109 protein-coding genes, 2 tRNA genes and 1 pseudogene (2 of these 112 running past the window's edge) are annotated in these 113,097 nt (G+C 74.7%); 62 read left to right on the top strand and 50 right to left on the bottom strand.

The window, feature by feature from the left end:
* Nucleotides 1-314, bottom strand: a pseudogene (gene glgB / locus PHY01_RS07670) (1,4-alpha-glucan branching protein GlgB) (its annotated part extends 1,867 nt beyond the left edge of the window); the annotation flags it as partial.
* A 163-nt stretch (nt 315-477) separates the two neighbouring features.
* Between glgB and PHY01_RS07665 the strand changes: the two are divergent.
* From PHY01_RS07665 to PHY01_RS07645, 5 genes are all read left to right on the top strand, one after another.
* Nucleotides 478-1,041: a DUF3558 domain-containing protein gene (locus PHY01_RS07665; RefSeq protein ID WP_170183699.1), complete on the top strand. Its 564-nt coding sequence runs from the start codon at nt 478-480 to the stop codon at nt 1,039-1,041.
* A 98-nt stretch (nt 1,042-1,139) separates the two neighbouring features.
* The gene (locus PHY01_RS07660; RefSeq protein WP_141277827.1) at nt 1,140-1,484 is read left to right on the top strand and encodes a hypothetical protein; all 345 of its coding nucleotides are present in this window, start codon (nt 1,140-1,142) and stop codon (nt 1,482-1,484) included.
* 84 nt (nt 1,485-1,568) lie between these two features.
* A complete protein-coding gene (locus PHY01_RS07655; RefSeq protein ID WP_141277826.1) occupies nt 1,569-2,198 on the top strand; it encodes a DUF3558 domain-containing protein in 630 nt (209 codons plus the stop codon).
* Between the two features lie 140 nt (nt 2,199-2,338).
* On the top strand, nt 2,339-2,644 hold the full coding sequence (locus tag PHY01_RS07650) for a hypothetical protein (protein WP_141277825.1): 306 nt from the start codon (nt 2,339-2,341) through the stop codon (nt 2,642-2,644).
* Nucleotides 2,641-4,035: a hypothetical protein gene (locus PHY01_RS07645; protein WP_141277824.1), complete on the top strand. Its 1,395-nt coding sequence runs from the start codon at nt 2,641-2,643 to the stop codon at nt 4,033-4,035. Before PHY01_RS07650 ends, PHY01_RS07645 begins: the two co-directional genes overlap by 4 nt.
* Before the next feature lie 6 nt (nt 4,036-4,041).
* Here the strand turns inward: PHY01_RS07645 and PHY01_RS07640 are convergent, their stop codons facing one another.
* The 3 genes from PHY01_RS07640 to PHY01_RS07630 all read right to left on the bottom strand — a co-directional run bounded on the left by PHY01_RS07640 (nt 4,042) and on the right by PHY01_RS07630 (nt 9,228).
* Nucleotides 4,042-5,412: a maltokinase N-terminal cap-like domain-containing protein gene (locus tag PHY01_RS07640; protein WP_246085757.1), complete on the bottom strand. Its 1,371-nt coding sequence runs from the start codon at nt 5,410-5,412 to the stop codon at nt 4,042-4,044.
* Entirely contained in the window at nt 5,409-7,136 is a 1,728-nt protein-coding gene (gene treS, locus PHY01_RS07635; RefSeq protein WP_141277823.1) for a maltose alpha-D-glucosyltransferase, read from the bottom strand. The genes PHY01_RS07640 and treS overlap by 4 nt, the downstream gene beginning before the upstream one ends.
* A 118-nt stretch (nt 7,137-7,254) precedes the next feature.
* Complete coding sequence (locus PHY01_RS07630; protein ID WP_141277822.1) at nt 7,255-9,228, bottom strand: alpha-1,4-glucan--maltose-1-phosphate maltosyltransferase; 1,974 nt, start codon at nt 9,226-9,228, stop codon at nt 7,255-7,257.
* 174 nt (nt 9,229-9,402) lie between these two features.
* On the opposite strand from PHY01_RS07630, the gene glgP reads away from it, so the two are divergent.
* Nucleotides 9,403-11,934 carry an alpha-glucan family phosphorylase gene (gene glgP, locus PHY01_RS07625; protein ID WP_141277821.1) on the top strand — a complete coding sequence of 844 codons (2,532 nt, stop codon included), beginning with the start codon at nt 9,403-9,405 and terminating at the stop codon, nt 11,932-11,934.
* A 76-nt stretch (nt 11,935-12,010) separates the two neighbouring features.
* Here the strand turns inward: glgP and PHY01_RS07620 are convergent, their stop codons facing one another.
* The 7 genes from PHY01_RS07620 to glgX all read right to left on the bottom strand — a co-directional run bounded on the left by PHY01_RS07620 (nt 12,011) and on the right by glgX (nt 17,543).
* Nucleotides 12,011-12,598 (bottom strand): LysM peptidoglycan-binding domain-containing protein, encoded by a 588-nt coding sequence (locus tag PHY01_RS07620; protein ID WP_141277820.1) that lies wholly within the window; start codon nt 12,596-12,598, stop codon nt 12,011-12,013.
* A gap of 146 nt (nt 12,599-12,744) precedes the next feature.
* Entirely contained in the window at nt 12,745-12,969 is a 225-nt protein-coding gene (locus PHY01_RS07615) for an FmdB family zinc ribbon protein (RefSeq protein ID WP_141277819.1), read from the bottom strand.
* 21 nt (nt 12,970-12,990) lie between these two features.
* A complete protein-coding gene (locus PHY01_RS07610) occupies nt 12,991-13,284 on the bottom strand; it encodes a hypothetical protein (RefSeq protein WP_141277818.1) in 294 nt (97 codons plus the stop codon).
* Nucleotides 13,281-14,195: a hypothetical protein gene (locus PHY01_RS07605; protein ID WP_141277817.1), complete on the bottom strand. Its 915-nt coding sequence runs from the start codon at nt 14,193-14,195 to the stop codon at nt 13,281-13,283. The genes PHY01_RS07610 and PHY01_RS07605 overlap by 4 nt, the downstream gene beginning before the upstream one ends.
* Nucleotides 14,196-14,248: 53 nt before the next feature.
* Nucleotides 14,249-15,007: a hypothetical protein gene (locus tag PHY01_RS07600; RefSeq protein WP_141277816.1), complete on the bottom strand. Its 759-nt coding sequence runs from the start codon at nt 15,005-15,007 to the stop codon at nt 14,249-14,251.
* 93 nt (nt 15,008-15,100) lie between these two features.
* Nucleotides 15,101-15,520, bottom strand: coding sequence for a hypothetical protein (locus PHY01_RS07595; RefSeq protein ID WP_141277815.1), 420 nt, complete (start codon nt 15,518-15,520; stop codon nt 15,101-15,103).
* Between the two features lie 16 nt (nt 15,521-15,536).
* Nucleotides 15,537-17,543: a glycogen debranching protein GlgX gene (gene glgX, locus PHY01_RS07590; RefSeq protein WP_141277814.1), complete on the bottom strand. Its 2,007-nt coding sequence runs from the start codon at nt 17,541-17,543 to the stop codon at nt 15,537-15,539.
* Between the two features lie 60 nt (nt 17,544-17,603).
* Here glgX and PHY01_RS07585 point away from each other — a divergent pair, with 60 nt between their 5' ends.
* From PHY01_RS07585 to PHY01_RS07555, 7 genes are all read left to right on the top strand, one after another.
* The gene (locus PHY01_RS07585) at nt 17,604-18,425 is read left to right on the top strand and encodes an ABC transporter ATP-binding protein (protein WP_141277813.1); all 822 of its coding nucleotides are present in this window, start codon (nt 17,604-17,606) and stop codon (nt 18,423-18,425) included.
* A gap of 16 nt (nt 18,426-18,441) precedes the next feature.
* Nucleotides 18,442-19,221 (top strand): enoyl-CoA hydratase/isomerase family protein, encoded by a 780-nt coding sequence (locus PHY01_RS07580; protein WP_141277812.1) that lies wholly within the window; start codon nt 18,442-18,444, stop codon nt 19,219-19,221.
* 72 nt (nt 19,222-19,293) lie between these two features.
* Nucleotides 19,294-20,253 (top strand): class I SAM-dependent methyltransferase, encoded by a 960-nt coding sequence (locus PHY01_RS07575; protein WP_141277811.1) that lies wholly within the window; start codon nt 19,294-19,296, stop codon nt 20,251-20,253.
* A gap of 45 nt (nt 20,254-20,298) precedes the next feature.
* Entirely contained in the window at nt 20,299-20,751 is a 453-nt protein-coding gene (locus PHY01_RS07570) for a hypothetical protein (protein ID WP_141277810.1), read from the top strand.
* Nucleotides 20,748-21,860, top strand: a complete 1,113-nt coding sequence (gene macS, locus PHY01_RS07565) for a MacS family sensor histidine kinase (RefSeq protein ID WP_141277809.1) — start codon at nt 20,748-20,750, stop codon at nt 21,858-21,860. Before PHY01_RS07570 ends, macS begins: the two co-directional genes overlap by 4 nt.
* On the top strand, nt 21,857-22,510 hold the full coding sequence (locus PHY01_RS07560) for a response regulator (RefSeq protein ID WP_141277808.1): 654 nt from the start codon (nt 21,857-21,859) through the stop codon (nt 22,508-22,510). The genes macS and PHY01_RS07560 overlap by 4 nt, the downstream gene beginning before the upstream one ends.
* Before the next feature lie 89 nt (nt 22,511-22,599).
* Nucleotides 22,600-23,199 (top strand): response regulator transcription factor, encoded by a 600-nt coding sequence (locus PHY01_RS07555; protein ID WP_141277807.1) that lies wholly within the window; start codon nt 22,600-22,602, stop codon nt 23,197-23,199.
* A gap of 1 nt (nt 23,200) precedes the next feature.
* Here PHY01_RS07555 and PHY01_RS07550 read toward each other — a convergent pair whose 3' ends face one another.
* Both PHY01_RS07550 and PHY01_RS07545 read right to left on the bottom strand, forming a co-directional pair.
* Nucleotides 23,201-24,127: a nucleoside hydrolase gene (locus tag PHY01_RS07550; protein ID WP_141277806.1), complete on the bottom strand. Its 927-nt coding sequence runs from the start codon at nt 24,125-24,127 to the stop codon at nt 23,201-23,203.
* Nucleotides 24,128-24,275: 148 nt separating this feature from the next.
* The gene (locus PHY01_RS07545; RefSeq protein WP_141277805.1) at nt 24,276-24,491 is read right to left on the bottom strand and encodes a hypothetical protein; all 216 of its coding nucleotides are present in this window, start codon (nt 24,489-24,491) and stop codon (nt 24,276-24,278) included.
* A gap of 35 nt (nt 24,492-24,526) precedes the next feature.
* On the opposite strand from PHY01_RS07545, the gene PHY01_RS07540 reads away from it, so the two are divergent.
* Nucleotides 24,527-25,279: an acyltransferase gene (locus PHY01_RS07540; protein WP_141277804.1), complete on the top strand. Its 753-nt coding sequence runs from the start codon at nt 24,527-24,529 to the stop codon at nt 25,277-25,279.
* 81 nt (nt 25,280-25,360) lie between these two features.
* On the top strand, nt 25,361-25,519 hold the full coding sequence (locus PHY01_RS26310; RefSeq protein WP_170183697.1) for a hypothetical protein: 159 nt from the start codon (nt 25,361-25,363) through the stop codon (nt 25,517-25,519).
* A 3-nt stretch (nt 25,520-25,522) separates the two neighbouring features.
* Here PHY01_RS26310 and PHY01_RS07535 read toward each other — a convergent pair whose 3' ends face one another.
* The 3 genes from PHY01_RS07535 to PHY01_RS07525 are packed head-to-tail and all read right to left on the bottom strand — an operon-like array spanning nt 25,523 to nt 28,583.
* Nucleotides 25,523-26,776: a glycosyltransferase family 4 protein gene (locus PHY01_RS07535; protein WP_141277803.1), complete on the bottom strand. Its 1,254-nt coding sequence runs from the start codon at nt 26,774-26,776 to the stop codon at nt 25,523-25,525.
* A 32-nt stretch (nt 26,777-26,808) separates the two neighbouring features.
* Nucleotides 26,809-27,765: a phytanoyl-CoA dioxygenase family protein gene (locus PHY01_RS07530; RefSeq protein WP_141277802.1), complete on the bottom strand. Its 957-nt coding sequence runs from the start codon at nt 27,763-27,765 to the stop codon at nt 26,809-26,811.
* A complete protein-coding gene (locus tag PHY01_RS07525) occupies nt 27,762-28,583 on the bottom strand; it encodes a class I SAM-dependent methyltransferase (protein WP_141277801.1) in 822 nt (273 codons plus the stop codon). Before PHY01_RS07525 ends, PHY01_RS07530 begins: the two co-directional genes overlap by 4 nt.
* Nucleotides 28,584-28,643: 60 nt before the next feature.
* Here PHY01_RS07525 and PHY01_RS07520 point away from each other — a divergent pair, with 60 nt between their 5' ends.
* Nucleotides 28,644-29,492: a methyltransferase gene (locus PHY01_RS07520; RefSeq protein ID WP_141277800.1), complete on the top strand. Its 849-nt coding sequence runs from the start codon at nt 28,644-28,646 to the stop codon at nt 29,490-29,492.
* A 6-nt stretch (nt 29,493-29,498) separates the two neighbouring features.
* Here the strand turns inward: PHY01_RS07520 and PHY01_RS07515 are convergent, their stop codons facing one another.
* The 8 genes from PHY01_RS07515 to PHY01_RS26305 form a co-directional block, all read right to left on the bottom strand.
* Nucleotides 29,499-30,968, bottom strand: a complete 1,470-nt coding sequence (locus PHY01_RS07515; protein ID WP_141277799.1) for a 1,4-alpha-glucan branching protein domain-containing protein — start codon at nt 30,966-30,968, stop codon at nt 29,499-29,501.
* A gap of 38 nt (nt 30,969-31,006) precedes the next feature.
* Entirely contained in the window at nt 31,007-31,744 is a 738-nt protein-coding gene (locus PHY01_RS07510; RefSeq protein WP_307723952.1) for a class I SAM-dependent methyltransferase, read from the bottom strand.
* A 221-nt stretch (nt 31,745-31,965) separates the two neighbouring features.
* Entirely contained in the window at nt 31,966-32,145 is a 180-nt protein-coding gene (locus PHY01_RS07505; RefSeq protein WP_141277797.1) for a hypothetical protein, read from the bottom strand.
* Nucleotides 32,142-33,506, bottom strand: coding sequence for a sensor histidine kinase (locus tag PHY01_RS07500; RefSeq protein ID WP_307723950.1), 1,365 nt, complete (start codon nt 33,504-33,506; stop codon nt 32,142-32,144). Before PHY01_RS07500 ends, PHY01_RS07505 begins: the two co-directional genes overlap by 4 nt.
* A gap of 10 nt (nt 33,507-33,516) precedes the next feature.
* A complete protein-coding gene (locus PHY01_RS07495) occupies nt 33,517-34,248 on the bottom strand; it encodes a response regulator (RefSeq protein WP_281283602.1) in 732 nt (243 codons plus the stop codon).
* Nucleotides 34,227-34,442, bottom strand: a complete 216-nt coding sequence (locus PHY01_RS07490) for a hypothetical protein (protein ID WP_141277796.1) — start codon at nt 34,440-34,442, stop codon at nt 34,227-34,229. Before PHY01_RS07490 ends, PHY01_RS07495 begins: the two co-directional genes overlap by 22 nt.
* A 147-nt stretch (nt 34,443-34,589) precedes the next feature.
* Nucleotides 34,590-34,877, bottom strand: coding sequence for a hypothetical protein (locus PHY01_RS07485; RefSeq protein WP_246085756.1), 288 nt, complete (start codon nt 34,875-34,877; stop codon nt 34,590-34,592).
* Between the two features lie 183 nt (nt 34,878-35,060).
* Nucleotides 35,061-35,237 (bottom strand): hypothetical protein, encoded by a 177-nt coding sequence (locus tag PHY01_RS26305; RefSeq protein ID WP_170183696.1) that lies wholly within the window; start codon nt 35,235-35,237, stop codon nt 35,061-35,063.
* A 332-nt stretch (nt 35,238-35,569) separates the two neighbouring features.
* On the opposite strand from PHY01_RS26305, the gene PHY01_RS07480 reads away from it, so the two are divergent.
* The 3 genes from PHY01_RS07480 to PHY01_RS07470 all read left to right on the top strand — a co-directional run bounded on the left by PHY01_RS07480 (nt 35,570) and on the right by PHY01_RS07470 (nt 38,222).
* A complete protein-coding gene (locus PHY01_RS07480; protein ID WP_141277794.1) occupies nt 35,570-36,355 on the top strand; it encodes an electron transfer flavoprotein subunit beta/FixA family protein in 786 nt (261 codons plus the stop codon).
* Between the two features lie 32 nt (nt 36,356-36,387).
* Nucleotides 36,388-37,332 (top strand): electron transfer flavoprotein subunit alpha/FixB family protein, encoded by a 945-nt coding sequence (locus PHY01_RS07475; protein WP_141277793.1) that lies wholly within the window; start codon nt 36,388-36,390, stop codon nt 37,330-37,332.
* A gap of 116 nt (nt 37,333-37,448) precedes the next feature.
* Entirely contained in the window at nt 37,449-38,222 is a 774-nt protein-coding gene (locus PHY01_RS07470; RefSeq protein ID WP_141277792.1) for a GNAT family N-acetyltransferase, read from the top strand.
* Between the two features lie 130 nt (nt 38,223-38,352).
* Here PHY01_RS07470 and PHY01_RS07465 read toward each other — a convergent pair whose 3' ends face one another.
* Complete coding sequence (locus PHY01_RS07465; RefSeq protein WP_370467396.1) at nt 38,353-39,342, bottom strand: IS256 family transposase; 990 nt, start codon at nt 39,340-39,342, stop codon at nt 38,353-38,355.
* A 50-nt stretch (nt 39,343-39,392) separates the two neighbouring features.
* Between PHY01_RS07465 and PHY01_RS28085 the strand changes: the two genes are divergently transcribed.
* From PHY01_RS28085 to mnmA, 3 genes are read left to right on the top strand one after another with little or no spacing between them, the layout of a single operon-like run.
* Complete coding sequence (locus tag PHY01_RS28085; protein ID WP_141277791.1) at nt 39,393-40,472, top strand: lysophospholipid acyltransferase family protein; 1,080 nt, start codon at nt 39,393-39,395, stop codon at nt 40,470-40,472.
* A gap of 58 nt (nt 40,473-40,530) precedes the next feature.
* On the top strand, nt 40,531-41,742 hold the full coding sequence (locus tag PHY01_RS07455; RefSeq protein ID WP_281283601.1) for a cysteine desulfurase family protein: 1,212 nt from the start codon (nt 40,531-40,533) through the stop codon (nt 41,740-41,742).
* Nucleotides 41,742-42,806 carry a tRNA 2-thiouridine(34) synthase MnmA gene (mnmA, locus tag PHY01_RS07450; RefSeq protein ID WP_141277789.1) on the top strand — a complete coding sequence of 355 codons (1,065 nt, stop codon included), beginning with the start codon at nt 41,742-41,744 and terminating at the stop codon, nt 42,804-42,806. The genes PHY01_RS07455 and mnmA overlap by 1 nt, the downstream gene beginning before the upstream one ends.
* A gap of 95 nt (nt 42,807-42,901) precedes the next feature.
* On the opposite strand, the gene PHY01_RS07445 is transcribed toward mnmA, so the two are convergent.
* Together PHY01_RS07445 and PHY01_RS07440 are read right to left on the bottom strand one after the other, a co-directional pair.
* The gene (locus tag PHY01_RS07445; RefSeq protein WP_141277788.1) at nt 42,902-43,684 is read right to left on the bottom strand and encodes a hypothetical protein; all 783 of its coding nucleotides are present in this window, start codon (nt 43,682-43,684) and stop codon (nt 42,902-42,904) included.
* A gap of 73 nt (nt 43,685-43,757) precedes the next feature.
* Nucleotides 43,758-45,158: a multicopper oxidase family protein gene (locus PHY01_RS07440; RefSeq protein ID WP_170183694.1), complete on the bottom strand. Its 1,401-nt coding sequence runs from the start codon at nt 45,156-45,158 to the stop codon at nt 43,758-43,760.
* Nucleotides 45,159-45,269: 111 nt separating this feature from the next.
* Between PHY01_RS07440 and PHY01_RS26295 the strand changes: the two genes are divergently transcribed.
* The 6 genes from PHY01_RS26295 to PHY01_RS07410 all read left to right on the top strand — a co-directional run bounded on the left by PHY01_RS26295 (nt 45,270) and on the right by PHY01_RS07410 (nt 53,058).
* Nucleotides 45,270-46,094 carry a DUF1206 domain-containing protein gene (locus tag PHY01_RS26295; RefSeq protein ID WP_170183693.1) on the top strand — a complete coding sequence of 275 codons (825 nt, stop codon included), beginning with the start codon at nt 45,270-45,272 and terminating at the stop codon, nt 46,092-46,094.
* A 25-nt stretch (nt 46,095-46,119) separates the two neighbouring features.
* Complete coding sequence (locus PHY01_RS07430; RefSeq protein ID WP_141277786.1) at nt 46,120-47,349, top strand: uroporphyrinogen decarboxylase/cobalamine-independent methonine synthase family protein; 1,230 nt, start codon at nt 46,120-46,122, stop codon at nt 47,347-47,349.
* 175 nt (nt 47,350-47,524) lie between these two features.
* A complete protein-coding gene (ligA, locus tag PHY01_RS07425; RefSeq protein ID WP_246085755.1) occupies nt 47,525-49,894 on the top strand; it encodes an NAD-dependent DNA ligase LigA in 2,370 nt (789 codons plus the stop codon).
* An 84-nt stretch (nt 49,895-49,978) separates the two neighbouring features.
* On the top strand, nt 49,979-50,698 hold the full coding sequence (locus tag PHY01_RS07420; RefSeq protein ID WP_141277784.1) for a 3-keto-5-aminohexanoate cleavage protein: 720 nt from the start codon (nt 49,979-49,981) through the stop codon (nt 50,696-50,698).
* Between the two features lie 88 nt (nt 50,699-50,786).
* The gene (locus PHY01_RS07415) at nt 50,787-51,857 is read left to right on the top strand and encodes a ferredoxin reductase (RefSeq protein ID WP_141277783.1); all 1,071 of its coding nucleotides are present in this window, start codon (nt 50,787-50,789) and stop codon (nt 51,855-51,857) included.
* A gap of 121 nt (nt 51,858-51,978) precedes the next feature.
* Nucleotides 51,979-53,058, top strand: coding sequence for a fatty acid desaturase family protein (locus PHY01_RS07410; RefSeq protein WP_141277956.1), 1,080 nt, complete (start codon nt 51,979-51,981; stop codon nt 53,056-53,058).
* Nucleotides 53,059-53,180: 122 nt separating this feature from the next.
* Here the strand turns inward: PHY01_RS07410 and PHY01_RS07405 are convergent, their stop codons facing one another.
* Both PHY01_RS07405 and PHY01_RS07400 read right to left on the bottom strand, forming a co-directional pair.
* The gene (locus PHY01_RS07405; protein ID WP_141277782.1) at nt 53,181-54,344 is read right to left on the bottom strand and encodes a PucR family transcriptional regulator; all 1,164 of its coding nucleotides are present in this window, start codon (nt 54,342-54,344) and stop codon (nt 53,181-53,183) included.
* The gene (locus tag PHY01_RS07400; protein WP_141277781.1) at nt 54,344-55,000 is read right to left on the bottom strand and encodes an ACT domain-containing protein; all 657 of its coding nucleotides are present in this window, start codon (nt 54,998-55,000) and stop codon (nt 54,344-54,346) included. The genes PHY01_RS07405 and PHY01_RS07400 overlap by 1 nt, the downstream gene beginning before the upstream one ends.
* A 174-nt stretch (nt 55,001-55,174) precedes the next feature.
* Here PHY01_RS07400 and gatC point away from each other — a divergent pair, with 174 nt between their 5' ends.
* From gatC to gatB, 3 genes are read left to right on the top strand one after another with little or no spacing between them, the layout of a single operon-like run.
* Nucleotides 55,175-55,477, top strand: a complete 303-nt coding sequence (gatC, locus tag PHY01_RS07395) for an Asp-tRNA(Asn)/Glu-tRNA(Gln) amidotransferase subunit GatC (protein WP_141277955.1) — start codon at nt 55,175-55,177, stop codon at nt 55,475-55,477.
* Entirely contained in the window at nt 55,474-56,952 is a 1,479-nt protein-coding gene (gene gatA, locus PHY01_RS07390; RefSeq protein WP_141277780.1) for an Asp-tRNA(Asn)/Glu-tRNA(Gln) amidotransferase subunit GatA, read from the top strand. Before gatC ends, gatA begins: the two co-directional genes overlap by 4 nt.
* Nucleotides 56,949-58,445 carry an Asp-tRNA(Asn)/Glu-tRNA(Gln) amidotransferase subunit GatB gene (gene gatB, locus PHY01_RS07385; RefSeq protein WP_141277779.1) on the top strand — a complete coding sequence of 499 codons (1,497 nt, stop codon included), beginning with the start codon at nt 56,949-56,951 and terminating at the stop codon, nt 58,443-58,445. The genes gatA and gatB overlap by 4 nt, the downstream gene beginning before the upstream one ends.
* An 8-nt stretch (nt 58,446-58,453) precedes the next feature.
* Here the strand turns inward: gatB and PHY01_RS07380 are convergent, their stop codons facing one another.
* On the bottom strand, nt 58,454-59,605 hold the full coding sequence (locus tag PHY01_RS07380; protein ID WP_246085754.1) for a PQQ-dependent sugar dehydrogenase: 1,152 nt from the start codon (nt 59,603-59,605) through the stop codon (nt 58,454-58,456).
* Nucleotides 59,606-59,658: 53 nt separating this feature from the next.
* Between PHY01_RS07380 and PHY01_RS07375 the strand changes: the two genes are divergently transcribed.
* From PHY01_RS07375 to PHY01_RS07365, 3 genes are read left to right on the top strand one after another with little or no spacing between them, the layout of a single operon-like run.
* Nucleotides 59,659-60,570 (top strand): 2-hydroxyacid dehydrogenase, encoded by a 912-nt coding sequence (locus PHY01_RS07375; protein WP_141277778.1) that lies wholly within the window; start codon nt 59,659-59,661, stop codon nt 60,568-60,570.
* 41 nt (nt 60,571-60,611) lie between these two features.
* A complete protein-coding gene (locus PHY01_RS07370; RefSeq protein WP_141277777.1) occupies nt 60,612-61,220 on the top strand; it encodes a DoxX family protein in 609 nt (202 codons plus the stop codon).
* The gene (locus tag PHY01_RS07365; protein ID WP_170183692.1) at nt 61,217-62,062 is read left to right on the top strand and encodes a phosphotransferase; all 846 of its coding nucleotides are present in this window, start codon (nt 61,217-61,219) and stop codon (nt 62,060-62,062) included. The genes PHY01_RS07370 and PHY01_RS07365 overlap by 4 nt, the downstream gene beginning before the upstream one ends.
* A 122-nt stretch (nt 62,063-62,184) precedes the next feature.
* Here the strand turns inward: PHY01_RS07365 and ilvD are convergent, their stop codons facing one another.
* Both ilvD and PHY01_RS26290 read right to left on the bottom strand, forming a co-directional pair.
* A complete protein-coding gene (ilvD, locus tag PHY01_RS07360) occupies nt 62,185-64,026 on the bottom strand; it encodes a dihydroxy-acid dehydratase (protein ID WP_141277776.1) in 1,842 nt (613 codons plus the stop codon).
* A gap of 1 nt (nt 64,027) precedes the next feature.
* Nucleotides 64,028-64,399, bottom strand: a complete 372-nt coding sequence (locus tag PHY01_RS26290) for a PH domain-containing protein (protein WP_170183691.1) — start codon at nt 64,397-64,399, stop codon at nt 64,028-64,030.
* 355 nt (nt 64,400-64,754) lie between these two features.
* On the opposite strand from PHY01_RS26290, the gene PHY01_RS07350 reads away from it, so the two are divergent.
* From PHY01_RS07350 to PHY01_RS07325, 6 genes are all read left to right on the top strand, one after another.
* A complete protein-coding gene (locus tag PHY01_RS07350) occupies nt 64,755-66,671 on the top strand; it encodes an acetolactate synthase large subunit (protein WP_141277774.1) in 1,917 nt (638 codons plus the stop codon).
* Nucleotides 66,671-67,177, top strand: a complete 507-nt coding sequence (ilvN, locus tag PHY01_RS07345) for an acetolactate synthase small subunit (protein ID WP_141277953.1) — start codon at nt 66,671-66,673, stop codon at nt 67,175-67,177. Before PHY01_RS07350 ends, ilvN begins: the two co-directional genes overlap by 1 nt.
* 23 nt (nt 67,178-67,200) lie before the next feature.
* Nucleotides 67,201-68,205, top strand: a complete 1,005-nt coding sequence (ilvC, locus tag PHY01_RS07340) for a ketol-acid reductoisomerase (RefSeq protein ID WP_141277773.1) — start codon at nt 67,201-67,203, stop codon at nt 68,203-68,205.
* A 172-nt stretch (nt 68,206-68,377) separates the two neighbouring features.
* Entirely contained in the window at nt 68,378-69,715 is a 1,338-nt protein-coding gene (gene nhaA, locus PHY01_RS07335; protein ID WP_141277772.1) for a Na+/H+ antiporter NhaA, read from the top strand.
* Nucleotides 69,716-69,765: 50 nt separating this feature from the next.
* Entirely contained in the window at nt 69,766-70,098 is a 333-nt protein-coding gene (locus PHY01_RS07330) for a DUF3040 domain-containing protein (RefSeq protein WP_141277771.1), read from the top strand.
* Between the two features lie 34 nt (nt 70,099-70,132).
* Nucleotides 70,133-70,996, top strand: a complete 864-nt coding sequence (locus PHY01_RS07325; protein WP_141277770.1) for a slipin family protein — start codon at nt 70,133-70,135, stop codon at nt 70,994-70,996.
* Here PHY01_RS07325 and PHY01_RS07320 read toward each other — a convergent pair.
* Nucleotides 70,965-71,159: a DUF1707 SHOCT-like domain-containing protein gene (locus tag PHY01_RS07320; RefSeq protein ID WP_141277769.1), complete on the bottom strand. Its 195-nt coding sequence runs from the start codon at nt 71,157-71,159 to the stop codon at nt 70,965-70,967. The genes PHY01_RS07325 and PHY01_RS07320 overlap by 32 nt on opposite strands.
* A gap of 154 nt (nt 71,160-71,313) precedes the next feature.
* On the opposite strand from PHY01_RS07320, the gene serA reads away from it, so the two are divergent.
* Nucleotides 71,314-72,936 (top strand): phosphoglycerate dehydrogenase, encoded by a 1,623-nt coding sequence (serA, locus tag PHY01_RS07315; RefSeq protein WP_141277768.1) that lies wholly within the window; start codon nt 71,314-71,316, stop codon nt 72,934-72,936.
* A gap of 189 nt (nt 72,937-73,125) precedes the next feature.
* Nucleotides 73,126-74,163, top strand: coding sequence for a 3-isopropylmalate dehydrogenase (locus PHY01_RS07310; RefSeq protein WP_141277767.1), 1,038 nt, complete (start codon nt 73,126-73,128; stop codon nt 74,161-74,163).
* Nucleotides 74,164-74,258: 95 nt separating this feature from the next.
* Here PHY01_RS07310 and PHY01_RS07305 read toward each other — a convergent pair whose 3' ends face one another.
* Together PHY01_RS07305 and PHY01_RS07300 are read right to left on the bottom strand one after the other, a co-directional pair.
* Nucleotides 74,259-75,248, bottom strand: a complete 990-nt coding sequence (locus tag PHY01_RS07305) for a hypothetical protein (RefSeq protein WP_141277766.1) — start codon at nt 75,246-75,248, stop codon at nt 74,259-74,261.
* A gap of 141 nt (nt 75,249-75,389) precedes the next feature.
* Nucleotides 75,390-75,698 (bottom strand): EthD family reductase, encoded by a 309-nt coding sequence (locus PHY01_RS07300; RefSeq protein WP_141277765.1) that lies wholly within the window; start codon nt 75,696-75,698, stop codon nt 75,390-75,392.
* Nucleotides 75,699-75,962: 264 nt separating this feature from the next.
* On the opposite strand from PHY01_RS07300, the gene cimA reads away from it, so the two are divergent.
* Nucleotides 75,963-77,579 (top strand): citramalate synthase, encoded by a 1,617-nt coding sequence (gene cimA / locus PHY01_RS07295; protein ID WP_141277764.1) that lies wholly within the window; start codon nt 75,963-75,965, stop codon nt 77,577-77,579.
* On the opposite strand, the gene PHY01_RS07290 is transcribed toward cimA, so the two are convergent.
* Entirely contained in the window at nt 77,566-78,006 is a 441-nt protein-coding gene (locus PHY01_RS07290) for an Lrp/AsnC family transcriptional regulator (RefSeq protein ID WP_141277763.1), read from the bottom strand. The genes cimA and PHY01_RS07290 overlap by 14 nt on opposite strands.
* Nucleotides 78,007-78,096: 90 nt before the next feature.
* On the opposite strand from PHY01_RS07290, the gene PHY01_RS07285 reads away from it, so the two are divergent.
* On the top strand, nt 78,097-79,245 hold the full coding sequence (locus tag PHY01_RS07285) for an MFS transporter (protein ID WP_141277762.1): 1,149 nt from the start codon (nt 78,097-78,099) through the stop codon (nt 79,243-79,245).
* 35 nt (nt 79,246-79,280) lie between these two features.
* The gene (locus tag PHY01_RS07280; protein ID WP_170183690.1) at nt 79,281-80,090 is read left to right on the top strand and encodes an endonuclease/exonuclease/phosphatase family protein; all 810 of its coding nucleotides are present in this window, start codon (nt 79,281-79,283) and stop codon (nt 80,088-80,090) included.
* Here PHY01_RS07280 and PHY01_RS07275 read toward each other — a convergent pair.
* On the bottom strand, nt 79,994-81,382 hold the full coding sequence (locus tag PHY01_RS07275; protein WP_141277760.1) for an FAD-dependent oxidoreductase: 1,389 nt from the start codon (nt 81,380-81,382) through the stop codon (nt 79,994-79,996). The two genes, PHY01_RS07280 and PHY01_RS07275, sit on opposite strands and share 97 nt — an antisense overlap.
* Before the next feature lie 40 nt (nt 81,383-81,422).
* On the opposite strand from PHY01_RS07275, the gene gltX reads away from it, so the two are divergent.
* From gltX to PHY01_RS07260, 3 genes are all read left to right on the top strand, one after another.
* Entirely contained in the window at nt 81,423-82,898 is a 1,476-nt protein-coding gene (gene gltX / locus PHY01_RS07270) for a glutamate--tRNA ligase (RefSeq protein ID WP_141277759.1), read from the top strand.
* 43 nt (nt 82,899-82,941) lie between these two features.
* Nucleotides 82,942-83,013: transfer RNA gene (locus tag PHY01_RS07265), tRNA-Gln, on the top strand.
* A gap of 49 nt (nt 83,014-83,062) precedes the next feature.
* Nucleotides 83,063-83,135, top strand: a tRNA-Glu gene (locus PHY01_RS07260).
* A gap of 112 nt (nt 83,136-83,247) precedes the next feature.
* On the opposite strand, the gene PHY01_RS27915 is transcribed toward PHY01_RS07260, so the two are convergent.
* On the bottom strand, nt 83,248-85,176 hold the full coding sequence (locus PHY01_RS27915) for an Hsp70 family protein (RefSeq protein ID WP_141277758.1): 1,929 nt from the start codon (nt 85,174-85,176) through the stop codon (nt 83,248-83,250).
* 89 nt (nt 85,177-85,265) lie between these two features.
* The gene (locus PHY01_RS07250; RefSeq protein ID WP_141277757.1) at nt 85,266-85,967 is read right to left on the bottom strand and encodes an IclR family transcriptional regulator; all 702 of its coding nucleotides are present in this window, start codon (nt 85,965-85,967) and stop codon (nt 85,266-85,268) included.
* Nucleotides 85,968-86,004: 37 nt separating this feature from the next.
* Between PHY01_RS07250 and leuC the strand changes: the two genes are divergently transcribed.
* From leuC to PHY01_RS07230, 4 genes are all read left to right on the top strand, one after another.
* On the top strand, nt 86,005-87,417 hold the full coding sequence (leuC, locus tag PHY01_RS07245; protein ID WP_141277756.1) for a 3-isopropylmalate dehydratase large subunit: 1,413 nt from the start codon (nt 86,005-86,007) through the stop codon (nt 87,415-87,417).
* Nucleotides 87,417-88,007: a 3-isopropylmalate dehydratase small subunit gene (gene leuD, locus PHY01_RS07240; protein ID WP_141277755.1), complete on the top strand. Its 591-nt coding sequence runs from the start codon at nt 87,417-87,419 to the stop codon at nt 88,005-88,007. Before leuC ends, leuD begins: the two co-directional genes overlap by 1 nt.
* A gap of 74 nt (nt 88,008-88,081) precedes the next feature.
* Nucleotides 88,082-88,765, top strand: a complete 684-nt coding sequence (locus PHY01_RS07235; protein WP_141277754.1) for an HU family DNA-binding protein — start codon at nt 88,082-88,084, stop codon at nt 88,763-88,765.
* Between the two features lie 198 nt (nt 88,766-88,963).
* Complete coding sequence (locus tag PHY01_RS07230; RefSeq protein WP_141277753.1) at nt 88,964-90,316, top strand: UDP-glucose dehydrogenase family protein; 1,353 nt, start codon at nt 88,964-88,966, stop codon at nt 90,314-90,316.
* A 6-nt stretch (nt 90,317-90,322) separates the two neighbouring features.
* Here PHY01_RS07230 and PHY01_RS07225 read toward each other — a convergent pair whose 3' ends face one another.
* The 3 genes from PHY01_RS07225 to cofC all read right to left on the bottom strand — a co-directional run bounded on the left by PHY01_RS07225 (nt 90,323) and on the right by cofC (nt 94,239).
* A complete protein-coding gene (locus PHY01_RS07225) occupies nt 90,323-91,189 on the bottom strand; it encodes an NUDIX hydrolase (protein ID WP_141277752.1) in 867 nt (288 codons plus the stop codon).
* Nucleotides 91,186-93,534, bottom strand: a complete 2,349-nt coding sequence (locus PHY01_RS07220; RefSeq protein ID WP_170183689.1) for an RNA degradosome polyphosphate kinase — start codon at nt 93,532-93,534, stop codon at nt 91,186-91,188. The genes PHY01_RS07225 and PHY01_RS07220 overlap by 4 nt, the downstream gene beginning before the upstream one ends.
* Before the next feature lie 66 nt (nt 93,535-93,600).
* Nucleotides 93,601-94,239: a 2-phospho-L-lactate guanylyltransferase gene (cofC, locus tag PHY01_RS07215; RefSeq protein WP_141277751.1), complete on the bottom strand. Its 639-nt coding sequence runs from the start codon at nt 94,237-94,239 to the stop codon at nt 93,601-93,603.
* Nucleotides 94,240-94,313: 74 nt separating this feature from the next.
* On the opposite strand from cofC, the gene PHY01_RS07210 reads away from it, so the two are divergent.
* The 4 genes from PHY01_RS07210 (at nt 94,314) to PHY01_RS07195 (ending at nt 97,807) form a co-directional block, all read left to right on the top strand.
* The gene (locus tag PHY01_RS07210; protein WP_141277750.1) at nt 94,314-95,015 is read left to right on the top strand and encodes a lysophospholipid acyltransferase family protein; all 702 of its coding nucleotides are present in this window, start codon (nt 94,314-94,316) and stop codon (nt 95,013-95,015) included.
* Nucleotides 95,012-96,016 (top strand): NAD(P)H-dependent glycerol-3-phosphate dehydrogenase, encoded by a 1,005-nt coding sequence (locus tag PHY01_RS07205; RefSeq protein ID WP_141277749.1) that lies wholly within the window; start codon nt 95,012-95,014, stop codon nt 96,014-96,016. The genes PHY01_RS07210 and PHY01_RS07205 overlap by 4 nt, the downstream gene beginning before the upstream one ends.
* A gap of 23 nt (nt 96,017-96,039) precedes the next feature.
* Nucleotides 96,040-97,182, top strand: coding sequence for a cystathionine gamma-lyase (locus tag PHY01_RS07200; RefSeq protein ID WP_141277748.1), 1,143 nt, complete (start codon nt 96,040-96,042; stop codon nt 97,180-97,182).
* A gap of 106 nt (nt 97,183-97,288) precedes the next feature.
* Nucleotides 97,289-97,807: an HNH endonuclease gene (locus tag PHY01_RS07195; RefSeq protein WP_246085753.1), complete on the top strand. Its 519-nt coding sequence runs from the start codon at nt 97,289-97,291 to the stop codon at nt 97,805-97,807.
* 13 nt (nt 97,808-97,820) lie between these two features.
* Here PHY01_RS07195 and PHY01_RS07190 read toward each other — a convergent pair whose 3' ends face one another.
* Entirely contained in the window at nt 97,821-98,999 is a 1,179-nt protein-coding gene (locus tag PHY01_RS07190) for a carboxylate--amine ligase (RefSeq protein WP_141277746.1), read from the bottom strand.
* Nucleotides 98,996-99,679, bottom strand: coding sequence for an RraA family protein (locus PHY01_RS07185; protein WP_170183688.1), 684 nt, complete (start codon nt 99,677-99,679; stop codon nt 98,996-98,998). Before PHY01_RS07185 ends, PHY01_RS07190 begins: the two co-directional genes overlap by 4 nt.
* 195 nt (nt 99,680-99,874) lie before the next feature.
* Here PHY01_RS07185 and PHY01_RS07180 point away from each other — a divergent pair, with 195 nt between their 5' ends.
* The 3 genes from PHY01_RS07180 to PHY01_RS07170 are packed head-to-tail and all read left to right on the top strand — an operon-like array spanning nt 99,875 to nt 102,831.
* Nucleotides 99,875-101,071, top strand: a complete 1,197-nt coding sequence (locus PHY01_RS07180; protein ID WP_246085752.1) for a glycosyltransferase family 4 protein — start codon at nt 99,875-99,877, stop codon at nt 101,069-101,071.
* Nucleotides 101,068-101,829, top strand: coding sequence for a polysaccharide deacetylase family protein (locus tag PHY01_RS07175; RefSeq protein ID WP_170183687.1), 762 nt, complete (start codon nt 101,068-101,070; stop codon nt 101,827-101,829). The genes PHY01_RS07180 and PHY01_RS07175 overlap by 4 nt, the downstream gene beginning before the upstream one ends.
* A gap of 3 nt (nt 101,830-101,832) precedes the next feature.
* The gene (locus PHY01_RS07170) at nt 101,833-102,831 is read left to right on the top strand and encodes a polysaccharide deacetylase family protein (RefSeq protein ID WP_170183686.1); all 999 of its coding nucleotides are present in this window, start codon (nt 101,833-101,835) and stop codon (nt 102,829-102,831) included.
* 5 nt (nt 102,832-102,836) lie between these two features.
* Here PHY01_RS07170 and PHY01_RS07165 read toward each other — a convergent pair whose 3' ends face one another.
* Genes PHY01_RS07165 through PHY01_RS07155 form a run of 3 tightly spaced genes read right to left on the bottom strand, consistent with a single transcriptional unit; the run spans nt 102,837 to nt 106,121 of the window.
* Complete coding sequence (locus PHY01_RS07165; protein WP_141277742.1) at nt 102,837-104,018, bottom strand: hypothetical protein; 1,182 nt, start codon at nt 104,016-104,018, stop codon at nt 102,837-102,839.
* A gap of 57 nt (nt 104,019-104,075) precedes the next feature.
* Complete coding sequence (locus tag PHY01_RS07160; RefSeq protein WP_141277741.1) at nt 104,076-104,792, bottom strand: response regulator transcription factor; 717 nt, start codon at nt 104,790-104,792, stop codon at nt 104,076-104,078.
* 9 nt (nt 104,793-104,801) lie between these two features.
* On the bottom strand, nt 104,802-106,121 hold the full coding sequence (locus PHY01_RS07155; protein ID WP_246085751.1) for a sensor histidine kinase: 1,320 nt from the start codon (nt 106,119-106,121) through the stop codon (nt 104,802-104,804).
* 60 nt (nt 106,122-106,181) lie between these two features.
* On the opposite strand from PHY01_RS07155, the gene PHY01_RS07150 reads away from it, so the two are divergent.
* Complete coding sequence (locus tag PHY01_RS07150; protein WP_141277739.1) at nt 106,182-107,222, top strand: GNAT family N-acetyltransferase; 1,041 nt, start codon at nt 106,182-106,184, stop codon at nt 107,220-107,222.
* On the opposite strand, the gene PHY01_RS07145 is transcribed toward PHY01_RS07150, so the two are convergent.
* On the bottom strand, nt 107,182-108,045 hold the full coding sequence (locus PHY01_RS07145) for an NAD(P)-dependent oxidoreductase (RefSeq protein WP_218030053.1): 864 nt from the start codon (nt 108,043-108,045) through the stop codon (nt 107,182-107,184). The two genes, PHY01_RS07150 and PHY01_RS07145, sit on opposite strands and share 41 nt — an antisense overlap.
* A complete protein-coding gene (locus PHY01_RS07140) occupies nt 108,042-109,022 on the bottom strand; it encodes a hypothetical protein (protein ID WP_141277738.1) in 981 nt (326 codons plus the stop codon). Before PHY01_RS07140 ends, PHY01_RS07145 begins: the two co-directional genes overlap by 4 nt.
* Before the next feature lie 247 nt (nt 109,023-109,269).
* Here PHY01_RS07140 and PHY01_RS26285 point away from each other — a divergent pair, with 247 nt between their 5' ends.
* Nucleotides 109,270-110,457, top strand: coding sequence for a carboxylate--amine ligase (locus tag PHY01_RS26285; protein ID WP_170183685.1), 1,188 nt, complete (start codon nt 109,270-109,272; stop codon nt 110,455-110,457).
* Nucleotides 110,454-111,281: a metallophosphoesterase family protein gene (locus PHY01_RS26280; protein ID WP_170183684.1), complete on the top strand. Its 828-nt coding sequence runs from the start codon at nt 110,454-110,456 to the stop codon at nt 111,279-111,281. The genes PHY01_RS26285 and PHY01_RS26280 overlap by 4 nt, the downstream gene beginning before the upstream one ends.
* Here the strand turns inward: PHY01_RS26280 and PHY01_RS07130 are convergent.
* Nucleotides 111,247-113,097: the 3' portion of a right-handed parallel beta-helix repeat-containing protein gene (locus tag PHY01_RS07130; protein WP_141277736.1), read on the bottom strand. 684 nt of this gene lie beyond the right edge of the window; 1,851 of the gene's 2,535 nt are visible here — the last part of the coding sequence; its start codon lies beyond the right edge, outside the window; the stop codon is at nt 111,247-111,249. The genes PHY01_RS26280 and PHY01_RS07130 overlap by 35 nt on opposite strands.

Below are 113,097 nucleotides of genomic sequence, written 5' to 3'. Positions count from 1 at the left end.
TCGCCCAGGGTGGGCAGCCAGCGGTAGGGGTCGTCCACGATGTCGACGCGCTCGCCGTAGCGCACGGCCAGCCGGTAGTCCGCCGCCGGGCCCGGCACCACTCCGGAGAACAGCCCGGCGTCGTGCACCTTGACCAGCGGGTGCCCGTCGCCGCCCGCGTGCACGACGTGGACCTCGTCGGCGTGCGGGCGCAGGACGCGGACCACCGTGCCGTCGGGGTGCGGGTGGGCGCCGAGCACGGAGTGCGGGTCGTGGTGGGCGCCACCGAGGACCCGGTCCACGGTGGCGGGGTCGGGCGGGCAGGCGTCGATCATCTGGTTGATCGTCTGGGTTCGGTTCTCCTCGCGATCCACCCGCGCACCCTATTGCCCCGACCCCCGCGTCGCCGAGCCTGGCGGCAACGATCCGATCGCCTTCACCCGCTTCGGGCCGTCCGGTTCGGCCACGCGGGCGAGCGGGCGACGCTACCGTCGCCCGGTGCGCCGACTCGTGCTGTTGCTCGCTCTCGCTCTTCTCGCCGGATGTGGTCAGCCGGTCGCGGGCACCGCCGCTCCTGCCGAGGTGGCTCCGGAGCTGCCCCCGCGGCCGCGGGTGGTGCCGCTGGACGGGGTCGACCCGTGCACGCTGCTGACGGACGACGACCTCACCGACCTGGGGCTGGACGGTCCGCCGCTGCTCGATGTCGGGCTCTCGGCGCTGTACGGAGGGGAGACGCGGCAGTGCACGGCCCGGGGGTACGAGCCCCGCGCGATCACGTTCAGCGTCGAACTGTCGGTGACCGGGGGGATCGAGTTGTTCTTCCGGCCGGGGGTGCGGTCGGAGATCACGCCGATCGAGGTGGCGGGCTTCCCGGCGGTCATCGCGCTGCCGGTGACGATCCGGGACTTCTGCACGGTGGTGGTGGACGTCGCGCCCGGGCAGTTGGTGGACGTGCAGATGGCGAACGGAGGGCGGCAGCCGCCCATCCCGCAGGCGGACCTGTGCGTCGACGCGCAGCGCGCCGCCGGGATCGTGATGGGCAATCTGCTGGCGCAGGGCTGAGCGTTCGCGATCGGGACCGGATCCGCGGTTCGGCCACGGGACGAGCGGCTGCTGACTAGCGTGCCGCGTCGTTGCTGTCGCCGACCCGGGAGCCCGCCGTGACCGAGCCCGTCGTCTATCCGCCTTCCACGCTCCGCGTCGATCCGGAGACGCTGCCTGCGCTGCGCTCCGCGATCGATGTGACGCTCGCGGAACTCGGGCCGCATCTGACCGAGATGCGGACCAGCGGCCACATGCCGGAGCCGTGGTTGGGTGACTCGGCGAGCTTCGAGACGTGGGCGTTCTACACCGATCACGTGATGGGTGCCCCGGACGGTCCGTTCCAGGCGTTGCTCGCCTACGAGGCGCAGCTGGTGGCGGTGCGGGACCGGCTCGTCGAGATCCAGGCCGAGTACGACCGCACCGAGTCCGACACGGCCGCGGTGTTCGGGAGCCGGCTGTGACGCGGTCGGTGACCCGGGGGCGGGTGCGACTCCTCCCGACGCCGCGTTGCGGGTGATGCGGGCCGTTCGCCGCGCCGGTGCCGTGTGACGGGCCGGGGAGTCGGTGCAGGTGGGCGTTACGGTCGCCCGGTGCGCCCACTCGTGCTGTTGCTCGCTCTCGCCGTTCTGGCCGGGTGTGGACAGCCGGTGGCGGGCGTACCCGCCCCCGTCACGGGTCCCGGGCCGACGGTCGCGGCGGCTCCGGAGCTCCCCCCGCGGCCTCGCGAGGTGCCGCTGGACGGGGTCGACCCGTGCACGCTGCTGACGGATGAGGACCGGACGGAGCTGGGGTTGGACCAGCCACCGGTGCCCAATGTCGGGACGTCGGCCCTGTACGGCGGGGAGATACAGCAGTGTGCGGTGCGCGGGTTCGAGCCGCGAGCGATCTCGGTCAGTGTCCTGCTGTCTGTGACCGGTGGGATCGAGCTCTACTTCCGGCCGGGTGTGCGATCGGAGATCACTCCGATCGAGGTGGCCGGGTTCCCCGCGATCGTCGCCCTGCCGGTGACGATCCGGGATTTCTGCACGGTCGTGGTGGACGTCGCGCCCGGGCAGGTGGTCGACGTCCAGGTGGCGAGCGGAGGCCGGCAGCCGCCGATTCCGCAGGAGCAGCTGTGCGTGGACGCGGAGGTCGTGGCCGGGATCGTGATGGGCAACCTCCTGGCCCAGGGGTGACCGTTCACGATCGCGAACCGATCGGCGGATCTGCCGCGGAACAGGCGTCCGGTGTCTAGCGTGCGGGCCGCACCATGTCGCCGACCCGGGAGCCAGCAGCCGTGACCGACCCTGTCGTCTATCCGCCGGCCACGCTCCGAGTGGACGGGGACTCACTCGCCGCGCTGCGCTCGGCCGTCGAGTCCACCCTGAACGAGCTCACCCCACATCTGGGCCTGATGCGGACGGAGGCGCACATGCCGGAGCCGTGGTTGGGTGACTCGGCGAGCTTCGAGACGTGGGCGTTCTACACCGATCACGTGATGGGTGCCCCGGACGGTCCGTTCCAGGCGTTGCTCGCCTACGAGGCGCAGCTGGTGGCGGTGCGGGACCGGCTCGTCGAGATCCAGGCCGAGTACGACCGCACCGAGTCCGACACGGCCTCCCTGTTCGGGAGCCGGCTGTGACGGCCCCGATCCCCTGGCAGCAGATGACGCACGCGCAGCTCGACGCCGCGGTGCGGGCCGGTCCCGGGCCGGGGGCGTCGATGGCGGCGGAGCAGCTGTGGCGACGGGTCTCGGAGATCGTCGAGGCGGGCGAGGCGCGGATGCACGCCGCGACGTCCCGCAGCGCCGACGGCTGGCAGGGCGGGGCGGGCGATGCCGCCCGCAGCGGACTGCACCAGCTCAACGCGTGGGCCCGCGAGGCCGCCACCGACGCGCACAACACCGTCTCCGCCATGCTGGCGCAGGGGGTGTCGGCCGGGCGGTTGCGCTCCAGCATGCCCGCCCCGAACACCGAGCAGTTGGCCGCGGCCCGCGACGCCGCCGACGTCGACCTGTTCGACGAGGGGGTCCAGCGGGGTCTGCTGGCGGTCGAGGAGGAAGCGCGGTGGCGCGCGGAGAGTGCCCGGCGGGTGATGGAGGACTACCACTTCCACTCCCTCGACAACCGGCGGCTCATGGACTTCTGGACGGTTCCGCCGACGGTCGTGGTCGAGGCGGCGACGGCGGCCGGGGGCGGGCCGGGCGGTGGCGGACCGGGCGGGACGGGATTCGCCCCGGCCGGGTTCGGTGCGGCGGGTCCGGGTGCGGCGGGTCCGGGTGCGGCAGGTCTGGGCGCGGCGGGACCGGCTGCGACGGGTTCGGGCGTGGCGGGTTCGGGTGTGGCGGGGCCCGGCGCCGTCGGCGGACCGGTGGGGGCGGCGGTCCCGGTCGACGGGGCGGGACCGGCGACGGGCGGGGCAGCCGCATCCGGAGCCGGGGGCTCGGCGCCCACCGGGTCCGCGGGCGGGGCGGGCAGGGGAGCCGGGGCGGGCGGGGGAGCCGGGGCGGCACCCGGTGCCGCCGGGCTCCCACCGCGACCGGTGGCGTCGTCACCCGGGGGTCTCGCGTCCGGCGCCGGGTCACCGACCCGGACCGGTGCGGTGCCACCGATCCGCGGGCGGGCCGACCTCCCGGTCGGGGCGGGCGGGCGCGGTCCCCGGGCCGGTCCGGGCGCGGCCGCACCGTCCGGGGCAGGCGTCCGTCCGGCGGTGCCCCGGCCGCCGACCCCGTCGCCCACCTGGCGCGACCTCGTCGCCGGATCCCGCGACGCCGCGGCCCCGCGGGCCACCGAGCCGGCGCCGCGCGGCGGTGCCCCGGTGCGTCCGGAGCTGCGCGCGCCGGTCGAGCCCGCGTCCCGCGCGGCGGGCGGCAGCGGGCACGGGGTGTACCCGCCGATGGCCGGGGCCGGCGGTGGCGGCGCGGGGGAGGGCAGGCGGCGCCCGTCGTACCTGGTCGACGACTCGGGCGCCTTCGACGTCGCCGTGCCCTACACCGACGCGGTGATCGGCGAGGGCGACCGCGACCCGCGCTGACCGGGGCTAACGGGCGAGGCCGGACTCCTCGCTCGTCAACCGGGCGATCGAGGCGAGCGGGATGGGCGCCCAGGCGGGGCGGCTGCGGGTCTCGTACAGCAGCTCGTAGACGGCCTTGTCCAGCTCGAAGGCCCGCAGCAGCATCCGCTGCTCGCGCGGGTCGACGCCGGCGCGCAGCGCGTACCCGTCGCAGAACGCCGAGCGGTTGCGCGCGGCCCACTCGTTGGCCCGCCACTCCAGCTGCGTGTCGTCGTCGCTGTGCGAGAGCAGGATCTGGTGGAAGGCGGCGTAGTCGAACGAGCGGAGCATCCCGGCCACGTCGCGCAGGTGCGAGTCGGGCCGGACCCGCTCCGACAGCGGCGCGGCGGGCTCGCCCTCGAAGTCGATGACCAGCCAGCCGTAGGGCGTGCGCAGGGTCTGACCCAGGTGCAGGTCCCCGTGGACGCGCTGCGCGGGCAGCGGCGCGCCGATCCCGGCGACGGCGTCGTAGGTGGCCCGCACGGCGTCGACGTGCGGGGCGAGCGCGGGCACCGCCGCGGTGGTGACGGCGAGGCGCTGGTGCCACACCGCGGCGATCTCGCGGGCGTCGCGCTCGGCGGTGCCCAGCGCGCGGCGCAGCTCGTCGTGCACGACGCCGATGGTCTCGCCGAGCCGGGAGGCCTCGCCGGCGAAGTCGCCACCCACCTCGTCGGCGCGCAGGTCGGCCTCGGCGAGCAGGTCACGGACGCTGGCCAGGGCCATCGACCAGCCGTCCGCGGAGTTGGCCGCGAAGTCCTGCAGCATTCCGAGCGTGGCCGGTGCGCCGTCGAGGGTGCCCTCGATCGCGCCCTGCAGCGCCGCGACCTCGTGCGAGCCGACCGACCGCAGCGCGCGGTGCAGCTCCAGGTCGGGATTGAGCCCGGGCACGACGCGCCGGAACACCTTGAGGATCGACCGTTCCCCCCACGACACCGAGGTGTTGGACTGCTCGATGCCCAGCACCCGCCCGGGCACACCGTGCGCGATCTCGGCCCCGGGCTCCGGCACGAACGCGAGCTCGCCGACGGTGCGGCCCTCGCGGAGCGCCTCGATCAGCCAGGCCGTGAAGTCGACGTCGAACAGCGCGTCGTAGGCGACCAGGCCGTCGACGTGGCCGACGACGACGTGCTCCAGGTCGGCGCGCGAGTGCTCGCGCCGGCCCAGGTGCAGCTGGTAGTGCTGCACCGGCGAGCCGTCGTCGAAGGCGACGGCGAGCAGGAGGTGGTCGACGAGCGGCTCGCCGCCGGTCGGCAACGGGGTCGAGGCGACCACCGTGACCGACCGGACGGGGCGGCCCTTCGCGGCGAACCAGCGTTGTCGCGGGAGCCAGGTCGCGAGCAGGTCGGGGAGTTCGTTCACGCAGATCCCTCCGCCGGGGTGATGGAGAACCAGTAGAAGCCGTGCCCCGGCAGGGTCAGCAGGTAGGGGAGCTCGCCGATGCGCGGGAACGGCACGCCGCCGGTGAGCTCGTGCGGGGCGCAGCCGAGCCACTCCGAGAGGTCGAGCTCGACCGGCTGCGGGAAGCGGGACATGTTGTTGACGCAGAGCACGTGGTCGTCGCCGTGGGACCGCATGTACGCGAGCACGGACGGGTTCGAGCCGCCCAGCTCGTGGTACTCGCCCAGGCCGAACGCGGCGTGCCGCTTGCGGATCTCGATCATGTGGCGGGTCCAGTGCAGCAGCGAGGTGGACGAGTTCAGCTGCGCCTCGACGTTGACGGCCTGGTAGCCGTAGAGCGGGTCCATGATGATCGGCAGGTAGAGCCGGCCGGGGTCGGACATGGAGAACCCGGCGTTGCGGTCGGGGCTCCACTGCATCGGGCTGCGCACGGCGTCGCGGTCACCGAGCCAGATGTTGTCGCCCATGCCGATCTCGTCGCCGTAGTACAGGACCGGCGAGCCGGGCAGCGACATCAGCAGCGCGGTGAACAGCTCCAGCTGGTTGCGGTCGTTGTCCAGCAGCGGCGCGAGCCGTCGCCGGATGCCGATGTTGGCCTTCATCCGCGGGTCCTTGGCGTACTCCGCGTACATGTAGTCGCGTTCCTCGTCGGTGACCATCTCGAGCGTCAGCTCGTCGTGGTTGCGCAGGAAGATGCCCCACTGCGCGTTCTCCGGGATCGCGGGCGTCTGCGCGAGGATCTCCGAGATCGGGAACCGGTTCTCCCGCCGCACCGCCATGAAGATCCGCGGCATCAGCGGGAAGTGGAACGCCATGTGGCACTCGTCGCCGCCGACCTCCGGGTCGCCGAAGTACTCCACGACGTCGGAGGGCCACTGGTTGGCCTCGGCGAGCAGCACCCGGCCCGGGTACTCGACGTCCATCACCTTGCGGCACCGCTTGAGGAAGTCGTGGCTCTCGGTGAGGTTCTCGCAGTTGGTGTCCTCGCGCTCGAACAGGTAGGGCACCGCGTCCAGCCGGAACCCGTCGATGCCCAGGTCCAGCCAGAACCGGAGGACCTCGATCATCGCCTCCTGGACCTCGGGGTTGTCGTAGTTGAGGTCCGGCTGGTGGGAGAAGAAGCGGTGCCAGTAGAACTGCCCGCGGACCGGGTCGTAGGTCCAGTTCGAGGTCTCGGTGTCGACGAAGATGATCCGGGCGTCGGCGTAGCGGGAGTCGTCGTCGGACCAGACGTAGTAGTCGCCGTAGGGCCCGTCGGGGTTGCGGCGGGACTCCTCGAACCACGGGTGCTGGTCGGAGGTGTGGTTCATGACCAGGTCGGTGATCACCCGGATGCCGCGCTTGTGCGCCTCGTCGAGGAAGTAGACGAAGTCCTCGACGGTGCCGAACTCGGGCAGCACCGAGCGGAAGTCGCGGATGTCGTAGCCGCCGTCGCGCAGCGGGGAGTCGTAGAACGGCGGCAGCCAGAGGCAGTCGACGCCGAGCCACTGCAGGTAGTCCAGCTTGGACGTCAGGCCCCGCAGGTCGCCGGTGCCGTCGCGGTTGGAGTCGCTGAACGCCCGGACCAGCACCTCGTAGAAGACGGCGCGTTTGTACCAGTCGTGGTCGACGTCGAGGGTGCGTGCGTGTCCGTAGTCCTCGGCGTCCTGCTCGACCACGACGCCCGGCTCGACCTTGTCACTCATCGCCTGCGAGGTTAATCGGACGGCGGGCGCTCCACAGCACGTGGCGGGGAACGATTCAGACGGCGGGACCGGCTCCGGTTCGGGACCGGCCCCGTCGTGCGGGGCCGGTGCGCCGTGATCAGCCCCGCTGCACCCGCAGGATGTGCGCGACGTGGTGCCAGGGCTGCAGGTCGACGTAGTTGAACTGGCCCCACTCCCACGTCTCGCCGCTCACCTCGTCGTGCACGGTGAACCGGTCGTTCCAGCCCAGGCCCAGTGCCGGCATGTCGAGCGAGGTGGTGCCGATCTGGGCGTTGTAGGAGTCCAGGGTGCACACCACCAGCACCGTGTCGCCGGTGGCCGGCTCGGTCTTGGACCAGGCGATGATCTGGTCGTTGTCGACGTGGTGGAAGGTGATGTTGCGCAGCTGCTGCAGCGCCGGGTGCGCCTTGCGGATCTCGTTGAGCCGGGTGACGTAGGGCTCCAGCGACTGGCCCGCCGCCGCGGCGCCCTCGAAGTCGCGCGGGCGCAGCTCGTACTTCTCGGAGTTGAGGTACTCCTCGCTGCCCGGCTTGACCGGCTCCCACTCGTAGAGCTCGAACCCGGAGTAGACCCCCCAGGTGGGGAACATGGTGGCGGCCAGGGTGGCGCGGATGGCGAACATGCCCGGCCCGCCGGTCTGCAGGTGCTTCGGGAGGATGTCCGGGGTGTTGACGAAGGTGTTGGGCCGGGCCTCGTCGGCGCGCTCGGCGTGCATCAGCGCGAACTCGGTGAGCTCGGCCTTGGTCTCCCGCCAGGTGAAGTAGCTGTAGGACTGGGTGAAGCCCAGCCGGGCCAGCCCGAACATCCGGGCCGGGCGGGTGAACGCCTCGGCCAGGAACAGCACCTCGGGGTGGCGGGACTTGACCTGCCAGATCAGCCAGTGCCAGAAGTTCGGCGGCTTGGTGTGCGGGTTGTCGACGCGGAAGATCTTGACGCCGTGCTCGACCCAGTGCAGCACCACCCGCAGCGACTCGGCGTAGATGCCGGCCGGGTCGTTGTCGAAGTTGATCGGGTAGATGTCCTGGTACTTCTTCGGCGGGTTCTCCGCGTAGGCGATGGAGCCGTCGGGGCGCACGGTGAACCACTCCGGGTGCTCCTCGACCCAGGGGTGGTCGGGTGCGCACTGCAGCGCGAAGTCGAGCGCGACCTCCATGCCCAGGTCCTGGGTGCGCGCCACGAACGCGTCGAAGTCCTCCAGCGTGCCGAGCTCGGGGTCGATCGCGTCGTGCCCGCCCTCGGCCGAGCCGATCGCCCACGGCGAGCCGACGTCGCCGGGCCCGGCGTTGACGTTGTTGTTGCGGCCCTTGCGGTGCTTCGTGCCCACCGGGTGGATCGGCGGCAGGTAGACGACGTCGAAGCCCATCGCGGCCACGCGGTCGAGCTGCTTGGCGGCGGTGACGAACGACCCGTGCACGGCGCGGCCGGTCTCGTCGCGCCCGCCCGTGGAGCGGGGGAAGAACTCGTACCAGGAGCCGAACAGGGCGCGCTCGCGGTCGACGTAGACCTGCTGCGCGCGGCCGCGGGTGATCAGCTCGCGGACCGGGCGCTCGGTCATGATCTGCTGCACGGCGGGGAACAGCGCGGGGGCGACGCGGGCGTGCAGCGGCAGCGCGGTGTCGCGCAGGGCGTTGGCGGCGCCGAAGAGCAGGTCGCGGTTGCCGCGCTCGGCCGGTCGGCGGCCCACGCGCTGCAGCAGCCGGGCGCCGATCTCCAGGTCGTTGGCCAGCTCGTCGGGGGACTGGCCGGCCTCCATCTTCTTCGTGACGGCGTGGCGCCAGGTGGCCCACGGGTCGCTCCAGGCGTCGACCCGGAAGGTCCACATGCCCGGCTCGTCGGCGGCGACGGAGGCGGCGAAGGTGTCTCCGCCGATCCCGACCGGCTCCATGCGCACGTGGTGCGCCGCGCCCTTGCTGCCGACCTTCTTCCAGACGACGTTCGCCGCGACGGCGTCGTGCCCCTCGCGCCACACCGCGGCGGTGATCGGGACGACCTCCCCGACCGCGGCCTTGGCGGCCTGGCGGCCCCCGCTGACCGAGGGCGTGACGTCGTCGATCCCGATTCGTCCGGTCATCTCGGCACACACCCCCACTGAGCAGCCGTCGCGTGAGTCACAACCGTACCTACCCGGTCCAGCCACGGAAGGAACGGGTCGGAACCGATTCCGCAGCGTTCACGTGATCGTCACCTGGCCCTCCGGGACCGATGCTTGAACGATCCCGCGATCGATTCATCTATCCTGCCGCGCGTGAGAGCCCTTCGCCGTTTCACCGTGCGCGCCCAGCTGCCCCCCGCGCTCGCGCCCCTGCAGGCGCTGGCCACCAACCTGCGGTGGAGCTGGCATCCGCCGACCCAGGACCTGTTCGCCGCCCTGGACCCCGACGCATGGGAACGGGCGGGCCACGACCCGGTCCGGCTGCTCGGCGAGATCCCGACGGAGCGGTTCGAGGTGCTCGCGAAGGACGCCGACACCGTCGTCACCGTGCGGGAGCTCGCCGACGACCTGGAGGCCTACCTCGCGGGCGACCGCTGGTACCAGTCCGAGCGCGAGGACGACGAGACGCTGCCCGCGGCCGTCGGCTACTTCTCGATGGAGTTCGGCGTCAGCGAGGTTCTCCCGAACTACTCCGGGGGCCTCGGGGTGCTCGCCGGCGACCACCTCAAGGCCGCCTCCGACCTCGGCGTGCCGCTGATCGCGGTCGGGCTGCTCTACCGCTCCGGTTACTTCCGCCAGTCGCTGTCGCTGGACGGCTGGCAGCTCGAGCACTACCCGGCGCTCGACCCGCAGGGCCTGCCGCTGCAGCTGGTCACCGGCGCGGACGGCGGCCCGGTGCTGGTCACGATCGCCATGCCGGCCGGGCGCACGCTGCACGCGCGCGTCTGGCAGGCCGCCGTCGGGCGGGTGCCGCTGCTGCTGCTCGACTCCGACATCGAGGAGAACGAGCCCGACCTGCGCGGCGTCACCGACCGGCTCTACGGCGGCGACCAGGACCAGCGCATCCGCCAGGAGATCCTGGTCGGGGTCGGCGGCGTGCGGGCCGTCCGCGCGTTCTGCGAGGCCACCGGCCACCCGCAACCCGCGGTGTTCCACACGAACGAGGGGCACGCCGGGTTCCTGGGCCTGGAGCGCATCCGCGAGCTGCAGGACGCCCACGGCCTGTCCTTCGACGAGTCGCTGGCGGCGGTCCGCGCGGGCACGGTGTTCACCACGCACACGCCGGTGCCCGCGGGCATCGACCGGTTCCCCGTCGACATGGTGCAGCACTACTTCGGGACCTCGCTGCTCCCCGGCGTGCCGATGGACCGGGTGCTCGCGCTCGGGGCCGAGGACAACCCGAACATGTTCAACATGGCGCACATGGGGCTGCGGCTCGCGCAGCGCGCCAACGGCGTCTCGCAGCTGCACGGCGCCGTCTCGCGCGGCATGTTCGGCGGGCTGTGGGAGGGCTTCGACGCCGACGAGGTGCCGATCGGGTCGGTGACCAACGGCGTGCACGGGGCCACCTGGGAGGCCCGGGAGATCACCGAGCTGATCGGGGCCCCCGGGGACGACACCGCCCCGCCGTCGGACGCGCAGCTGTGGGACCTGCGCACCGCCCTGCGCGCGCGGCTGGTGGCCGAGGTGCGCCGCCGGGTGCGCGAGGCGTGGCTGCAGCGTGGCGCGTCGCTGCCCGAGCTGGGCTGGACCGAGCACGTCTTCGACGACAACGTGCTCACCGTCGGCTTCGCCCGCCGCGTGCCCACCTACAAGCGGCTCACGCTGATGCTGCGCGACAAGGACCGGCTGCGCGACCTGCTGCTGGACCCGCACCGGCCGGTGCAGCTCGTCGTCGCCGGGAAGTCGCACCCCGCCGACGACGGCGGCAAGGCGCTGATCCAGGAGATCGTGCGCTTCGCCGACGACCCGGCGGTGCGCCACCGCATCACGTTCCTGCCCGACTACGACATGTCGATGGCCCGCTACCTCTACTGGGGCTGCGACGTCTGGCTGAACAACCCGCTGCGGCCGCTGGAGGCGTGCGGGACCTCGGGCATGAAGTCGGCGCTCAACGGCGGGCTCAACCTGTCGATCCGCGACGGCTGGTGGGACGAGTTCTACGACGGCGCCAACGGCTGGGCCATCCCCACCGCCGACGGCATCACCGACCCCACCCGCCGCGACGACCTGGAGGCCAACGCGCTCTACGAGCTGCTGGCCACGCAGGTCGGCCCGGCGTTCTACGACCGCGTCGACGGCGTGCCGCCCCGCTGGGTCGAGCTGGTGCGCCACACGCTGACCACGCTGCGCCCGCAGGTGCAGGCCGCGCGGATGGTGCAGGAGTACACCGAGACGCTCTACGCCCCGGCCGCCCGCGCCGCGGCCGGGATCGTCGCGGACTCCTTCGGCCCGGCCCGCGAGCTGGCCGCCTACCGGTCCCGGCTCGGCAACGCCTGGAACCGGGTGCAGGTCGTGGGCGTCGACGCCTCCGGGCTGCCGGACACGCCGGTCGTCGGGGCCCCGATGACGGTGCGCGCGGTGGTGGAGCTGGCCGGGCTCGACCCGGCCGACGTCGTCGTCGAAGCCGTGGTCGGGCCCGTCGACGAGACCGACCAGCTCGACTCGCGCAAGCGCACGGCGGCGATGAAGTACGTCGGGCCCGCGGACGGGGCGGGGCAGCGGTTCGAGGCCGTCGTCCCGCTGCCGCACGCCGGGCTCACCGGCTACACGGTGCGCGTGCTGCCCTCGCACCCGCTGCTGGCGAGCTCCGCGGAGCTCGGCAAGGTGGTGCTGGCGGGCTGAGTACGCCGCGGAATTGCAGGAAGGCCACCTTCACGCCATCTAGCTGCATGAAGGTGGCCTTCCTGCAACACGGGGATCAGGGGATGAGCAGGTCCTGCCCCGGGTGGATCAGGTCGGGGTTCGCGATGTTGTTGGCCTGCGCGATGCGCATGTAGTCGTTCGCGTTCCCGTAGAACTGCTTGGCGATCTTCGACAGCGAGTCGCCGCGCTGCACGGTGTAGCGGCGCTCCGGAGCGGGCGGCGGGGTGGCCGCGGCCGCGGCGGCCGCCTGCGCCTCGGCGCGGCCCCGCGCCTCGGCGGCGTCGAGGGCGGCCTTGTCGGCCTCGCTGACGTAGGAGTTGGGCGACCACGCGACCGAGCGGTCGGCCTTGTAGATCACCAGGTTGCGGTCGTCCTGGAGCTCCAGGACGCCGCCGGGGGCGTCGCTGCCCGAAGCCCAGACGACGCCGTTGTCGGCGGTGTAGAGCACGAGGTTGCCGTCGGCCTGCATGTCGGCGCGGGCGGCGTCCTTGCCCGCGGTGCCGGTGTCCCAGGCGACGGTGCCCGCGGCGTCGGTGAGGGTCAGGTTGCCGTCGGCCTGCAGGGCCAACGTGTAGCGGCCGTTGGCGGAGATGATCCCCGCCCGGCCCGCGGCCAGGCTGCTGCCGCCGGTGAGAGTGCTCATGTGCCGTCCCTCTGCTCGTGCCGGGGTCCCGCCCGCTCCCTCGTCCGGGCGCGGGCCGCCCCGGCCGGGCGGAGGATATGGGCAGGGCGTGACCGGTTGATCACCGGGAGGGAGATCGTCATCCGGGCGTCGGCCCGGCGTCACCGTCAGCCGCAGCAGCCGCCGCCGCAGCACCCTCCGCCGCCGCCCGCGCCCGCCCGCGCCGGGGCGCGACCGCCCCCGCTCAGGCCGCCGACGGCCACCGTGGTGAGCAGCTTGACGGTGTCGGCGTGGCCCGCGGGGCAGGTCGCCGGGGCGCCGGACTCGCTCATCGGGCGGCTGACCTCGAAGGTGTCCGCGCACTCGCGGCAGCGGAAGTCGTAGCGCGGCATGGGGCGAGGATAGCGGCGTCGTCAGGACCGGGCGAGCAGCGCGATCCCCTCCGCGGCGGTCCGCTCGGCAAGGGCGAGGTCCGCGGCCGACTCCGCGCGCGCCAGCAGGGCGCCCGCGGTCGTCCAACGCTCGTTCGCCCGCCGGGCGAGGTCCGGGTCGGCGTCGACGGTCGCGAGGAGGTGCCCGAGCCGGGCGTGGGCCGACCGGGCGCCCGCCCGCGCGGCGCGCCTGCCGGGGACGCGGCGCAGCAGCGGCACCAGCGCACCGGCGACGAGGACGGCGGCGGCCGCGGCGCCCACCAGCACCCCGGTCACCGGCCCACCCGCAGCGTCCGCTCCAGCGCGGTGAGCTCGGCGTCGGCGGCGTCGAGGGCGGGTTCGTCGCGCGCAGCCTCCACCCCGGCCAGCACGAGCACGTAGCGACCCGCGGCGTCGGCCCGGGCCCGGGCGCGTCCGGGGTCGTCGGGCTGCTCGGCGAGCACGGCGTCGGCCAGGCGGGCGGTGCGGGCAAGCTGCTCCAGCCGCCGGGTGCGCAGCGACCGGCGCCGGGCCCGGCCCGCCGCCACCCGCAGCACCGCCAGGCGCAGCACGACGAACCCGACGACGACCGCGGCCACCGTCGCCAGCAGCCGCACCGCGATCTCCAGCCCCACCTGGGGCGACGCCGAGAGCTCCCGGCGGTCCACCCCGTCGGCGTAGGCGTCGGGGACGGCGGCGTCGAAGGCGAGCACCAGCTCCTCGAGCTGCGCGGTGCGGTCGGGCAGCGCCTCGTCGACGCGGTACCGCGAGGAGAACCTCGCGTCCAGGATCACCCGTTCCAGCCAGTCGACGGCGGTGCGGCGGTCGGCCTGTTCGCCCAGGTCGGGGTCGGGGAAACCGTCGCCGACGCAGATCGCCGATCTGTCGGGGGCGGTCCACACGAACGCCACCACGTCGTCGTGGCGGGCGACGACGTCCTCGCAGCGGTCGAAGGTGTCCTCCGACGGCGGCAGCACCGCGGCCACGATCGGCCGGTCGCCGATCACCTGCCGCGCCCGCCCGGCGTCGAGGACGGCGGGGGAGCCCGGCTCGATCCACACCGAGTCGGAGTGGAGGGCGTCGACGTCGCGGCGGGCCCCGTCGTCGAAGGTCCAGGAGACGACGAACTGGCCTGCGGCCGCGGCGAGCGCCAGCGCGAGCACGAGCCACCGGGTGCCGCGGCGGACCGGGGGGCGGTGCGGCGGCACCCGGCGCTCGCGCCGCGGCGAGCCGGACCGCGGCCGCCCGCGGCGCCGCGCACTCACCTGCCGCGCCCGGACAGCAGTGCCCGGCCCTGCTCGGCGGCCTCCCGCGCCACCCGGAACTCGCCGGGCTCGCGGGCGTGCTCGAGCAGGGCGTAGGCGGTGTCGCGCCGCTCGGCCGCGGCGGCCGCCCGGTCGCCGACCACGGCGTCGTCGAGGATCGCGGCGTCGAGCGCGGCGAGCTCGGCCGTGGCCCGCGCCCGCTCCTCGCGGCCCAGCGCGGCGGCGGCCGCGGCCCGGCGGCGGGCCGCGACCCCGGCGGCCAGCAGCGCGGCGAGCCCGAGTGCGGCCGCCGCACCCACCGCGACCGGCCCCGCCCATCGCGCCACCACGGTGTCGGCGACGACCGGCTCGGGCCGCGGGCGGCCGAACGGCTCGCCGGAGCGCAGCAGGGCCAGCCGCTCCAGGAACTGCGAGGCCAGCGCCCGCGGGGGCAGCGTCCGGTCGAGGATGATGTCCTCGTAGCGGCCCAGCACGTAGTCGCGCGCCGAGCGGACCTCGACCGGATCGGGCCCGGCGGCCTCCAGCCACCGCCCGCGCTGCACCAGCACGACCTCGTCCGGGTACGCCGCCGACAGCGCCGCGAGCAGGTCCCGGTCCGGTGCGCCGGCATCCAGCGCCGGCAGGGCGGCGATCCGCACCCGGCCACCGGGCAGCAGGTCGTCGATCCACGGGCCGTCGACGAGCGGGTCCCCCGGTCCCGTGCCCGGCGCCGTCCCCGTCGCGACGACCCGGCTCTCCCGCAGGCCGGCCAGCACGGCGTCGCGCTCGGCCGGGTCCTCGACGCCGCCCGACGGCGCGCCGAGGTCGACCTCCTCGCCGGTGCGCAGGTAGGTCAGCGCGAACCGTACCTACGCGGTGACGTCGAGGTGGGCCAGGTTCTCGCGCAGGTCGTCCAGCGCCGACGCACCGACGGTGGCCTCGCCGACGATCCGCACCCGCGTGCCGGTGACCAGCACGACGTCGAGGTCGCGGTCGCGGGCCCAGCCGGCCAGCGGCCGGTCGACGAGGTCGTAGCGCTGCGCCAGGGGCAGTTCCAGCGGCGCGTAGGGGGTCACGAGCACGCGGGTGTCCGGGTCGAGCAGGGGGCGCAGCGCCGCCTCGTCGAGCCGGGCCTGCGCGCCGGGCACGCGGTGGACCGGCGCCCGTTCCAGCGCGGACAGCGCGGCGTCGAGGTCGAGCCCGGGGTAGACCTCGGCCGCCCGTGCGGCGCCCGGCACCAGCACGGCGAGCAGGACGAGCGCGGCGGCCGTCGCGGCCGTACGGAGCACGGGCACGACCTCCGGGTCAGGGGATGCGCAGCAGCAGCAGCGAGCGGGGGGGCTGGGTGATCGTCGCACCCCCCGGGACCGGCCTCGTGCCCGCGGGCACGCCGTCGGGCCGGGTGGAGTCCAGCTCGGGGCGGTAGGGGCCGTCGGGGGGCAGGGTCACGGCCAGCGCGTCCGCCCCGGCGTGCAGCAGCAGCAGCCACTCGCCGCGCTGCAGGCCGAGGCTGTGCAGGCCGCCGTCGTGCCAGTCGTGGCCGCGCAGCCGTCGCCCGGCCGGGTGCCACCAGAGGATCTCCCCGTCGCGGTAGAAGCTGTCGCGGTGCAGCGCGGGGGAGCTGCGCCGGATCGCGGTGAGCCGCGCGGTGAACGCCGTCATCGACGCCGGCGCGGGCCCGGGCGTCCAGTCGACCCAGGAGGTCGGGTCGTCGAGGCAGTAGGCGTTGTTGTTGCCGCCCTGGGTGCGCCACAGCTCGTCGCCGCCGAGCAGCATCGGGGTGCCGGTGGACAGCAGCATCGTGGCGAGCACCGCCCGCGCGGTCGACAGCCGGCGCCCCGCCACCACCGGCGACGTCGTCGGGCCCTCCACGCCGAAGTTCTGCGACCGGTTGTCGTCGGTGCCGTCGCGGTTGCCCTCGCCGTTGGCCTCGTTGTGCTTGCGGTCGTAGGACACGAGATCGCGCAGGGTGAACCCGTCGTGCGCGGTGACGAAGTTGACCGACGCCCACGGCCGCCGCCCGCTGGCCGCGTAGAGGTCGGAGCTCCCGGTGAGCCGGGAGGCGACCTCGCCGATGCCGCCGTGGCCGCGCCAGAAGTCGCGCACGGCGTCGCGGAACCGGCCGTTCCACTCCGACCAGGCGACGCCGAACCCGCCGACGCGGTAGCCCTCGCCGGTGGCGTCCCACGGCTCGGCGATCAGCTTGACGCGGGAGAGCACGGGGTCGGTCGCGATCGCCGTCAGCAGCGGGGCGTGCGGGTCGAACGTGCCCGAGCGCGGCCGGCCCAGCACCGAGGCCAGGTCGATCCGGAACCCGTCGACGCCGAACGCCGTCACCCAGTGCCGCATCGCGTCGCACACCAGCCGGATGACGGTGGGGGAACCGGCGTCGAGGGTGTTGCCGGTGCCGGTGATGTCGGCGTCGTGGCCGTTGCCGCCGAGCGAGTAGTAGGCGGGGGCGTCGAGGCCGCGGTAGGACAGCGTGGTGCCGCCGACGCCGCCCTCTGCGGTGTGGTTGGGGACGATGTCGAGGATCACCTCGATGCCCGCGGCGTGCAGCGCCTCCACCATCACGGCGAACTCCGCCACCTCGGCACCCGGCACGCTCGCGTACCCGGCGTGCGGGGCGAGGAAGCCGAGCGTGGCGTAGCCCCAGTAGTTGGGCATGCCGCGCTCCAGCAGCGGCGGCTCGTCGGCGATGGAGGTGACGGGCAGCAGCTCGACGGCGGTGACGCCGATCCGGCGCAGGTGCCCGGTGACCGCGGGGTGCGCGAGGCCGAGGTAGGTGCCGCGGTGCTCGGGCGGGACCTCGGGGTGGCACTTCGTGTAGCCGCGCACGTGCAGCTCGGCGATCACCGTCTCCGACCACGGCACGTCCGGGCGCGGGTGCGCGGGCGCCCCGTCGGGGCCGGTGACGACCGAGAGCGGCACGTGGCCCAGCGAGTCGCGCTCGTTCGACGCCCCGGTCATCGGGTCGTCGACCCAGCCGCGGGCGGCGTCCAGGTCGGTCACCCGGCCGGTGATCCGTCGGGCGTAGGGGTCGACCAGGATCTTCGCCGGGTTGGCGCGCAGGCCCTGCCACGGCCGGTACGGGCCGTGCACCCGGTAGCCGTACCGCTGGCCCGCGGCCACGCCGGGGACGTGCCCGTGCCAGACGCCGAACGTGCGCTCGGTCAGCTCCACCCGCCGCTCGGTGAGGGTCCCGTCGGCCCCGTCGATGAGGCAGACCTCGACGGACTCGGCGCTCGCGGAGGCGACGGCGAACCGCACCCCGGTGTCGTCGACATGGGAACCCAGGGGGAAGACCGGCACGACGGGTCAGGATAGAGGGCGCCTCGCGGCCCGGCCGCCACGATCGGCGAGGATGGGCCGGTGGCTGCTCCCGAATCCCCTGCGCCCGCCCCCGATCTCACCGACCTCGTCGTCCGCGTCGACGGGGTGAGCGTGCGCCGTGGCCCCGCCACGCTGCTGCGCGACGTCGACTGGCGCGTCGAGCTCGACGAGCGCTGGGTCGTGCTGGGCCCCAACGGCGCGGGCAAGACCACGTTGCTGCGGCTCGCGGCGGCCGAGCTGCACCCGTCCGTGGGGACGGTGCACGTGCTGGGGGAGCGGATCGGGCGGGTGAACCTCGCGGAGCTGCGCACCCGGATCGGCCTGACGTCCGCGGCGCTGGGCCTGCGGGTCCCGAACGACGAGACCGTGCGCGACGTCGTCGTCAGCGCCGGGTACGGGGTGCTGGGCCGCTGGCGGGAGGACTACGACAGCGCCGACACCGACCGCGCCGACCACCTGCTCGACGCCCTCGGCGTGCGCGCACTGGCCGACCGCACGTTCGGCACGCTGAGCGAGGGCGAGCGCAAGCGCACCCTGATCGCCCGGGCGCTGATGACCGATCCCGAGCTGCTGCTGCTCGACGAGCCGGCCGCCGGGCTGGACCTCGGGGGCCGCGAGGACCTGGTCGCCCGGCTCACCGCGCTGGCCGCCGACCCCGACGCGCCCGCCTCGGTCCTGGTCACCCACCACGTCGAGGAGATCCCGGTCGGTTACAGCCACGGCCTGCTCATGCGCGACGGCGCGGTGGTCGCCGCGGGCCTGCTCGACTACGTGCTCACCGACGAGAACCTGACGGCCACCTTCGGGCTGCCGCTCGGGGTCCTGCGCCGCCGCGGCCGCTACACCGCGTGGCTGCGCTGATCTAGGGTCTGGTCCCGTGACCGAATTCGTGAAGCTCGAGGTCGAGGGTGGGGTCGGGACGATCCGGCTGGACCGCCCGCCGATGAACGCCATCAGCCGTCAGGTGCAGGAGGAGCTGCTCGTCGTCGCCGCCGAGGCCACGCAGCGCGCCGACGTCCGCGCGGTGGTGCTCTACGGCGGGGAGAAGGTGCTCGCCGCGGGCGCCGACGTCAAGGAGATGGCGAACATGACCTACGCCGACATGTCGGTGGTCGCCCGCCGGCTCTCGGCGGGGTTCGGCGCGCTCGCCTCGATCCCCAAGCCCACGGTCGCGGCCATCACCGGGTACGCGCTCGGCGGCGGCCTGGAGGTCGCGCTGGGCTGCGACCGCCGCGTCTGCGGCGACAACGCCAAGCTCGGCCAGCCCGAGATCCTGCTCGGCATCATCCCCGGCGGCGGCGGCACGCAGCGGCTCACCCGGCTGATCGGGGCGCCGCGGGCCAAGGACCTGATCTTCACCGGGCGCATGGTGAAGGCGCAGGAGGCGCTGGAGATCGGCCTGGTCGACGAGGTCGTGCCGGCCGACGAGGTCTACTCCGCCGCCCGTCGCTGGGCCGAGCAGTTCGTCGCCGCCCCCGCCGTGGCGCTGGCCGCGGCGAAGAAGGCCATCGACGGCGGGCTCGACGTCGACCTGCGCACCGGGCTCGACCTGGAGGCCGAGGTGTTCGCGGCGCTGTTCGCCACCGACGACCGGAAGATCGGCATGGACTCCTTCGTGGCCAACGGCCCCGGCAAGGCGGAGTTCACCGGGCGCTGAGCCCCCCGGGCCCGCACACACCCACCCCGCGGTGTGCGGGCCCCGTTCCCGCCCGTGGATAGGGTGTTACCCATGAGTACGGAGCCGCTGCCGAACCCGCACGCCACCGCCGAGGAGGTGGAGGCGGCGCGGCACGACGCCAAGCTCGCGAACGTGCTCTACCACGACTGGGAGGCCGGCTCCTACGACGACAAGTGGTCGATCTCCTACGACGAGCGCTGCATCACCTACGCCGCCGACCGCTTCCGGCTCGTCGCGGGCGAGACCGGATGGCCCTACGGGCGGGCGCTGGAGCTGGGCAGCGGCACCGGGTTCTTCCTGCTCAACCTCATGCAGGCCGGGGTGGCGACGCGGGGCTCGGTCACCGACCTGTCGCCGGGCATGGTCGCCGCCGCACTGCGCAACGCCGGGCACCTCGGTCTCGACGTCGACGGCCGCGTCGCCGACGCCGAGCGCATCCCCTACGACGACGCCACGTTCGACCTCGTCGTCGGGCACGCCGTGCTGCACCACATCCCCGACGTCGAGCTGGCCCTGCGCGAGGTGCTGCGGGTGCTCAGGCCGGGCGGGCGGTTCGTCTTCGCGGGCGAGCCCACCCGCGTCGGCGACGCCTACGCCCGGCGCCTGGGCGCGCTGACCTGGAAGGCGACCACCACGCTGACGAGGCTGCCCGCGCTGAGCGGGTGGCGGCGGCCGCAGACCGAGCTCGACGAGTCGAGCCGGGCCGCGGCGCTGGAGGCGCTCGTCGACATCCACGTCTTCGACCCCGCCACGCTGGAGGACACCGCCCGCCGGGCCGGGGCGCCGGACGCGCGCGTGGTCACCGAGGAGTTCAGCGCCGCGATGCTGGGCTGGCCGGTGCGCACCTTCGAGGCCGCGGTGCCGCCGGGCAAGCTCGGGATGCGCTGGGCGATGTTCGCCTACCGCGGCTGGCAGCGGCTGTCCTGGCTCGACGAGCACGTGCTCTCCCGCGTCGTGCCGCGGGCCTGGTTCTACAACGCGCTGGTCACCGGGACGAAGCCGGCCGGGTAGTCCTACGGATCCGCCCGCGGGCCCGCGCGCGTGAGGATGGCGGGCGTGACCGGACTGCGCAGACGCCTCCCCGTGATCGCCTGCGTCGTCAGCGCGGTGCTGGCCGTGGTGCTCGCCGTCGCCGCGGGGCTGCTGGCCGTGCAGTCGGGGCCGACCGAGACCCTCGCGCAGGCCCGGGCGCACCTGACGGGGCTCGTGGTCGGGATCGGGGGCGCCGGGGACCCGGTCGACGGGCAGGGGGCCGGGTGCCGCTGGTTGGGCGTCGGGCCGGACAGCCGCCAGGTGCGCCCGCGCGTGGAGCTGCGGGTGCCGGGGGACCCGGGGGCGCTGCTGGCCGCGGCCGCGCGCGCCGGGGAGGTGCTCGCGAGCGGCGCGGCGGGCGTCGAGGTGCGGGCCGCGGGCGGCTACCTTCTGGACGTCCGGGTGTCGCAGGGGGGCGGGGTCGTGCTGGTGGGGGAGTCGCCGTGCGTGTGGCCGGCCGGGACCCGCACGCCGTGAGCGAGCGCCCGCTCGAACCGCTGTGGCGCGGGCTGCTGTTCTACCGCGTGCTCACCCTGCTCAGCACGACCGCCGTCGTGCTGTGGACCCTCGACGACCACGCCTCCCCGGCCGGCGCCGTCGCCGTGCAGGCGGTCATGGCGGCGTGGACGGCGTACCTCGCCCGCGGCTACTTCGGCGGGCGGCCGCGGGGCCGTCTCGCGCTCGCCGACCTGGCCGTCACCTGCGGGGTGATCGCCACGACGCCGCTGGTGCAGACGCCCGCGCAGATCGCCGCCGACGCCCCGGTCTCGGGCTCCATCTGGACGCCGTGCGCCGTACTGGCCTGCGCGCTGGCCTACGGGGTGCGCGGCGGGCTGGGCGGCGCGGTGCTGCTGTGCACGGTGCTGCTGGCGGTGTCGGCGCGCTGGCAGGACGAGGTCGGCGACATCCAGCTCATCGTGCTCGTCGCCGTCAGCATCGGGTTCGCCTCGACGGTGCTGCGCCGCCAGGCGCGGCGGCTGAGTGCCGCGGTCGCGGCCCAGGCCGCGATGGCCGAGCGCGAGCGGCTCGCCCGGGCCGTCCACGACGGCGTGCTGCAGGTGCTCGGCTACGTCCACCGCCGCGGTGCCGCCCTGGGCGGGGACGCCGGGACGCTCGCGGCGCTGGCCGGGGAGCAGGAGGTCGCGCTGCGCACGCTGCTCACCACGGGCGGTGCCCCGACCGACGGTCACGGCGACCGGGACCTCGCCGACGCGCTGCGGATGCTGGGTTCGGCCCGCGTCAGCGTCTCGACCCCGGCGCACCCGGTGCCGCTGCCCGCGCACGCCGTCGACGAGCTGGTGGCGGTGGTCGGGGCGGCGCTGGCCAACGTGGCGCTGCACGTGGGGCCGGACGCGCCCGCCTGGGTGCTCGTCGAGGACATGGGGCGCGAGGTGGAGATCAGCGTGCGCGACGAGGGCCCGGGCATCCCCGAGGGGCGGCTCGCGGAGGCGGAGCGGCAGGGCAGGCTCGGGGTGGCGCGGTCGATGGTCGGGCGGGTGCGCGACCTGGGGGGCACGATCAGCTGCGAGACCGGTCCCGGCCGCGGTACCGAGTGGATCGTCCGGATGGTGAGGGAGCAGGCATGACCGACGACGAGATCACCGTGATGGTCGTCGACGACCACCCGATCTGGCGCGAGGGCGTGGCGCGCGACCTCACCGAGCGTGGCCTGACGGTCGTCGCGACGGCCCCGGACGCCGCGGCGGCCGTGCGGATCGCCCCGGCCGCCCGGCCCCAGGTGGTGCTGATGGACCTCAACCTCGGCGCCACCTCCGGGGTCGAGGCCATCGAGGGCATCCTCGCGACGCTGCCGGAGACCCGCGTGCTCGTGCTGTCGCAGAGCGGCGAGCAGGCCGACGTCCTGGAGGCGGTCAAGGCGGGGGCCACCGGCTACCTGGTGAAGTCGGCGGGGGTCGAGGAGCTGATCGCCGCGGTCCGGCGCACGGCGGCGGGGTTTCCGGTGTTCACCCCCGGGCTGGCGGGGCTGGTGCTGGGGGAGTACCGGCGGCTGGCCGGGGAGCCCGCAGCGCAGGAGGCCCCGGTGCTGACCGAGCGCGAGACCGAGGTGCTGCGGCTGGTCGCCAAGGGGCTCACCGCCCGCCAGATCGGCGAGCGGCTGACGGTCTCGCACCGCACCGTGGAGAGCCACGTCCAGAACACCCTGCGCAAGCTCCAGCTGCACAACCGCGTGCAGCTCGTGCGCTACGCGATCGACCAGGGGCTCGCCGACGACTGACCACGGACCGATGACGACGCTGCGTACCGGACGGGTGACGCGGCGTGTCGGGGGGTCGGGCGTCGTGTCCGGGATGGCAGGATCGGGTCATGACCGCGGGAAGTCCGGTGTCCGCGGTGCTCCTGCACGGCCCGCCCGCCCGCGCCGAGGTGCTGCGCTCCGGCGGGGTCACGGTCCTCGGCGCCGTCGACTCGGTGGAACGGGCGCTGGGGCTGGCCCCCGACGTGCTGGTCGTCGACCTGGCCGGTCCGGGCGCGCTCGCCGCGGTCGGCGCGGCCAGCGACGGGGGCCTCGCGGTGCTGGCGGTGTCCGACTCCGGCGAGCACGTCGAGGTGCTGGCCGCGGTCCGCGCGGGCGCGATCGGCTTCGTCGTCGACACCGGTCGCCCGTGGGACGTCCTGGACGCCGTCACGCGCATGGCCGCCGGGGAGCCGGCCTACGGGCCCGGGCTCGCGGCCGTCGTGCTGGAGGCCCGCGGCCTGCCCGCCGCCGCGGACGTGCACCTGACCGCCCGCGAGTCCGACGTGCTGCGGCTCGTCGTCGAGGGGCTGACGGCCCGCCAGATCGCCACCCGGCTCGGGCTCTCGCCGCGCACGGTGGAGAACCACGTGCAGCACCTGCTGGGCAAGCTCCCGGTGACCAACCGCGCCGCGCTCGTCCGGTACGCGATCGAGCACGGGCTGGCCTGAGTCACCCGAGCCGGCCCACCCGCTCCAGGACCGCGCCCAGCACGGCCCCGACGTCGGCGTCCACGGCCACCGCGACGGCGGGACCGGTGCCGCCGGGGACGGTGGCGCCGCGGGCGGGGCCCAGGTCGCAGGCCACCGCGAGGGGTGTGGGGTCGGTGCGCAGCGTCCCGGGCGCGATCGCCTCCAGGACGGCGACGGCGTCGTGCAGGGCCACCGCGTCGACGCCGTGGCGGGCCCGGAAGGCCACGCGGTAGTGCCCGACGACCTGGGCCAGCTCGTGCCCGCGGGGCCCGCCCGCGGCCAGCGCCGCGAGCCAGTCGGGCCCGGCCGGGCAGCGGTGGGTGAGGTCGAGCGGCACCATCGTGACGGGCACGTCGGCCTGGGTGAGCACGCGGTGGGCCGCCTCGGGGTCGCAGTGGGCGTTGAACTCCGCGGCCCCGGTGACGTTGCCCGCGCCCAGCGAGCCGCCCATCCACACGATCCGCCCGATCCGCGGCGCCAGCTCGGGGTGCACCGCGAGCAGCAGCGCGACGTTGGTGAGCGGGCCGATCGGCGCGATCGTGACGGGCTCGGCCGCCTCCCGCAGCACCGCGGCCATCACCGCGACCGCGCCGCGCGCGTCGGGTGCGGCGGTGGGGTCGGGCAGGGCGTCCGCGCGCCCGCCCAGGCCGTCGCCGCCGTGCCACTGCTCGGCACGCTCGGCGCGGTCGTGCACCAGCGGCCGGGCCGCCCCCGCCGCCACGGGCACGCCCGTGCGACCGGCCAGCGCGAGCACCCGCCCGGCGTTGCGGGTGGTCTGCGGCAGCGCGACGTTGCCGAAGACGGTGGTGACGGCCCGCAGGTCCACCTCCGGTGACGCGACGGCGAGCATCAGCGCGACGGCGTCGTCGACCCCGGGGTCGGTGTCGATGATCAACGGGATCGGCATGGGGAGGAGCGTAAGGCGGTACCTGCCCGCGGGCGACGGGCTACTCGCCGCGGTGCGCCCGGCCGTGACGGCCGCGGCGCTGCCGGTCCGGGAGGTGGGGGCGCGGACCGGCATGCCGGGCGCCGCGGAGACCGCGGCCGCCCGCGCCTCACTCGGAGCGGGTGGGCTCGCTGTCGTCGTCGCCGTCGAGGTCGTGGGCGGCGCGCTCGGTGGTGCCGCCGGAGCCCCCGGGGTCGGTGTCGGGGGCCTGCTCGGTGGACGGGTCGGCGGCGGCGTGTACCCGGGCGTCGCCGGGGTCGGCGGCGGTGGGGTGGTCGACGCGGCGGGAGACCTCGCGGTCGAGTTCCTCGTTCGGGCGGCTCATGGTGGGGACTACCCGCCGGATTAGGGTTCCACTCCATGACCAGCATGTGGGGGTCGCCGCTGCGCGAGCGCTGGAGGGGGCGCCGCGACCCGCGGCAGGCCCGCTTCCTCACCGTCGCCTCGCTGCGCTGGGTGCTGCGGAACCGGGCGTACACGCCCTGGTACCTGGTGCGCTACTGGCGGCTGCTGCGCTTCCGCGCGGCGAACCCGCACGTGGTGCTGCGCGGCATGGTGTTCCTCGGGAAGCGGGTGGAGCTGCACGCCCGCGCCGGGTACGGGCGGCTGGAGATCGGGCGCTGGGTGCACATCGGCGACGGCAACTCGCTGCGCTGCCACGAGGGATCGCTGCGGATCGGCGACAAGGTCGTGTTCGGCAAGGACAACACCGTCAACTGCTACCTCGACGTCGAGATCGGGGCGGCCACGATCGTCGCCGACTGGGTCTACGTCACCGACTTCGACCACCGCATCGACGACGTGACGATCCCGATCAAGGACCAGGGCATCGTCAAGACCCCCGTACGGATCGGGCCGGACTGCTGGATCGGCACCAAGGTGTCGGTGCTGCGCGGCACCCGGGTCGGCCGCGGATCGGTGCTGGGCGCGCACGCCGTGGCCCGCGGGGAGGTCCCGGAGTACTCGATCGCGGTCGGGGCCCCGGCGCGGGTGGTGCGCAACCGCCTCGACGACTACCGCGCCGCCGCCGCCGAGCGCGCCGCCGTCGCCGACATCGCCCGCAAGACCGCCGCCGCGGTGCAGGAACGGATCGCCCGCACTGAATCGATGTGAGCTGCGTCCGGGTCGGAAACAGTGGGCTCGTGCCGGCCGTTGGACCGGTGTGAGCGCTCACCCACCCCGAAGGAGCTCCCGATGAACGACCGCACCGTCGCCCTCCTGCAGGAGCTCGAGGCGACCTACACCGTCGCCGTCAACGAGGCCGTCGCGGAGGGCCGTGACGACCTGATCCGCGAGCTCGTCGCCGAGTACCCCGACGCCGCCGCGAAGGTCATCGCGGCCGAGGCCGCCTGAGAGTCAGCGGCCGAACACGTTCCCCGTGGGGATCTTCGGGCGGGCCAGCTCCCTCGGCCCGCCCGCAGGCGTGCGCGCGTAGACCTCGGCCGTCGCCGCCGCGATGCGGGTCCAGTCGAACTCCGCGCCCAGCCGCGTCCGCGCGGCCCGGGCGCGGCGCCGCGCCGCCGCCGGGTCGGCCAGCACCGAGCCGACCGCCCTGGCGAGCGCGGCCACGTCGCCGGGCGGGAAGGACACCCCGCTGACGCCGTCGACCACGATGTCGCCCAGCCCGCCCGCACTCGAGGCCACCAGCGGCGCCCCCGCCGCGGCCGCCTCGAGCGCGACGATGCCGAACGGCTCGTAGCGGCTGGGCAGCACCACCGCGTCGACGCCCGCCAGCAGCGCCGCCAGCTCGTCGTCGGGCAGGTGGCCGAGGAAGGCGACGCTGCGCCGCACGCGGTGGGTGCGCACGGCGTCGTCGAGCAGCTCGGTGGCGGTGCCGGTGCCCGCCACCAGCAGCCGGGTGCCCGGGTGGGCGCGCCGGATGCGGGGCAGCGCGGCGACCAGGTCGTGCACACCCTTCTCGTACTCCAGGCGGCCGAAGTAGAGCAGCAGCGGCGTGCCGTCGGGGGCGTGCCGCGCGCGGGCGGCGGCCACCCGGCGCCGCGGGACGCGCCAGCCGCGGGGCTCGATCCCGTTGTGCAGCACCGTGATCGGCTCCGGGTCGAGGTCGAACAGCTCGGCCACCTCGGCCCGCATCGCCGCCGAGCAGGTGACGACGGCGTCGGCGCGGTTCGCCAGCCACCACTCCGTGGAGTGCACCTGGCGGCTCACCGGCGAGGACAGCCAGCCCGCGAAGCGGCCCGCCTCGGTGGCGTGGATCGTGGCGACGAGCGGGGCGCCCAGCACGTCGGCGAGCGCGATCGCGGGGTGGGCGACGAGCCAGTCGTGGGCGTGCACGACATCGGGCACCCAGCCGCCCAGGCGGGTCAGCGCGGCGCGGACCATCGCGTGGCCCATGGCAAGCGTCCACGCCACCATGTCGCGCGCGAACTCCAGGTGCGCGGGGTCCTCGGCGACCCGCAACACCCGCACCCCGTCCGCCGTGGCGTCGGTGGTGGGGTGGGTCTCGGCGTCGCTGCCCGCGGGGTGCCGCGACAGCACGACGACCTCGTGCCCCGCCGCGGCGAGCGCGGTGGCCAGCGCGTGCACGTGCCTGCCCAGCCCGCCGACCACGACCGGGGGGTACTCCCAGGACACCATCAGCACCCGCATCGCCCGAACCTACTCGTCGGTAAGACGCGGCGTCAGAGCAGGGGATTGCAGGGGCTGGCCACGACCGCTCCCGGGGTCGCGCCGGGCACGAACTTGCGCCAGTCGCCGCTCACCATCGTCGGGGCGTCGACGATGCGCACGCCGTCGGCGAAGTAGGTGGTGGCGAGCACCATGCGGGGCACGGTGGTGCGGTTGGCACCCGCGGTGTGGAAGCAGTGGGCGGAGTGGAAGCTCATCTCGCCCGCCGCGAACGGCCCGTCCTCGACGTCCACCGCGCGCGCCCGGAACACCTCGGACACCCCGCGGTCGTAGGTCGTGCCGTGCTTGTCGAACTCGACGTCGGCCACCAGCCGCCAGGTGTCGGCGCCCCGGGCGAACGCCAGCGGCCCCATCTCCCGTGGCGTGGGCTGCAGCGGGATCCAGGCCGTCAGCACGTCGGCGGAGGCCAGCGGGAAGTGGTGGGCGTCGAAGTGCCAGGGCGTGCGACCGGCGCCGGGCTCCTTGGACAGCGCGTTGTCGTGGTAGAGCCGCACCCCGTCGACGCCGAGCAGCCCGGCGGCGATGCCGCCGATCCGCGGCGAGAGCACCGCGGCGCGCAGCAGCGGGTCCTCGAGCCACATCATCTCCAGGCTCTGGAACCCCACCGACGGGTCGACGGCCGCGTCGAGCATCGCGCGCAGCCGGATCCGCAGCCGTTCCAGACCGCCCGGCGAGAGCACCCCGGGCAGCTTGACGAACGACTCCGCGCGGTAGGCCGCGACCTGGTCGGCGGTGAGCGGGTAGGGCTGCGCCAGCTCGGCGGCGAGCGCGTCGTCGCCGGGCAGCGGGCCGGGGTCGTGCGGCGCCGGGTCGGTCAGCGGGCCGTCCGGCGCGGGGCCGTCGGCCAGTGACATGTACCAGTCCCACCACTGGTCGTTGCCGCGGTCCCACTCCACTGCCACGTCGGAGGACGCGCCGGCCGCGGTGGCGGCGGAGAGCCGGGGGTTCACCGGTTCTCCCAGGTCATGAGGTGCGTGACGTGGGTGAAGGTGTAGGCGCCCTCGGCGTCGCGGCAGCCGGCGAGGTAGGAACCGAGCGGCCCGTCGGCCTCCATCGCCTCCAGCGACACGGCGGAGTCGAACGCGCAGCGCTGCAGGAAGCCCTCGACGACGCCGCGGTCGGCGGACCCCGTCGTGTAGTGCAGCGGCACGATCGTCGGCCGTACACCGGCCGCGCCCAGCGCGTCGGCGACGCCCTCGGCGTCGGTGTACGGGGTGACGTCGGGGGCGAACTGGGCCCGGTACGCCTCGTAGAACGCGAGGTAGTGCGACCGCGCGCAGGCCTGCGCGACGACCCCGAACCCGCCGGGCCGCAACGCCGCCACCATCCGCGCGACGCCCGCGGCGAGCTGGTCGGGCGGCAGCGCGTAGAGGGCGTGGGTGGCCCAGGCGACGTCGTAGGCCCGTTCGGCCCGGAAGTCCTGCAGGAGCAGCTCGTGCTCGGCCGCCGCGGCGAACGGGGTGCGCAGCACGGCGCGGGCCTCGGCGAGGCTGAACCCGGACGGGTCGAGCAGGTCGACGGCGACCGGCGGCCGCGCCGGCAGGCCCCTGCGCAGCAGCGCGGCCGGGAACTTCCCGCTGCCGCACGCCACGTCGAGCAGCCGGATCCGGCCGTCGAGGGTGTGGTCGCGCAGGTCGGCGGCCCAGTCGCGGGCCTCGGCGAGCTGCCGGTAGTCCTCGGTGGCGAGGGCGTAGAACGCCTCCATCTCCGCGCGCCCCGCCTCGCTCCAGTGGTCCAGGCTGCGTCGGGCGGTGTCGGGGAGGGTCACCCCGGAACCCAACCACGGCGTTCGCCGCGCCGCGACCGCATCGCGCACCTACGTTGAGGTGTGACCATCCCGGGTTCGACCCTCCCGCTCGACCGCCTGCGCGACGAGGTGCGCGCCGCGGGCTCCCTACCTGCGCTGACCGGTGAGCGGTACGCCCTCACCCACGCGGTGTACGAGGCGGCGAGCGACCAGCGCCCCCGACTGCAGGACTGGATGACCGCGGCGCTGCCGCCGCTGCTGGACGGGTGCGACCCGGTGCGGGTCGTCGGGGTCGGGGTGGGGGACGGCAGCGTCGACGCCCCGTTCGCCGCCGCACTCGCCGCGGGCGGGCGCCGCGTCCACTACACCGGGGTCGAGCCGCATGCCCCGTCCGCGATGGGGTTCGCCGGCCGGCTGGCCGCGCTGCCCGCCGACGCGCTGACGCCGTCGGTGGTCATCGGGGACTTCGCCGACCACGACCCGGGCTCGCCCGCCGACCTCGTGCACTTCGTCCACTCGCTCTACTACGTCGACGACCTCGGAGCCTGCGTCGACCACGCGCTCGCGCTGCTGCGCCCGGGGGGCCTGTTCGTCGCGGCGACGGCCCCGCTCGAACCGCTGTGCGTGCTCACCGAGCTGCTGTGCCCGTGGGAGGGGCACCGGCCGTGGTTCTCCGGTGACGTGCTCGCCGAGCTCGTGCTGCGCGGGCTCGACGTCCGCACCGAGACCGTGCACGGACGCCTCGACGTCGTCGACGTACTCGCCGACCCGGCCGGCCGGGGTGAGGCGGTGTTCGACTTCCTGGTCGGCGCCCGCACGGCGGCGATGACCGACGCCGTCCGCGACGCCGTGCTCGACCATCTGCGCGACATCGCCGTCGACGGCCACGTGCCGCACCCGTTGGACATCGTGATCGCCCGGACCTGCTGACCCCGCTCAGGGCAGGTCGCGGGCGTCCACGTGGCCGAAGGGGTGGGCGGGCCAGGTCCGGACCCGGTGCGCGGCGGCGGCGCGGCGACCCGCGTGCAGCAGGGCCGCCAGCTCCTCGACGCGGGCGGCGTGGGCGTGCGCGCGGTCGCGCGCGTAGCCCGCCGCCGAGTCCTTGGTGACCATGAACGCCCAGTCGCTCGACAGCGCCAGCAGCGCCTCCTGGGCCAGCGCGTCGCGCAGCGGGTCGCGCACCGGCCCGGCCGGGGGGACGGCGAGCAGCGCCTTCTGCACCGCGGCGTTGAGCGCGACCAGGTCCTCGACCCCCGCCCACACCCGCCAGTCCTTGCCCGACCCCCACGACGACGGCGGCAGCTCCACCGGGTCCCCGACGAGCCCCGCGTCGACGGCCCCGCGCAGCGTCGTGACCCGCACCCCGGCCTCCGGCAGCGCGCGCAGCACGGCCTCCAGCCACGCCGGGCCCTCGTGCCACCAGTGGCCGAACAGCTCGGTGTCGAACGCGGCGACGGTCAGGGCGGGGCGCCCGTGCCGCTCGCGCAGGCCCACCAGCCGTTCCCGGACGACGGCGACGAAGTCCGCGGCGTCGCGCCGCACCGCCGCGGCCGCCCGGGCCGGGTCGTAGGGCGCCTTGTCCTCCGGCTGCACCGAGCGGCCGGTCACGCGCGCGGGTTTGAGGCCCGAGGGGTGGTCGTAGGTGTGGAAGTCGCGGTAGTCGCGCCCGCCCGGGTAGCCCTTGCGCGGTGACCACACGCGGTAGGTGACGTCGAGGTCGCGGGCGAAGGCGAGCACGCCCGAGTCGCCGACGGGCCGGGCGAACGCCGTGTCGCCGCGCACCGCCGGGCCGTCGACGAGGAACCGCCGCACGCCCGCCGCGGCGTACCCGCGCTCCATCCCGGGCGCGTAGCCGCACTCCGGCGCCCAGATCCCGGACGGGCGGCTCCCCAGCCGCAGCTGCGCGTCGGCCAGGCCGGTCTCCAGCGCGAACTCCCGCACCGGTGGCTCCAGCAGCGGCGCGAACGGGTGCGTCGCGGGCCCGCCGAGCAGCTCCAGCGCACCGGCGTCGGACAGCCCCCGCAGCAGCGGCGACGCCCCGTGCCGCCACCGCGTCCCGAACGTCTCCAGCGCGGCGGTGGCGGTGCGGTGCTCGTGCGCGCCCAGATCGGGCAGCCGGGCGGCGGCCTCGTGGGCGCGCAGCAGCCAGCCGCCGAGCCAGTCGTGCACCCCGCGCAGGCAGTGCGGGTCGTCGAGCTGGGCGGCCAGCACCGGGGTGACGCCGAGGGTGAGCAGCTCGCGCCCGCCCTGGGCGGCGAGGCGCTCCACGACGTCGAGGACGGGCAGGTAGGAGTGCGCCCAGGACTGGTACAGCCACTCCTCGCCCACCGGCCAGCGGCCGTGGTGGGCGAGCCAGGGGAGGTGGCTGTGCAGCACGAGGCAGAAGGTGCCGACGGGTCGAGCCACCTCCCGGACGCTACGCGACGCGCGCGGACCGGCGGTCGTCAGCGGCGGGCCAGGACCAGCAGGTCCAGGCTCGCGTCCACGTCGTCGCCGTGCAGCTCGAAGTCGGCACTCGTCACCGAGGCGACGTCCGCGCGCAGGGCGGCGGGCCACGGGTTCCCGTCGACGACGACGGCGACCTGCGCGTCGACGATCGACCCGCCGTGGCGCGCGTCGAGCTCCCGCAGGCGGGGGCCGTGGTGCAGCCCGAGCACCTCGACGTCGGCGAACCCGGCGTCGCGCACCAGCCCGGCGAGCTCGGACCCGGACAGCTCGCGGGTGTGGAAGGGGTTGAGCGGGGTGTCGCGGCCGGGGGAGAAGGTGATCCGGTTGGGCGTGGACAGCAGCAGCGCGCCCCCCGGGGCCAGCACGCGGCGGCACTCGCGCAGGAACCGCTCCTGCTCCCACAGGTGTTCGATCACCTGCAGCGACACCACCGCGCCGACCGCACCGTCGCGGACGGGCAGCGCGACGAGGTTGGCACGCGCCACGTCGACGCGGGGGTAGCGGCGGGCGGCGTGGACGGCGGTGGGGACGTCGTAGTCGAGGCCGACGACCCGGCGCGCGACCCCGGCCAGCAGGTCGGCGCCGTACCCCTCGCCGCAGCCGGCCTCCAGCACGTCGAGCCCGGTGCAGCGGGGCGCGATCGCGGCGTAGACCACCTCGTGGCGGCGGAACCAGTAGTTCTCCTCGGCGATGCCGGGCACGGTGCGCTCGCCGGTCAGGGGCAGGGATGTCACCGTCCGCACGCTGCCAGACCCGCGTCGGGGCCCCGCGACCGGCGGTCGACCTGACGACCGCCTGACGATCGGCGCGACCGGGCACCGGGGTGCCCCGCGGCCCGCTACAACTGGTCGTGGTGACCACCGGACCGTCCCGTTCCGGGGAGCGCGGAGGCTGGGGAGCCCGCCGCGGCAGGCCTCGGAGATCGGCCTCCGGGGAGAGGCGTTCGGGCCGGTGGTCACCCGTCCGGCGTCGACGGGTCCGGCGCGGGGTCGGGGCGCTGGGTCACGGTCGGCACCGCGGCCGGGGCCACCGGCGCCTCGGTGAGGGGCACCGGCTCCGGCTCGTCGTCGACCCCGCACCCGCCCAGGACCAGGCAGCCGAGCACGACGGGCACGAGGAACCGGCGGCGGGTCACGGCGCGGCCTCCGGCAGCTCGACGACGAACCGGGCCCCGCCACCGGGGCGGTCGCACACGTGCACGGTGCCGCCGTGCCGGTCGACGTGCTGGGCGACCAGGGCCAGCCCCAGTCCGGTACCGCCGTCGTCGCCGCGGCGCCCGGCCCGGGTGCCGCGGGTGAACCGCTCGAACACCTGCTCGCGCAGGTGCTCCGGCACGCCGGGACCGGCGTCGTCGACCTCGACCCTGGCCCGGCCGGCGTGCCGCGTCACGCCGACGCGCACCGGGCCGCCGCCGTAACGGTCGGCGTTGTCCAGCAGGTTGACCACGACCCGGTCCAGGCGGCGCCGGTCACCCCGCACCAGCACCGGCGCGGCCGCGCGCTCGACGGCGGGGGCCGGGCCCGGCCGGACCGCCAGGGCCGCGGCGACCAGCTCCCCGAGGTCCAGCAGGTCGACGGGGTCGGCCGCGTCGGGGTCCTCGCGGGAGATCTCCAACAGGTCGACGACCATCCGCTGGAAGCGGTCGACCTCACCGGTCAGCAGGTCCAGCGCCTGCCGCGAGGTGCCGCCGAGCTCGTCGCGGCGGCGCTCCAGGACGGCGGCGGCGTTGGCCATCGTGGTGAGCGGGGAGCGCAGCTCGTGGCTGACGTCGCCGGCGAACCGGATGTCGCGGCGCACCCGGGCCTCCAGGGCGCCGGCCGTGCGGTTGAACGAGGAGGTGAGCGGGGCGAGGTCGGGATCGGCGGTGTCGGGAAGGCGGGTCCCCAGGTCGCCGCCGGCGACCCGGGACGCCGCGGCCGTCAGCTCGGTCAGGGGGCGCAGCGCCCGCCGTCCCAGCCAGGAACCCAGGGTGACGGCCAGGACGGCACTGGTGGCGACCCCGGCGATGAGCACGGCGCTGAGGAAGCGGAAGGTCCGGTCGAGCTCCGGGAGGGGGAAGAGCTCGACGTAGGTGGAACCGTCGGTGGCGACGGGCAGCGTCACCGCGATCACCAGGACGCCGTCGACGACGACCCGCTGCCGGGCGGGGACACCCGCCTCGGCGAGCTCCATCAGCGGCCGGGGGAGCGCGGCGGGATCGACCTGCCGGCCGCTGGTGAGCCACCCGTCCTCGCGTTCGAGCAGCACGGTCGACCCGGAATCGGTGGTGAGCCCGGCGAGCAGGTCGCGCAGCCCGCCGGATCCGGCCCGGAGCGAGGCCTCGACGAGCCGGACGTCGACCGTCGCCTGGAGCACGGCGCTGTCCTCGCGCTGGCGCAGCATGTAGCCCGACGCGAGGTTCCAGGTGACCGTCGCGAGCGCGCCGGTGAGGACCAGCGAGACCAGCCCGAACGCCATCGCCACGCGCCAGCGCAGGGACGGGCCGACGATGCGCACCAGGACCCCCTCAGCCGGTCTGCCCGATCTTGTACCCGCTCCCGCGGACGGTCAGTACACACCGCGGGTCGTCGGGGTCGTCCTCGACCTTGCGGCGCAGCCGCCGGACGTGCACGTCGAGCAGCCGGGTGTCGGCGACGTAGTCGTACCCCCACACACGGCGCAGCAGCGCCTCGCGGGTGACGACCCGCCCGCCCGCGGAGGCCAGCTCCAGGAGCACCCCGAACTCGGTGCGGGTGAGGTGCACCGGCCGCCCGCCGCGCAGCACGACCTGCTCGTCGGGCCGGATCTCGAGGTCGCCGGCCCGCACGACCGTCGCGACGCCGGTCGTCCCGGGCGCCCGGCGCCGCAGGAGCGCCCGGATGCGGGCCGCGAGCACCGCCGCGACGAGCGGCTTGGTGACGTAGTCGTCGGCGCCCGCCTCCAGCCCGGCGATGACGTCGCGGTGGTCGGCCCGCGCCGAGACGATGATGATCGGCAGGTTGCCGCGGGCGCGCAGGGTCCGGCACACCTCCAGGCCGCCGACCCCGGGCAGCATCAGGTCGAGCAGCACCACGTCGACGGGGGTACCGGCCAGTGCGGCGAGCGCGGACTCCCCGTCGGGGGCCTCCACGACCTCGCAGCCCTCGTCGGCCAGCGCCATGCGCAGTGCCTGGCGGATGCGGGCGTCGTCCTCGACCAGCAGCAGGCGGGTGGGCGCCTCGGCCCCGCGGTCGGTGTTCAGCGCCGGACCACGACCCACCCGCGCAGGCGCTGTGCCGCGAGGCGGTGCAGCATCTCCGCGAGCGCGCCGTCGGGCACCTGGCCCCGCAGCTCCCGGGCCGCGATCTCGACCTCGAGCCGGACGACGTCGTCGGGTACCAGGCCGGTGAACTCCTCGGTGAGGCGGCGGGTCACGTCGGAACGGTCGACGGAGGGCAGATCGTGGACGGTCATCGGGCTCCTCTCCGGGTGGCTCGCCCCCGATACTGGCCGATCCCGGCGCCGCGTGCCCGGCGCCCGCCTGACACTTGCCTGACGATCGGCGGCCCGGCAGGACCGTCCGGCGCGCCTGCTCGCGACCCCGCGTCCGGATGGCGGTGCTCAGCGTTCGGGGCCGCCGGAGACGGTGAGCACGCCCCCGACGGTGTGCCGCAGCCAGGCCAGCAGGATCCGGTCGTCGAGCGTGAGGGGCACCTCGGGCCCCGACCAGCCCAACCGGGCGACGGGGCGGTTCGCCAGCGCGTCGCGCAGGGCCGCGGCCAGCTCCGGGGTGGCGCGGACGGTCAGGCCCTCGTGGGTGACGGCGAGCGTGTGCGGCGTCGGCGTCGTGGCGTCGGACCCGGTGCTCAGGACGTAGCCGCAGCCGTGACGGTCGTCGTAGCCGGTCACCACCACGGCCGTACCCCTCTCACCCGCACCTCACCGCCGGGCGTCCCGGACGGCTCGACCGGGACGTCCGGGAGGTGCGCGCGACCCTATCGGCTCCGGCCCGGTGCGGTCAGCGCCGTCCGGGCCGGGAAACGACGAACGGCGCCCGATCGTTCCGGGCGCCGTCCGTCAGGGAGGAGTGGTCTACAGGCCGCGTCGGCGACCGCGGCCCGACAGCAGCGAGCCGATGATCCCGGCGAGGCCGCCGCCGGGGCGGGCGCCGTGGCCGCCGGCGCCGACGGGGCGGCCGCCCGCGGGGCGGGCGCCGCCGGGGTGGCCGGGGTTCGCGGCGCCGCGCAGGGCGCCCAGCAGGCGGTTCATGAGAGGCATCGTGGGACTCCGTTTCTCCTGGGCGCGGCTCCGGCGGGGACCTGCCGGACCGTCACCCGATCCGGTGAGCGGATGCCCGGTTCGCGGAGGGTGGAAACGCGGTGGGTGAGGTCGGTCACAGCGCACGCCCGCACCATCGGTGAGCAGCCTCACCCCGCTGCCCGTTTGCCCGGTGGATACCGCCCGGTAACAATGTCGGACAGAGCCGCCCGCCGCGCCCGTGCGCCACAGCGGGTGGCAGAGTCGTTTCATCCGTGGGGCTCTCGACCCCGCGAGACCCACGAGCGGCAGCGTCCGCACCGGCAGGAGGTCGAAGAGGTCCGATGAACATCGTCGTGCTGGTCAAGCAGGTGCCCGACACCTACTCCGAACGCAAGCTCAACCCGTCGGACGGTGTCCTGGACCGGGACGCCACCGACGCGGTCCTGGACGAGATCAACGAGCGGGCCGTCGAAGCCGCGCTGGTGCTGAAGGAGGCCAACGACGGCTCCGAGGTCACCGTGCTCACGATGGGCCCCGACCGTGCCACCGACGCGATCCGCAAGGCGCTGTCGATGGGTGCCGACAAGGCGGTGCACCTGTCGGACGAGGCGCTGGCGGGCACCGACGCCGTCGGCACCGCGAAGGCGCTCGCGAAGGCGATCGGCACCGTCGACGGTGTGGACCTGGTGATCGCCGGCAACGAGGCCTCCGACGGCCGCGGCGGCGCGATCGCGGCCATGGTGGCCGACGTGCTGGGCCTGCCGGCCCTGACCCACGCCCGCGAGATCACCGTCGACGGCTCGGCCGTCACGGTCAAGCGCGAGACCGACGAGGGCATCACGATGCTCTCGGCCGAGCTGCCCGCCGTGATCTCGGTCGGGGAGAAGATCAACGAGCCGCGCTACCCGTCGTTCAAGGGGATCATGGCGGCGAAGAAGAAGCCGGTCGCCACGCTCTCGCTGGCCGACGCCGGGATCGACGCCTCGGAGGTCGGGCTGGCCAACGCGCTGTCCGCGGTCACCTCGGCCTCGCCCAAGCCGCCCAAGAGCGCGGGCGAGAAGATCGAGGACGAGGGCGACGGCGGCGCGAAGATCGCCGCGTTCCTCGTGTCGCAGAAGCTCATCTGAGTCCGGTTCGACGAGAAGAAGAGGAGACAGTCATGGCTGAGGTACTGGTCCTCGTCGACCACCTCGAGGGTGAGATCAAGAAGTCGACGTTCGAGCTGCTGACCGCCGCCCGCACGCTGGGCGAGCCGTCCGCGGTCGTCGTCGGCCCGGCGGGCACGGCGGCCAAGCTGGCCGACGGTCTGGCCGAGCACGGCGCCGAGAAGATCTACGTGGCCGAGACCGACGACACCGCGTTCCTGACGCCGGAGGTGTCGGTGCTGGCTGGGCTGATCGAGTCCGCGTCGCCCGCCGCGGTGCTGATCGGCGTGTCCGCCGACGGCAAGGAGATCGCCGGGCGCCTCGCGGTGCGCACGAACTCCGCGTGGCTCAACGACGTCGTGGGCCTGTCGGCCGACGGTGTCACGCACTCGGTGTTCGGTGGCGCCTACGTCGCGGAGGCCAAGGCCAACACCGCGCACCCGGTGATCACGCTGCGCCCGGGCTCGGTGGAGATCGAGGCGGCCGCGGGTGCGGGCGCGCAGGAGACCGTGACGGTGTCGGTCGACGGGCGCAACGCGTCGGTCACCAGCCGGGAGCCGATCGTGGGCGGTGACCGTCCGGAGCTCACCGAGGCCTCGGTCGTCGTCTCCGGTGGTCGCGGTGTGGGCTCGGCCGACGACTTCGGTGTCGTCGAGGGCCTGGCCGACACCCTGGGTGCCGCCGTCGGCGCCTCGCGGGCCGCGGTGGACTCGGGCTACTACCCGCACCAGTTCCAGGTGGGGCAGACCGGCAAGACCGTGTCCCCGCAGCTCTACATCGCGCTGGGCATCTCGGGTGCGATCCAGCACCGGGCCGGGATGCAGACGTCCAAGACGATCATCGCGGTGAACAAGGACGCCGAGGCGCCGATCTTCGAGATCGCCGACTTCGGTGTGGTGGGCGACCTGTTCACCGTCGCCCCGCAGCTCAAGGACGAGATCGCCAAGCGCAAGTCCTGACGCTCGCCCGTCGAATTGCAGGAAGGCCACCTTCACGCCATCTGGTTGCGTGAAGGTGGCCTTCCTGCAATGAGGGTGAGGGCCGCGGGCCACCTCGGGGGGCTACCAAGACCCGTGTGACCGCATCGCAGGTTCTCGCCGCGACCCCACCGGCCGCCGCCTCCCGCTACTCGCTGCTGCTCACCACCGACGACGCCGAGGTCCGGGCCGCCCAGCGGCTGCGGCACCGGGTGTTCGCCGGGGAGCTGGGGGCCGTGCTGCACAGCCCCGAGCCGGGTCTCGACGTCGACCGGTTCGACGCCTTCTGTGACCACCTCGTCGTCCGGGAGGACGCCACCGGCGAGATCGTCGGCACCTACCGGATGTTGCCGCCACGGCGCGCGGCGGCGGCGGGGGCCCTCTACGCCGAGGGCGAGTTCGCGATCGGCGCCCTGGACCCGCTGCGCCCCTCGCTCGTCGAGACCGGCCGCTCGTGCGTGCACCCCGGCCACCGCGACGGCGCCGTCATCAACCTCGTCTGGGCCGGGATCGCCCGCTACATGCTGCTGACCGGCAACCGCTGGCTGATCGGCTGCGCGAGCGTCCCGCTGGCCGACGGGGGAGCGCTCGCGGCCTCGGTCGCCGAGCGGGTGCGGACCGCGCACCTCGCGCCGCCGCGCTACCGCGTGACGCCGCACCGGCCGTGGCCCGTCCCGGCCGTGGCGGCCCGCTCCCCGCTCCCGCCGCTGCTGCGCGGCTACCTGCGCCTGGGCGCGTGGGTCTGCGGCGCCCCCGCGCACGACCCCGACTTCGACTGCGCCGACTTCCCGGTCCTGCTCGGCCTCGACCACATGGACCCCCGCTACGCCCGCTTCTTCCTGGGCCCCGACGTCCTGGGCCCCGACGCATGACCCCCCACCCCGCGAGTCCCCCGTTCCCCGTCCGCGAGTCCTCCGTTCTCCGTCCGCGAGTCCCCCGTCTCCCGCGTGCGAGTCCCCCGTTTCCCGGGGCCGGGTCGCGGGATCCCGTCCCCGCGCCGGGTCAAGTCCGCTGGCGTGGTGTGTGGCAGCTGATGCGTGATCTTCTTGTGTCGGTCAGGCGCTCAGCGCCGGGATGGAGCTTCTCGGCAACGGCGTCGAGGACCCGGTCGAACTGGGCGTGCACCGAGACGCTGTCGGGTTGGTCGTAGACCGAGTGCAGCAGAGCGCGCACCCACGGCCAGGACGCTTTCGGGGTGGCGGCCATCAGGTTGGCCGCGTAGTGGGTGCGGCACCGCTGCCAGCCCGCTCCGGGCAGGGTGGCGCCTATCGCGGCGACCAGGCCGTTGTGGGCGTCGGAGGTGACCAGACGGACCCCGGACAGGCCGCGGGCGGTGAGGTCGCGGAAGAACCCGAGCCATCCGGCGCCGTCCTCGGCGGAGGTGACCTGCAGCCCGAGGATCTCCCGGTGCCCGTCGGCGTTGACACCGGTCGCCACGAGGGCGTGGACGTTGACCACCCGGCCGCCCTCGCGGACCTTGAGCACCAGGGCGTCCGCGGCGACGAAGGTGTAGGGGCCCTGGTCGAGGGGGCGGGTGCGGAAGTCCGCGACGTGGGCGTCGAGCTCGGCGGCCATGGTCGAGACCTGCGACTTGGACAGCCGGGTGATGCCGAGGGTCTCGACCAGCTTCTCCATCCGCCGGGTGGAGACTCCGAGCAGGTAGCAGGTGGCGACCACGGTGGTCAGGGCCCGTTCGGCGCGACGGCGGCGCTCCAACAACCAGTCCGGGAAGTACGACCCGGAGCGCAGCTTCGGGATCGCCACGTCGATCGTGCCGGCGCGGGTGTCGAAGTCGCGGTGCCGGTAGCCGTTGCGGGTGTTGGTGCGGGCGTCGCTGCGTTCGCCCCAGCCGGCGCCGCACACGGCGTCGGCCTCGGCGGACATCAGGGTGTTGATGAAGGTGGTCAACATCTGGCGCAGTAGGTCCGGCGAGGCCTGGGACAGCTGTTCGTGCAGGAACTGGGCAGGGTCGATACTGCTCGGTGCGGTCATCGCGTGGTCGTCCTTCTGGGTGCTGTGAGAGGTCTCCAGAAGATCACGCGATGGCCGCCCTACACGAGCTTGCGCCCGTCACCGGGCCGGTCGAACACCACCTTGGTGGACGCCACTCCGCGCCGGACGTCGCGGCGCACCGCGCCGCCCCGCCGTCGGCCTGGGTCCCGGTGCCGGTGTGCACCCCGTCCTGCCTGCCGGCGGAGGAACCGGGGGTGGGAGCACTGCGGTTCGCGTCGCGGCTGGGCGGGTTGGTCGTCGTCCTGGTCGCGGCGGTGGTGGGGGTGACCGCTCTGCGCGGAGGGGCGCGCGAGCGCTGGCTCCGCGCCTGTGCGTCGGGTGCGCTGCGGGCGGCGGGTGTCCGGTTGGACGTGACGGGCGGCCCGTCACGTCGTCGGGTCGACGGGGCGGGCGGTGGTCCGGGATTCCGCGACATGCGGGCCGCGAGACGGGGGACTCGCAGGCGGGAAAAGGGGGACTCGCGCGCGGGGAACGGGGGACTCGCGGACGGAGAACGGGGGACTCGCGGGGGTGGGGTGCTGGTGGTCGCCAACCACCTCTCCTGGATCGACGTGCTCGCCCTGTACGCCACCTGGCCTATGCGGCTGCAGGCCAAGCACGAGGTACGGGCCTGGCCGGTGATCGGGTCGCTGGCCTCCCGGACGGGTGCGCTGTTCGTCGACCGGGCGGGCCTGCGCGACCTGCCCCGCACCGTCGCCGGCACCGCCGACGCCCTGCGCGCCGGTGGCACCGTCGGGGTCTTCCCCGAGGGGACGACGTGGTGCGGCGCGGCGGCGGGCACGTTCCGGCGCGCCGCGTTCCAGGCCGCGATCGACGCCCGCGTGCCCGTGCGGCCCGTCGCGTTCACCCTGCGGCTCGCCGGCGGGGAGGCCACCGCCGCCGGGGCCTTCGTCGGCGACCAGACGCTGTGGGACTCCCTGCGCCGGGTGCTCCGGCTGCCCGGACTCACCTGCGGGATGACGGTGCTGGCCGACATCGACCCCGCCGATCGGGACCGCCGCGGCCTCGCGGCCGCCGCCGCGACGGCTGTGGGGGCCGTCACCGGCACGCCGCACCCGGGCGCGGTGGGACACCGATCCGCGGGCCGGCCGGTCCCCGTCGCCGCGTAGGTCCGCGGACGGGCGACTATCCTCGGGTCGACCCAGCGACACGGGAAGGCCATCTGACGTGACGCCACCGAGCGCCGGCTCCAGGTACCTCGACCACGCGGCGACCACGCCGATGCTGCCCGAGGCCGTGGCCGCGATGTGCGAGGCGCTGTCCCGCACCGGCAACGCGTCGTCGCTGCACTCGGCCGGGCGCCGGGCCCGCCGCGACGTCGAGGAGTCCCGCGAGCGCATCGCCGCGGCCGTCGGCGCGCGGCCGTCCGAGGTCGTGCTGACCACGGGCGGCACCGAGAGCGACAACCTCGCGGTCAAGGGCCTGTTCTGGTCACGCAACGCCGCCGACCCCCGTCGCGTGCGCGTCCTGGTGCCCGGCATCGAGCACCACGCGGTCCTGGACTCCGCGCTGTGGCTCGCCGAGCACTCCGGCGCGCAGGTCGAGCTGCTGGCCGTCGACGGCGCCGGTCGCGTGCAGCCCGAGACGCTGCGCGCCGCACTGGCCGCGGTGCCCGAGACCGTCGCGCTGGTGTCGGTGATGTGGGCCAACAACGAGGTCGGCACCGTCAACCCGATCCGCGAGCTGGCCGAGGTCGCCCACGACTTCGACGTGCCGCTGCACACCGACGCCGTGCAGGCCGTCGGGATCCTGCCGGTCGACTTCGCGGCATCCGGCGTCGACGCGCTCACCCTCACCGGCCACAAGCTCGGCGGACCCTACGGCGCGGGCGCGCTGCTGCTGGGCCGCACCGTCGAGCTGACGCCGCTGCTGCACGGCGGCGGGCAGGAGCGCGACGTGCGCTCCGGCACGCTCGACACCCCGGCCGTCGTCGGGCTGGCCACCGCCGTCGAGCTGTCGGTGGCCGACGCCCCGCGCCGCGCCGCGATGCTCAGCGGCCTGCGCGACGACCTGATCGGCAAGGTCCGGGCCACCGTCGGCGACGCGACGCTCAACGGCGACCCCGGCACCGGCGAGATCGACGGCGGCCCGTCCCGCCTGCCCGGCAACGCCCACCTGTCCTTCCCCGGCTGCGAGGGCGACTCGCTGCTGATGCTGCTCGACGCGCACGGCATCGAGTGCTCGACCGGGTCGGCCTGCACCGCGGGCGTCGCGCAGCCCAGCCACGTGCTGCTCGCCATGGGCGCCGACGAGGCCACCGCCCGCGGGTCCCTGCGCTTCTCCCTTGGCCACACCTCCGGTCCCGAGGACGTCGACGCGGTGGCGGCGGTGATCGGTCAGGTCGTGGAGCGGGCGCGGCGGGCGGGGGTCTCCCGCTGATGCGCGTCCTGGCCGCGATGAGCGGCGGCGTCGACTCCGCCGTGGCCGCCGCCCGCGCCGTCGACGCCGGGCACCACGTCGTCGGGGTGCACCTCGCGCTGTCGGAGACCCCGGCCGCGCTGCGCGGGGGCTCCCGCGGGTGCTGCTCCAAGGAGGACGCCGCCGACGCCCGCCGCGCCGCCGACGTCCTGGGCATCCCGTTCTACGTCTGGGACTTCGCCGCCCGGTTCAGCGCCGACGTCGTCGACGACTTCGTGGCGTCCTACGCGGCGGGGGAGACCCCCAACCCGTGCCTGCGGTGCAACGAGAAGATCAAGTTCTCGGCCCTGCTGGACCGCGCGCTGGGGCTGGGCTTCGACGCGGTCTGCACCGGCCACTACGCGCAGCTGCGGCAGGGGGAGCTCAGCCGGGCCGTCGACGTCGACAAGGACCAGTCCTACGTCCTGGCCGTGCTCACCGCGCACCAGCTGCGGCACGCGATGTTCCCGCTCGGCGACACCCCCAAGCCCGCGGTCCGCGCCGAGGCCGCCGCCCGTGGTCTGCGGGTCGCCGACAAGCCCGACAGCCACGACATCTGCTTCATCCCCTCCGGCGACACCCGCGCGTTCCTCACCGCGCGGATCGGTACCCGCCCCGGCGCGATCGTCGACACCTCGGGGGCCGAGCTGGGCCGCCACGACGGCGTGCACGGTTTCACCGTCGGCCAGCGCAAGGGCCTCGGCGTCGACGCCCCCGCCGCCGACGGCCGCCCTCGCTACGTGCTGGGGATCGAGCCGGTCTCGGGCACCGTGCGGGTGGGGCCCGTGGAGGCCCTCGACGTGCACGCCATCGACGCCGCCGCCGCGGTGTGGAGTGCGGGTGCGGCACCCGCGGAGCCCTTCGCCTGCACCGTCCAGGTGCGCGCCCACGGCGGCCTGGCCCCCGCCGTCGCCCATCCCGGGGTCGACGGCCGGCTGCGGGTGGAGCTGGGCGAGCCGCTGCGGGGGGTGGCGCCGGGTCAGGCCGTGGCCCTCTACGACGGCGACGTGGTGCGCGGCAGCGCCCGCATCACCGCCGCCCACTGACGCCGTCCGTCCCCGCCTCTCGGGAATTGCAGGAAGGCCACCTTCACGCAACTAGGTTGCGTGAAGGTGGCCTTCCTGCAATTCGGTGACCCCCCTCAGGCCACCGTGATCTCGGTGATCATGCCCTGCAGGTGGTGCGGGAGCTCGCCCTCGTCACCGACCGGGCAGAGCAGGAAGTACTTCCCCGGCTCGAGGTCGGCGAGCATCCCGGCGCTCTGGCCGGGTGCTGCGGCCGCACCGCCGGGCACCAGGTCGACCATCCCGAACAGCTCCTCCATCGGCGTCGCGGTGAACTGCTCGATCGTCATCGCCGGGTCCTTGGCCCGGGCCAGCAGCGCGACGTGGAACTGGTCGTCGGTGCTCTCGTTGCTCAGCAGCAGGCTGACGGGGCCCGCGTCGAGCGTGGCGGGGGCGCCGGAGAACTCGAAGTCGGTGCCGACCAGGTCGATGTTCTGGTAGCCGCAGTTGTCGTGCGCCCAGGTCTCGTAGCCGAGCAGGGCGCCGGTGAACGCGGGGTCCTCGAAGTCGGGCGTGGTGCCCTCGGTCGCGGCGGCCTGCACGACCGGCTGCAGCGCCGTCAGCGACGGGGCCAGCTCGGGGGGAGCGGCGGCCAGTGCGCCCTCGAGCAGCGGCGTGATCGAGGCACCCCACTCCATGACGGCCTCGGGCGGCGGCGGCCCGTCGGGGCCCTCGTCGGGGGTGGGGGTGGTGTCGAGCGCGAGCAGGTTGGTGCACGCCGTCTCCGCGGAGGCGGCCGCGGGCGCGGGTTCGGCGGGCGCCGCGGGCGCGGCGGGGGCCGGGGCCCCGCCGCAGGCGGTCGTCACGCCGAGCAGCGCGGCGGCGAGGGCGGCGGCGGCGAGGGGGCGTCGGGCGTTCATGGTCTCTCCTGGTGTCCGGGTGTCGAATCGAGCCTAGGAACGGTGTCGTCGCTGGTCAGGGGTGCTGCCGCGATCATTCGGGGGTGTTTCCCGCACCCCCGCCGTGCTCGAAGGGGGTGCTGACCCCCTCGTAGAGGAGGTGCATGACCATCCCCGCGGACGCGTGGGCGAGGTTGTGGCAGTGGTCCATCCAGATGCCGGGGTTGGCGGCCCGGAAGGCGACCTCGTAGGTCTCCCCGGGTTCGACGCCGAGCGAGTCGGTCCACCACGCGCTCCCCGTCGCGGGCACCCCGTCGCGCGACAGCACGCGGACGTGGTGGCCGTGCAGGTGCATCGGGTGCGGGTCGGTGCCGTCGTTGCGGATCGTGACGCGCACCAGTTCGCCGTCGGTGACGGTCGCGGGCTCCGGGTGCAGCGACCCGTTGATCGTCCAGACGATCGAGGGGACGCCGCGCTGCGTCACGCGCTCGGTGTCGAGCACCTGGGTGAGGTCGCGGTCGAACGGCCCGGTCTCCGGCGGCGCCGGGGTGCCGTAGTGCAGCGGGTCGAACACCGGCCCGTCCCCCGCCGGCGGCTCGGGGTCGGTGCCGAACCCGACCGCCGGGCCGTCGACGATCCCGACGGTCGCGGGCCCGGTCAGCCCGACGTCGAGCCGGCCGCCCGCCGGGACCCGCAGCACCGTGCCGCGCAGCGGGGTCGGGCCGTCGACGTCGGTGCCGTCGATCGCGAGCACCGTGAACGGGCCGCCGGTGACGGTCCAGTCCTGCGTCACCGAGTCGGTGTTGACGAGCCGGACGCGGCCGACGGTGTCGCGGCGCGCCGGGCCGTCGACGACGGTGCCGACGTCGTCCCAGGTGTGGGCGGCGAGGACGGCGTCGGGGCCCGAGCCCGCGGCGGGCTCGACGACGAGCACCCCGAACAGCCCACGCGGCACGGTGCGCGCGGAGTCCTGGTGGGAGTGGTACCAGAACGTGCCGACCTGCTCGGGCCGGAACCGGTAGACGTGCTCGCCGCCCGGCACCACCGCGTCCTGCGTGACGCCCGCGACGCCGTCCTCGGCGTTGGGCACGTCGAGGCCGTGCCAGTGCAGGGTGACGCCCTCGTCGACGTCGAGGTTGCGCAGCGTCACCTCGACGAGCTGCCCGGCCCGGACCCGGAGCTCGGGCCCGGGGGCGGTGCCGTCGAAGGTGAGGGCGTCGACGGTCGCCCCCGTCGGCAGCGTCACGGCGGCGTGCCGCGCGGTGAGGGTGAACGCGACGTCGGGCACGCCGTCGCGGGGACCCGTGAGGTCGGTGACGGAACGCCCGGCGTGCCCGGCGTGCGTGCCGTGCCCGCCGCCGTGGGCGCCGACGGGGGCGGCCGGCGGGGCGGCACCGGCGTGCGCGACCACCGTCACGACGCCCGCGCCGAGCAGCGCGATCGCCCCCGCGGCGAGCAGGGAGGGCAGGGTGCGCAGCAGGCGTGCGGTGTCCACCCGTCGAGGGTCGGGCGTCGGGGGCGGCCCGGGGGAGGGTGGCAGCACCCCACCCGGCGGACGCCAGCACGACCGGCGTGGCAGGCTCGTCCGACCCGAAGGAGGCGCGCCGTGTCCGAGACCCCCAGTGATGTGGGCCAGGGGACCCCCAGCGAGGTGGGCGAAGGTGCCGGGATCGTCCTGCGGACGGTCGGCCGGGTGGGGCTGGTGTCCTACGGGCTCGTGCACGTGCTCGTCGCGGCGCTCGCCGTGCAGGTGGCGTTCGGCGACCGCGAGCGGGCCGACAAGAAGGGCGCGCTGCAGGCCGTCGCCTCGACGGGGCCCGGGCTGGTGCTGCTGTGGGTGGTCGCGGTCGGGCTCGCGGCGCTGGTGGTGTGGCAGCTCGCGGAGGCCGTGCTGGGCCATCGCGGGGTCCCGCTGCGGCAGCGTGCGCTGCGCGTCGCGATCAACCTCGCCGAGGCCGGGTTGTTCGGCGTGCTCGGCTGGTCGGCGGCGTCGACCGCGGCGAAGGGCGGCGCCCCGTCGTCGCAGCCCTCGTTCGCCTCGGTGGTGCTCGGCTGGCCGGGCGGACCGGTGCTGGTGGGGCTCGCGGGGGTCGCGGTCGTGATCGGGTCGGCGTACGCGGTGCGCCGCGGGGTGCAGCACACGTTCCTGCGCGAGCTCGACCTGCGCGGCGCCGGGCTGCGCCGCTCCACCCTCGTCACGTGCGTCGGGCAGGTCGGCTGGATGGCCCTCGGCGTCGCCTACGGCGTGCCGGGGGTGCTGATCGTGATCGCCGCGGTGCGCTACGACCCGGCGTCCCCGACCACCCTCGACGCCGCCCTGCAGGTGCTCGCCGACCAGCCCTACGGGCCGCCGCTGCTCGTGCTGCTCGCCCTGGGACTGATCGCGTTCGGCGTCCACTGCCTGTTCGACGCCCGCTACCGCAAGGCCTGAGGTCCCCGCCTGGTAGACAGCGGGCATGAGCACCGACGATCCGCTGGCCGCCGCGCTCGCCGCCGCCGGGCTCGCCCCCGCCCCGCCCGAGCCGGAGGACCCGCTGGCCGCCGCGCTGGCGGCCGCCGGCCTGGGCGGTGGCGCGCCCCCCGCGCCGTCCCGCGTCACCCTGGTCGAGCAGCCGGAGGAGGACACCGGTCCCGTCGAGCTGCCGCGCTGGCCCGACGGCGCGGCCACCGGGATCGGCTCGATGCCGGGCACCGACGTCCGCGAGGCCGCCGGGGTCGTCGCGGGGGAGCTCCCGCTGCTGCCGCACCTGCCGGAGCTGCCCGCACGCGGCGTCGGCGCGGACATGATCGGGCGCACCGCGGGCCTGCTGGTCGACATCGCGGTGGACGTCCGGCCGTCGGGTTACCGGGTCGCCGCCCGGCCGGGCCGCGACCACCAGCGCGCGGTCGACCTGATGCGCTTCGACCTCGACGCCCTCCAGGAGGCGTGCGAGCCGACCCGCCCGGGCTGGGTGAAGGTGCAGGCCGCCGGCCCGTGGACGCTCGCGGCCGGCGTCGAGCTGCGCACCGGGCACCGCGTGCTCACCGACCACGGGGCCGTGCGCGAGTTCGCCGCGAGCCTCACCGAGGGCCTGCGCGGCCACGTCGCCGAGGTCGCCGCCCGCACCGGGGCGCAGGTGCTGCTGCAGCTCGACGAGCCGTCGCTGCCCGCCGTGCTCGGGGCCCGCATCCCGACACCGTCGGGCTACGGCACGGTCCGCGGCGTCAGCGAGCGGGCGGCGTCGGAGGTGCTGCGCGACCTGATCGCCGCGCTCGGCGTGCCCGTCGTCCTGCACTGCTGCGCCGACGACGCCCCGCTGCGGCTGCTCGGCGGGGTCGGGGCGGTCGCGGTGTCGGTCGACGCCACCCGGCCCGCGGTGTCCGGCCGCACCGCCGAGCCCGCCGCCCTCGACCGCATCGGCGAGCTGTGGGACGCCGGCACGCCGCTGCTGCTCGGGCTGGTCCCGGCGGTCGAGCCGGCCGGGCGGGTCACGTCGCGGCGGCTCGCACAGCCCGCGTTCGACCTGGCCGACCGGCTGGGCTTCGACCGCGTCCGCCTCTCGTCGCTGTGCGTCCCCACCCCCACCTGCGGCCTCGCCGGCGCCTCCCCGCGGTGGGCCCGCCGCGCACTGGCGCTGAGCCGGGAGCTGGGCGCCGCCTTCCTCGACCCGCCCGACGAGGACCCCGCCGCGGACGCCCCCGCCTGACGCCCCCGCCCCCGCCCCGCCCGCGAGTCGCGACATTCCCGCCCGCGAGTCGCGGGATCCGCGCCCGCGAGTCCCGCGCCGCCCGTCCGCGACCGGCGCGCCACGCCGACGGTCTGCTCCGCCCCGGGGGCCGAGCCGGCCGACACTGTCGGGGGGCCTCGGTAACCTCGCCGACGTGAGCCCCGCACCCCACGCCGAACGGCACGCGCAGCTGGCCGAGGAGGTCTCCGGACACCTCTTCCGGTACCACGTCCTCGACGCGCCGATCATCTCCGACGGCCAGTTCGACGAGCTGTGGCGCGAGCTGCTGGCGCTGGAGGAGGCGCACCCGGAGCTGGTCACGCCCGCCTCTCCCACCCAGCGCGTCGGCGGGTTCTCCACGGTGTTCACCGCGCACGACCACCTGGAGCGCATGCTCAGCCTCGACAACGCCTTCGCCGCCGACGAGCTGCGCGCGTGGGCCGAGCGGGTGGCGCGCGACATCGGCTCGGAGCAGGTGCACTACCTCTGCGAGCTCAAGATCGACGGCCTGGCCGTCAACCTGCTCTACGAGGACGGCAGGCTCACCCGCGCGCTCACCCGCGGCGACGGGCGTACCGGCGAGGACATCACGCTCAACATGCGCACGCTGGAGGAGGTCTCCGAGCAGCTCACCGGCACCGCCGAGTTCCCCGTCCCGGCCCTGGTGGAGGTGCGTGGCGAGGTCTACTTCCGGTTGGCCGACTTCCAGGCGCTCAACGCGCAGATGGTCGAGGCGGGCAAGCCGCCGTACGCGAACCCCCGCAACACCGCGGCCGGGTCGCTGCGGCAGAAGGACCCCCGCGTCACCGCGTCGCGGAACCTGCGGCTGATCTGCCACGGGTTCGGCAGGCGCGAGGGGTTCACCCTGGTCCGCCAGTCGCAGGGCTACGACGCGCTGCGGGCATGGGGGCTGCCGGTGTCCGAGCGCACCGTCGTCCTCGAAGGCGTCGACGAGGTCGTGGCGCACACCGAGTACTGGGGCGAGCACCGCCACGACATCGAGCACGAGATCGACGGCGTGGTCGTCAAGGTCGACGAGGTGGCGCTGCAGCGGCGGCTCGGGTCCACCTCGCGGGCGCCCCGGTGGGCCATCGCGTTCAAGTACCCGCCCGAGGAGGCCGTCACCACCCTCCTCGACATCGCCGTCAACGTCGGGCGCACCGGCCGCGTCACCCCGTTCGCGCAGATGGAGCCGGTGGTCGTCGCCGGGTCCACGGTGTCGATGGCCACGCTGCACAACGCGCACGAGGTGAAGCGCAAGGGCGTGCTGATCGGCGACCGCGTGGTCATCCGCAAGGCCGGCGACGTCATCCCCGAGGTGCTCGGACCCGTCGTCGACGCGCGCGACGGCAGCGAGCGCGAGTTCGTCATGCCCACGCACTGCCCGGAGTGCGGCACCGCGCTCGCGCAGCAGAAGGCGGGCGACGCCGACCTGCGCTGCCCCAATTCCCGGTCCTGCCCCGCGCAGCTGCGGGAGCGGCTGTTCCACGTCGCCGGGCGCGGGTCGTTCGACATCGAGGGCCTGGGTTACGAGGCCGCCGTCGCGCTGCTGCAGGCCGGGGTCGTGCGCGACGAGGGCGACGTCTTCTCCCTCACCGAGGACGACCTGCTGCGCACCGAGCTGTTCCGCACCAAGGCGGGGGAGCTGTCGGCCAACGGGCGCAAGCTGCTGGTCAACCTGGAGTCGGCGAAGGACCGGCCGCTGTGGCGCGTGCTGGTCGGGCTGTCCATCCGGCACGTCGGCCCCACCGCGGCCCAGGCCCTGGCCCGGGAGTTCACCTCGATGGAGGCGATCGAGGCGGCGGCCGAGGCCGCGGCCCGCGACACCGAGGCCGCCGGCCTCGTCATCACCTCCGACGGGTCGGCGGCGGAGGCGGACGACCCGGCCACCGACGTGCCCGAGCCCGTCGACGCGGGAGGGCCCGAGGACACCGGGGCCGGGCACGACGCGGCCGGTCACGGGGGCGCGGACGGGGCCGCCGGCGCGACCGCCCCGGGGGACGGCGCGGAGCCGGCCGGGCCGTCGGCGGAGGAGCGGGCGCTCGCGGCCGAGAAGCAGGCCCGGGCCGACGCCCGTGCCCGGTCGAAGGCGCTGGCCGCGGCCCTGGCCCCGATCGCCGGGGTCGAGGGGGTGGGGCCGACCATCGCCGCGGCCCTGCGCGACTGGTTCTCCGTCGACTGGCACCGCGACGTCGTCGCCCGGTGGCGCGCGGCCGGCGTGCGGATGGTCGACGAGGTCGACGCCACGGTCCCGCGCACGCTGGACGGCATGTCGATCGTCGTCACCGGCTCGATGGAGGGCTTCTCCCGCGACGAGGCGAAGGAGGCCATCACCGCCCGCGGCGGCCGGGCCGCGGGCTCGGTGTCGAAGAAGACGGCGTTCGTCGTGGCGGGCGACGCACCCGGGTCGAAGTACGACAAGGCGTTGGAGATCGGTGTCCCGATCCTCGACGAGTCGGGCTTCCGGGTCCTGCTCGACCGCGGGCCCGAGGCGGCCACCGAGGTGGCCACGATCGGGGGCTGACGGACGGGTTCGTGGGGTCTCCACACGGACGGGGTGCCGGATCGTCGGCCGGGCTACGATCCGCCCTGTGAGGGGAGTGTGCCGGTGCTGCAGGCAGTTCTGAACGGATCGCGTCCCGCCGACGCGCACCCGGCGCTGCCCGTGCTGGCCCGCCATCTCGCCCGGGACGCCCGGGCGGTGGCCCTGCACGGCATCGCCTCGGTGCACGTCCACCCGCGGGGGCCCGACGCCGAGGAGACCCTCGACCCGGTGCACGTCGCCGACGCGGTGGCCGCCATCCGCAACGAGGTGCCGCACATGGAGATCGGGGTGACCACCGGCCGGTGGATCCAGCCCGACCCGCGGTTGCGCATCGAGGCGGTACTGGCCTGGGGCCGGCTCGGGATGGGCAAGCCCGACGTCTGCTCGGTCAACGTGCACGAGAAGGGCTGGACCGACGTGTGCGCGGCCGCAGCCTCGGTCGGCATCGGCGTCGAGCTGGGGGTGTGGACCGGCGGTGACGCCGTCACGCTGCGCACCACCGGGATCCCGCCGGGCACGGTGCGGGTGCTCGCCGAGTCGACGGTGCCCGACCCCGACACGGCCGTGGCCGAGGGCCTGCGCATCCTGCGCGCGCTGGGCACGCTCGACGTCCCGGTGCTGCTGCACGGCGAGGAGGACGGCGCCTGGCCGGTACTCGAGTACGCCATGCGCAACAACCTCGACACCCGCATCGGCTTCGAGGACGTCCTGGTCCGGCCGGACGGCTGGCTGGGCACCGGCAACGACGACCTGGTGGAAACCGCCCTCAAGCTGCGCTTCTGACCGTTCTTTGGGTTCTGCCACAGAAACGGGCCGCTCGTCGTGGCCGAGGCCGTGGTGTCTCGTCGAAAAGCGCAATACGGTTGCGGTCATGGGTGTTCTGGGTGCGATCGGCCGGCAGGCCTACACGGCAGCGGGATGGCTCACGCAGCCCCTGCTGCCCGACGACCTGCTCGGCACGCTGAACCCGATGTGGTCCGCGAGCGAGCCGCACGCGCGCGTCGTCGGCCTGCGCCGGGAGACCGCCGACACCACGACGCTGCTGCTCAAGCCGGGCCGGGCACGCACCCGGCACGTGCCCGGGCAGTTCGTGGGCGTCGGGGTGCGGCTCGACGGGGTGTGGCACTGGCGCACCTACTCGGCCACCTCCCGGCCCGCCGACGACCTGCTCGCCGTCACCGTCACCGCGATCCCCGGCGGTGCGGTGTCCGGGGAGCTGGCACACCGCACGCCGGTCGGCACGGTGCTGCGCCTCGGCCCGCCCGCGGGCGAGTTCGTGCTCCCGCAGCCGGTCCCGGAGAAGCTGCTGTTCGTCACCGCGGGCAGCGGCATCACCCCGGTGATGGGGATGCTGCGCGAGCTGGCCGCCACCCGACCCGACGCGCTCGACGGCGCGGTGCTCGTGCACTGCGACCGCACACCGCGCGACGTCGTCTTCGGCCTGGAGCTGCGCGCGCTGGCCGCGTCGACGGGGCTGCGCCTGGTCGAGCGGCACACCGCGCTGGAGGGCCGGCTGAGCCCGGACGCGCTCGGCGACTGCGTGCCCGACTGGGCCGCGCGCCAGGCCTGGATCTGCGGCCCCGCGGGCATGCTCGACGACCTCACCGCCCACTGGGAGCGCTCCGGCGACCCCGACGCGCTGCACGTCGAGCGCTTCGTCCCCCCGGCCTTCGCCGGCGACAGCGCGGGCGGCACCGTCTCCTTCACCACCAGCGGCATCGCCGCCGAGGCGGGCCCCGGCACCCCGCTCATGGTGGCCGGGGAGGCCGCCGGTGCGGTCCTGCCCAACGGGTGCCGCATGGGCATCTGCCACACCTGCGTCGGGCGCCTGCGCTCGGGCGCGGTCCGTGACCTCAACACCGGCGAGCTGTACGACACCCCGGGCGACACCGTCCGGACCTGCGTGTCGGGCGCCGCCGGTGACGTCGAGATCGAGCTGTAGGGAGATCCGCATGACCATCGCCATCGACCGACCCACCACACGCGTCAACTCGGTGAAGAAGGCCGAGCCGGTCGTCGTCGAGAACCCGCTGCCCAGCCGCATCGCCGGGACCGTCCCCACGATGGCGCCGAGCGCCGCCGCGCACCTCACGCCCGAGCAGCTCGACGCACTCGCCGCCGAGCTCGACGCGATCCGCGACGAGGTGCTGGGCGGGCTCGGTGAGTCCGACGCCCGCTACATCCACAACGTCATCAAGCTCCAGCGCAGCCTGGAGATCGCCGGCCGCGGGGCGCTGATCTTCTCGCTGAACCCGGCGGCATGGGTCGCGGGCACGGCGGCGCTGTCGGTCGCCAAGATCCTCGACAACATGGAGATCGGGCACAACGTCCTGCACGGCCAGTGGGACTGGATGAAGGACCCGAAGATCCACTCCACCACCTGGGAGTGGGACCACGCGTCCACCTCCAAGGCCTGGCAGAAGTCGCACAACTACGAGCACCACACGTTCACCAACGTGCGGGGCAAGGACCGCGACCTGGGCTACGCGGTCATGCGGGTCACCCCCGAGCAGCCGTGGAAGCCGATCGACCTGATCCAGCCGCTGACGAACTTCGGTCTCTCGCTGGTGTTCGAGTGGGGCATCGCGATCTACGACATCGAGCTGGAGAAGGTCCAGGAGGGCACCAAGCCCTGGTCGCAGGCCAAGCAGGAGCTCAAGGCGCTGTGGCGCAAGACTCGTCGCCAGCTCGCCAAGGACTACGTGCTCTTCCCGCTGCTGTCCGGCCCGGGCTTCGTGCAGACGGCCGCCGCCAACCTGACGGCCAACACCGTCCGCAACATCTGGTCGCACGCGGTCATCTTCTGCGGGCACTTCCCCGACGGCACGGAGACCTTCGAGGAGTCCCGGCTGGAGAACGAGACGCAGGGCGAGTGGTACGTCCGGCAGATGCTCGGCTCGGCCAACCTCACCGGCAGCCCGACGTTCCACCTGATGACCGGCAACCTGAGCCACCAGATCGAGCACCACCTGTTCCCGGACGTGCCGAGCAACCACTACGCGAAGATCGCCCCGCGGGTGCGCGAGATCTGCGACCGCTACGGCCTGCCCTACACCGCCGGCCCGCTGCCCAAGCAGTACTTCAAGGTGCTCCGCAAGATCTTCCGCTACGCCTTCCCCGGCGGCGCCCCGAAGACGGCCTGACCCGCACCGCCCGCCTGAGGCAGTAAAGCCACTTTCCCGCCATCTCGTGGCGGGAAAGTGGCTTTACTGCCATTTCGGGGCGGGGCCATTTCGGGGCGGGGCGGGGCGGGGCGGGGCGGGACTCAGGACGGCGTGGCGGGGGGTGGGCTGCGCAGGGCGATCGCCAGCTCCAGGCGGGCCAGCGGGTCGTCCAGCGCACCGCCGAAGGTGTCGCGGAGCTGGGCGAGGCGGTAGCGCACGGTCTGCGGGTGCACGTGCAGGGCCCCGGCGGTGGCGGTGACGTCGCCGTGCGCGTCCAGCCAGGCCCGCAGCGTCTCCTCCGCGCGGGCGCCGGCGCCGGCGGGCAGCCCGTCCAGCGGGGCGAGTGCGCGGGTGCGCAGGTCCCGGGCCAGCTCGGGCTCCCCGGCCAGCAGCAGCGCGAGCAGGTGCTCGTCGGTGCGGACCAGCCGGTCGACGTCGCCCAGCCCCTTCGCGGCGTGCAGCGGCCACGCGGCGCGGGCGCGGGCGATGGAACGGTGCGCCTCCCCGGCCTCGACGACCGGGCCCAGCACCGCGCGCCGGTTGCCGATCCCGGCGCGGACGCGCTCGACCCAGCCGGTCCGGTCGACCACCGGTACGAGCGCGAGGCCCACCGGGTCCAGGTCGGCCCCGATCGCCGACGGGATCCGGGCGGCCACCTCCACCACGTCGGTGACGGCGAGCGCGGCCAGCCGCGGGGGCACCGGCCAGTTCGCCGCGGCCGCGGCCTGCTCGACCTCGGCGGCGGGGGCGGGCGGGTTGCGCGAGAGCAGCTCGACGAGGGCGTGCCGCCGCGTCTGCAGCGACCCCGCCCGGCTCGACTCCTCCGCCGCCCACCCCGCCACCGACGCCGCCGAGAGCTGCTCGATGTAGGTGAACAGCGCCTCGGCGAGGGCGAAGATGACCTCCGGCGGCAGCTGGCGGGCGGTGGCGCTGGCCCCGAGCCTGCGCCACAGCAGCCGGCTGCCGACCTGGTAGGCCGACTGCAACGCGGCCAGCGTCCGCCCCTCCCGGTGCTCCAGCTGACCCAGCGCCCGGTAGACGCGGGTGTCGGTGAGGGCCTCGTCGCGGCCCAGCAGGTCGACGAACTGGCTCAGCGCCACCGACACGCCCTCGGTGATCCGGGAGCCGAAGCGGCCGGTCAGCGGGCGGGTGTAGTCGGGCACCTCGGCCCGCACGACGGTGATGATCTCGTCGATGGCCCCGTTGAGCTCGGGCCGGACCGCCGCACCGACCCAGCTCGGCACGCGTGCCCAGGGGCGGTCCATCAGGTGCCGAGGATGGTCGTCACGATCCCGGCGAGGTGTGCGAGCCGGGCCAGCTCCGAGGGCCGGAACACCGGCCCCCCCGGGCGTCCGACGACGAGCGCGTGCGGCGTCGACGGGCCGAAGGGTGCCGCGGCCAGCTCGGTGTCGAGGTCGGTCCACGGCTCGGGGACCCGGTGGATCTCGGGGTCGACGGCGATCGCGCGCCGCAGCGGCAGCCACGGCAGGTCGGCGGCGCGGGTCTCGGGTGCGGCGCTGCTCTCCGCGATCCGGTAGGCGCGGGTGCCCTCGCGCGCCGCGACCAGCGCCCAGCCCGCACGGAAGATCCGCGGCACGCCCTCGGCGAGCAGCTGCAGGCCGTGCCCGGGGTCGACGGTGATGGCCTCGATGAGCTCCAGCTCGCGGTGGGTCTCCAGCTTGCCCGAGTGCGGGCGCACCGACTCGACCTGCACGCCGGGCACCGACTCCGCCGCGGTGATGAGCACGTCGGGTGGGCGGCCGGTGGGCAGCTCGACGGCGAGGTCGTCGACGGCGTGCCCGCGCGAACGCTCGACGACGTCGACGCCCAGGATGTCGGCTCCCGCGGCGCCCAGGGCGGTGGCGACGGCCCCGAGGCTTCCCGGCTTGTCCGGGAGCACCACCCGGAGCAGGAACGACACGCCACGCCTCCTCGACCCGTCCCGCAGGCGCGGCACCGGAACGCGATTCTGTCAGGAGCCGGGGCCCCGCACGCAACAACGGAGCGTGTCGGGGTGGGGACTAGACTCGACGTGCCGACCGCTGGTCGTGCCCCCGGCGTCGCCGCCCCCGTCATCCATCTCCTGGAGGGTCCATTGTCCGCCGCGATCACCCGTGACGAGGTCGCGCACCTCGCCCGGCTGGCCCGGCTCGCCGTCACCGACGCCGAGCTCGATGTCTTCGCCGGTCAGCTCGACGTGATCCTCGGGTCGGTCGCGCGGGTCGGCGAGGTCGCGGCCGACGACATCCCCCCGACGTCGCACGCGGTGCCGCTGGAGAACGTCTACCGCCCCGACGAGCTGCGCCCCGGCCTGAGCCAGGAGCAGGCGCTGTCCGGTGCCCCGGCCAGCGAGGACGGCCGCTTCCGCGTGCCGCAGATCCTGGGGGAGGAGGCATGAGCGACCTCACCCGGCTCACCGCGGCCGACCTGGCCGCGAAGATCCACTCGCGCGAGGTCTCGGCCGTCGAGGTCGCGCAGGCCCACCTGGACCGCATCGCCGCCGTCGACGGCGGGGTGCACGCGTTCCTGCACGTGGCCTCCGACGCCGCGCTCGCCTCCGCCGCGCTGGTCGACGACTCGATCGCGGCGGGCACGGCCCCGGCGTCGCCGCTGGCCGGCGTGCCGCTGGCGCTCAAGGACGTGTTCACCACCGCCGACATGCCCACCACGGCGGGCTCGCGGATCCTGGAGGGCTGGCGCCCCCCGTACGACGCGACGGTCACCGCGCGGCTGCGCGCGGCCGGCGTCACGATCCTGGGCAAGACCAACATGGACGAGTTCGCGATGGGCAGCTCCACCGAGTACTCGGCCTACGGCGTCACCCGCAACCCGTGGGACCCCTCGCGGGTGCCCGGTGGGTCCGGCGGCGGCTCGGCTGCGGCGCTCGCCGCGTTCGAGGCCCCGCTGGCGATCGGCACCGACACCGGCGGCTCGATCCGCCAGCCCGCCGCGTTCACCGGCACCGTCGGCGTCAAGCCCACCTACGGCGGCGTCTCCCGCTACGGCCTCATCGCCTGCGCGTCCTCGCTCGACCAGGGCGGCCCGTGCGCACGCACCGTGCTCGACGCCGCGCTGCTGCACGAGGTCATCGGCGGTCACGACCCGCTCGACTCCACCTCGATCGACTCGCCCGTCCCGTCCGTGGTGGCCGCGGCGCGCCAGGGGGCCGACGGCGACCTGTCCGGCCTGCGCGTCGGCGTCGTCCGCGAGCTGGGCGGCGAGGGCTACCAGCCCGGCGTCCAGGCCTCCTTCGACGCCGCGCTGCGCCAGCTGGAGAAGCTGGGCGCCGAGGTCGTCGAGGTCTCCTGCCCGCACTTCGAGTACGGGCTCGCCGCCTACTACCTGATCCTGCCCAGCGAGGTCTCGTCCAACCTGGCCCGCTTCGACGCCATGCGCTACGGCCTGCGCGTCGACGAGGGGGCCAGCGCGGAGGCGGTCATGGCGGCCACCCGTGAGGCCGGTTTCGGCCCCGAGGTCAAGCGCCGCATCATCCTGGGCACCTACGCGCTGTCCAGCGGCTACTACGACGCCTACTACGGCCAGGCGCAGAAGGTCCGCACGCTGATCTCGCGCGACTTCGCCGCCGCGTTCGCCCAGGCCGACGTCCTGGTCTCCCCGGCCACACCCACCACGGCGTTCCCGATCGGCGACAAGGTCGACGACCCGCTGGCGATGTACCTCAACGACCTCGCCACGATCCCGACCAACCTCGCCGGCACCGCCGCGATGTCGGTGCCCTCGGGCCTGTCCGACGGCCTGCCGGTCGGCCTGCAGATCATGGCGCCCGCACTGGGCGAGGCGGTCATGTACCGCGTGGCCGCCGCCTACGAATCGACCCGTGAGCCGCTCGTCGCCCCGGAGGTGTCGGCATGACCGCGTCCTTGGTGGACTTCGACGACGTCGTCGAGCGCTACGACCCGATGCTGGGGCTCGAGGTGCACGTCGAGCTCAACACGAACACCAAGATGTTCTGCGGCTGCCCCACCGGCTTCGGTGCGGAGCCCAACACCCAGGTGTGCCCGACCTGCCTGGGCCTGCCCGGGTCGCTGCCGGTCGTCAACCGGGCGGCGGTGGAGTCGGCGATGCGCATCGGCCTGGCGCTGAACTGCTCGATCGCGCCGTGGGGGCGGTTCGCCCGGAAGAACTACTTCTACCCGGACATGCCGAAGAACTTCCAGACCTCCCAGTACGACGAGCCGATCGCCGTCGACGGGTGGCTCGACGTCACCCTCGACGACGGCGAGATCTTCCGCGTGGAGATCGAGCGCGCGCACATGGAGGAGGACACCGGCAAGTCGCTGCACGTCGGCGGCGCCACCGGCCGGATCCACGGCGCCGAGTACTCGCTGCTCGACTACAACCGCGCGGGCGTGCCGCTGATCGAGATCGTCACGAAGATGATCCCCGGCACCCGCGAGCGGGCGCCGGAGGTGGCGCGCGCGTACGTCACCGCGCTGCGTGACCTGATCAAGTCGCTCGGCGTGTCCGACGTCCGCATGGACCAGGGCTCGATGCGCTGCGACGTCAACCTGTCGCTGTCCCCGCGCGGGTCCGGGATCCTGGGCACCCGGTCGGAGACCAAGAACGTCAACTCGCTGCGCTCGGTCGAGCGGGCGGTGCGCTACGAGATGTGCCGGCACGCCGCCGTCCTGGACGCGGGCGAGAAGATCGTGCAGGAGACGCGCCACTTCCAGGAGGACACGGCCACCACGCGCTCGGGCCGGGTCAAGGAGACCTCGGAGGACTACCGCTACTTCCCCGAGCCGGACCTGGTCCCGATCGCCCCGTCGGCCGAGTGGGTCGAGGAGCTGCGGGGCACCCTGCCCGAGCTGCCCTGGGCGCGGCGCGCGCGGCTGCAGGCCGAGTGGGGCCTGTCCGACGAGGAGCTGCGCGACCTGGTCAACGCCGGTGCGCTCGACCTCATCGAGGCCACCGTCGCCGCCGGTGCCCCTGCCGGGGAGGCCCGCAGCTGGTGGGTCGCCTACCTGGCGCAGCAGGCCAACGCCCGCGAGGTGACCCTCGACGCCCTGCCCATCACCCCGGCCCAGGTGGCCCGGGTGATCGCGCTGGTGGCCGGTGGCGAGCTGAACAACAAGCTCGCCCGCCAGGTCGTCGACGGCGTGCTGGCCGGGGAGGGCGAGCCCGACGCGGTCGTCGAGGCCCGCGGGCTCAAGGTCGTCTCCGACGACGGCGCGCTGATCGCCGCCGTCGACGAGGCACTGGCCGCCCAGCCCGACGTGGCCCAGAAGATCCGCGACGGCAAGGTCGCCGCGGCCGGGGCCATCGTCGGGGCGGTCATGAAGGCGACCAAGGGCCAGGCCGACGCCAAGCGCGTCCGGGAGCTGATCATCGAGCGCTGCGGCTGACGCCACGGCTAGGCCCGGGACTGGCCGCCCGACGCCACCGGCGGCAGCACGACCACCCGGTCGTCCGACGGCACCGGCACCCCGCCGTCCTTGTTGACGGTGCCGAGCCAGATCAGGCCGTCGGGGCCGGGGGCGGCGGCGGCGAGCCGGCCGTAGACCCCGGCGAGCTGGGTCTCGGTGGCGGTGAAGGCCGTCGTCACGGGGTCGGTGCGCAGGACGAACAGCGAGGTCGCGACGGTCTGCGCGACGGCCACCACGTCGAACTGCGCCACGCACCCGGCGACGCCCGGGCGGTCCGGCCAGGTCCACGCAGGTGGCCCGAGCGGGCCGGGGACGACCAGGTGCAGCACGTCCTGGGTGCCCGCCCGGTCGGTCACCCACGCCGCGGTCGTGGCGGGGTTGACGCAGACCCCGCCCGGCGCGGTGAGGCCGGAGCTGAGCACGGGGGAGGCCGGGTCGGGGTTGCCGATGGCGGGGCGGCCGAAGGTGTCGATCCGCAGCAGCTTGCCGGCCAGCGAGGCGGGATCGGCGCCGCCGGCGTCACCGGTGGCCACCAGCAGCGACCCGTCGACGTCGACGCCGAGCGCGCCCCCGTTGTTCGACGCCCCCCGCGGGATGCCGGTCAGCAGCGGCTTCGGCGGCTCGCCCTCGGCGATGAGCAGCACGCGGTTGTCCTCGGGCGTGGTCGCGTAGGCGTAGACCAGCCGGTCCTCCGCGTACGACGGCGACAGCACGAGCCCGGTGAGCCCGCCGCCCCCGCTCGCGTCGACCGCCACGGTGGCCACCAGCTCCGGGTCGGTGCCGCGCTCGACCCGCAGCACCCGCCCGGTGGTGCGCTCGGCGACCAGCGCGCTGACGCCGTCGGGCAGCACCGCGACGGCGCCCACCGGCTCCAGGCAGGTCTCGACGACCGCCGGGTCGGGGTCGTCGCAGGGCTGCGGTTCCGGCGGCGGGCCGCCCTGCGGCGACTGCTGCGCCGAGGGCGGGGGCGTGCGCGGGTCGGCGGACTCGGGCACGCGCGGGATGCCGCCCAGCTCGCCCGCGCCCTCGATCTGTTCCTGCCACTCGCGCGGGCCGTTGTCGGGGAACGTGGCGCAGCCAGCGGTCAGGCCGACGGCCAGCAGCGCAGCGGCCGACGCACGCCGCACCCGTCCCCACACGGGCGTCAGGCTAGGCCGGGCCGGGTGAGCGGGCCGTGAGTACCGTCGGGCCCATGGCCGACCCGATCACCGTCCTGGTCCCGCACGCCGAGGGGGCGGAGCTCCTCGACGGCGTCACCGCCGTGGTCTACGACCCCGACGGCGACCTCCCCGAGGAGGCCGCGCACGCGCAGGTCCTCGTCGCCCCGTTCCTGGCGACCAGCGAGGCCGTGGCGCTCACCGAGAAGATGCCCGAGCTGCGGCTGGTGCAGCTGCTGACCGCGGGAGCCGAGGCTTGGGTCGGGAAGCTGCCCGAGGGCGTCGCGCTGTCGGACTGCCGCGGCGCGCACGGCGGGGCCACCGCGGAGTGGGTCGTCGCCGCGCTGCTCGCGGTGTACCGGCACCTGCCGCGGTTCGTCAGGGCGCAGGACGAGGCCCGCTGGGACTACCACCGGACCGAGGAGCTCGACGGCAAGCGGGTGCTGGTCGTCGGGGCGGGTGACGTCGCGGAGAACACCGTGCGCCGCCTGACGCCGTTCGGGGTGGAGACGACGCTGGTGGGCCGCACGGCCCGCGACGGCGTCCACGGCATCGACGAGGTGCACGACCTGCTGCCCGACCACGACGCCGCCGTGGTGATCGTCCCACTGACCGACGACACCCGCGGCCTGGTCGACGCCCGGTTCCTGGCCGCGATGCCCGACGACGCGGTGCTGGTGAACGCCGCACGCGGGCCCGTCGCCGACACCGACGCGCTGGTCGCCGAGCTGGGCTCGGGGCGCATCCGCGCCGCGCTCGACGTGACCGAGCCCGAGCCGCTGCCCGCCGACCACCCGCTGTGGACCGTCCCCGGCCTGCTGCTCACCCCGCACGTCGGGGGCAGCGTGCCGGGCGGGATGCGCCGGGCCTACCAGGTCGCGGCCGAGCAGATCGCGGCGTTCGCCCGCGGCGAGGAGCCGCCGAACCTGGTGCGGGGCGCGTACTGACCCGGCGCCGGAGTCCCGGCCGGTGCCCTAGTCTCGCGGACATGAGCGAGCAGCCGACCTCGGTGTTCACCCCCGGCAGCCTCGGCGAGCCGGAGCCGACGAAGACCCGCCCGACGCGCCGGCCGCTGGAGTGGAACCCGGCCACCGACCTCGGCCTGCTGATCCTGCGCTTCGCGATCGGCGGCACGTTCGTCGCGCACGGCATGCAGAAGGTGTTCGGGCTGTGGGGCGGGCCGGGGATCGGCGGGTTCGCGCAGGACCTGGTCGGGTTCGGCTTCCGGGAGGCGACCACGCTGTCCTGGGTCACCGGGATCACCGAGCTGGTGGCGGGCGGGTTCGTCGTGCTCGGGGTCGGCACACCGCTCGCCGCCGCGGGCCTCGTTGCGATCATGCTGAACGTGGTGCTGCTCAAGCTCGGGGCGGGCGGCGGGTTCTTCGCCTCCGGCCCGAACGGCGTCGAGCTGGAGGCGGTGCTCGGGCTCGGGGCGGCGGCGCTGGTGTTCACCGGGGCGGGTCACATCGCCCTGGAGCGCGGGCGCACCTGGCACCGGCGGCCCGCGCCGTGGGGCGTGCTCGCGATGATCATCGGCGTGGCGGCCGGGCTGGCCGTGTTCCTCCTGCTGCGCGGTCCGGTGCCGGTCGCCCCGTGACGGCCCCGCCCGACGCCGCCTGGCTGCCGGCGGCCACGCGGGCGCTCGGCGCCCGGCCCGCCGTGCTCGGGCGCACCCCGCTGACCGGCGGGTACGTGGCCGCGAGCGTGGAACGCCTCGACCTCGACGTCGACGGGCGGGTGGTGCCGGTGGTGCTCAAGACCGCGTCGGCGGTGGAGGTGGCGGCGCTGCGGGCGGTCCACGTCGTCCGGGCCGACCCGGCCGTCCTCGCCGCGGGCGACGGGTGGGTGCTCGTGCCCTTCGTCGACGGGACGCCCCCGGCCGAGCACGAGCCCGTGCCGGACGCGGTGTGGGCGACGCTGGCGCAGGTGCACGCGCACTGGTGGCGCAAGCGCCCGCGCGGGGTCCCGGTGGTGGACGCCGCGTTCTGGCGCGGGCTGTGCGACCGCACGCTCGTCGCCGTCCGGGGAGCCGCGGCCCGTACCGGTGACCCGATCTACGGCGAGGTGGCCGCCGCGCTCGACGCCTGGCGCGCCGACCCGCGCATCGGCGCCGCGCTGGCCCGGCTGCCGCGCACGCTCGTGCACGGCGACGCCCACCGCGGCAACGTGCTGGGCACCGCGCTGATCGACTGGGGCAACGCCCGCGTCGCCCCGGCCGCGGTCGACGTGGTGACGCTGGGCGGGGACCCGCCGCAGGCCTACACCGAGGTGCTCGACGCGCGGGTCCCCGCCGCCGCGCGGGCCCCGGCCGAGGTGGAGCGGGCGTGGGCGCAGGTGCACGTGCACGTGACCTACCTGGGCTTCGCCGCCGACCACCTCGGGGCCGCGCGGGTCACGGAGATGGCCGGGAACGCCGAACGCGCCCTCGCCACGCTCTGACCCCCGCACGCTCCCCGCGCACAACTGCGTCGCACGGATGTCCCGACTCGCGGGCGGGGTCCATCCCCCACCCGCGAGTCGGGACTTTCCTGCGACCGAGTCGGGCTGTCCGTGCGCCGGGGTCAGACGATCCGGCGGACCGCCCCGGTGTGCGCGCTGGTGGCCAGTGCCGCGTAGGCGCGCAGGGCCTTGGACACCGGGCGCTCGCGGTCGCGGGGCTGCCACGGGCGCTCGGCGGCCTCCATCTTCTGCCGCCGCTCGGCCAGCACCTCGTCGGGCACCTCGACCGACAGCGTGCGGCTGCGGACGTCGATGAGGATGGGGTCGCCGTCCTCGATCAGCCCGATGACACCGCCGTCGGCCGCCTCGGGCGAGATGTGCCCGACCGAGATCCCCGACGAGCCGCCGGAGAACCGGCCGTCGGTGATCAGCGCGCACTTCGCGCCGAGCCCGGAGCCCTTGAGGAACGCGGTGGGGTGCAGCATCTCCTGCATCCCCGGGCCGCCCGCCGGGCCCTCGTAGCGCACCACCAGGACGTCACCGGGCTGGATCTGCTTGGTGAGGATGACCGACACGGCCTCCTCCTGGCTCTCCACGACCCGGGCCGGGCCGGTGAAGTGCCAGAGCTCCTCGGGGATGCCGGCGGTCTTGATGATCGCGCCGTGCGGGGAGATGTTGCCGCGCAGCACCGCGAGCCCGCCCTCGCTGGTGTAGGCGTGCTCGGCGTCGTGGATGCAGCCGGACACCGCGTCGGTGTCGAGGGAGGACCACCGGTTGGACGTGGAGAACGCCTGCGTCGTGCGCACCCCGCCGGGTGCGGCGTGGAACAGCTCGACGGCGGTCTCCGACGGGGAGCCGCCGCGGATGTCCCACTCCTCCAGCCACGACTCGAGCGACGGGGAGTGGACGGTGTGCACGTCGGTGCGCAGCAGCCCGGCCCGCCACAGCTCGCCGAGGATCGCGGGGATGCCGCCGGCGCGGTGGACGTCCTCCATGTGGAAGTCCGAGCTGGGGGAGACCTTCGACAGCGTCGGCACCCGCCGCGACACCTCGTCGATGGCGGCGAGGTCGAAGTCGACCTCGCCCTCCTGGGCGGCGGCGAGGATGTGCAGCACGGTGTTGGTGGAGCCGCCCATGGCGACGTCGAGGGCCATGGCGTTCTCGAACGCCGCGCGCGTGGCGATGTTGCGCGGCAGCGCGGACGCGTCGTCGTCGCGGTACCAGCGCGTCGCGAGCTCCATCACGGTCCGGCCGGCCTGCAGGAACAGCTCGCGGCGCGCCGAGTGCGTGGCCAGCGTGGAGCCGTTGCCGGGCAGCGCGAGCCCGAGGGCCTCGGTGAGGCAGTTCATCGAGTTGGCGGTGAACATGCCCGAGCAGGAGCCGCAGGTCGGGCAGGCGGAGCGCTCGACCTCGGTGAGCCCCTCGTCGTCCACCTCCGACGACGCCGACGCCGAGATCGCGGTGATCAGGTCGGTCGGCGCCTGCGCCACGCCCCCGACGACGACGGCCTTGCCCGCCTCCATCGGCCCCCCGGAGACGAACACGGTGGGGATGTTCAGCCGCATCGCGGCGTTGAGCATGCCGGGGGTGATCTTGTCGCAGTTGGAGATGCAGACCAGCGCGTCGGCGGCGTGCCCGTTGACCATGTACTCGACGGCGTCGGCGATCACCTCGCGGCTGGGCAGCGAGTAGAGCATCCCGCCGTGGCCCATCGCGATGCCGTCGTCGACGGCGATGGTGTGGAACTCCCGGGGGACGCCGCCCGCCTCGGTGATGGCGCCCGCGACCAGGTCGCCCATGTCCTTGAGGTGCACGTGGCCGGGCACGAACTGGGTGTAGGAGTTGGCGATGGCGACGATCGGCTTGCCGAAGTCGCCGTCGGTCATGCCGGTGGCACGCCAGAGCGAACGCGCTCCGGCGGCGTTGCGGCCGTGGGTGGTGACGCGGGAACGCAGTGCCGGCACTTCAGTCTCCAGCCGGGTCGGGCAGCCGGCCGCCGGACGCGGCGGCGAGCTGGGGCAGGTCGCGGACGCCGACGGCGGGGAGCGGTAGCTCGGCACCGTCGCTCAGCACGGCGTGGACCCGGCCCTTGTCGGCCAGGCGCAGCGAGCTGATCTGCGACCACGGTACGCGCCTGCCCGTCACCAGCGTGCGGACGGTGACGGCCTCGGGGTCGACGACGGTGCGCGTGCGCAGCGTCCACGCCACGACGCCGACCGGGACCAGGTAGACCAGCCACAGGAACGGCGCCCCGAACGCCACCGGCGTGGCGCAGACGGCCAGTACCAGCGCGAACAGGATCTGCAGTCGGGACGGGTGGAAGGCGACGCGGGGCACGCCCTCATGCTCCCACCCCGCGAGTCGGGACTTCCGTGCGACCGAGTCCGCCGGGCCGGTCGCCGCTGGCGACGAACTCGGTCGCTGTGATGTCCCGACTCGCGGGGAGGGGGCTCCCACGATCTCGCGGGGAGGGGGCTCCCACGATGCGGTCGAGGATTCCCAGCAAGTTGACGCCCCGCCCGTCCGGCGGCTAGCGTCGCGGGCATGTCCGACTCCCGGGTTCTCGTACTTCGCAGGCGCGTCCACGCCTGAGCGGGTTCTCGGTCGTCGACGCGCCACCCTCGCATCGCCCCACCCGGCGGTCGGGGGTTTTTTCATGCCCAATCCCACCATCAGCGAGGCAGAGCAGCCGATGACCACCGCCACGCCCCGATCCGGACCGAAACCGGCGCCGCCACCCGGCCGCCCGGCCCCGGCCCCGCAGGCCGTCCCGGGCACCCGGGCCGAGTCCCCGCGCTTCGACGCGGTGCCGATGACCGGCGCGCAGTCGCTCGTGCGCTCCCTGGAGGAGGTCGGCTGCGAGGTCGTGTTCGGGATCCCCGGCGGCACGATCCTGCCCGCCTACGACCCGTTGCTCGACTCCACCCGCGTCCGCCACGTCCTGGTCCGCCACGAGCAGGGCGGGGGCCACGCGGCCACCGGGTACGCGCAGGCCACGGGCAAGGTCGGCGTGTGCATGGCCACCTCCGGCCCGGGCGCGACGAACCTCGTCACCCCGATCGCCGACGCCCACATGGACTCGATCCCGCTGGTCGCGATCACCGGGCAGCAGTCCCGGCCGCTGATCGGCACGGACGCGTTCCAGGAGGCCGACATCACCGGCATCACGATGCCGATCACCAAGCACAACGTGCTGGTCACCGACGCGCGTGACATCCCGCGGGCCATCACCGAGGCGTTCCACCTGGCGAGCACCGGCCGGCCGGGGCCCGTCCTCGTCGACATCCCGAAGGACGTCCTGCAGGAGCAGACGACCTTCACCTGGCCCGTCGAGATGGAGCTGCCCGGCTACCGGCCCACGACCCGCCCGCACGGCAAGCAGATCCGCGAGGCCGCCAAGCTCATCTGCGCAGCGCGCCGTCCCGTGTTCTACGTCGGCGGCGGCGTCCTCAAGGCCCGCGCCTGGGACGAGCTGAAGGAGCTGGTGGAGCTCACCGGCATCCCGGTCGTCACCACGCTGATGGCCCGCGGCGCGTTCCCCGACAGCCACCCGCAGCACGTCGGCATGCCGGGCATGCACGGCACGGTCGCCGCGGTGGCCGCGATGCAGAAGTCCGACCTGCTGATCGCGCTGGGCGCGCGCTTCGACGACCGGGTCACCGGGGTGCTGTCGAGCTTCGCGCCGCACGCGCAGGTCGTGCACGCCGACATCGACCCGGCGGAGATCTCCAAGAACCGCCGCGCCGACGTCCCGATCGTGGGCGACTGCAAGGAGGTCATCACCGACCTGATCGAGGCGGTCGGGGCCGAGCGGGCGAACGGCACCGCCGACATCGGCGACTGGTGGTCCCAGCTCGACGAGCTGCGCGGGCGCTTCCCGCTCGGCTACACCTGGCCCGCCGACGGCTCGCTGTCGCCGGAGTACGTCATCGAGCGGATCGGGCAGATCGCCGGCCCCGACGCCGTGTACGCCGCGGGCGTCGGCCAGCACCAGATGTGGGCCGCGCAGTTCATCAAGTACGAGAAGCCGCGCACCTGGCTCAACTCCGGCGGCCTGGGCACGATGGGCTTCGCCGTGCCGGCCGCGATGGGCGCGAAGATGGCCCGCCCCGACGCCGTGGTCTGGTGCATCGACGGCGACGGCTGCTTCCAGATGACCAACCAGGAGCTCGCCACCTGCGCGATCGAGGGCATCCCGATCAAGGTGGCCGTCATCAACAACGGCAACCTCGGCATGGTCCGGCAGTGGCAGAACCTGTTCTACAAGGAGCGCTACTCCAACACCGACCTCGGCACCCACAAGCACCGCATCCCCGACTTCAAGCTGCTCGCCGAGGCGATGGGCTGCGTCGGGCTGCGCGCGGAGTCCAAGGACGACGTCGACCGCGTCATCCACGAGGCCATGGCGATCAACGACCGGCCGGTCGTCATCGACTTCGTCGTCGGCGCCGACGCCCAGGTCTGGCCGATGGTCGCCGCGGGCACCGGCAACGACGAGATCATGGCCGCCCGCAACATCCGACCGCTGTTCGACGGCGACGAGCTCGTCACCGACACCGGCACGGTCGCCGCGGTCACCGCCGAGGCGCAGAAGGACCAGGAATCATGATCGAGCGCCACACCCTGTCCGTCCTCGTCGAGGACAAGCCCGGCGTGCTCGCCCGCGTCTCCGGGCTGTTCTCCCGCCGCGGGTTCAACATCGTCTCGCTCGCGGTCGGCCCCACCGAGCAGGTCGGGGTCTCGCGGATGACGATCGTCGTGGCCGTCGAGGACCTGCCGCTGGAGCAGGTCACCAAGCAGCTCAACAAGCTGGTCCACGTCATCAAGATCGTGGAGCTGGAGCCGGCCGCGTCGGTGCAGCGGGAGCTGCTGCTGGTGAAGGTCCGCGCCGATCCGGCCGTGCGCAGCCAGGTCCTGGAGATCGTCGACCTGTTCCGCGCGCACGCCGTCGACGTCACACCGGAGGCCCTGACCGTCGAGGCCACCGGCACGGCGGAGAAGATCGCCGCACTGCTCAAGAACCTGGAGCCCTACGGCATCCGCGAGATGGTGCAGTCCGGGACGATCGCCGTCGGCCGCGGGCCGCGCTCGATCACCGCCACCGCTGTTCGTTAACCGAGAGGAACCCCTTCACCGTCATGAGCGTGAACATCTACTACGACGCCGACGCCGACCTGTCGATCATCCAGGGCCGCAAGGTCGCCGTGATCGGTTACGGCAGCCAGGGCCACGCGCACTCGCTGTCGCTGCGCGACTCGGGCGTCGACGTGCGCATCGGTCTCCCCGAGGGCTCCAAGAGCCGCGCCAAGGCCGCCGACGAGGGCCTGACGGTGGGCACGCCCGCCGAGGTCTCCGCCTGGGCCGACCTGATCATGATCCTGGCGCCGGACACCAAGCAGCGCTTCATCTACGCCGACGACATCGCCCCCAACCTCAAGGCCGGCGACGCGATCTTCTTCGGCCACGGCTTCAACATCCGCTACGAGCTGATCAAGCCCCCCGCGGACGTCGACGTGGCGATGGTCGCGCCGAAGGGCCCGGGCCACCTGGTGCGCCGCCAGTTCGTCGACGGCAAGGGCGTGCCCGCGCTCATCGCGGTGGAGCAGGACGCCACCGGCGGGGCCAAGGCGCTGGCGCTCTCCTACGCCGCGGCGATCGGCGGCGCCCGCGCGGGCGTCATCGAGACCACGTTCACCGAGGAGACCGAGACCGACCTGTTCGGCGAGCAGGCCGTGCTCTGCGGCGGCGCGGCGGCGCTGGTCCAGACCGGGTTCGAGGTGCTCACCGAGGCCGGCTACGCCCCGGAGATCGCCTACTTCGAGTGCCTGCACGAGCTCAAGCTGATCGTCGACCTCATGTACGAGGGCGGCATCGCCAACGAGCGCTTCTCCATCTCCGACACCGCCGAGTACGGCGACCTCACCCGCGGCCCGCGCGTGGTCAACGCGCAGACCAAGGAGGAGATGAAGAAGATCCTCGGCGAGATCCAGGACGGCACCTTCGCCCGCGAGTGGGTGGCCGAGGACGAGGCCGGGCGGCCGAACTTCACCAAGCTCCAGCAGGAGGGTGCGGCGCACCCGATCGAGGAGGTCGGCGAGAAGCTGCGCGGCCTGATGAGCTGGGTGGGCAGCAAGGCGACCTGAGTCGCACCGCTCCGCGGCGAACGGCACTCCCACCCGATCCGGTCGGGGGGAGTGCCGTTCGTTGCATTCCGGCCCGCACGTGCGGTGCGGACCGCCGGATCGGGTTACTGTTTTGTCCGGTGTGCCGGGAAGTCTGGTCGGCGTCTCTGTCGTCGACCCCGGAGGATCTCCCATGCCCTCGCCGCCCGGCCCCACCACGTCCCGCCTGTTCAGCCGCGGGAGCTGGCCCGAGGCCCGCCGCATCGCCGAGATCCTGCGCCTGGAGACCGTCGGCGGGATGCTGCTCGTCGGTGCCGCGGTCCTGGCGCTGATCTGGGCGAACTCGCCGTGGCGCGAGACCTACACGGCGCTGTCCGAGATCACGGTCGGCCCGGCCGCGCTCAACCTCGACCTCTCGCTCGCCACGTGGGCCGCCGACGGCCTGCTGGCGATCTTCTTCTTCGTCGCCGGGCTCGAGCTCAAGCGCGAGTTCGTGGCCGGTGACCTGCGCGATCCGCGCCGGGCCGCGCTCCCGGTCGCCGCGGCCGTGGGCGGCATGGCGGTCCCGGCGGTGGTCTTCGTCGCGTTCACGGTCAGCTCCGGTTCGGAGGCGCTGGCCGGCTGGGCGATCCCGACCGCCACCGACATCGCGTTCGCGCTGGCCGTGCTCGCCGTGGTCGGGACCAGCCTGCCCACCGCACTGCGCACCTTCCTGCTGACGCTCGCCGTCGTCGACGACCTGCTGGCGATCACCATCATCGCGGTCTTCTACACCTCCTCGCTCGACCTGTTCTGGCTCGCGCTGGCGCTCGTCCCGCTCGCGATCTTCGGCCTGCTGGTGCAGCGCCGGGTGCGGTCGTGGTGGCTGCTGCTGCCGCTCGCGGCGATCACCTGGACGCTCGTGCACGAGTCCGGGGTGCACGCGACCGTCGCGGCGGTGCTGCTCGCGTTCACGGTGCCGGTCGTGCGGCGGTCGGCGGGGGAGGGGCCCGGGCTGGCCGAGCACTTCGAGCACCGGATCCGGCCGATCTCGGCCGGCGTCGCCGTGCCCGTCTTCGCGTTCTTCGCGGCCGGGGTCTCGGTGGTCGACGGCGACGGGCTGGGGGCGGCGTTCGCCGACCCGGTGGCGCAGGGCATCGTCGCCGGGCTGGTCCTGGGCAAGATCGTCGGGGTGCTGGGTGCGACCTGGCTGGTGCAGCGGTTCACCCACGCGCAGCTCGACGAGGGACTGTCCTGGTGGGACGTGCTCGGGCTGTCGATGCTGGCCGGGATCGGCTTCACCGTCTCGCTGCTGATCGGGGAGCTGGCCTACGACGCGGAGTCCGGCCTGGGGGACACCGTGCGGATCGGGGTGCTGAGCGGCTCGCTGCTCGCCGCGTTCCTCGCCACGCTCGTGCTCCGGGTCCGCAACCGGCACTACCGGCGGATCGCGGAGGAGGAGGCGCGCGACGACGACGGGGACGGCGTGCCCGACGTCTACCAGTCGGGCCCGGCAGGATCGGACAAAAAGGACTACTCTGGCGAGAGGTGAGCCGGGAAGCCTGGTCGGCGGAGTCGTCTCCGCTGCCCGAAAGGTTCCCGATGATCGTCTCAGGTTTCCCCGAGCCCCCGGGTCCACGCGACCCGCGGCGCCTGTCCTCCCGCGAGGAGGCGATCCTCGCCCGGATCGAGAGCGACCTCGTCGACGACGACCCGGACCTGTCCCGGCTGGCGTCGGCCACCCCGTCGGTGCTGCCGGTGGCCCCACCGGTCGCGGCGCGCGAGATCGGGCTGCTCGCGGTCGTCCTGCTGATCCTGGTGGGAGCGGCGGTCCTGGTGCCTCCCGTGCTGCACCTCGCCGTGCTGCCCGCGCTGACCGTCCTGCTTGTGGTGCCGTGGACGGTGCTGTGCGCGCGCCGCTCCACCGACGGCTGACCACACCCCCACCGCCGACCTCCGGAGGTCCACCGTGTCCCCGCTGCTGATCACCCTCGCCCTGCTCGCGTTCCTCGTGCTCACCGTCGTGGGCGCGGGCGTCCAACTCGTCCAGCAGTACCAGCGGGGGGTCGTCCTGCGGTTCGGCCGGCTGCTCCCGACGGTCCGCGAACCCGGACTGCGGATCATCGTGCCGTTCGTCGACCGGATGACGAAGGTCCCCGTGCAGACCGTCGTCATGGACGTCCCGTCCCAGGGCGCGATCACCCGGGACAACGTCACCCTGGCCGTCGACGCGGTCGTCTACTTCCGGGTGTCCGACCCGGCCAAGGCCGTGGTCAACGTCGACAACTACCTCGGCGCGGTGTCGCAGGTGGCGCAGACCTCGCTGCGTTCGGTCATCGGGCGGGTCGACCTCGACACGATGCTGTCGGACCGCGAGCAGGTCAACGACGAGCTCCGCGCCGTCATCGACACCCCCACCGAGGCCTGGGGCGTCAGCGTCGACCGCGTCGAGATCAAGGACATCGCCCTGCCCGAGGGGATGCGGCGGTCCATGTCGCGTCAGGCGGAGGCCGAGCGTGACCGCCGCGCCCGCGTGATCGCCGCCGAGGGCGAGGCCCAGGCCTCGGCCCGGCTCGCCGACGCCGCCCGGGAGATGGGGGAGACCCCGGGAGCGCTGCAGCTGCGGCTGCTGCAGACCGTCGCCGACGTGGCCTCGGACAAGAACAGCACCCTCGTCATGCCGTTCCCGATCGAGATGCTGCGGTTCTTCGACAACGCCTCCGGCACGACGGCGGAGGACGCCGACGCCGACCGGGCGTCGACCCCGCCGGAGGTCAACGGCTCCGGACCGGCTCCGGCGATCACCACAGGTCCCGAGGCAGATCGTCGGTGAGGTCGTCGAGCTCGCCGCGGGTGCGCGCCGCGACCGTCGCGGCCGTGCGCTCCTCGAACTCCGACAGCGTCAGCCGCCCCTCGGCGACCGCCCGTTGCAGGCGGCGGAGCACCGCCTCGCGGTCGTGGTCGGACACGCGCAGCGCCCGCCGGGCCGGATCCATGGTGGTACCTCCTCACAGGCCAGGATAGGAGGAGGATCCGGTCCGGTTCGTCCCGATCCGGCCGTCGCCATGCTCACGCCACCGGTACCGGCCGGCCGCCGCGCACCTAGGATCACGGGGTACCGACCATCGATCCGGGAGCCCTGCAACCGCCGTGAGCACTGTTCGCAATCCAGCGCAGGCGTCCACCCGCCCTGTCGTCCTGCTCGCCGAGAAGCTGGCGCCGTCCGCGGTCGCGCTGCTGGGCGACGACGTCGAGATCCGCCACGTCGACGGCACCGACCGTCCCGCCCTGCTGGCCGCCCTCGCCGACGCCGACGCGCTGCTCGTCCGCTCGGCCACCCGGGTCGACGCCGAGGCGCTCGCCGCCGGCACCCGGCTCAAGGTCGTCGCCCGCGCGGGGGTGGGGCTCGACAACGTCGACGTCCCGGCCGCCACCGCGCGCGGCGTCATGGTCGTCAACGCGCCGACCTCCAACATCGTCTCCGCCGCCGAGCACGCCGTCGCGCTGCTGCTCGCCGCCGCGCGCCACGTCCCCGCCGCCGACGCGTCGCTGCGCGCCGGGAAGTGGGCCCGCAGCTCGCTCACCGGCACCGAGATCAACGGCAAGGTCGCCGGCATCGTCGGCCTCGGCAAGATCGGGCAGCTGGTCGCGCAGCGGCTCGCGGCCTTCGGCGTCGAGCTCATCGCCTACGACCCCTACGTCGCGCCGGCCCGCGCCGCGCAGCTGGGCATCGAGCTGGTGTCGCTCGACGACCTGCTCCGCCGTGCCGAGCTGATCTCGATCCACCTGCCCAAGACCCCCGAGACGCTCGGGCTCATCGGCAAGGACCAGCTGGCGGTCACGAAGCAGGGCGTGATCATCGTCAACGCCGCGCGCGGTGGCCTGGTCGACGAGGACGCGCTCGCCGAGGCCGTCCGCAGCGGGCACGTCGGCGGGGCGGGGATCGACGTCTACGTCGACGAGCCCACCACGTCGAGCCCGTTGTTCGAGATCCCGCAGGTCGTGGTCACCCCGCACCTGGGCGCGTCCACCGACGAGGCGCAGGACCGCGCGGGCACCGACGTCGCCCGGTCGGTGCAGCTGGCGCTGGCCGGGGAGTTCGTGCCCGACGCCGTCAACGTGCAGATCGGCGGGGTCGTCGGCGAGGAGGTGCGGCCGTGGCTGCCGCTCACCCAGAAGCTGGGCACCGTTCTGTACGCCGTCGCCGGCCGCGTGCCGAGCACCGTCACCGTCGACGTCTCCGGTGAGCTGGCCTCGGAGGACGTGTCGGTGCTGCAGCTCGCGGCGCTGCGCGGGCTGTTCACCCACGTCGTCGAGGACCAGGTGACCTTCGTCAACACCCCGGCGCTGGCGGCCGAGCGCGGCGTCGACGTCGAGCTGACGACGGCGCCGGAGAGCGAGAACTTCCGCTCGGTCGTGCAGCTGCGCGCGGCCATGCCCGACGGCGAGTCGATCACCGTGTCCGGCACGCTCACCGGGCGCTCGCAGGTGCAGAAGCTGGTGGAGGTCAACGGCCGCCACTTCGACCTGCGTGCCGAGGGCGAGGTGCTGCTGCTGGAGTACGCCGACCGCCCCGGCGTGATGGGCCGCGTGGGCTCGCTGCTGGGCGAGGCCGCGGTGAACATCGAGGCCGCGCAGATCAGCCAGACCACCGACGGATCCGACGCGATCATGCTGCTGCGCGTCGACCGGCCCGTCGACCCGGGTGTGCTGGAGCCCATCGGGGCGTCGGTCGGGGCCCGCGTCACCCGGCTGATCTCGTTCGACGTCTGAGTCGCATTGGCCCGCTCGGGGGCGTGTCGGGGGTCCGGACGGGCCAGTGGCGGACCCGTTTCACCCGTCGGGGTGACCTCGAAGGAGTGAGGCGCGCCGTGACGGCCTGATCGCGGCCGGTACCGTGCGTCTCGGCCCGCCTGCAGTCGGAGGAACGCGCGGGTCCAGTCACGAGAGGAAACCCCAGTCATGCGCCTTGCGGTCATTCCCGGCGACGGCATCGGGCCGGAGGTCATCGAGGAGGCGCTGAAGGTTCTGGAGGAGGTCGCGCCGGGAGCGGAGACGACCACCTACGACCTCGGCGCGGCGCGCTGGCACTCCACCGGGGAACTCCTGCCCGAGTCGGTGCTCACCGAGCTCCAGCAGCACGACGCGATCCTGCTCGGCGCCGTCGGCGACCCGTCGGTCCCCAGCGGCATCCTCGAGCGCGGCCTGCTGCTGCGCCTGCGCTTCGAGCTCGACCACCACGTCAACCTGCGCCCGGCGCGGCTCTACCCGGGCGTCCGCGGGCCGCTGGCGGGCAACGCCGAGATCGACATGGTGGTCGTCCGCGAGGGCACCGAGGGCCCCTACGTCGGCACCGGCGGGCTGCTCCGCAAGGACACCCCGCACGAGATCGCGACCGAGGTCAGCACGAACACCGCGTTCGGCGTGGAGCGGGTCGTGCGCGACGCGTTCACCCGGGCCGAGCGCCGCCCGCGCAAGCACCTCACGCTCGTGCACAAGACCAACGTGCTGACCTACTCCGGGCGGCTGTGGTCGCGGCTGGTGGAGGAGGTGTCGCTGGAGCACCCCGACGTGTCGGTGGCCTACCTGCACATCGACGCCGCCACCATCCACATGGTCACCGACCCCGGCCGCTTCGACGTGGTCGTCACCGACAACCTGTTCGGCGACATCCTCACCGACCTCGCGGCCGCCATCACCGGCGGCATCGGGCTCGCGGCCAGCGGCAACCTCGACGGCAGCCGCCGCAACCCCAGCATGTTCGAGCCGGTGCACGGCAGCGCCCCGGACATCGCCGGTCAGGGCATCGCCGACCCCACCGCCGCGGTGCTCTCGGTCGCCCTGCTGCTCGACCACCTGGGCAACGTCGAGGAGGCCCGGCGGATCGAGGCCGCGGTGGCCTTCGACCTCGCCACCCGCGACCACGCGGCCACCGGCCACACCCGCTCGATCGGCGACCGCCTCGCCGCCCTGGTCAGCAGCCACGCCGGCGTCAGCTGACCGAGGCGCCCGCAGATCCCTCCCGGCCCGCCCCGCCCTCCGCCCGAAATGGCAGTAAAGCCACGATGCCGCCACGACGTGGCAGCACAGTGGCTTTACTGCCGCGGGTCGAGCGCGCGGACCGCGGGGCGGGGCCGCGCGGCAGCCTGCGCGTACGCCCCGCGGAGGACCTTCAGCACCGCCGGTCCGTCCCGGATGATCTTCTTGGGTTTGCTCGCGAGGTAGACGACCCCGGCCGCCACGAACGACGCCGCACGGTCGACGGTGTGGTCGTGGTCGGCGGGGCTGAGGTGCCATTCGCTGGACTCGATCTCCCACGCCATCGCCACGTCGTCGAGCCAGCAGTCGACGCGGCCGAGGAAGGTGCCGTCCGGCCCGTACACGGGCGCGTTCCACCACGGCTCCGGTAGTCCGGACCGCGCCCACAGCCGCTTGGCGTCCCGTTCCGCGGCGGAACGGACCCCGTCCGCGACATCGCGCAGCACCTCCGCCGGGGTCGCGGTGAGGCGACGGGATCCCTCGGCGAGCTCCGCGGCCAGCGCGGGCACCGTGCACAGCCCTCGTTGCACCGCGTCCGACATCAGCTCGGTCATCTCGGCAGCCGACTCCAGGCTCCGCACCGCGTCGGCGCACGCACGCACGATGGGGGTGAGCGGGATGCCGTTGCGGACCTCGGGCCGCGGCATGCGGCTGGTCCGGGCCACCTCGACGAACCCCGTCGACCGGAGCTGACGCGAGTCGGGGACGAGCACGGCGATGGTCGGTCGGCCGGGATGGACGGGTGTCCTCGCGGGCCCCCGGCGCAACCCGTGCCGGCGGCAGGCCTCGACCCCGGTCAACTGGGCGTCCGGGCCACCGAAGAGCAGTGCGGCCCGCACGAGCTGGGCGAGGGTGGGCTCCCCGGTGCCGAGCAGGATCACCGCCGGCAGCAACCGGCGCCAGGGCCCGCCGCCACGACAGCGGTTGTAGACGGTCCGCTCGGGGATCCCGGCCGCGACGAGCTGGCGAGCCGTGGCGACGCCGTCGGGGAACAGGCCACGAAGCCGTTCGGTCCGGCGGGCGGTGAGGGTGAGTGTTGAGCCCATGCCCAGGATGCTCGCCCGAGAGCAGGGAGCAGCGTGGGCGATTGGGAGAACTGGTGGCAGTAAAGCCACTGTGCTGCCATCTCGTGGCGGCATAGTGGCTTTACTGCCATTCGGGGGAGGGGTGGGGCGGGGAGGGCGGGGTCAGACCTCTTCGGAGGGGCCCGTCAGCAGGGTCACTCCTGCGCCGGCGAAGTTGGGCAGGTCGGCCACCGCGGCCTGGCCGTGCTCCCCGCTCATCCCGGCGCCGAAGGTGGCCTCGTCGGGGAAGTCGAGGACCGCGACGAGGTAGTGGGCGGGCTTGTTGCCCTCGGCGTCGGGGCCGGGGTGGCTGATCGTGTACCGCAGCAGGCCGGGGATCTTCTTCGCGATGACCGCGTGCACCTCGGTGTAGTGCTTGTCGAACGCGGCCGGGTCCTCAGGGTGGTTGTAGAGGGCGGTGAGCTGGAACACGGCGGCACCTTTCGCTGATGGGCCCGCGTGCGGCGGTGCACGCGGGTCGGTCACCACCCTGGTGGATCACCCGGTGCGCGCCTACCCGGCGTCCCGCGATGTGGGACGCAGGTGTGACAGCCGGGGACGGGCCGTGCCATGCTCGGCGGCGTGTCCAGCACCATGATCATTATCGGCAGGCGCGACGGCTAGCTCCACCCAGGCCGCCGCGCAGACCTCTCGCACCCGCGAGGGGTCTTTTTTGTTGCCGAGAAGGAGATCGAGATGTCCCGCACCGCACCCGCCGCCACGCCGCTGGGCGACGCCTTCCACGTCTACGACACGACGCTGCGCGACGGTGCCCAGCGCGAGGGCATCTCCTACTCGGTGGCCGACAAGCTCGCCGTCGCCCGCCACCTGGACGCGCTGGGCGTGGGCTACGTCGAGGGCGGCTGGCCCGGGGCGATGCCGAAGGACACGGAGTTCTTCGCCCGGGCCGCGGCGGGGGAGCTGGAGCTGCGGCACGCCGCGCTGGTGGCGTTCGGCGCCACCCGGCGGCCGGGCACGACCGCGGCGGCCGACCCGCAGGTCCGTGCGCTGCTCGACAGTCGCGCCCCGGTCGTCACGCTCGTCGCCAAGTCCGACCGCCGCCACGTCGAGCGCGCGCTGCGCACCGACGCGGCCGAGAACTGCGCGATGGTCGCCGACACGGTGGCGTTCCTGGTCGGCGAGGGGCGCCGGGTGTTCGTCGACGCCGAGCACTTCTTCGACGGCTACGCGTTCGACCCCGACACGGCGCTGCGCGTGCTGGAGGCGGCCGTGGGCAGCGGCGCCGACGTCGCGGTGCTGTGCGACACCAACGGCGGGATGCTGCCCCTGGGCATCGCCGAGGTGGTGACGGAGGTGGCCGCCCGCACGGGCTTCCGCCTCGGGATCCACTGCCAGGACGACACCGGCTGCGCGGTCGCGAACTCCGTCGCGGCGGTGCAGGCCGGCGCCACGCACGTCCAGTGCACCGCCAACGGCTACGGCGAGCGGGCCGGCAACGCCGACCTGTTCGCCGTCGTCGGGAACCTGGTGACCAAGCTGGGGATGCCCGTCCTACCGGACGGCGCCCTCGCGGAGATGACCCGCACCTCGCACACGTTGGCGGAGATCGCCAACATCGCTCCCGACACCCACCAGGCCTATGTCGGGACGTCAGCGTTCGCCCACAAGGCGGGACTGCACGCGAGTGCGATCAAGGTGGACCCGGAGCTGTACAACCACATGAACCCCGTGGACGTCGGCAACGGGCAGCGGATCCTGGTCACCGAGATGGCCGGCCGGGCCAGCGTCGAGCTCAAGAGCGAGGAGCTCGGCGTCGACCTGGCCGGCCACCCCGACGCGGTGTCGCAGGTGGTGGCGACGGTCAAGGAGCGCGAGGCGCTGGGCTGGTCGTTCGAGGCGGCCGACGCGTCGCTGGAGCTGCTCATGCGCACCGCCCGCGGCGACGCGGGCACCGCCCCGTTCGCGCTCGAGTCCTACCGCGTGATCACCGAGCGGCGCGCCGACGGCGAGATCGTCGCCGAGGCGACCGTGAAGATCCTCGTCGACGGGGAGCGGCTGATCGCGACCCGCGAGGGCAACGGCCCCGTCAACGCCCTCGACGCCGCCCTGCGCGGCGCGCTCGCCCCGTCCTGCCCGTGGCTGGCCGACGTCGACCTCACCGACTACAAGGTCCGCATCCTCACCCGCGGCACCGGCGCGGTGACGCGCGTGCTGATCGAGTCCTCGGACCGGACGGCGGAGTGGACGACGGTCGGCGTGCACGGCAACGTCGTGGAGGCGTCCTGGCTGGCGCTGGTCGACGCGCTGGCCTACGCGGCACTGCGGGCGCGGGCGCAGGTCACGGCAGGCTGACGCCGCGCTCGAACCCGCGCCGCAGCACCATGATCGTGCGCGTGCGGACGACGCCGGGCACCTGGTAGAGCATCCGCAGCACCTCCTCCAGCCCGTCGGGCCCGGCGGCGCGCACCTTGAGCAGGAAGTTGCTGTTGCCGGCGACGGAGTGCGCCTCCTCGACGCGCGGGTCGGCCCCGGCCGCGGCGAACACGTGGTCCCTGGCCCAGCCCTCGGTGTCGAGCAGGACGAAGGCGAGCACGTCGAGGCCGAGTGCGTCCGGGTCGACCTCCACGGTGCTGCGCCGCACCACCCCCGACGCGCGCAGCCGCCGCACCCGCTCGTGCACGGCGGCGGGGGAGAGCGCCACCTCCCGGCCGAGCTGGGCGTAGGTGCGGTCGGCGTCGTCGAGCAGCAGACCGACGATTCTCCGGTCGATGTCGTCCACCGACCCATCCTGACACCCCTCCGGCCGAACACCCTTCGAACCTGACGGCACACCCTGGATTCGCGACCGGAGCCGAAGCATGTTCGGTGCATGACCCGTCCACTCACCGTGCTCACCGCGGGCGTCGTCACCGTCGGGGCGCAGTCGTTCCTGCTCGCCCCGCTGCTGCCCGACCTCGCCCACTCCCTGGCCGCCACCCCCTCCGAGATCGGGAGGGTGCTCGCCGCGTACGGCGTCGGTGTGGTCGTCGCGGCGCTGCTGCTCGGCCCGCGCCTGGACCGCGTGACCCGGCGCACCGCCCTCACCGCAGGCGCGGCGTTGCTCGCCCTGTCCTGCGCGGTGGCCGCGCTCGCGCCGGGCTGGGAGGTGCTCGCGGGGGCGCAGGTCGTCGCCGGGGTGGGGGCCGGGATCGTGCTCCCGGCGACCTACGCCCTCGCCGCGGAACTGGCGCCCCCCGGCACCGCGGCACGGGCCACCGGGCGGGTGCTGCTGGGCTGGTCGCTGGCGCTCGTGGCCGGGGTGCCGGTGGCGACGGTGCTCGCCGACGCCGTCGGGTGGCGCGGGGTGCTGGGCGCGCTCGCCGTGCTGGCCGGTGCGCAGGTGGTGCTGTACCGGACGCTTCCGTCCGGGCCGGTCGCCGCGCCGCCGGCGCGGGGGGCCGGTGCGCTCGGCCACGCCCTGCGGACTCCCGGCGTCGCACCGCTGCTCGCCGGGACGTTGGCGTTCATGAGCGCCTTCTACGCCGTGTTCGGCTTCGCCGGGGCCGAGATCCGGCTGCTGCACGGCGGCGGGGCGGCCGGCGCCGGGCTGCTGGCCCTGGCCTACGGCGTCGGCTTCGGGCTGGGTGCCGCGGCCGGTCGTGTCGCCGAGCGCGCGCGCCTCGCCCCCGTCCTCGCCGTGCTGGCCGCGGTCTACCTCCTGCTCGGGGCGACGGTCGGCCTGCTGCCCGCGCTGCTGGTCGTCGCCGTGGTGTGGGGGCTGGTCAACCACGTCGCGCTGACGTTGCTGGTCAGCGGCCTGGCGGCCGCCCCGGCCGCCCGCGGCGCGGTGCTCGCGCTGAACTCGGGCGCGACGTACGGGGGCGCGGCGGTGGCCGGACTCGGGGCCGGGCCGCTGTACGAGACGGCGGGACTGGGGTGGGTGGCGGTCGCTGCGGCGGTGGTCGTGGCGGTCGCCGTCCCGGTGGTGCGCCGGCGCACCCGCACCCCGGCACCCCGGCCCGTCCCCGTCGGGAGCTGACCCGAACCGATCCCCGGGGGATCCGATCACTGTGCGTGGCGGGCGGGGGCGACGGGCGGTGCCGGGGCACGCTGCCGCTCGTCCTGCTCGTCGTGCTCGTGCTGCTGGCCCCGGGGCCGCCCGCGCAGGCCGGCGAACCCGGGATCCTGCGCGTGCTGACGTTCAACATCCACCACGGCGCCGGTCCGGACGGCCGCGTCGACCTGGACCGCCTCGCCGCGGAGATCCGGGCCGTCGACGCCGACGTCGTCGCGCTGCAGGAGGTCGACCGGCACTACGGCGCGCGCAGCGGCTCGGTCGACCAGGTCGCCGAGCTGGCCCGCCGCCTCGGCGTGCACGCCGCGTTCGCCGCGACCGTCGACCTCGACCCGGCCGGCCCGGACGCCCCCCGCCGCCAGTTCGGTTCGGCGATCCTGTCGCGCCACCCGATCCGGTCGCACACGGCGCTGCGGCTGCCCGGGACGGCCGCCGAGGAGCCGCGCGGGCTGCTCGCCGCCGTCCTGGACGTCGACGGCGAGCCGGTGCGGGTGGCGACCACGCACCTGTCGTCGGAGAGCGGGGCGACCCGGCTGCTGCAGGCGCGGTCGGTGTCGGCGCTGGTGCGGGGCTGGGGCGGGCGGGTGCTGGTCGTGGGCGACCTCAACGCGCGACCCGGCGACCCCGAGGTCGGCGTGCTCACCGCGGTGCTCGGCGACGGCTGCCCCGGGGCGTCGACGTTCCCGGCCGCCGCCCCCGCCGTCCGCATCGACTACGTGCTGGGCCGCGGCCGGATCGTCGACTGCGCGGTGCTCCCGACGGCGTCGTCGGACCACCGCCCGCTGCTGGCCGGGGTCGCGCTCGGCTGAGCGGCCCGCCGCGCCCAGTCGGGGGCGTGCTCCGGCAGCGGCCCGATGGCGACCAGCCGCGCCGGGATGCCCTGCAGCACCGGGAGGCGCTGGGCCAGCCGCAGGGGGAGCGGCAGGCTCGCGAGCGGGGCGGGCGCGAGGCCGTCGTCGCCGAGTCCCACCGGTGGGGCCGGGGCGGGTGAGTCCGCCGCGGTGGCGACCGTCGGACCGAGCACGACCCGGTGCGCGATCCGCTGCGCGCCCTGCACCAGCGCCGTGGGCAGCCACCGGCGGCGCTGCACCCGCCGCAGCACCGAGCGCGGGACGATCCCGCCGCTGCGCAGCGCGGGGGCGAGCAGCCGGGCCGTGGCGACGGCGTCGGCCACGGCGAGGTTGATCCCCACCCCGCCGACCGGCGACATGGCGTGCGCGGCGTCGCCGATGAGCAGCAGCCCGTCGAGGTCCCAGCGCCGCAGCCGCTCCAGCCGGACGTCGAGCAGCTTGACGTCGTCCCACGACTCCAGGGCGCCCGTGCGATCGGCCATCCAGGGCAGCAGCCCGGCGAAGCGCCGCCGCAGCTCCCCGATGCCGGCGGCGCGCAGGGCGGTGTCGCCGCCCTTGCGGATGAGGTAGCCGCACTGCCAGTAGTCGCCGCGGTCGATCATCACGCAGAGGTGGCCCGTGGAGAACCGGCCGACCCCGCCCACCGGGTCGTCCGCGCGGCGGGGGAGCCGGAACCACCAGACGTCCATCGGCACGCCGAACGAGCGCGGACGCAGCCCGGCGGCCGCGCGGACGGCCGAGCCGCGGCCGTCGCAGGCGACGGTGAGGTCGGCGCGCAGCTCGTGCTCCGACCCGTCGGTGCGGTCGACGTACCGGACGCCGACGACCCGGGCTCCGTCGCGCAGCAGGTCGACGACCTCGGCGTCGCGGCGCAGGGTGAACGTCGGCTCCTCGGACGCCGCGTCGGCGAGCATGTCGAGGAAGTCCCACTGGGGCACGAGCGCGATGTGCGGGTGGGCGCCGGGCAGGCGCCGCATGTCGGCGACCTGGGCCGTGCCCGCGTCGAGCTGGACGGTCACCTGCTCCAGGCGGCGCTGCGGGACGGCGGCGAACCGCTCGCCCAGGCCCAGCTCGTCGAGCAGCGTGAGGGTGGAGGCGTGCACGGTGTCGCCCCGGAAGTCGCGCAGGAAGTCGGCGTGCTTCTCCAGCACGGTGACGTCGATCCCGGCGCGGGCCATGAGCAGCCCGAGCACCATCCCGGCCGGGCCGCCGCCGACGACGAGGCACGTCGAGCGCTCGCTATTCGTCATGCGATGAATTTACCGCCGGTCCGCTAGCCTGGGCAACACCATGACTGTTCGCGTTCGCTTCTGCCCCTCCCCGACGGGGACGCCGCACGTCGGCCTCATCCGCACCGCCCTGTTCAACTGGGCGCACGCCCGGCACTCGGGCGGTGCGTTCGTGTTCCGTATCGAGGACACCGACGCCAGCCGCGACTCCGCCGAGTCCTACGCCGCGCTGCTCGACGCGCTGGGCTGGCTCGGCCTCGACTGGGACGAGGGCCCGGAGGTCGGCGGCCCGCACGCGCCGTACCGGCAGAGCGAGCGCGGCGACCTCTACGCCGACGCCCTGCGCCGGCTGATCGAGGCCGGCGAGGTCTACGAGTCCTACTCGAAGGCCGAGGAGATCGAGGCGCGGCACCGGGCGGCGGGCCGCGACCCGAAACTCGGCTACGACAACGCCGACCGCGACCTCGCCGAGGCCGAGAAGGACGCCTACCGCGCCGACGGCCGCGCGCCGGTCTACCGGCTGCGCATGCCCGACCGCGACATCACCTTCACCGACCTCGTCCGCGGCGAGGTCACCTTCCGGGTCGGCACCGTCCCGGACTTCGTCCTCGCGCGCGGTGACGGCTCCCCGCTCTACCCGCTCACCAACCCGCTCGACGACGCGCTCATGGGCATCACCGACGTGCTGCGCGGGGAGGACCTGCTGTCCTCCACCCCGCGTCAGATCGCGCTGCTCGAGGCGCTCCGGCGCGTCGGCATCGGCGACGGGCCCCCGCGCTACGGGCACCTGCCGCTGGTCACCGGGGAGGGCAATCGCAAACTGTCCAAGCGCGACCCGGAATCGAACCTGTTCCTCTACCGCGAGCGCGGATTCACCCCCGAGGGCCTGCTCAACTACCTCGCGCTGCTGGGCTGGTCGATCGCCGAGGACCGGGACGTCTTCACGATGGACGAGATGGTCGCCGCATTCGACGTGACGCGCGTCTCGGGCAATTCCGCGCGGTTCGACCTGAAGAAGGCCGAGGCCATCAATGCCGCACATCTGCGGGCGTTGCCGGTGGAGGAGTTCGCCCGCCGCGTGGAGCCCTACCTGGCCGCGGAGGGCGTCGTGATCGCGGACGAGGCCGACCGCGCCCTGCTCGCCGCGGCGGCGCCCCTGGTGCAGGAGCGCAGCGTCGTCCTCTCCGACGCCGCGCGCATGCTGCGCTTCCTGTTCGTCACCGGCGACGGCTTCACACTCGACGAGGATGCCGCGGCCAAGAACCTCGGCGCCGACGCCGCGCCCGTCCTCGAGGCGGCCCTGACCGGCCTCGATGCGCTGGCGGACTGGTCCACGCCCGCCATCGAGCAGTCCCTCAAGGACACCCTCATCGACGGGCTGGGGCTCAAGCCGCGCAAGGCGTTCGCGCCGGTGCGGGTGGCCGTCAGCGGGCGCACGGTGTCGCCGCCGCTCTACGAGTCGATGGAACTGCTGGGGCGCGAGCGGTCCCTGGCGCGGCTGAGGGCCGGTTTGGAGCGCGCCGGAGGGCTCGGCTAGAGTGGACGGCACGGGACGCGGCCACCGGGTGGTCGCTGTCCAGTGGGGTATGGTGTAATTGGCAGCACGACTGATTCTGGTTCAGTTAGTCTAGGTTCGAGTCCTGGTACCCCAGCGGGAATCCTCCAGAATGGTTCCTGTACAGTTCCACACAGCAGGTCAGAGGCCCCGTCGTCTAGCGGCCTAGGACGCCGCCCTCTCAAGGCGGTAGCGCGGGTTCAAATCCCGTCGGGGCTACATCACAGCGATCCCCACTCCGGTTCGGAGTGGGGATCGCTGCATTTCCCAGTCCTGTCACGGTCGGGCCCGCCACGGCCGGCGCCCACGCGGGGCGCCGGCGGCGGGCCGATCAGGCCGGGGGGAGGCGCTGGGCGTCGACGGGCGGGGTCGAGGGGGGCGGCGGCTCCGACGAGGGCGGCGGCGGCTCCGAGGTGGGCGGCGGCTCGGAGGTCGTCGTCGGCGGCGGGGGCTCGGTGGTCGGCGCGGGCTGGGTGGTCGGCTGCGGCGCCTGCGTACGGGTGGTGGCCGCGGGCGGGGGCGGGTCGTCGGCGGCCGGGGCCTCGGTCGCCTCGGTCGGCGCCGGGGTGCCCAGCACCTCCGAGGAGACCGGCGGCAGGATCGGCACCGTCGAGTCCCGGTCGACGCCGGCCGTCGGCGCGGGGGCCGGGGCGGGCAACAGCAGCACGGTGGCGACGACGCCGAGCGCGGCCGCCAGCCCACCCGCCGACACCAGGAACGCGCCGCCCCGGCGCCGCGGGGGCAGGGGGCGGTCGAAGTCGTCGTCGTGGGGGGCGGGGGTGTCGACCGGCGGTCGCTCCGGATACGGGGACGGCGCGCGCGGCGGGGGCACGATCTGGCGGGCGGGCTCCCCGCCCTGCATCGGGATGCGACCCTGCGGACCACCGGGACGGAGACCCGTCGATCCGGCGGCTGCGGCAAGCATCCCGGCACCGGGCCCGGCCGCGACCGCGGTACCCGGGCCGAGCCCGCCGTGGCCGTTGCCGGAGCCGCCGCCCGGGCGGCGGCCTGCCGTGCCAGTCCCGCCCGTGCCCGCCATCCCGGTGACCATCCCCCCGGCGCCCAGGGCCCCCGCCACCGGAGCTCCGATCCCCGGACCGGCCGGCCGCTGCTGCCCCGTCGACCGCACCCCACCGGGGACGGGTGAGCCGCCGCGCGGTGCGGGCACGTGCGGCCCCGTCGCGGCCAGCGCCGCCGGGTCCAGCGACAGGGCGGCGCCCATGGCGATCGCGTTCTTCGGGTCCGCGTCGACGGCGACGGGCCGCCCGAGCTGCTCGGACACCAGCTGCGCGACGAGCGGGATCCGCGACGAGCCGCCGACCAGCAGCACCGCGGTGAGCTGGTCGGGGGTGAGCCCGGCGGAGGCGACGGCGCGCCGCAGTGCGGTGACGGTGTCCTCGATCTGCGGCCGGATCATGGCCTCGAACTCGCTGCGGTGCAGCCGCACCGACCCCTGGGAGCCGGGCAGCAGCACCGGGATCGACACCTCGGTGTCGCTGCTCAGCGCCTCCTTGGCCTCCGAACACTCGCGGCGCACCGCGGCCACCGCGGCGAGGACGGCGGGGTCGGTGTCGTCGAGCCCGGCGAACGCCCCGGGCATGCCGTCGCGGACGTGGTCGAACACGACCTGGTCGAAGTCGACGCCGCCGAGCCGCTCGATGCCCTCCGGCCGCCCGACGGTGCCGAAGCCCTGCGCGCCCTTCGTGACGATCGCGGCGTCGAACGTGCCGCCGCCCAGGTCGTAGACGGCGATGGTGGAGCCGGGCTCGAGCCGCTCGGCCGAGGCGTAGTGCAGCGCGGCGGCCTGCGGCTCGGCCAGGAACGACACCTGCATGCCCTGCCCGGCCAGCGCGCCGCCGAGCAGCTCCTTCTTCAGCGGGCCCCAGGACGCCGGGTGGGTGACGGCGATGCGGGCCGCGGGCCCGCCCTCGCGCTCGGCCACCCGCTCGACGACCCAGCGCACGACCCGCGCGGAGAGCTCCTGCGGCGACCAGGGGACCCCGGAGACGACGAGCGGGGTGGGGTCGCCGATGCGGCGCTTGAACTCGCGGACGACCCGGGCGGGGTCGGTCAGCGCCCGGCGCTCGGCGGCCTCGCCGACCAGCACCGCGCCGTCGGCACCCGCGTAGAACACCGAGGGGACCGAGCTGGAGCGGTCGCCCAGGTTGACGACCTCGATCTCGCCCGACCGCGCACCCGGGTGACCGACGGCGGCCGACGTCCTCGTCGTACCCAGATCGATCCCGAGCAAGTAGGTCATCGTGCCCCGATTTCCGCCGCCGAATCTCACCCTGCGTGCAACTGCGCCACGGTATCGGGTCCCCCGTGGCCCTTTCGGGCGGGTATCGGTTACAAGCGGTGTTGCAGGGCCTCGGCCGCGGCGAGCAGGTCGGCCGCCCAGCGGACGCCGGGACGGCGACCGATCCGGTCGACGGGCCCGGACACCGACACCGCCGCCACGACGTGCCCGGTGCCGTCGCGCACCGGCGCCGACACGCTGGCCACCCCGGACTCCCGCTCCGCGACGCTCTGCGCCCAGCCGCGCCTGCGGACGTCGAGCAGGACGCGCTCGGTGAAGGTGGCGTCGCCCAGCACCGCGCGCTGGACGGCGGGCTCGGCCCACGCGGCGAGCACCTTCGCCCCGGAGCCCGCCGTCATCGGCAGCCGGGAGCCGACGGGCACGGTGTCGCGCAGGCCGCTCGCGGGCTCGGCGGTGGCGACGCAGACGCGCTGCGTGCCGTCGCGGCGGTAGAGCTGCACGCTCTCGCCCGTGATGTCGCGCAGCCGGGGCAGGATCGCCGCGGCCGCCTCCAGCAGCGGGTCGGCGCCGCCGGCGGCGAGCTCGGCCAGCGTCGGGCCCGGTCGCCAGCGACCGTCGGCGCCGCGGGTGAGCAGGCCGTGCACCTCCAGCCCGACGGCGAGGCGGTGCGCGGTGGCCCGCGGCAGGCCCGTGCGCTGGCACAGCTCGGCCAGCCCGCACGGCTCGGAGGCGATGGCACGGAGCACACCCACAGCCTTGTCGAGCACACCGATGCCGCTATGCTGTCTCACACCGCGATACTAGCGTCCCAACTGCTGGGAGAGAACCATGGCACGTACTCTGGCCGCGAAGGTGTGGGACCTGCACCTCGTCCGTGAGGGGGAGGGCGACGAACCCGACCTCCTCTACATCGACCTGCACCTCGTGCACGAGGTCACCAGCCCCCAGGCGTTCGACGGCCTGCGGCTCGCGGGCCGCCCGGTGCGACGGACGGACCTCACGCTCGCCACCGAGGACCACAACGTCCCGACCAAGGACGTCGAGCTGCCGATCGCCGACCCCGTCTCGCGCACCCAGGTCGAGACGCTGCGCAAGAACTGCGCCGAGTTCGGCGTGCCGCTCTACCCCATGAACCACGCCGAGCAGGGCATCGTGCACGTCGTCGGCCCGCAGCTGGGGCTCACGCAGCCGGGCACCACGGTCGTCTGCGGCGACAGCCACACCTCCACCCACGGCGCGTTCGGCGCGATGGCCTTCGGCATCGGCACCTCCGAGGTGGAGCACGTGCTCGCCACGCAGACGCTGCCGCTCAAGCGGTTCAAGACCATGTCGATCACGGTGAACAGCGCCGACGGCACGCTGCGGCCGGGCGTCACGAGCAAGGACGTCGTGCTGGCGATCATCGCGCAGATCGGCACCGGCGGCGGCCAGGGCTACGTGCTGGAGTACCGGGGCAACGTCATCGAGAACCTCTCGATGGAGGCCCGGATGACGATCTGCAACATGTCGATCGAGGCCGGGGCCCGCGCCGGCATGATCGCCCCCGACGAGACGACCTTCGCCTACCTCAAGGGCCGTGACCGCGCGCCCGCAGGCGAGGCGTGGGACGAGGCCGTCGCGGCGTGGCGCGAGCTGCGCACCGACGACGACGCGGTGTTCGACGCCGAGGTCGTCATCGACGGCGACTCGCTCACCCCGTTCGTCACCTGGGGCACCAACCCCGGCCAGGGTCTCCCGTTGGGGGACAACGTGCCCGACCCGGCGCAGATCGTCGACGAGAACGAGCGCGTCTCCGCGGAGAAGGCCCTGACCTACATGGGGCTCACGGCGGGGCAGCCGCTGCGCGAGGTCGCCGTCGACACGGTGTTCGTGGGCTCCTGCACCAACGGCCGGATCGAGGACCTGCGGGCCGCGGCCGAGGTCATCAGGGGCCGCAAGGTCGCCGACGGCGTCCGGATGCTGGTCGTCCCCGGCTCGATGCGGGTGCGGTTCCAGGCCGAGGACGAGGGGCTCGACGAGGTGTTCACCGCGGCCGGGGCCGAGTGGCGCTCCGCGGGCTGCTCGATGTGCCTGGGCATGAACCCCGACCAGCTCGCCCCGGGGGAGCGCAGCGCGTCGACGTCCAACCGCAACTTCGAGGGCCGCCAGGGCAAGGGCGGCCGCACCCACCTGGTGTCGCCCCTGGTCGCGGCCGCGACCGCGGTGCGCGGCACCCTGTCGAGCCCGGAGGACCTGCTCTGATGGACGCCTTCTCCACCCACACCGGCATCGGCGTGCCGCTGCGCCGGGCCAACGTCGACACCGACCAGATCATCCCGGCGGTCTACCTCAAGCGGGTGACGCGCACCGGGTTCGAGGACGGCCTGTTCTCGGCCTGGCGGAACGACCCCTCGTTCGTCCTCAACCAGGAGCCGTTCGACCGCGGATCCGTGCTGGTGGCGGGGGCGGACTTCGGCACCGGCTCCTCGCGCGAGCACGCGGTGTGGGCACTGATGAACTACGGGTTCCGGGTCGTGATCTCCTCGCGGTTCGCCGACATCTTCCGCGGCAACTCCGCGAAGGCCGGGCTGCTCGCGGCCCAGGTCGCACAGGCCGACGTCGAGCTGCTGTGGAAGCTGCTGGAGAACCAGCCCGGCACCGAGGTCACCGTCGACCTGGTGGAGCGCACGGTGCAGGCCGCCGATCTCACCGTGCCGTTCGAGATCGACGACTACACCCGCTGGCGGCTGCTGGAGGGCCTCGACGACATCGGCCTCACGCTGCGCCACGCCGAGGACATCACCGCGTTCGAGGCCACGCGCCCGGCCCGGATGCCGGTGACGTCGGGCTGAATCCGTTGCGCGGCAACGGATTCCCTCCGCGTGTTGCTGGCGCACGGCCCTGACCTGCGGCTAGCGTCTCGTTCATGAACAAGACGCAGCTCGTGGACGCGCTGGCAGACCGCATCGGCGACCGGCGGACGGCGGCCACCGCGGTCGACGGCCTGCTGGAGACCATCGTGTCGACGGTCGGGTCCGGCGACTCGGTGTCGATCACCGGGTTCGGGGTGTTCGAGCCGCGTGCCCGCGCCGCCCGCGTGGCCCGCAACCCGCGCACGGGCGAGACGGTGCAGGTCGCGGCCACGACGGTGCCCGCGTTCCGGCCCGGCACCGGGTTCCGCGCCGCCGTGGGCGGCGCCGGGGGCCCGGCGCCGCGTGCCACCCCCGCCCGTCGACGCCCGGTCGCGGCCCCGCCCGCCGCCGAGGCGCCCGCCGCGGTCGCGGCCCCCGCCGCACCCCGCCGTCGCACCGCGAAGGCGTCGGCGAGCTTCGCCGCGGAGCCCGCGGCCGCTGCTCCGAAGGCGAAGGCGCCCAAGGCCGCAGCGCCCAAGGTCGCAGCACCCAAGGCCGCAGCACCCAAGGCCGCAGCGCCGGCCAAGGCGGCACCCAAGAAGAAGGCCCCGGCCAAGGCGGCCCCGCAGGTGGCCGCGGCGAAGACGGCTCCCAAGGCGGCGGCTGCCAAGGCGGCTCCCAAGGCGGCGGCTCCCAAGGCGGCGGCCAAGGCGAAGGCCCCGGCGGACAAGCCGAAGAAGGCGAAGGCGAAGAAGTAGCGCCGCCGCCCGGCGGACCCGGGCGGCCCACAGCGCGGACGGGGCACCCGTGCGCGCCCCGCCGGCGCCGGGACCGGCCCCCATGATGACGGGGGCCACAGTGCCTCGGGCCCTCCGCGTGGCCGGATCGGCGGTAGCGTCCCGATCGGCGCGCGAGGCGCTCCGGTCGTCCGACAGACATCGCGAGGAGTCCCACGAATGTTCGCCCGGCGCGTGGCTGTGGTGGGTACCGGTTACGTGGGCCTGACGACGGGGGCCTGTCTGGCCACCCTCGGTCACCGCGTGATCTGTGCCGACGTCGACGAGGCCAAGGTCGAGCGCCTGCGGGCCGGGGAGATCGGGATCCGGGAGGACCGGCTCGCCGAGCTCGTCAACGAGGGGGTGGCGGCGGGGCGGCTGTCGTTCGTCGTCGGCGCCTCGGCCGCGCTCAAGGAGCTGGAGCGCGACGGGGCCCCCGTCGAGGTGATGTTCCTGTGCGTCCCGACCCCGATGGGGGTGGGTGGGATCGCCGACCTGTCCGCCGTCGAGGCCGTGATCGAGGAGACGCGCGACGCCCTGCCGGCGGGCTGCGTGGTCGTCAACAAGTCGACCGTGCCGGTCGGCACCTCGGTGCGGACCACGGAGCTGCTGCGCCGCGACGACGTCGGCGTGGTCAGCAACCCGGAGTTCCTGCGCGAGGGGTCCGCGGTGCACGACTTCCTCAACCCGGACCGGATCGTCGTCGGCTCGGCCAAACAGGACGCCGCGGAGCGGGTGGCGGCGCTCTACGCGCGGCTCGGCGCGCCCACCGTCCTCACCGACGCCGCCAGCGCCGAGATGATCAAGTACGCGGCGAACTGCTTCCTGGCGATGAAGCTGTCCTACGTCAACGCGATGGCGGAGCTGTGCGAGCGGCTCGACGCCGACATCGCCGACGTCACCGAGGGCATCGGGTACGACAAGCGCATCGGGCAGGCGTTCCTGTCGCCGGGGCCCGGGTGGGGCGGGTCGTGCCTGCCGAAGGACACCAACGCGCTGCTGCAGGCCGCCGACGCGGCCGACTTCGAGTTCCGGCTCGTCCGCGCGGCCATCGACACCAACACCCGCCAGTACCAGCGGATGGTGGAGAAGGTCCGGCTGGCGGTCACCGGGCGGCGCACGGGGTCGCTGTCGCGGCGGCGCATCGCGCTGCTCGGGCTGACGTTCAAGGCGCACACCGACGACCTGCGCGACTCGCCCGCCCTCGGCGTCGCCGCGCTGCTCAAGCAGGCCGGCGCGGAGCTCGTCGCCTACGACCCCGGCGTCGACGCGGCCACCGCCCGGATCGACTCCTCACTGCTCACCGTCGTAGACGACGCGTACACGGCGGCGCGCGGCGCGGAGGCCGTGGTCGTGCTCACCGAGTGGCCGCAGTTCCGCGCGCTCGACTGGCGCCGGCTCGCCGGCGAGGTGGCCGAGCGGCTCGTCGTCGACACCCGCAACCTGCTCGACGCCGACATCATCCGACGGGCCGGCTTCCGGTGGGTGGGTGTGGGACGGCCGCAGCGCGACGGGGCGGCGACCCCGGCGTAGCCGCGCTCAGCCGGTGGGCCGCGGGTGGTGGTCCCACGACCGCAGCTCGCCCTTGGTGAAGCCCAGCACCCACGTGCTGGCCTTGCGCGAGGGCACCTCGGTCTCCCCGGTCAGCGTCCCGACGACGTCCGGGATCACCCCTCCCTGGCTGCACACCACGGTGACCCCGGGCCGGGCGGCCAGCTCGTGGAAGCGGGCCAGCCCCGCGGGTGGGTCGTCCCAGTAGCCCTCCTCGCCGAGCAGCGGCTCGTCGGCGACGGCCAGGCCCGACGCGGCGGCGAACGGGGCGAGGGTGGCCCGGCAGCGCAGCGGCGGGGCCGAGGCGAGGCGGTCGGGGCCGTAGAGGGGGAGCAGGGCGGCCAGGTGGCGGGCCTGCTCGTGGCCGGTGCCCGAGAGCGGGCGGTCGTCGTCGGGGCCGTCCCACTGGGCGCGGTTGCCGGCCTTGGCGTGGCGCACCAGCAGCACCACCGAGTCGGGCACGCCGGTCTCGGCGAAGCGGGCCAGCACGTCGAGGTCGTGGCGGTAGGACAGCAGCCGGCCGGCCTGCTCGGGGGAGCACCACCGCAGCTCGTCGGTCTCGGCGTTGACGGCGAAGGCACCCGCGCGGGCCTCCGCCGCCCAGTACCGCACCGTCTTGGGGCCCTCGGGCACCGCGTAGTGGACGTCGGTCAGCCGTGCCCCGAGCCGGGCGGTGACGCCGGTCTCCTCGGCGATCTCCCGGACGGCGGCGTGCGGCATGGACTCGCCGCGGTCGAGCTTGCCCTTGGGCAGCGACCAGTCGTCGTAGCGCGGGCGGTGCACCAGCGCGAGCTCGACGCCGGTGTCGGTGCGCCGCCAGAGCACGGCCCCGGCCGCGAGGATCCGCGTGCTCACTCCGACTCGGCGACGACGGCGTGGCGCAGCATCATCTCGGCCTGGTGGTCGCGCACCGGCGACACGCCCGAGTCCAGCGGGGGTGAGGGCTCCCAGCGGCCGTCGTCCTGCAGCGTCCAGCAGCGGGTGGCCGGGTCCATGCAGCCGTCGAGCATGTCGCCGAGCTGGGCGGCCAGCTTCGGGTCGGCCACGCGCAGCAGCACCTCGACGCGGCGGTCGAGGTTGCGGTGCATCATGTCGGCGCTGCCGATCCAGTACTCGTCGGCCGAGCCGAAGTGGAACACGCGGCTGTGCTCCAGGAACCGCCCCAGGATCGAGCGGACGGAGATGTTCTCGCTGAGCCCCTCGCGGCCCGGGCGCAGCGCGCAGATGCCGCGCACCACGATGTCGACGGGCACCCCCGCCTGCGACGCCCGGTACAGCGCGTCGATCACCTGCTCGTCGACCAGCGAGTTGACCTTGATCCGGACCCGGGCCCCCGGCTCGCCGGACCGGTGCGCCTCGATCTCGTCCTCGATGCGCCGCACGATCCCGCGCCGCACGCCGTAGGGGGCGACGAGCAGGGACCGGTAGGAGGTCTGGCGGGAGTAGCCGGTGAGGGAGTTGAACAGGTCGGTGAGGTCGGCGCCGATCGTCGGGTCGGCCGTCAGCACGCCCACGTCCTCGTACAGGCGCGCGGTCTTGGGGTGGTAGTTGCCGGTGCCGATGTGGCAGTAGCGGCGGATCGACTCGCCCTCCTGGCGCACCACCAGCGACGTCTTGCAGTGCGTCTTGAGCCCGACGAGCCCGTAGACGACGTGCACGCCCGCCTTCTCCAGCTCGCGCGCCCAGCGGATGTTGGCCTGCTCGTCGAACCGGGCCTTGATCTCCACCAGCGCGACGACCTGCTTGCCGGCGGCGGCCGCGTCGACCAGTGCGTCGACGATGGGGGAGTCGCCCGAGGTGCGGTAGAGCGTCTGCTTGATGGCCAGCACGTGCGGGTCGGCGGCGGCCTGCTCGATGAACCGCTGCACCGAGGTGGAGAACGAGTCGTAGGGGTGGTGCACCAGCACGTCGCCCTCGCGCAGCGTGGCGAAGATGCTGCGCGGGGTCTCGCGCTCGGCGAACGCCGGGTGCGTCGCGGGGACGAACGGGTCGTCCTTGAGGTCGGGCCGGTCGACGGCGTGCACGGCCCACAGCGCGGTGAGGTCGAGCAGCCCGGGGACCGTGACGACGTCGCCGGGGTGCACGTCGAGCTCGCGCAGCAGCAGCTCCAGCACGTGCTCGCTCATCGTGTCGGTGATCTCCAGGCGCACCGGCGGCCCGAACCGGCGGCGGGCGAGCTCGCGCTCCAGGCTCTGCAGCAGGTCCTCGTCGCGGTCCTCCTCGACCTCCACGTCGGCGTTGCGGGTGACGCGGAACGCGTGCACCTCCGCCACCTCCATGCCCGTGAACAGGTCGCCCAGGTGCGCGGCGATGAGGTCCTCGATCGGCAGGAACGTGATCGTGTCGTCCCCGGTGGCGACGTTCACCAGCCGCGGCACGTTGTTGGGCACCTTGACGCGCGCGAACCGCTCGGTGCGGCCCTCCGGGTCGCGGACGGTGACCGCGAGGTTCAGCGAGAGCCCGGAGATGTAGGGGAACGGGTGCGCCGGGTCGACCGCGAGCGGGGTGAGCACCGGGAAGACCTGCGCGGAGAAGTAGGCGCTCAGGCGCACGCGCTGGTCGTCGGTCAGGTCGCTCCAGCGCAGGATGTTGATGCCCTCGGCGGCCAGCTCGGGGCGGACGTGGTCGAGGAACACCCGCGCGTGCGCCTCGGAGATCGCCTGGCTGCGGGTGGCGATGCGGGCGAGCTGCGCGGTGGGGGACAGGCCGTCGGCGCTGCGGACCGCGAGGCCGGTGTCGTCGCGGCGCTTCAGGCCGGCCACGCGGACCATGTAGAACTCGTCGAGGTTGCTGGCGAAGATCGCCAGGAACTTGGCGCGCTCCAGCAGCGGCTGGCTGGGGTCCTCGGCCAGGGCGAGCACGCGGGCGTTGAAGTCGAGCCAGGACAGCTCGCGGTTGAGGTAGCGGTCGTCGGGCAGCCCGGAGTGCGGGGCGGGCGTGCGTGCCGGGGGGCTGACGGGCACCGCGGCGGCGCCCGCCGAGTTCGTCCGGGCCCCGGTGGCCGCGGCCGTCGGGCCGGGCTGGTCGGTGCCGGCCCGGGCGGGCACGGCGGGCCGGGCGTCGGCGGTCGTCGTGGCGTTCACCGGGCGGGCGGCGGCGTGCACCCGCCGCGTCGACGGGCGGGGCGCGCGGCGGGGGGTGCCGCCCCGTTGCCTCGGCGCCGGTGCGGGACCGTTCACGTCATCACCCACACCGGGCATTGTGGCGCACCACGGCGGGCCCGGCTCCATCGCGAGCCCGTCATCCGGGTGAACTCTCCCACCCCGTCACAGGCGCGCCCCCGGGCACACGACGGCCGCGGTGTGGGTGCCGACGCCCAGCGCGCAGGCCGCCCGCAGGTCGTCGGCGGTGTCGACGTCGCACCGCAGCCCTGGCCACTCGCCCTCGAGCGCCACGGCCCCGGACGCGGCGTGCCCGGCGGCCGAGCCCACCCCGAACGCGGGCTGGAGCGCGGCCCCCGGGGCGGCGAGCAGCAGCGTGGTGCCGGTGCCACCGGCGTCGGCGCAGAAGGCCCGGCCGGTCCGGGGCGCGGCCGCGATCGCGGCGTCGAGCTCGGCGGGACGCAGGGCGGGCAGATCGGCCTGCAGCGCCCCGACCGGGCCGTCGGGCCGGCGCGCGCGCAGGAGCGCGGCCCCGTGGGCGTAGGCGGCGTTGAGACCGGGCACCGGGCCGTCGGGCACCACCTCGACGCCGATCGCGGCGAACCCGGCGGCCACCTCCGGATCGGAGCTGACGACGAGCACCCGGTGGACCAGCCGGGCGCCCCGGGCCGCGTCGACGGTGTCGCGGGCCAGCGCCAGTGCCAGCCGGGCGTGCACGGCCGGGTCGTCGCCGGTGGCGCCGCGCAGCCGGGACTTCGCCTCGGGCAGCCGTTTGACCGGCACGATCAGATCCACACGCGCCATAGTGCACCGCCCGGTGGACCTGGACGCCCCGGCCAGGAAGACTGCCGCCAAGATCGGAGATTGGGAGGACCCGGGTGAGGCGTGAGAAACGCGGCTTCTGGATCGCGTTCTGCGCGGTCTTCTTCTACCCGATCGGCTGGCTCACCGGCCGTGGCCGGTACGAGGGCCGGGAGCACATCCCGGCCACCGGCGGCGCGCTGATCGTGGCCAACCACATCTCGCACCTCGACCCGATCTTCTCCGGGCTGATCGTCGAGCGGTCCGGCCGGGTCCCGCGGTTCCTGGCCAAGCACAGCCTGTGGAGCGTGCCGGTGCTCGGCCAGGCGCTGCGCGGCAGCGGCCAGATCCCGGTCTACCGCGAGTCCGCCGACGCCCAGCAGAGCCTGCGCGACGGCACGGCGGCACTGCAGGAGGGCAAGGTCGTGATCATCTACCCCGAGGGCACCATCACCCGGGACCCGCAGACCTGGCCGATGCACGCCCGCACCGGTGTCGCGCGGCTCGCGCTGACGGCCGACGTGCCGGTCGTGCCGATGGTGCACTGGGGCACCCACCGCGTGCTCGACGGCTACAACAAGAAGTTCCGGCCGCTGCCCCGCGGCCCGATCACCGTGCGCTGCGGGGAGCCGGTCGACCTGTCGGCCTACCGCGGGCGGCCGATCGACGCCGGGCTGCTGCGCGAGGTCACCGACCTGTTGATGGTGCGGGTGCGCGACCTGCTGGCCGAGGTGCGCGGCGAGCCCGCGCCCGCCACGTTCTTCAAGCGGGCGTCGTGAGCGTCCGGCGGGTCGCCGTACTGGGCGGCGGCTCGTGGGGTACCGCGTTCGCGAAGGTGCTGGCCGACGCCGGGCGCGAGGTGTTGCTGTGGGCGCGCCGTCCCGAGGTGGCCGCGGCGATCAACGAGCGGCACGTCAACCCCGACTACCTGCCCGGCGTCGAGCTGCCGGGCCTGCTCACGGCCACCACCAACGCCGCCACCGCGCTCGACGGCGTCGACGCCGTGGTGCTGGCCGTGCCGTCGCAGACCCTGCGTGCCAACCTCGCGGGCTGGCGCGACCTGCTGCCCCGCGGCGCCACCCTGGTCAGCCTGGCCAAGGGCGTGGAGCTGGGCACGCTCAAGCGGATGAGCGAGGTGGTGGTGGAGGTCGCGGGCGTCACGCCCGACCAGGTCGCGGTGGTGTCCGGGCCCAACCTGGCCCGCGAGATCGCCGCCGAGGAGCCGACGGCCACCGTGATCGCCTGCACCGACCACGACCGGGCCGTCGCGCTGCAGCACGCCTGCACCACCGGCTACTTCCGGTCCTACACCAACACCGACGTCGTGGGCTGCGAGGTGGGCGGGGCGGGCAAGAACGTCATCGCGCTGGCCACCGGCATGGCCGCCGGGATGGGCTTCGGCGACAACACGCGCGCGTCGCTGATCACCCGCGGGCTCGCCGAGACCGCGCGGCTGGGCGTCGCACTGGGGGCCGACCCGATGACCTTCGCCGGGCTCGCCGGCCTCGGTGACCTCGTGGCGACCTGCTCGTCCCCGCTGTCGCGCAACCGCACCTTCGGCGAGCGGCTGGGGCGCGGCGAGTCGCTGGCACAGGCCGAGGCGGCCAACCACGGGCAGGTCGCGGAGGGCGTCAAGTCGTGCTCGTCGATCTGCGAGCTGGGCGCGCGGTACGGCGTCGAGCTGCCGATCGCCGACGCCGTGCGCCGCGTGTGCCACGAGGGCCTGTCCGCCGCGGAGATGGGCAAGGAGCTGATCAGCCGGGCGCCCCGGCCCGAGTGACCTCCCGGCCGTAGGGTGCGGCGGTGAGCGGGGACGGGACGCGGTGCGTGCACGGGGGCCATCCGCCGGTCGGTGCCGGGGAGCCGTTGCACCCCGGCCCGGTGCTGTCGTCCACGTTCGACCTCGGCACCGGCGACACCCTGCCCACCGACTTCTACGGCCGCGCAGGCAACCCCACCTGGCGGGCGCTGGAGTCGGCCATCGGCGACCTCGACGGCGGCGAGTGCGTCCTGTTCGCCTCCGGGATGGCCGCGATCGGCGCCGTGCTGCGCCTGGCCGCCCGCGACGGCGCCCTCGTGCTGCCCGCCGACGGCTACTACCTGGCCCGCTCGCTGGCGCACGCCGAGCTGGCCCCGCTCGGGGTGGCGGTGCGGGAGGTGCCCACCGCCGGGCCGTGGCCGTCGCCGTCGCTGGAGGGGGCGGCGCTGGTGCTGGTCGAGACCCCGTCGAACCCCGGTCTCGACGTCGCCGACATCGCCGCCGCCGCCGACGGCGCACACGCGGTGGGCGCGCTGCTCGCCGTCGACAACACCACGGCCACGCCGCTGGGCCAGCGCCCGCTCGACCTCGGTGCCGACCTGGTGGTCGCCAGCGACACCAAGGCACTGGCCGGGCACTCCGACGTCGTGCTCGGCCACGTCAGCACCCGCGACGCCGGGCTCGCCGCGGCGCTGCGGGAGGCGCGCTCCCGGGGCGGGGCGGTGCCCGGCCCGATGGAGGCCTGGCTCGCGCACCGCGGTCTCGGCACGCTCGACCTGCGCCTGGAGCGCCAGGCCCGCAACGCCGCCGCCGTCACCGACGCCCTGCTCGCCCACCCCGCCGTCGCCGACGTGCGGTGGCCGGGGCATCCCGGCGACCCGGCCCACGCCGTCGCCGCCCGGCAGATGCGCCGGTGGAACGGGGTGCTGCGGTTCACGCTGCCCTCGGAGCGGGCGGTGGGGGAGTTCGTCGCCGCGTCGCGGCTGGTCGGCTCGGCCACCAGTTTCGGCGGGTTGCGCAGCACCGCCGACCGCCGCGCGCGGTGGGGTGACGCCGTCGCGCCCGGCCTGCTGCGGTTCTCCGCAGGCTGCGAGGACCCCGACGACCTCGTCGCCGACGTGTGCCGCGCACTCGACACGACGTGGACGACGCACGAATCACACTTACGCGGTACACCTGTGCTGTGATCTGATTCGCACACAGGGAGGTGGTCGTGTGCAGCATCGACAACCGGACCCCACCGGTGCCGGCCCCGATCCAGGGGAGGCACCGGGGATCGCGCCGAACCCGGGCGTGGTCCCGACGGGGTCCCGGGTACTGCTCCTCAACGCCACCTTCGAACCGCTCGCCGTCGTCACGGCCAAGCGCGCCGTGGTGCTCATGCTCACCGGTAAGGCGGAGTGCGTCGACGTGCTGCTCGACAGCGCGTTCCACTCCGAGAACCTCACCCTCCCCGCCCCCGCGGTGATGCGCCTGTCGCGCTACGTCCGCGTGCCCTACCGCCGTGCGGTGCCGATGACCCGCGCCGGCGTCCTGCGCCGTGACGGGCGCCGCTGCGCCTACTGCGCCAAGCGCGCCGACACCATCGACCACGTCGTCCCCCGCAGCCGTGGCGGCGCCCACAGCTGGGACAACTGCGTGGCGGCGTGCAAGGCGTGCAACTCCCGCAAGGCCGACCGCCTGCTGGAGGAGATCGGCTGGAAGCTCGACGCCGTGCCCCGCCCGCCCGACCGTGCGGCCGGCGGGATCCTGGTGCTCGCCGTCGAGCCGCACCCCGCGTGGGAGCCCTGGCTGGGCGTCGCGGCGGCCTGACGCCGGGCGCCGCTCAGCGCCGCAGCGCCCGCCGCACCCCGTTGGCGGCGCGCATGGCCCCGCGCGCGAACGCCGGCAGCGGGTCGTCCAGGCGCAGGAACGGGAAGACCTGGCGGTGCACCAGGCTGCGGACCCAGCGGCCGGTGGTGATCTGCCCGGCCCGGCGCAGGTCGCGGAACGCCCGGACGTCGTGGCTGGGGTAGAGCAGGCGCATGCCGGTGCGGTACTCGGTGGGCAGCTCGTGCGGCTCGCCGAGCGCGCGGTGGTAGACGTGCCGGGCGAGGTCGAGCCCCGCCGCGGCCACCAGGCCGTTGGCCGCGGTGAACCGGGCGTTGCACTCGATCAGCTTGAGCCGGCCGTCGCGCGGGTCGCGCTTGAACTCGGCGTTGGCCAGCCCGCGCAGGCCGGTGTGCTCGAACAGCGGCAACGCCGCGTCGCGGACCTCGGGGTTCCAGTCGGTGACGTGGTAGCAGCCGATGCCCATGCCCGGCGGGTGCCGGCGGATGACCCGCTTGGTGAAGTGGAAGGTGGGCTTCCCGGCGGGGTCGAGGTAGGTGTAGTAGCTGCAGAGCTGGTCGTCGCCGCCGGGGATCTGCTCCACCAGCAGCACGGCCAGCCCGGCACCGGTCAGCTCCGCGTGCTCGCGGCGCAGCCCGGCCAGGTCGTCGACGACGCGGAACTTGCTCAGCCCGGGGAACGCCGCCTGGTACTCGTGGGAGTGCACCGGCTTGACGATCAGCGGGAAGACGTACTCGTCGCGGTGGCGTTCGAGGTCCCGGGCATCGTCGACGCGCCAGAACAACGGGGTGCGGACCCCGGCCGCGCGCGCCCACTCGTAGGTGCTCAGCTTGTCGAGCATGCCGAGCTGCACCTCGACCACCGAGTCGTCGAGGACGAACCGCTCCAGCAGCGCGTCGCGGTTGCGGGCCAGCACGGTGAGGCCGACGTCGCTGCCGGCGATCAGCAGGGCACCGCGCAGGTGGTCGGTGGCCGGGCCGAGCAGCGTGCGGGTGCAGGAGGTCTCGGGGTCGTCGTGCGCGACGGCGGGCACCCCGGTCATGTGCCGCGAGCGCAGCACGTAGGGCGCCACCCCGAGGCCGTGCACCGCGACGCCGTACGGCCCGAGGCTGCGGGCGATGGACAGCGCGTTGGAGTCGCCACCGACGACGACGACCGGGGTGCGGTCGGTCACCGGTCGGACTCCCCGGCGGTCTTCTCGATCAGGCACCCGTGCGTCTCGAGGTAGGTGTCGACCCAGGCGTTGCTGAACTCGCCGCGCTGCACCGCGGCGAGGTAGCTGGCACTGGACTCCGACTGGGCCTCGAGCCGGCCCAGCAGCTCCTCGGCCACGAGCCGCGGTACGCACACGACCCCCGCGGCGTCGGCGACGATGACGTCGCCCGGGTTGACGACGACCCCGCCGCACGCCACCGGGTAGTTGATCTCGCCGGGCCCACGGTGCAGCGGGCCCATCGGGGTGGTGCCGCGGGCGTACACCGGGAAGTCGAGCTCCTGGATGCCGGGCAGGTCGCGGATCAGGCCGTCGACGATGTACCCGGCGATGCCGCGGTGCTTGGCCTTCGTGGAGACCAGGTCGCCCAGCACGGCGTTGGAGTTGTCGCCGCTCGCGCTGACGACGACGACGTCGCCGGGCTGCGCGACGTCGAGGGACTTGTGGACCATCAGGTTGTCGCCGGGGTAGACCCGGACCGTGCAGGCCGACCCGGCCAGGGTGCGGTCGCCGCCGCTGAGCTGCCGGATGACCGGGTCGATGGCGTACAGGCGGTTGAGCAGGTCGGAGATCTGGGGGGTGTCGAATCCCGCCAGCCGGTTGATGACGTCCGCGGGAGCGCGGGGGAAGTCGAGACCCACGCGGAACCCGGGGCCGGGGTGGATCGCTGCGGACGACGGACTCAGCGATCCGGTCCCGCTTACCGACGAAACTGCCACTGGACACGCCCCTCGAAGTCGACGACACCTCCACCAGCCACACTAGGACAGGTCCTCACCGGCGGGTGCAGGTCGGGTAGCAGCGGGGGGCATGGCCGGGTGGCATAGCCTGCGCGCGTGCAGACCCGTCCTCCCCGACGCCTCCGCGTGGCGTTCGTCGAGTTCACCCCCTCGGGCGGGCTGTTCCAGTTCTCCGCGCAGCTCGGCGAGGCACTGGCCGTCGGCGGCGACGAGGTGCACCTGCTCACCGGGGCCGACCCGGAGCTGGGTTCGGGCCACCCCGACTTCCACGTGCGGCCGGTGCTGCGCAGCTGGCACCCCGCCGACCAGGAGGTCGTGCACCCGGTGGTGCGCAAGGTGCGCCGCGGCGTCCGGGCCGGGATGCGGGCGTACTCGTGGCTGCAGGTGCTGGTCCACCTGCGCCGCCTGCGCCCCGACGTGGTCGTGTGGTCGAGCTGGCGGTTCACCATGGACGCGCTCGGCGTGCTCGCCGTCGACCGGCTGCTGCCCCGCGCCGCGCTGACGATCGTGGCCCACGAGCCGCGCCTGCGCCGCCGCGGCGACACCACCACCGACAAGCGCGGCGTGCTGCTGGACCGCACCCTCGCCGCCGCCTGGCGGGCCATGGACGCCGTGTTCGTGCTCGGGGCGGAGGCCCGCGACCGCGTGCTGGAGCGGTGGGAGCCGTCCGGGCCCGTCGTCGTCGTCCCGCACGGCGACGAGGCGGCGCTGCGCGGGCCGGAGCCGGTGCCGCCCGCGGCGTCGACGCCGCCGGTGGTGCTGTTCTTCGGCAGCTGGACGGCCTACAAGGGCATCGCGACGCTGCTCGACGCCGTCCCGATGATCCGCCACGAGGTCCCGGACGCCCGAGTGGTCGTCGCCGGTGCCGTGGCAGACGTCGACGCGGCGGCGCTGCAGGCGCACGCCGAGCGGGTCGGCGTCGAGACCCGGCCCGGGTACGTCCCCAAGGACGACGTCGCCGCGCTGTTCGGCGACGCGCGCGTCGTCGCCATCCCCTACCGGCGCGCCACCCAGAGCGGCGTGGTGCACCTCGCGTACACCTTCGGCCGCCCGGTCGTGGCCACGACGGTCGGCGACATCCCGTCGGTCGTCGCCGACGGGGAGACCGGGATCCTGGTGCCGCCGGAGGACCCGGTGGCGCTGGCACGCGGGCTCGTCACATTGCTGGCCGACGCCGGCCTGGCGGGCCGGATGGGCGCGGCGGGCGCGAAGTGGCTGGCCGCGGAGGCGTCCTGGGCCCGGGTGGCCGCCGTGGTGCACGACACGGTCGATGTGCGATCCTCGGCCCGGTGAGCATCCTCTGCTACCACTCCGTCGCGCGGGGTTGGGACGATCCCGTGTCGGTGGAGCCGGCCGACTTCGAGCGCCAGTGCGCGCTCGTGCGCCGCGGCGGCGGCACGGTGCCGCTGCGGGAGGTCCTGCACCGGGTGGCCGCCGACGGCGTCGCCCCCCGCGGGGCCACCGTCCTCACCTTCGACGACGGGTTCGCCGACTACGCCGAGCACGCCGTCCCGATCATGGAACGGCACGGGCTGACGGCCACCATGTACGTCGTCGCGGGCTCGGTCACCGGCTCCGGCGTCAGCGTAAACTGGATCACCGGTCTCGACCCCGCCGACGCGCCCGCGCTGCTGACGCCCGACCAGATCCGCGACCTGCACGCCCGCGGGTGGGACATCGGCAGCCACAGCATGACCCACCGCGACCTGTCGACGCTGACCGAGGCCGAGTGCCTCGCCGACCTGCGGGAGAGCCGCGACCTGCTGTCCGACCTGCTCGGCGCGGCGGTCACGACGCTCGCGTACCCGTTCGGCAAGCACGCGCCGCACGTCCGGCGGGCGGCCGAGCGGGCCGGCTACACACTCGCCGTGGCGCTGCCCGACGGGCCGGAGGAGGCGGGGCGGTTCGCCGTGCCGCGCACCGGGGTCTACCGGGGCAACCCCGACTGGAAGTTCCGCGTCAAGAGCTCGGCGTGGTATCCCCGGATCCGCACCTCGGCGATCTACCGGACGATGTCGTCGAAACGGAATGCGACTACGGTACGAACATAGATCGTGACGTCCCGTACTGCCGCGCTCGCCCGCGTACTGACCACCACCCGGCTCGACCGCCTGGCCCGCCTGAGCTGGCGGGGGCTGCTGGTGCTGAACTACCACCGCATCGGCCGCCCCGGTCCCGCCGACGACCCGGACCTCTACAGCTGCACGCCCGAGGAGTTCGACCACCACGTCCGCCTGCTCGCCGACCGGTTCGAGGTCGTCGCGGCCGGCAGCGAGGACTGGCAGACCGGCGGCCCCGCCCGGCGCGTCGCGATCACCGTCGACGACGGGTACCGCGACCAGATGCAGGCGGCCGAGATCCTCGCCGGCCACGGGCTGGCGGGCACCTTCTTCATCACCACCGGCTTCGTCGACGAGCCGAGCCACGCCTGGTGGGACGAGATCGCCTGGCTCACCGGGGGCGAGCGGGCCGACCTGCCGGAGTCGCGGTGGCTGCCCGGCGGCCTCGCGGCGTCGACCGAGCCGACGCGTTACCGCAGGCGGGTCAACACCGCGTTCAAGGCCCTGGCCGGTGACGACGGCGAGCGGTTCCTCGACGACCTGGCCGGCTGGACCGGGCGGCCCCGGCTCACCGGGGAGCTGGCCGCGGACCAGTGGATGGACTGGGCCATGGTGCGCGAGCTCGACCGGCTCGGGATGGAGGTCGGGGCGCACAGCGTGACCCACCCCGTCCTCGCCACGCTGGGCGCCGACCGCCAGCACGAGGAGATCGCCGGGTCGGTCCGGCGGCTGCGCGCCGAGCTCGACGGGACGGTCGACCTGTTCAGCTACCCGGTCGGCGCCCGCACCAGCTTCGACGAGACCACCCGCGCGCAGCTCACCGAGCTGGGGGTCCGCCGGGCGTTCAGCTTCTACGGCGGGGTCAACGCGCCCGACCACAGCGACCCGATGGACATCGCGCGGGCCGGCGTGTTCCGCGACCACACCCCCGAGGTCGTGGCGGCCATGGCCGCGGTACCCGGGGTGCTCTGCGCACCCTCGCGGCACGCCTGAACGGATCATGATCCCGCGAGGCGCTCCAGCACCACCCGTGCGACGTCGATCCCGCCGGGCCTGCCGTGGTAGTGGAAGGCGAAGCCGGGCGTGGTGTTCACCTCCAGTACGCACCCGCCGGAGGCGGCAAGCGGGAGGCCGGGGTCGGCGGTGACGACGTCGACCCCGACCAGCCGGGCGCCGACGGCCCGCGCCGCCCGTGCGCCCAGCTCGATCGTCTCCGGGTGCAGCAGGTGCCGGGCCGGGCGGTTGTCGTCGAGCGCGTTGTCGTTGACGGCGGTCTTGAGCCGGACCACCCGGCCCGCAGCAGGCACCGACGACGTCGTGAGCGACTGCAGCGCCAGAGTGCGGATCAGGTCGCTGTCGAGCGCCACGACGCTCTCGGCGCGGTCGTCGGCGCGGGCGAGGCGTTCGGCGTTGATCCCGGCGACGATGGCGGCCACGGTGCGCTCGCCGTCGCCGACGAGGGTGGGCGCCATCCGGTGCACCGCGTCGACGAGCACGCCGTCGAGGTAGAGCAGGCGGTAGTCCTCGCCCGGAACCTGGCGCTCGACGAGCAGCGGCACCGAGCGCAGCTCGGCGAACTTCGCCCGCAGGCGGGCGGGGAGGGAGCCGTGCCGACTGTCCCGGGCCGCGCGTGCACCGGCCGCTGCGGCGGCCGCGGCTGCCGCACGCAGACTGCGTGTGTCGGTGACGTTGGTGGTCACGCCGTGACCGGCGGAGGTGTCGCGTGCGGGCTTGACCACGCACGGGACCGGGGAGGCGGCGACGAACTGCGCCGCGGCGGACAGCGTGGCAAGGGTGAACGACCGGTGTCCGGTGACGGGGACGCCGTGCTCGGCGAGAATCCGGTACACCAACGTCTTGTCACCGGCCCGGTCGAGCACCTCCTGGGTGTCCAGGGTGTTGGCGGCGCGGCGCACCTCGATGAGGGACCCGTCGAGCGCGATCGCCAGGCGGTCGTCGACGTAGCGGGTGGGTAGTTCGAGCGTGCGGGCGGCGTCGATCCAGAACTGGAGGTAGCGGCGATCGCGGCGGACCTTCGACGCGCGACGCGACCGCGACAGCTGCCCGTCGACGAGCAACCCGGCCAGCATGGCGGCGCTGCGCACGTTCGTGCGCAGGGATCCGGTGCCGGTGGCCGGGGACGGCGGCGAGTGCTTCAACGGCTCGTCGGTCAGCGTCATGCCACGAGTCTGCGCCGCGGCAGGTTAGCGGCAGGCAAGGCGACGGCCTGCGCATCCTCAAACTTCGGCGGATCCGTCCCCGCTCTGGTCGAGGCGGTAGCCGAAGCCGCGGAGTGTGACGATCCGGGCGGCTGTCGTGGCGTCCGCGTCCGCCGCGTCGAGCTTGCGGCGCAGCATCGCAACGTGGACGTCGAGGGTCTTGGTGGGGCCCGACCAGTGCTCGTCCCACACGTCGGCCATGAGGGTCTGGCGGCTCAGCGCGACGCCCGGCTCGGCGGCGAGGCGGGCCAGCAGGTCGAACTCCTTGGTCCGTAGCACCACCTCCGTCCCGTCGACGGTGACGCGCCGCCGCCCGGTGTCGACGGTGAGCGAGCCGATCGTCAGCAGGCTCTCGACGGGGGGTGCACCGGTGAGGCCCCGGCGCAGGTGGGCGTGGATGCGGGCGAACAGCTCGCCGAGCCGGATCGGTTTGGTCAGGTAGTCGTCGGCACCCGCCGACAGGCCGACGACGACGTCCATCTCCTCGTGCCGGGCGGTGAGCATCACCACGACACAGCCGGGCTGGACGGTGCGCAGCCTGCGGCAGACGTCGATGCCGTCCATGTCGGGCAGGCCGAGGTCGAGCAGGACCAGGTCGACGGGGTGCGTCCGCGCGTGCTCCAGCGCCGATCCGCCGGTGTCGTGCCAGGTGACGTCGTGCCCGGAGGACTCCAGGCTGGCCTGGAGCACCTTGCCGATCGTCGGGTCGTCCTCCACGAGGAGCAGCTGGGCCATGGCCGCAGACTAGGACGCCGTCGCGGGCGCGACGGCCGCCGGTTCGGACGGCGTGCCGGTCGGCAGGAAGGCCGTGAGCGTCGTCGGCGCGGGGGAGGTGAGCTGCAGCCGGCCGCCCTCGGCCTCGGCGAGGCGCCGGGCCAGCGCGAGGCCGATGCCGTGGCCGTCGGCGTCGGGCTCCCGGCGGTCGAACAGGTCGGGCCCGGCCTCGGTGGCGACCCGTCCCTCGTCGGTGATGTCGATCCGGACGGCCTCGTCGATGTCGTGCACGCCGACGGTGACCGTGCCCCGGCCGTGCTCGACGGCGTTGCCGAGCAGCACCGTCAGCACCTGGCGGATCGCCGCCGTCGAGGCCTCGACGACGGGCAGGTCCGCGTCGACGTCGAACCGCAGCGCCCGGCCCCGGCTGCCCAGTCGCGGCCCCCAGACCTGGTCGACCTCGTGCAGCAGCGCCGGGAGGTCGAGCGCGCCGCGCTGGCGGGTGCCCCGGGCCAGCGCGAGCAGGTCGGTGATGGTGCGTTCGAGCCGGTCGACCTCGGCGAGGCTGGCGTGGATCGCCGCGGTGTGGTCGGACCGGTCGCTGCGCAGCGCCGCCTCCAGCCGGAGCTGCAGGCCGGTCAGCGGCGTGCGGAGCTGGTGAGAGGCCTCGGCGGAGAAGGCGCGCTCGCGGGCGATCAGGGCGTCGAGCCGGCCGGCCGTCGCGTTGAGGGCCGAGCGGACCTCGTCGATCTCGACGATGCCGACGACGCGCTCCTCGGTGGTGAAGTCGCCGTCGCCCAGGCGCAGCGCGGCCCGGGCGAGGTCCTCGACCGGCTGGGCGAGCCGCGCGGCCTGGCGGCGGGCGACCACCAGCGTGACCAGCAGGACGACGGCGGCGAGCGCCAGCATCTGCAGCCAGCGCTCGACGATGCGAGCGGTGGCCTCGGCCCGCGGGGTGGTGGCCCGCAGGACGCCGACCAGCTCGCCGTCCTCGGAGATCGGGATGGCGACGACCAGGTCGCCCGAGTCGTCGTTGGTGTCGACGTAGCCCTCCTCCGCCGCCTCCCGGACGGTGCGGTCGGCGAGCAGCGGGCCGTCCCCGGTGAGCTTGCGCCCGGCCGGGTCGTAGAGTGCCGCGGTGACGTCGTGCTGGATCCACTCCGGGGCCGGCACCTCGCCGTCACGCACCTTGTCGGCGATGTCGTCGACCACCAGGTGGGCGGACCGCTCCAGCTCGGCGATCTCGATCCGCGTGTAGAAGCGCTGGGCGACGACGGCGAGCGGCAGCGCGAACAGGCTGATGGCGACGATCGAGATGATGACGGTCAGCAGGACGATCCGGTTGCGCACGGTGTGAATCCCCTCCGGGTGGCCCTGCGAGACTAGCCACCGCGAAGGAGAGGGGAGTCCGTGCAGTACACAGCGGTCCGGCCGGGCGAGCTCGGCCCGGCGGAGATCGGCCGGTGGACCGGGCTGCGGGCGGCGGCCGGCGGGCTACGCAACCCGTTCCTGTCCGCGGAGTTCGCCCGCGAGGTCGGTGCGGTACGGCCGGGGGCGCGCGTCGCGGTGCTGGAGGACGGCGGGCGCATCGTCGGCTTCTTCGCCCACGAGCGCGACGGGAAGGTCGCCCGGCCGATGGGGTCGGGTCTCGCCGACGCCGAGGGGCTGGTCCTCGCGCCGGACGCCGACGTCGACCCCCGCGAGATGCTGCGCCGCTGCGGCCTCGTGGGCTGGGACTTCGACTGCCTCACCGACGGCCACCTCCCGGCCGGGGCCTACCGGACGCGCCGCGAGGTCTCGCCGGTGATCGACCTCGCCGACGGCTACGACCCGTACCTGGCGCGGCTGCGGGAGCGGTCGAAGAAGTGGCTGGCCTCGACCTTCCGCAAGCAGCGCAAGCTGGAGCGCGAGGTCGGCCCGCTGCGGTTCGTGCACTCGAGCGAGGACCCCGCGGTGCTCCGGGCGCTGATGGGCTGGAAGTCCGCCCAGTACGCCGCGATGGGGGAGTGGGACCGCTTCGCCGATCCCCGCATCGTCAGCCTGGCGGAGGGGCTGGTGCGCTCGGGTGCGCCCGAGTGCACGGGGGTCCTGTCGGCCCTCTACGCGGGCGACGACCTGGTGGCCGCCCACCTCGGCCCGGCGTCGGGGTCGGTGCTGTCGTGGTGGTTCCCCGGCTACGACGCCGACTTCGGGCGCTACTCGCCCGGCATCCTGCTGCTTTTCCACCTCGCCGAGGAGGCCGCGCGCCGCGGCGTCGTCTCGCTCGACCTGGGCCGCGGGCACCACGACTACAAGGACGCGATGCGCACCGGGGAGCTGATCGTGCACGCCGGGTCGCTCGACGCGGCCTCGGTCGGCGCGTTGCCCCGCCGGGCGCGGCGGGCGGTCCGGGCCGGCCTGAAGCCACTGGTCACGGCGGCGCGGAACCGGTCGGCTGCCGCGGCCCGGTAGACCGGAGGCGGGCGAGCACGTCGTCGACGGACAGGCCGGTGGCGTCCCGGTCGGCTTCCCACAGGGCCAGGACCTCACCCGCGGCCGTGGCCAGGCCGGGGGGCAGCCCGTGGGCGGCGAGGCTGTCGGCCGCCTCGCGCATCTCGGGGGCCCACCGCCACGCCTTCGCGGCCACCACCGGCAGCGTGCCGGGCTGGCCCAGCGGCGACTCCATGCCCTCGGCCTCGCTGCGCAGGTGCTCCGACACGCCGGCGCCGGCCGCCATGGCGTGCGCGAGCGCCGCGAGCGCCCGGGCCGACTTCTGGAACGTCGTGTGCGACATCTTCAGCGCGCTGGCCGAGCCCGCGCCGCCGTCCATCGCGACCGGCACGACGTCGGTGCCGGCGAACAGGCCCGCCACCAGGTCGCGGTCGGCCGGGTGGCCCGCGAGGTAGAGACGGGTCCGGTCGCCCGCCCACCGGGGCCCGAACAGCGACCCGTCGACGACCCGCGCCCCGGTGGCCGAGACCAGCTCCGTGATCCGGCCGAGCCGGGCCGGGCTGACGGCGTTGGCGTCGACGAACAGCCCGGCGAACCCGAGTGCGGCCACCTGCCCGGCGACCGCCTCGGCCGCGGCGGGCGGGCAGACGGAGAACACGACGTCGACGGCGGCCAGCGCGGCCGGGTCGTCGACGGCGACGAGGCCCGCCCGCTCCGCCCGGTCCCGGGTGGCGGGACCGCGGCCCTCCGGCGACCACGACACCCGCGACCCGCCGGCCCGCAGCGCCGCCGCGACGACGACGCCCATCTGGCCCGGGTGCAGAACGGTCGCCGTCGGGCTCACCGGGTGTCGGCCGCGCGCAGGTCGACCGCGCCGATCTCCGCGAGGCGCGTGAGGTCCTGCAGGACCCGGGAGGAGTCGGTGCCCGCCGCGGAGACGAGGTCGGCGACCGGGGTGCCGGTGCCCAGCGCCCGCAGCAGCGTCCACTGCTCCTCGGTGATACCGACCGGCTCCTCGCCGAACACGCGGGCCTGGAGCACCTCGCGCCAGTCGTGGCGGGTGTGCACGCGGGAGACGGTGTCGAGCCGCCGCGACACCTCGGCGACGCCCCCGTCGACCTGCCCGGCGCGCAGCAGGGCCAGGGTGTGCTCGCGGACCCCGGGGCTCGCGACGTCCTCGCCGAGGGGGTCGCAGCCGAAGTCGTTGACCTTGAAGTAGACGTTGACCGCGTTGGCCGCGCGGCGGCGCAGGTGCCAGGTGGTGGACCCGGCGAACATCACGACGTCGCGGTCGCGGTCGGCGAGCTCCACCTCGCGCGCGGCGGGCAGCACGGTCTCCGGCCGGTCGGCCGGCTGGAGCTGCCGGTTGAGGTCGGCGGCGCGGTTGAACGGGTTGATCTCGCGATGGTCGAGCGGGTAGAGGACGAGGCGGGAGTCCTCCGGGATCGTCACCGAGAGTCCGATCGACACCTGCGACGGGTAGCGGTCCTTGTGCGCGATCGGCTCGGGCGCGGCGTTCGCCTCGTAGGCCTGGATGTGCCGCTCGGACAGAACCATGCGCCCGCGGTCGAGTGCGCAGGTCTCCGCGACCGCGTCGAAGAGCTCCGCCGGGTAGTCGACCTCCGGCGGGAACTCGAAGAGGGCCTGCTCCTTCTTCCCGCGGATGGCGAACCCGTCGAGGAGGCGGTCCGTCAGCTCCTGTTCGACGAACTTCAGCAGGTAGTCGTGGAACTCGGGGGTCACGCCGCCGGGGATGTGGACCCACTGCTCCTTCGCGTACTGCTCGCGGTACTGAGCCGGATCGAAGGTGAACATCTTCATCGCGGGGAACCCTGTCCGGGTCGGCGGCCCGGGTCGGTGGCCCCGCGGCCGGGGGTACCGCCATCTTGACAGCCGGGTCGACCCGCTCGGGCCAGTGGGTCACCTCCCCGTGTCATCCGGCGCCGTCCGACATTTCGGACGCTCACGCTGAGTGGCCGGTCCCCCCGATCGGGTCGGGTGTTCGCCTGGGTAGCGTCCTGGGGGAGCAAGGAGGTGCGACGTGGGTCGCAGTGTCCCGGAGCGCGGTGTGACGGGAGCCGTCCCGCTCGCGTGCGTCCTCGGCGGGATGGACATCGTCGCACCGCTGGCCATGGCGGGTATCCCGTGCGTGGTGTCGGTCGGCCGCACCGACCCGGCCCGTTTCTCCCGCCACGTGCGCGGAGCGATCGACGCGATGCACCCGTGGCGCGAGCCCGAGGCCTACGTCGACCGGCTGGTGGCCTGGGCGGAGCGCCAGCCCGTGCGACCGGTGCTGTTCTACCCCACCGACGGCGACCTCCTGATGGCCTCGCGGTACCGGGACCGCCTGCGTCCGGCCTTCCGCATGTGCCTGCCCCCGGCCGAGCTCGTCGAGGACCTCGTGGACAAGGACCGCTTCCACGCGCTCGCGGTCCGCACCGGCCTGCGGGTGCCGCGGTCGTTCTACCTGCGCGCGGGCGCGGGGGCCGCTGCGGGGATCGACCCCGCCCTCGACGATCTCGCCCTGCCGGTCGTGGTGAAACCGGTAGACCGGTGCCACGCCGGGCGCCTCCTGCGGCACAACGCGAAGGCGATCCGGGCCGACAGCGCCGCCGAGCTGGCCGACCTGTGCCGCACCGCCGTCGGGTCCGGCGTCGACTGCATGGTGCAGGAGCTCGTCCCCGGTCCGGAGACCGCCATCGAGAGCTACCACGTCTACGTCGACGCCGAGGGCCGGACGGTCCGCGAGTTCGCCGGGGCCAAGCTGCGCACCGAGCCCCCCGAGTTCGGGGAGAGCACCGCGGTGCGCATCACCGACCGGGCGGACGTCCTGGCCGAGGGGCGGCGGGTGATCGCCGCCATCGGCCTGCGCGACGGCGTGGCGAAGGTCGACTTCAAGCGGGCACCCGACGGCGGCCTCTGGCTGCTGGAGGTCAACCCACGGTTCAACCTGTGGCACCACCCCGGTGCGGCGGCCGGTGCCAACCTTCCCGCGCTCGTCTACGCCGACCTGGTGGGTGGCCACCGGCCGGAGCCGGGCTCGATCCGCAGCGGCGTCACGTGGTGCGAGGTGCGCGAGGACCTCAAGGCCCTCGTGCGGTCGGGGCGTTCGCCCTGGTCGTGGCTGCGGTCGGTGGTGCGGGCGCACACGCGGTCGACCGGGGCGTGGAGCGACCCCATGCCGCTGCTGCGGGGGCTCGTGCTGCCGGCGCTGCGGAACCGGCTGCCCGGCCCGCGCCCGTCCGGGAGCGGGTGAGACCCGTCCGTCTCCTGGTCCTGTCCGACGTCCACGGCAACGCGCACGCGCTGCGCGCCGTGCTCGACGCGGCGGCGGGCGAGCGGATCGACCGCGTGCTGTGCCTGGGTGACCTGGTGGGCTACGGGCCGTTCCCCAACGAGTGCGCGGCCACGCTGGCCGACCTCGGCGCGGTGACCGTCGTGGGCAACCACGACCTCATCGCGATCGGCGAGCTGACCGACGAGCGCTGCGGCCCGCTGGCGCGCCGGACCGGTGCGTGGACGCGCGCCGCCCTCGACGAGCGCACCCGCGCGCACCTGGCGGCCCTGCCGCGCACCGCCCGGGTCGGTGACGTCCTGCTGGCACACGGGTCGATCGACGATCCGCAGACCTACGTCCGCGGCGTCGAGCGGGCCGCCGCCGAACTGGAGCGGATGGGGCGCGACGCTCCGGGCGCGCGGGTGCTGCTGCTCGGGCACACCCACCAGCCCTGGGCCTTCGGCCCGGCGACCGGCACCCTGCTGCGCGGCCCGCGGTCGGGCGTCGTCGCGCTGGACCCCGCCCACCCGCACCTGGTGAACCCGGGCAGCGTCGGGCAGTCCCGCGACCGCACCGTGGCCGCCCGGTTCGCGGTACTCGACACCGCCCGCGGGCGGGTCGAGTTCCGCGCGGTGCCCTACGACGTCGCCGGCCACGTGCGGGGCCTGCGCGCCGCCGGGCTGCCGGACGGCTCGCACCGGATGGCGCCCACGGTGCGCGACCGCGTCGTGGGCGCCCGGTGGACCCTCGCCCGCCGGGTCCGCGGGCTCATCCGCCCAGGACCTCGCCGACCGCCTCGGTGAGCGAGTTGCCGGTGAGCCGGAAACTGGAACGCTCACCGGGCGGCTCGTCGCCGTCGGCGAACAGGTTGTCGATGATGCTGTTCTCGCCGGAGAAGCTGTCGGCGTTGAACGTGATGGCGCCCCGCCCGTTGCCCGAGAACCGGTTGCCCTCGATCGTGACCCCGGAGATGCTGCCGGTGCCCTCGATCCAGAAGTCGACGCCCGCGCCCGCGTTGTCCTCGATCACGTTGTCGCGGATCGTCACGTTGTCGAGACGGCGGGTCTCCGAGAAGTTCTCCACGGCCAGGCCGATGCCTGACTTGCTGGTCTCCGTCGCGCCCGTGACCACGTTCTCCAGCACCTCGATGTCGCGTGCGGAGTCGACGTAGATGTTCGGGCCCCGGTTGCCCTCGACCCGGTTGAGGTGGATCACGCCGTTGCGCGCTTCGTACTTGGCGTCGATGCCCTCCTCCCCGTTGTCGCGCACGTCGTTGTCGACGATCTCGAAACCGTCGGTGTTGACGATGCTGATCGCCTCGTTCGAGGCGTCGGTGCCGCGGGCGTTGTTGCCGTCGACCTCGCAGCCCTGGACGAGGAGGTCGGTGCTGTCGAGGACGACGATCCCGCCGTCGCTGGAGCCGGTGACGCGGCAGTCGCGCAGGACGACGTGGTCGGTGCCCGCGCCGTACACGCCGTGCGACCCGGAGCCCCTCACCGTCAGGCCGATCATGCGCAGGTAGGAGGCGCCGTTGATGTCGACCAGGCCCTGGTCGCTGCCGCCGCCGCCCTCGACGACGACCTCCGCGCCCTCGGCCGCCCGGATGGTGAGCCACCCTTCCGCGGTGCCCCCGCCGTCGACGGAGAAGCCCTCGTAGGTGCCCTCGGCGATCTCGACGGTGTCGCCGGGCTGCGCCGCGTCGACGGCGTCCTGGATGGACGAGTGGTCGCCGCCCTCGCCGACGGTGATCGTGCTGCCGCCCGCCGCTCCCTCGGCGGGCTCGCCGATGTCGCGCAGCAGGGTCACGCCGGTGTCCGCGGGCTCCTCGCCCGCCGCGGGTCCACGGGGGCCCGCGGTCCCGGTGGGGGAGTCGCCGGAGGGGGAGCGGGCCGTCGTGCCGGTGCCCGGCCGGTCCCCGCCCGGGTCGTCCGACGGCGGGTCGTCCGCGGGGCGGTCGGGCCGGTCGCCCATGGGCGGGACGTCGGTGGGCCGGTCGTCGGCGGGCTCGTCGGCGGCCGGCCGATCACCGGCGGGCCGGTCGCGCTGCGGCTGGTCGGCGGCCGGTCCGCCGCGCTCCGGGGCGTCGGCGGCCGGCTCGTCGCGCGCTACCCGGTCGCCCACCGGCTCGTCATCGGCGGTCGGGTCGTCGGCGGGGGCGGCGGGCGGGGCGGCGTCCGGGTCCTGGCCGCCGTTCCAGTCCGCGAGGACCTGGAGGCGGTCCCACGGGATGCCGTCCATCGGGGCGTAGTCGCCGGAGAGCCCGGCGTCCTCGTAGACCGAGGAGTCGGGCACGTACTCGAACAGGAACGCCATCCGCGCACCACCGTTGTCGCCGACGTAGGCGCCGTGGGTCTGCAGGGCGCGGGCGACGGTGCGCTCGCCCTCGGTCATGTCGAGGGAGTCGAGGTCGAGCGACGGGTCGAGCTGGACGCGGGCGCCCTCGGGGATCGGGGTGTCGACGCCGTCCATGTTGCTGCCGTCGGTCTTGGTGGCGGGGTAGCGCACCTCGTCGGGCGCGGCCATGTTGGTGGAGAAGAACAACGCGTGCGGGATCTCGCCCGCCGCGATCTCCTCGGCCCGCACGACGGCGGCGTAGCGGGCGAGCCCGGCGCCGGTGGA

Origin of the sequence: Pseudonocardia hydrocarbonoxydans (assembly GCF_006539565.1) — a bacterium.
Lineage (GTDB): Bacteria > Actinomycetota > Actinomycetes > Mycobacteriales > Pseudonocardiaceae > Pseudonocardia > Pseudonocardia hydrocarbonoxydans.
The sequence above is the reverse complement of the archived record's forward strand: the minus strand, read 5'-3'. Positions and strand labels throughout refer to the sequence as shown.

What these genes read in the sequence shown, in the direction of transcription:
- treS (WP_141277823.1), bottom strand. Translation starts at nt 7,136, where the DNA reads ATGAGTGACAAGGTCGAGCCGGGCGTCGTGGTCGAGCAGGACGCCGAG.
- PHY01_RS07630 (WP_141277822.1), bottom strand. Translation starts at nt 9,228, where the DNA reads ATGACCGGACGAATCGGGATCGACGACGTCACGCCCTCGGTCAGCGGG.
- PHY01_RS07620 (WP_141277820.1), bottom strand. Translation starts at nt 12,598, where the DNA reads ATGAGCACTCTCACCGGCGGCAGCAGCCTGGCCGCGGGCCGGGCGGGG.
- PHY01_RS07615 (WP_141277819.1), bottom strand. Translation starts at nt 12,969, where the DNA reads ATGCCGCGCTACGACTTCCGCTGCCGCGAGTGCGCGGACACCTTCGAG.
- PHY01_RS07575 (WP_141277811.1), top strand. Translation starts at nt 19,294, where the DNA reads ATGAGTACGGAGCCGCTGCCGAACCCGCACGCCACCGCCGAGGAGGTG.
- PHY01_RS07560 (WP_141277808.1), top strand. Translation starts at nt 21,857, where the DNA reads ATGACCGACGACGAGATCACCGTGATGGTCGTCGACGACCACCCGATC.
- PHY01_RS07555 (WP_141277807.1), top strand. Translation starts at nt 22,600, where the DNA reads ATGACCGCGGGAAGTCCGGTGTCCGCGGTGCTCCTGCACGGCCCGCCC.
- PHY01_RS07550 (WP_141277806.1), bottom strand. Translation starts at nt 24,127, where the DNA reads ATGCCGATCCCGTTGATCATCGACACCGACCCCGGGGTCGACGACGCC.
- PHY01_RS07545 (WP_141277805.1), bottom strand. Translation starts at nt 24,491, where the DNA reads ATGAGCCGCCCGAACGAGGAACTCGACCGCGAGGTCTCCCGCCGCGTC.
- PHY01_RS07540 (WP_141277804.1), top strand. Translation starts at nt 24,527, where the DNA reads ATGACCAGCATGTGGGGGTCGCCGCTGCGCGAGCGCTGGAGGGGGCGC.
- PHY01_RS26310 (WP_170183697.1), top strand. Translation starts at nt 25,361, where the DNA reads ATGAACGACCGCACCGTCGCCCTCCTGCAGGAGCTCGAGGCGACCTAC.
- PHY01_RS07535 (WP_141277803.1), bottom strand. Translation starts at nt 26,776, where the DNA reads ATGCGGGTGCTGATGGTGTCCTGGGAGTACCCCCCGGTCGTGGTCGGC.
- PHY01_RS07490 (WP_141277796.1), bottom strand. Translation starts at nt 34,442, where the DNA reads ATGACCGTCCACGATCTGCCCTCCGTCGACCGTTCCGACGTGACCCGC.
- PHY01_RS26305 (WP_170183696.1), bottom strand. Translation starts at nt 35,237, where the DNA reads ATGAACCGCCTGCTGGGCGCCCTGCGCGGCGCCGCGAACCCCGGCCAC.
- PHY01_RS07480 (WP_141277794.1), top strand. Translation starts at nt 35,570, where the DNA reads ATGAACATCGTCGTGCTGGTCAAGCAGGTGCCCGACACCTACTCCGAA.
- PHY01_RS07475 (WP_141277793.1), top strand. Translation starts at nt 36,388, where the DNA reads ATGGCTGAGGTACTGGTCCTCGTCGACCACCTCGAGGGTGAGATCAAG.
- PHY01_RS07465 (WP_370467396.1), bottom strand. Translation starts at nt 39,342, where the DNA reads ATGACCGCACCGAGCAGTATCGACCCTGCCCAGTTCCTGCACGAACAG.
- PHY01_RS28085 (WP_141277791.1), top strand. Translation starts at nt 39,393, where the DNA reads ATGGCCGCCCTACACGAGCTTGCGCCCGTCACCGGGCCGGTCGAACAC.
- mnmA (WP_141277789.1), top strand. Translation starts at nt 41,742, where the DNA reads ATGCGCGTCCTGGCCGCGATGAGCGGCGGCGTCGACTCCGCCGTGGCC.
- PHY01_RS07445 (WP_141277788.1), bottom strand. Translation starts at nt 43,684, where the DNA reads ATGAACGCCCGACGCCCCCTCGCCGCCGCCGCCCTCGCCGCCGCGCTG.
- PHY01_RS07430 (WP_141277786.1), top strand. Translation starts at nt 46,120, where the DNA reads ATGAGCACCGACGATCCGCTGGCCGCCGCGCTCGCCGCCGCCGGGCTC.
- PHY01_RS07415 (WP_141277783.1), top strand. Translation starts at nt 50,787, where the DNA reads ATGGGTGTTCTGGGTGCGATCGGCCGGCAGGCCTACACGGCAGCGGGA.
- PHY01_RS07410 (WP_141277956.1), top strand. Translation starts at nt 51,979, where the DNA reads ATGGCGCCGAGCGCCGCCGCGCACCTCACGCCCGAGCAGCTCGACGCA.
- PHY01_RS07405 (WP_141277782.1), bottom strand. Translation starts at nt 54,344, where the DNA reads ATGGACCGCCCCTGGGCACGCGTGCCGAGCTGGGTCGGTGCGGCGGTC.
- gatA (WP_141277780.1), top strand. Translation starts at nt 55,474, where the DNA reads ATGAGCGACCTCACCCGGCTCACCGCGGCCGACCTGGCCGCGAAGATC.
- gatB (WP_141277779.1), top strand. Translation starts at nt 56,949, where the DNA reads ATGACCGCGTCCTTGGTGGACTTCGACGACGTCGTCGAGCGCTACGAC.
- PHY01_RS07375 (WP_141277778.1), top strand. Translation starts at nt 59,659, where the DNA reads ATGGCCGACCCGATCACCGTCCTGGTCCCGCACGCCGAGGGGGCGGAG.
- PHY01_RS07370 (WP_141277777.1), top strand. Translation starts at nt 60,612, where the DNA reads ATGAGCGAGCAGCCGACCTCGGTGTTCACCCCCGGCAGCCTCGGCGAG.
- PHY01_RS07350 (WP_141277774.1), top strand. Translation starts at nt 64,755, where the DNA reads ATGACCACCGCCACGCCCCGATCCGGACCGAAACCGGCGCCGCCACCC.
- ilvC (WP_141277773.1), top strand. Translation starts at nt 67,201, where the DNA reads ATGAGCGTGAACATCTACTACGACGCCGACGCCGACCTGTCGATCATC.
- nhaA (WP_141277772.1), top strand. Translation starts at nt 68,378, where the DNA reads ATGCCCTCGCCGCCCGGCCCCACCACGTCCCGCCTGTTCAGCCGCGGG.
- PHY01_RS07330 (WP_141277771.1), top strand. Translation starts at nt 69,766, where the DNA reads ATGATCGTCTCAGGTTTCCCCGAGCCCCCGGGTCCACGCGACCCGCGG.
- PHY01_RS07320 (WP_141277769.1), bottom strand. Translation starts at nt 71,159, where the DNA reads ATGGATCCGGCCCGGCGGGCGCTGCGCGTGTCCGACCACGACCGCGAG.
- PHY01_RS07310 (WP_141277767.1), top strand. Translation starts at nt 73,126, where the DNA reads ATGCGCCTTGCGGTCATTCCCGGCGACGGCATCGGGCCGGAGGTCATC.
- PHY01_RS07305 (WP_141277766.1), bottom strand. Translation starts at nt 75,248, where the DNA reads ATGGGCTCAACACTCACCCTCACCGCCCGCCGGACCGAACGGCTTCGT.
- cimA (WP_141277764.1), top strand. Translation starts at nt 75,963, where the DNA reads ATGTCCCGCACCGCACCCGCCGCCACGCCGCTGGGCGACGCCTTCCAC.
- PHY01_RS07285 (WP_141277762.1), top strand. Translation starts at nt 78,097, where the DNA reads ATGACCCGTCCACTCACCGTGCTCACCGCGGGCGTCGTCACCGTCGGG.
- PHY01_RS07275 (WP_141277760.1), bottom strand. Translation starts at nt 81,382, where the DNA reads ATGACGAATAGCGAGCGCTCGACGTGCCTCGTCGTCGGCGGCGGCCCG.
- gltX (WP_141277759.1), top strand. Translation starts at nt 81,423, where the DNA reads ATGACTGTTCGCGTTCGCTTCTGCCCCTCCCCGACGGGGACGCCGCAC.
- PHY01_RS27915 (WP_141277758.1), bottom strand. Translation starts at nt 85,176, where the DNA reads ATGACCTACTTGCTCGGGATCGATCTGGGTACGACGAGGACGTCGGCC.
- leuC (WP_141277756.1), top strand. Translation starts at nt 86,005, where the DNA reads ATGGCACGTACTCTGGCCGCGAAGGTGTGGGACCTGCACCTCGTCCGT.
- leuD (WP_141277755.1), top strand. Translation starts at nt 87,417, where the DNA reads ATGGACGCCTTCTCCACCCACACCGGCATCGGCGTGCCGCTGCGCCGG.
- PHY01_RS07235 (WP_141277754.1), top strand. Translation starts at nt 88,082, where the DNA reads ATGAACAAGACGCAGCTCGTGGACGCGCTGGCAGACCGCATCGGCGAC.
- PHY01_RS07230 (WP_141277753.1), top strand. Translation starts at nt 88,964, where the DNA reads ATGTTCGCCCGGCGCGTGGCTGTGGTGGGTACCGGTTACGTGGGCCTG.
- PHY01_RS07220 (WP_170183689.1), bottom strand. Translation starts at nt 93,534, where the DNA reads ATGCCCGGTGTGGGTGATGACGTGAACGGTCCCGCACCGGCGCCGAGG.
- cofC (WP_141277751.1), bottom strand. Translation starts at nt 94,239, where the DNA reads ATGGCGCGTGTGGATCTGATCGTGCCGGTCAAACGGCTGCCCGAGGCG.
- PHY01_RS07165 (WP_141277742.1), bottom strand. Translation starts at nt 104,018, where the DNA reads ATGACGCTGACCGACGAGCCGTTGAAGCACTCGCCGCCGTCCCCGGCC.
- PHY01_RS07160 (WP_141277741.1), bottom strand. Translation starts at nt 104,792, where the DNA reads ATGGCCCAGCTGCTCCTCGTGGAGGACGACCCGACGATCGGCAAGGTG.
- PHY01_RS07140 (WP_141277738.1), bottom strand. Translation starts at nt 109,022, where the DNA reads ATGAAGATGTTCACCTTCGATCCGGCTCAGTACCGCGAGCAGTACGCG.